The sequence below is a fragment of the Candidatus Desulfosporosinus nitrosoreducens genome, from assembly GCF_030954495.1.
In the GTDB taxonomy this organism is placed as follows: Bacteria; Bacillota; Desulfitobacteriia; order Desulfitobacteriales; family Desulfitobacteriaceae; genus Desulfosporosinus; species Desulfosporosinus nitrosoreducens.
In genome coordinates this window covers 1-99,029 of record NZ_JAVHUW010000045.1, presented here as the reverse complement: position 1 = coordinate 99,029, position 99,029 = coordinate 1, and the positions used below count along the sequence as shown (strand labels likewise).

96 protein-coding genes, 1 pseudogene and 5 riboswitches are annotated in these 99,029 nt (G+C 44.6%); of the genes and pseudogenes, 22 read left to right on the top strand and 75 right to left on the bottom strand.

The window, feature by feature from the left end; translation table 11 throughout:
- The 12 genes from REC12_RS09335 to REC12_RS09280 form a co-directional block, all read right to left on the bottom strand.
- The coding region (locus tag REC12_RS09335) for a manganese catalase family protein (RefSeq protein ID WP_308893840.1) at positions 1-258 on the bottom strand (258 nt) is incomplete at its 3' end.
- A 143-nt stretch (positions 259-401) separates the two neighbouring features.
- Positions 402-1,709, bottom strand: coding sequence for a phosphoribosylamine--glycine ligase (gene purD, locus REC12_RS09330; protein WP_308893847.1), 1,308 nt, complete (start codon positions 1,707-1,709; stop codon positions 402-404).
- Between the two features lie 8 nt (positions 1,710-1,717).
- On the bottom strand, positions 1,718-3,262 hold the full coding sequence (gene purH, locus REC12_RS09325) for a bifunctional phosphoribosylaminoimidazolecarboxamide formyltransferase/IMP cyclohydrolase (RefSeq protein WP_308893838.1): 1,545 nt from the start codon (positions 3,260-3,262) through the stop codon (positions 1,718-1,720).
- Positions 3,259-3,876 (bottom strand): phosphoribosylglycinamide formyltransferase, encoded by a 618-nt coding sequence (gene purN / locus REC12_RS09320; RefSeq protein ID WP_308893845.1) that lies wholly within the window; start codon positions 3,874-3,876, stop codon positions 3,259-3,261. The genes purH and purN overlap by 4 nt, the downstream gene beginning before the upstream one ends.
- On the bottom strand, positions 3,873-4,886 hold the full coding sequence (purM, locus tag REC12_RS09315; RefSeq protein ID WP_308893836.1) for a phosphoribosylformylglycinamidine cyclo-ligase: 1,014 nt from the start codon (positions 4,884-4,886) through the stop codon (positions 3,873-3,875). Before purM ends, purN begins: the two co-directional genes overlap by 4 nt.
- Before the next feature lie 31 nt (positions 4,887-4,917).
- Positions 4,918-6,318 (bottom strand): amidophosphoribosyltransferase, encoded by a 1,401-nt coding sequence (gene purF / locus REC12_RS09310; protein WP_308893831.1) that lies wholly within the window; start codon positions 6,316-6,318, stop codon positions 4,918-4,920.
- A 169-nt stretch (positions 6,319-6,487) separates the two neighbouring features.
- On the bottom strand, positions 6,488-7,207 hold the full coding sequence (gene purC, locus REC12_RS09305) for a phosphoribosylaminoimidazolesuccinocarboxamide synthase (RefSeq protein ID WP_308893843.1): 720 nt from the start codon (positions 7,205-7,207) through the stop codon (positions 6,488-6,490).
- 52 nt (positions 7,208-7,259) lie between these two features.
- Positions 7,260-8,555, bottom strand: a complete 1,296-nt coding sequence (gene purB, locus REC12_RS09300; protein WP_308893829.1) for an adenylosuccinate lyase — start codon at positions 8,553-8,555, stop codon at positions 7,260-7,262.
- Positions 8,556-8,583: 28 nt separating this feature from the next.
- Positions 8,584-9,078: a 5-(carboxyamino)imidazole ribonucleotide mutase gene (purE, locus tag REC12_RS09295; protein ID WP_308893828.1), complete on the bottom strand. Its 495-nt coding sequence runs from the start codon at positions 9,076-9,078 to the stop codon at positions 8,584-8,586.
- A gap of 157 nt (positions 9,079-9,235) precedes the next feature.
- Positions 9,236-9,337: riboswitch (purine riboswitch) on the bottom strand.
- Positions 9,338-9,524: 187 nt separating this feature from the next.
- Positions 9,525-10,346: a 3'-5' exonuclease gene (locus tag REC12_RS09290; protein ID WP_308893826.1), complete on the bottom strand. Its 822-nt coding sequence runs from the start codon at positions 10,344-10,346 to the stop codon at positions 9,525-9,527.
- Between the two features lie 179 nt (positions 10,347-10,525).
- Positions 10,526-10,696, bottom strand: coding sequence for an aspartyl-phosphate phosphatase Spo0E family protein (locus REC12_RS09285; RefSeq protein WP_308893825.1), 171 nt, complete (start codon positions 10,694-10,696; stop codon positions 10,526-10,528).
- A 440-nt stretch (positions 10,697-11,136) separates the two neighbouring features.
- Entirely contained in the window at positions 11,137-11,733 is a 597-nt protein-coding gene (locus tag REC12_RS09280; protein ID WP_308893823.1) for a hypothetical protein, read from the bottom strand.
- A gap of 270 nt (positions 11,734-12,003) precedes the next feature.
- Between REC12_RS09280 and REC12_RS09275 the strand changes: the two genes are divergently transcribed.
- Positions 12,004-12,162, top strand: a complete 159-nt coding sequence (locus tag REC12_RS09275; RefSeq protein ID WP_308893821.1) for a hypothetical protein — start codon at positions 12,004-12,006, stop codon at positions 12,160-12,162.
- 111 nt (positions 12,163-12,273) lie between these two features.
- On the opposite strand, the gene REC12_RS09270 is transcribed toward REC12_RS09275, so the two are convergent.
- The 30 genes and pseudogenes from REC12_RS09270 to REC12_RS09125 form a co-directional block, all read right to left on the bottom strand.
- Entirely contained in the window at positions 12,274-13,098 is an 825-nt protein-coding gene (locus tag REC12_RS09270) for a magnesium transporter CorA family protein (protein WP_308893820.1), read from the bottom strand.
- 161 nt (positions 13,099-13,259) lie between these two features.
- Complete coding sequence (locus REC12_RS09265; protein ID WP_308893819.1) at positions 13,260-17,603, bottom strand: non-ribosomal peptide synthetase family protein; 4,344 nt, start codon at positions 17,601-17,603, stop codon at positions 13,260-13,262.
- A gap of 88 nt (positions 17,604-17,691) precedes the next feature.
- Entirely contained in the window at positions 17,692-19,071 is a 1,380-nt protein-coding gene (locus REC12_RS09260) for an ATP-binding protein (RefSeq protein ID WP_308893817.1), read from the bottom strand.
- Positions 19,072-19,396: 325 nt separating this feature from the next.
- Positions 19,397-20,929, bottom strand: a complete 1,533-nt coding sequence (gene guaA, locus REC12_RS09255; protein WP_308893815.1) for a glutamine-hydrolyzing GMP synthase — start codon at positions 20,927-20,929, stop codon at positions 19,397-19,399.
- Positions 20,930-20,952: 23 nt separating this feature from the next.
- Positions 20,953-21,495 carry a hypoxanthine phosphoribosyltransferase gene (gene hpt, locus REC12_RS09250; RefSeq protein WP_308893813.1) on the bottom strand — a complete coding sequence of 181 codons (543 nt, stop codon included), beginning with the start codon at positions 21,493-21,495 and terminating at the stop codon, positions 20,953-20,955.
- A 171-nt stretch (positions 21,496-21,666) separates the two neighbouring features.
- Complete coding sequence (locus REC12_RS09245) at positions 21,667-22,329, bottom strand: LolA-like protein (protein ID WP_308893811.1); 663 nt, start codon at positions 22,327-22,329, stop codon at positions 21,667-21,669.
- A 114-nt stretch (positions 22,330-22,443) separates the two neighbouring features.
- Positions 22,444-22,704 (bottom strand): hypothetical protein, encoded by a 261-nt coding sequence (locus REC12_RS09240; RefSeq protein WP_308893809.1) that lies wholly within the window; start codon positions 22,702-22,704, stop codon positions 22,444-22,446.
- A 218-nt stretch (positions 22,705-22,922) separates the two neighbouring features.
- On the bottom strand, positions 22,923-24,329 hold the full coding sequence (locus REC12_RS09235; RefSeq protein ID WP_308893806.1) for a sigma-54 interaction domain-containing protein: 1,407 nt from the start codon (positions 24,327-24,329) through the stop codon (positions 22,923-22,925).
- A gap of 234 nt (positions 24,330-24,563) precedes the next feature.
- Positions 24,564-24,743: a hypothetical protein gene (locus REC12_RS09230; RefSeq protein ID WP_308893805.1), complete on the bottom strand. Its 180-nt coding sequence runs from the start codon at positions 24,741-24,743 to the stop codon at positions 24,564-24,566.
- Positions 24,733-25,965, bottom strand: a pseudogene (locus tag REC12_RS09225) (acetate/propionate family kinase). Before REC12_RS09225 ends, REC12_RS09230 begins: the two are co-directional and overlap by 11 nt.
- Before the next feature lie 344 nt (positions 25,966-26,309).
- Entirely contained in the window at positions 26,310-27,269 is a 960-nt protein-coding gene (locus tag REC12_RS09220; RefSeq protein ID WP_308893803.1) for an ABC transporter ATP-binding protein, read from the bottom strand.
- Complete coding sequence (locus REC12_RS09215; RefSeq protein ID WP_308893802.1) at positions 27,262-28,053, bottom strand: ABC transporter ATP-binding protein; 792 nt, start codon at positions 28,051-28,053, stop codon at positions 27,262-27,264. Before REC12_RS09215 ends, REC12_RS09220 begins: the two co-directional genes overlap by 8 nt.
- Positions 28,054-28,057: 4 nt before the next feature.
- Positions 28,058-29,479, bottom strand: coding sequence for an ABC transporter substrate-binding protein (locus tag REC12_RS09210; protein ID WP_308893801.1), 1,422 nt, complete (start codon positions 29,477-29,479; stop codon positions 28,058-28,060).
- A complete protein-coding gene (locus REC12_RS09205; protein WP_308893800.1) occupies positions 29,455-29,601 on the bottom strand; it encodes a hypothetical protein in 147 nt (48 codons plus the stop codon). Before REC12_RS09205 ends, REC12_RS09210 begins: the two co-directional genes overlap by 25 nt.
- Positions 29,602-29,622: 21 nt before the next feature.
- Complete coding sequence (gene nikC, locus REC12_RS09200) at positions 29,623-30,450, bottom strand: nickel transporter permease (protein ID WP_308893799.1); 828 nt, start codon at positions 30,448-30,450, stop codon at positions 29,623-29,625.
- A 1-nt stretch (position 30,451) separates the two neighbouring features.
- Positions 30,452-31,390, bottom strand: a complete 939-nt coding sequence (gene nikB / locus REC12_RS09195) for a nickel ABC transporter permease (RefSeq protein WP_308893798.1) — start codon at positions 31,388-31,390, stop codon at positions 30,452-30,454.
- A 32-nt stretch (positions 31,391-31,422) separates the two neighbouring features.
- The gene (locus REC12_RS09190) at positions 31,423-32,166 is read right to left on the bottom strand and encodes a class I SAM-dependent methyltransferase (protein WP_308893796.1); all 744 of its coding nucleotides are present in this window, start codon (positions 32,164-32,166) and stop codon (positions 31,423-31,425) included.
- Positions 32,167-32,307: 141 nt separating this feature from the next.
- Positions 32,308-33,051 carry a class I SAM-dependent methyltransferase gene (locus REC12_RS09185; RefSeq protein ID WP_308893795.1) on the bottom strand — a complete coding sequence of 248 codons (744 nt, stop codon included), beginning with the start codon at positions 33,049-33,051 and terminating at the stop codon, positions 32,308-32,310.
- Positions 33,052-33,131: 80 nt separating this feature from the next.
- A complete protein-coding gene (locus REC12_RS09180) occupies positions 33,132-34,754 on the bottom strand; it encodes a nickel ABC transporter substrate-binding protein (protein ID WP_308893793.1) in 1,623 nt (540 codons plus the stop codon).
- 31 nt (positions 34,755-34,785) lie between these two features.
- On the bottom strand, positions 34,786-35,724 hold the full coding sequence (locus REC12_RS09175) for an oligopeptide/dipeptide ABC transporter ATP-binding protein (RefSeq protein WP_308893792.1): 939 nt from the start codon (positions 35,722-35,724) through the stop codon (positions 34,786-34,788).
- A 19-nt stretch (positions 35,725-35,743) separates the two neighbouring features.
- Complete coding sequence (locus REC12_RS09170) at positions 35,744-36,529, bottom strand: ABC transporter ATP-binding protein (protein ID WP_308893790.1); 786 nt, start codon at positions 36,527-36,529, stop codon at positions 35,744-35,746.
- The gene (locus REC12_RS09165) at positions 36,522-37,403 is read right to left on the bottom strand and encodes an ABC transporter permease (RefSeq protein WP_308893788.1); all 882 of its coding nucleotides are present in this window, start codon (positions 37,401-37,403) and stop codon (positions 36,522-36,524) included. The genes REC12_RS09170 and REC12_RS09165 overlap by 8 nt, the downstream gene beginning before the upstream one ends.
- Before the next feature lie 67 nt (positions 37,404-37,470).
- A complete protein-coding gene (locus REC12_RS09160) occupies positions 37,471-38,406 on the bottom strand; it encodes an ABC transporter permease (RefSeq protein WP_308893786.1) in 936 nt (311 codons plus the stop codon).
- A 39-nt stretch (positions 38,407-38,445) separates the two neighbouring features.
- The gene (locus REC12_RS09155) at positions 38,446-39,198 is read right to left on the bottom strand and encodes an ABC transporter ATP-binding protein (protein ID WP_308893783.1); all 753 of its coding nucleotides are present in this window, start codon (positions 39,196-39,198) and stop codon (positions 38,446-38,448) included.
- The gene (locus REC12_RS09150; protein WP_374214193.1) at positions 39,195-40,256 is read right to left on the bottom strand and encodes a FecCD family ABC transporter permease; all 1,062 of its coding nucleotides are present in this window, start codon (positions 40,254-40,256) and stop codon (positions 39,195-39,197) included. The genes REC12_RS09155 and REC12_RS09150 overlap by 4 nt, the downstream gene beginning before the upstream one ends.
- Before the next feature lie 23 nt (positions 40,257-40,279).
- Entirely contained in the window at positions 40,280-41,413 is a 1,134-nt protein-coding gene (locus tag REC12_RS09145; protein ID WP_308893780.1) for an iron ABC transporter substrate-binding protein, read from the bottom strand.
- A 120-nt stretch (positions 41,414-41,533) separates the two neighbouring features.
- Positions 41,534-42,169, bottom strand: a complete 636-nt coding sequence (locus REC12_RS09140; protein ID WP_308893779.1) for an FmdE family protein — start codon at positions 42,167-42,169, stop codon at positions 41,534-41,536.
- 43 nt (positions 42,170-42,212) lie between these two features.
- The gene (locus tag REC12_RS09135) at positions 42,213-42,809 is read right to left on the bottom strand and encodes a class I SAM-dependent methyltransferase (protein ID WP_308893777.1); all 597 of its coding nucleotides are present in this window, start codon (positions 42,807-42,809) and stop codon (positions 42,213-42,215) included.
- A 418-nt stretch (positions 42,810-43,227) separates the two neighbouring features.
- Positions 43,228-43,902: an anaerobic ribonucleoside-triphosphate reductase activating protein gene (locus REC12_RS09130; RefSeq protein ID WP_308893776.1), complete on the bottom strand. Its 675-nt coding sequence runs from the start codon at positions 43,900-43,902 to the stop codon at positions 43,228-43,230.
- Positions 43,899-45,989, bottom strand: a complete 2,091-nt coding sequence (locus REC12_RS09125) for a ribonucleoside triphosphate reductase (RefSeq protein WP_308893775.1) — start codon at positions 45,987-45,989, stop codon at positions 43,899-43,901. The genes REC12_RS09130 and REC12_RS09125 overlap by 4 nt, the downstream gene beginning before the upstream one ends.
- 153 nt (positions 45,990-46,142) lie before the next feature.
- A riboswitch (cobalamin riboswitch) is annotated at positions 46,143-46,330 on the bottom strand.
- A 247-nt stretch (positions 46,331-46,577) separates the two neighbouring features.
- Here REC12_RS09125 and REC12_RS09120 point away from each other — a divergent pair.
- On the top strand, positions 46,578-47,576 hold the full coding sequence (locus REC12_RS09120) for a permease (protein ID WP_308893773.1): 999 nt from the start codon (positions 46,578-46,580) through the stop codon (positions 47,574-47,576).
- 46 nt (positions 47,577-47,622) lie between these two features.
- The gene (locus tag REC12_RS09115) at positions 47,623-48,537 is read left to right on the top strand and encodes a TIGR03943 family putative permease subunit (RefSeq protein ID WP_308893772.1); all 915 of its coding nucleotides are present in this window, start codon (positions 47,623-47,625) and stop codon (positions 48,535-48,537) included.
- 5 nt (positions 48,538-48,542) lie between these two features.
- Here the strand turns inward: REC12_RS09115 and REC12_RS09110 are convergent, their stop codons facing one another.
- The 6 genes from REC12_RS09110 to REC12_RS09085 form a co-directional block, all read right to left on the bottom strand.
- Positions 48,543-49,415: a WD40/YVTN/BNR-like repeat-containing protein gene (locus tag REC12_RS09110; protein ID WP_308893771.1), complete on the bottom strand. Its 873-nt coding sequence runs from the start codon at positions 49,413-49,415 to the stop codon at positions 48,543-48,545.
- 47 nt (positions 49,416-49,462) lie between these two features.
- Positions 49,463-51,928: a cell wall-binding repeat-containing protein gene (locus REC12_RS09105; RefSeq protein WP_308893769.1), complete on the bottom strand. Its 2,466-nt coding sequence runs from the start codon at positions 51,926-51,928 to the stop codon at positions 49,463-49,465.
- A 192-nt stretch (positions 51,929-52,120) separates the two neighbouring features.
- Positions 52,121-53,068, bottom strand: a complete 948-nt coding sequence (locus tag REC12_RS09100; RefSeq protein ID WP_308893768.1) for a metal ABC transporter solute-binding protein, Zn/Mn family — start codon at positions 53,066-53,068, stop codon at positions 52,121-52,123.
- A gap of 47 nt (positions 53,069-53,115) precedes the next feature.
- The gene (locus REC12_RS09095; RefSeq protein WP_308893767.1) at positions 53,116-53,952 is read right to left on the bottom strand and encodes a metal ABC transporter permease; all 837 of its coding nucleotides are present in this window, start codon (positions 53,950-53,952) and stop codon (positions 53,116-53,118) included.
- A complete protein-coding gene (locus REC12_RS09090) occupies positions 53,939-54,769 on the bottom strand; it encodes a metal ABC transporter ATP-binding protein (protein ID WP_308893766.1) in 831 nt (276 codons plus the stop codon). Before REC12_RS09090 ends, REC12_RS09095 begins: the two co-directional genes overlap by 14 nt.
- Positions 54,770-54,783: 14 nt before the next feature.
- Complete coding sequence (locus REC12_RS09085) at positions 54,784-55,215, bottom strand: Fur family transcriptional regulator (RefSeq protein WP_308893765.1); 432 nt, start codon at positions 55,213-55,215, stop codon at positions 54,784-54,786.
- A 345-nt stretch (positions 55,216-55,560) separates the two neighbouring features.
- On the opposite strand from REC12_RS09085, the gene REC12_RS09080 reads away from it, so the two are divergent.
- Positions 55,561-56,697 (top strand): 5-methyltetrahydropteroyltriglutamate--homocysteine S-methyltransferase, encoded by a 1,137-nt coding sequence (locus REC12_RS09080; RefSeq protein WP_308893764.1) that lies wholly within the window; start codon positions 55,561-55,563, stop codon positions 56,695-56,697.
- Positions 56,698-56,786: 89 nt separating this feature from the next.
- On the opposite strand, the gene REC12_RS09075 is transcribed toward REC12_RS09080, so the two are convergent.
- The 6 genes from REC12_RS09075 to REC12_RS09050 form a co-directional block, all read right to left on the bottom strand.
- Positions 56,787-57,086: a hypothetical protein gene (locus tag REC12_RS09075; RefSeq protein WP_308893763.1), complete on the bottom strand. Its 300-nt coding sequence runs from the start codon at positions 57,084-57,086 to the stop codon at positions 56,787-56,789.
- A gap of 132 nt (positions 57,087-57,218) precedes the next feature.
- Positions 57,219-57,404, bottom strand: a riboswitch (cobalamin riboswitch).
- 51 nt (positions 57,405-57,455) lie between these two features.
- Positions 57,456-57,791, bottom strand: a complete 336-nt coding sequence (locus tag REC12_RS09070) for a hypothetical protein (RefSeq protein ID WP_308893762.1) — start codon at positions 57,789-57,791, stop codon at positions 57,456-57,458.
- On the bottom strand, positions 57,775-58,473 hold the full coding sequence (locus tag REC12_RS09065; RefSeq protein ID WP_308893761.1) for an energy-coupling factor ABC transporter permease: 699 nt from the start codon (positions 58,471-58,473) through the stop codon (positions 57,775-57,777). Before REC12_RS09065 ends, REC12_RS09070 begins: the two co-directional genes overlap by 17 nt.
- A 141-nt stretch (positions 58,474-58,614) precedes the next feature.
- A riboswitch (cobalamin riboswitch) is annotated at positions 58,615-58,798 on the bottom strand.
- Positions 58,799-58,950: 152 nt separating this feature from the next.
- A complete protein-coding gene (locus tag REC12_RS09060) occupies positions 58,951-59,718 on the bottom strand; it encodes an FRG domain-containing protein (RefSeq protein WP_308893760.1) in 768 nt (255 codons plus the stop codon).
- Between the two features lie 52 nt (positions 59,719-59,770).
- Positions 59,771-60,577 carry an elongation factor P 5-aminopentanone reductase gene (gene ymfI / locus REC12_RS09055; protein WP_510167166.1) on the bottom strand — a complete coding sequence of 269 codons (807 nt, stop codon included), beginning with the start codon at positions 60,575-60,577 and terminating at the stop codon, positions 59,771-59,773.
- 101 nt (positions 60,578-60,678) lie between these two features.
- Positions 60,679-60,855: a hypothetical protein gene (locus REC12_RS09050; RefSeq protein ID WP_308893759.1), complete on the bottom strand. Its 177-nt coding sequence runs from the start codon at positions 60,853-60,855 to the stop codon at positions 60,679-60,681.
- Positions 60,856-61,370: 515 nt separating this feature from the next.
- On the opposite strand from REC12_RS09050, the gene REC12_RS09045 reads away from it, so the two are divergent.
- A complete protein-coding gene (locus REC12_RS09045) occupies positions 61,371-61,901 on the top strand; it encodes an FmdE family protein (protein ID WP_308893758.1) in 531 nt (176 codons plus the stop codon).
- A 218-nt stretch (positions 61,902-62,119) separates the two neighbouring features.
- On the opposite strand, the gene REC12_RS09040 is transcribed toward REC12_RS09045, so the two are convergent.
- The 8 genes from REC12_RS09040 to REC12_RS09005 all read right to left on the bottom strand — a co-directional run bounded on the left by REC12_RS09040 (position 62,120) and on the right by REC12_RS09005 (position 66,699).
- Positions 62,120-62,296, bottom strand: coding sequence for a hypothetical protein (locus REC12_RS09040; protein WP_308893757.1), 177 nt, complete (start codon positions 62,294-62,296; stop codon positions 62,120-62,122).
- 179 nt (positions 62,297-62,475) lie between these two features.
- Positions 62,476-62,865 (bottom strand): CGGC domain-containing protein, encoded by a 390-nt coding sequence (locus REC12_RS09035; RefSeq protein WP_308893756.1) that lies wholly within the window; start codon positions 62,863-62,865, stop codon positions 62,476-62,478.
- 454 nt (positions 62,866-63,319) lie between these two features.
- On the bottom strand, positions 63,320-64,411 hold the full coding sequence (gene cbiM / locus REC12_RS09030; RefSeq protein WP_308893755.1) for a cobalt transporter CbiM: 1,092 nt from the start codon (positions 64,409-64,411) through the stop codon (positions 63,320-63,322).
- 71 nt (positions 64,412-64,482) lie between these two features.
- Entirely contained in the window at positions 64,483-64,677 is a 195-nt protein-coding gene (locus REC12_RS09025; protein WP_308893753.1) for a CooT family nickel-binding protein, read from the bottom strand.
- Positions 64,670-65,101, bottom strand: coding sequence for a DUF3842 family protein (locus REC12_RS09020; RefSeq protein ID WP_308893750.1), 432 nt, complete (start codon positions 65,099-65,101; stop codon positions 64,670-64,672). The genes REC12_RS09025 and REC12_RS09020 overlap by 8 nt, the downstream gene beginning before the upstream one ends.
- 338 nt (positions 65,102-65,439) lie before the next feature.
- On the bottom strand, positions 65,440-65,631 hold the full coding sequence (locus REC12_RS09015; protein WP_308893748.1) for a hypothetical protein: 192 nt from the start codon (positions 65,629-65,631) through the stop codon (positions 65,440-65,442).
- A gap of 56 nt (positions 65,632-65,687) precedes the next feature.
- Positions 65,688-66,323 (bottom strand): HD-GYP domain-containing protein, encoded by a 636-nt coding sequence (locus REC12_RS09010; RefSeq protein WP_308893747.1) that lies wholly within the window; start codon positions 66,321-66,323, stop codon positions 65,688-65,690.
- An 85-nt stretch (positions 66,324-66,408) separates the two neighbouring features.
- Complete coding sequence (locus REC12_RS09005) at positions 66,409-66,699, bottom strand: DUF2325 domain-containing protein (protein ID WP_308893746.1); 291 nt, start codon at positions 66,697-66,699, stop codon at positions 66,409-66,411.
- 518 nt (positions 66,700-67,217) lie between these two features.
- On the opposite strand from REC12_RS09005, the gene REC12_RS09000 reads away from it, so the two are divergent.
- From REC12_RS09000 to REC12_RS08980, 5 genes are all read left to right on the top strand, one after another.
- Entirely contained in the window at positions 67,218-67,511 is a 294-nt protein-coding gene (locus REC12_RS09000) for a FeoA family protein (protein ID WP_308893744.1), read from the top strand.
- A gap of 28 nt (positions 67,512-67,539) precedes the next feature.
- On the top strand, positions 67,540-67,761 hold the full coding sequence (locus tag REC12_RS08995) for a FeoA family protein (RefSeq protein WP_308893743.1): 222 nt from the start codon (positions 67,540-67,542) through the stop codon (positions 67,759-67,761).
- A gap of 58 nt (positions 67,762-67,819) precedes the next feature.
- On the top strand, positions 67,820-69,955 hold the full coding sequence (gene feoB / locus REC12_RS08990) for a ferrous iron transport protein B (RefSeq protein ID WP_308893741.1): 2,136 nt from the start codon (positions 67,820-67,822) through the stop codon (positions 69,953-69,955).
- 79 nt (positions 69,956-70,034) lie between these two features.
- Positions 70,035-70,250 carry a hypothetical protein gene (locus REC12_RS08985; RefSeq protein ID WP_308893739.1) on the top strand — a complete coding sequence of 72 codons (216 nt, stop codon included), beginning with the start codon at positions 70,035-70,037 and terminating at the stop codon, positions 70,248-70,250.
- A 145-nt stretch (positions 70,251-70,395) separates the two neighbouring features.
- On the top strand, positions 70,396-70,758 hold the full coding sequence (locus REC12_RS08980) for a cation transporter (RefSeq protein ID WP_308893738.1): 363 nt from the start codon (positions 70,396-70,398) through the stop codon (positions 70,756-70,758).
- Between the two features lie 135 nt (positions 70,759-70,893).
- Here the strand turns inward: REC12_RS08980 and REC12_RS08975 are convergent, their stop codons facing one another.
- The 11 genes from REC12_RS08975 to REC12_RS08925 all read right to left on the bottom strand — a co-directional run bounded on the left by REC12_RS08975 (position 70,894) and on the right by REC12_RS08925 (position 81,645).
- A complete protein-coding gene (locus REC12_RS08975) occupies positions 70,894-71,823 on the bottom strand; it encodes an NADH-quinone oxidoreductase subunit G (protein ID WP_308893737.1) in 930 nt (309 codons plus the stop codon).
- A 195-nt stretch (positions 71,824-72,018) separates the two neighbouring features.
- Positions 72,019-72,861 (bottom strand): ModD protein, encoded by an 843-nt coding sequence (gene modD, locus REC12_RS08970; protein WP_308893736.1) that lies wholly within the window; start codon positions 72,859-72,861, stop codon positions 72,019-72,021.
- Between the two features lie 19 nt (positions 72,862-72,880).
- Positions 72,881-73,729, bottom strand: coding sequence for a molybdate ABC transporter substrate-binding protein (gene modA / locus REC12_RS08965; RefSeq protein WP_308893735.1), 849 nt, complete (start codon positions 73,727-73,729; stop codon positions 72,881-72,883).
- A 40-nt stretch (positions 73,730-73,769) separates the two neighbouring features.
- Positions 73,770-74,831, bottom strand: coding sequence for a sulfate/molybdate ABC transporter ATP-binding protein (locus REC12_RS08960; RefSeq protein ID WP_308893734.1), 1,062 nt, complete (start codon positions 74,829-74,831; stop codon positions 73,770-73,772).
- 8 nt (positions 74,832-74,839) lie between these two features.
- Positions 74,840-75,499 (bottom strand): molybdate ABC transporter permease subunit, encoded by a 660-nt coding sequence (gene modB, locus REC12_RS08955; RefSeq protein ID WP_308893732.1) that lies wholly within the window; start codon positions 75,497-75,499, stop codon positions 74,840-74,842.
- A 177-nt stretch (positions 75,500-75,676) separates the two neighbouring features.
- Positions 75,677-75,812, bottom strand: a riboswitch (molybdenum cofactor riboswitch).
- A 33-nt stretch (positions 75,813-75,845) separates the two neighbouring features.
- Positions 75,846-76,517: an ATP-binding cassette domain-containing protein gene (locus REC12_RS08950; protein WP_308893731.1), complete on the bottom strand. Its 672-nt coding sequence runs from the start codon at positions 76,515-76,517 to the stop codon at positions 75,846-75,848.
- Positions 76,517-77,203: a molybdate ABC transporter permease subunit gene (gene modB, locus REC12_RS08945; protein WP_308893729.1), complete on the bottom strand. Its 687-nt coding sequence runs from the start codon at positions 77,201-77,203 to the stop codon at positions 76,517-76,519. Before modB (REC12_RS08945) ends, REC12_RS08950 begins: the two co-directional genes overlap by 1 nt.
- A 21-nt stretch (positions 77,204-77,224) precedes the next feature.
- Positions 77,225-78,031: a molybdate ABC transporter substrate-binding protein gene (gene modA / locus REC12_RS08940; protein ID WP_308893728.1), complete on the bottom strand. Its 807-nt coding sequence runs from the start codon at positions 78,029-78,031 to the stop codon at positions 77,225-77,227.
- 269 nt (positions 78,032-78,300) lie between these two features.
- Entirely contained in the window at positions 78,301-78,507 is a 207-nt protein-coding gene (locus REC12_RS08935; protein WP_308893726.1) for a TOBE domain-containing protein, read from the bottom strand.
- Positions 78,508-78,590: 83 nt separating this feature from the next.
- Positions 78,591-79,856 (bottom strand): molybdopterin molybdotransferase MoeA, encoded by a 1,266-nt coding sequence (locus REC12_RS08930; RefSeq protein ID WP_308893724.1) that lies wholly within the window; start codon positions 79,854-79,856, stop codon positions 78,591-78,593.
- Positions 79,857-80,169: 313 nt separating this feature from the next.
- A complete protein-coding gene (locus REC12_RS08925) occupies positions 80,170-81,645 on the bottom strand; it encodes an aldehyde dehydrogenase family protein (protein ID WP_308893722.1) in 1,476 nt (491 codons plus the stop codon).
- Between the two features lie 609 nt (positions 81,646-82,254).
- Here REC12_RS08925 and REC12_RS08920 point away from each other — a divergent pair.
- The 3 genes from REC12_RS08920 (at position 82,255) to REC12_RS08910 (ending at position 85,882) form a co-directional block, all read left to right on the top strand.
- Positions 82,255-84,264 carry a sigma-54-dependent Fis family transcriptional regulator gene (locus REC12_RS08920; protein WP_308893721.1) on the top strand — a complete coding sequence of 670 codons (2,010 nt, stop codon included), beginning with the start codon at positions 82,255-82,257 and terminating at the stop codon, positions 84,262-84,264.
- A gap of 78 nt (positions 84,265-84,342) precedes the next feature.
- On the top strand, positions 84,343-84,600 hold the full coding sequence (locus REC12_RS08915) for a putative Se/S carrier protein (RefSeq protein WP_308893719.1): 258 nt from the start codon (positions 84,343-84,345) through the stop codon (positions 84,598-84,600).
- A gap of 73 nt (positions 84,601-84,673) precedes the next feature.
- The gene (locus tag REC12_RS08910; protein WP_308893717.1) at positions 84,674-85,882 is read left to right on the top strand and encodes an aminotransferase class V-fold PLP-dependent enzyme; all 1,209 of its coding nucleotides are present in this window, start codon (positions 84,674-84,676) and stop codon (positions 85,880-85,882) included.
- Positions 85,883-86,036: 154 nt separating this feature from the next.
- On the opposite strand, the gene REC12_RS08905 is transcribed toward REC12_RS08910, so the two are convergent.
- Positions 86,037-87,368, bottom strand: coding sequence for a radical SAM protein (locus REC12_RS08905; RefSeq protein ID WP_308893715.1), 1,332 nt, complete (start codon positions 87,366-87,368; stop codon positions 86,037-86,039).
- Positions 87,369-87,606: 238 nt separating this feature from the next.
- On the opposite strand from REC12_RS08905, the gene REC12_RS08900 reads away from it, so the two are divergent.
- From REC12_RS08900 to REC12_RS08865, 8 genes are all read left to right on the top strand, one after another.
- Positions 87,607-88,824 carry a PucR family transcriptional regulator gene (locus REC12_RS08900; RefSeq protein ID WP_308893713.1) on the top strand — a complete coding sequence of 406 codons (1,218 nt, stop codon included), beginning with the start codon at positions 87,607-87,609 and terminating at the stop codon, positions 88,822-88,824.
- Between the two features lie 18 nt (positions 88,825-88,842).
- Positions 88,843-90,891, top strand: coding sequence for a molybdopterin-dependent oxidoreductase (locus tag REC12_RS08895; RefSeq protein ID WP_308893711.1), 2,049 nt, complete (start codon positions 88,843-88,845; stop codon positions 90,889-90,891).
- Between the two features lie 10 nt (positions 90,892-90,901).
- Positions 90,902-91,444, top strand: coding sequence for a 4Fe-4S dicluster domain-containing protein (locus REC12_RS08890; RefSeq protein ID WP_308893710.1), 543 nt, complete (start codon positions 90,902-90,904; stop codon positions 91,442-91,444).
- Positions 91,445-91,665: 221 nt separating this feature from the next.
- Entirely contained in the window at positions 91,666-94,242 is a 2,577-nt protein-coding gene (locus tag REC12_RS08885; protein WP_308893709.1) for a molybdopterin-dependent oxidoreductase, read from the top strand.
- 14 nt (positions 94,243-94,256) lie between these two features.
- A complete protein-coding gene (locus REC12_RS08880) occupies positions 94,257-94,805 on the top strand; it encodes a DMSO/selenate family reductase complex B subunit (protein ID WP_308893707.1) in 549 nt (182 codons plus the stop codon).
- A 12-nt stretch (positions 94,806-94,817) separates the two neighbouring features.
- The gene (locus REC12_RS08875; RefSeq protein WP_308893705.1) at positions 94,818-95,699 is read left to right on the top strand and encodes a dimethyl sulfoxide reductase anchor subunit family protein; all 882 of its coding nucleotides are present in this window, start codon (positions 94,818-94,820) and stop codon (positions 95,697-95,699) included.
- A 181-nt stretch (positions 95,700-95,880) separates the two neighbouring features.
- Positions 95,881-96,390, top strand: coding sequence for a hypothetical protein (locus tag REC12_RS08870; RefSeq protein ID WP_308893703.1), 510 nt, complete (start codon positions 95,881-95,883; stop codon positions 96,388-96,390).
- 88 nt (positions 96,391-96,478) lie between these two features.
- The gene (locus REC12_RS08865) at positions 96,479-97,174 is read left to right on the top strand and encodes a TorD/DmsD family molecular chaperone (RefSeq protein WP_308893702.1); all 696 of its coding nucleotides are present in this window, start codon (positions 96,479-96,481) and stop codon (positions 97,172-97,174) included.
- A 72-nt stretch (positions 97,175-97,246) separates the two neighbouring features.
- Here the strand turns inward: REC12_RS08865 and REC12_RS08860 are convergent, their stop codons facing one another.
- The gene (locus REC12_RS08860) at positions 97,247-97,744 is read right to left on the bottom strand and encodes a GNAT family N-acetyltransferase (protein ID WP_308893700.1); all 498 of its coding nucleotides are present in this window, start codon (positions 97,742-97,744) and stop codon (positions 97,247-97,249) included.
- A 134-nt stretch (positions 97,745-97,878) separates the two neighbouring features.
- Between REC12_RS08860 and REC12_RS08855 the strand changes: the two genes are divergently transcribed.
- Positions 97,879-98,778, top strand: a complete 900-nt coding sequence (locus REC12_RS08855; RefSeq protein WP_308893699.1) for an AraC family transcriptional regulator — start codon at positions 97,879-97,881, stop codon at positions 98,776-98,778.
- Positions 98,779-99,029 lie beyond the last annotated feature (251 nt).

Here is a 99,029-nt window from a genome sequence, read left to right as displayed (position 1 = left end):
ACAATTAAGCGGTGGCCCGCCTAATTTAATAATGGCCACAGCGATCAATTCCATGTGCCCTAATTCTTCCGCTGCGATTAGGCCGAGTAAATCCCGAACATATCGATTGGTCATATTGGAACGCTGATTTAAGTACTGAATTGAAGACGACATCTCGCTGTTCCGCCCCGCATAGTGTTCGAGCAAAAGCTTGGCAAACACAGGATCTTGACGTTCAACATGTATCGGATAAAACAAATGCTTTCGATAATGAAACACCTTCATCCCCCCTCTTGATAGGGCACCTTGCCAATATTATATGGGGGAAAAATCTCAATGGTCACAAAGCAATGAGATACATTAGAAAAAGCCGTCCAGACGGACGGCTTAGGGGTAAAGTTATTGATAGACCTTAATTTTAACTAATTATTCACGGACTTAGGTTCAAGCCCTTTAAGGCCGATATCCCGCCTAAAGTGAGCTTCCGGAAAGCCGACAGCTTCCACTAAAGCGTAAGCCTTTTCACGAGCTTGCCGGAGTGTTTCGCCCGCGGCGGTGACACCTAATACGCGGCCGCCTGAGCTTTCAAGACTTCCGTTCTTTATTTGCGTACCGGCATGAAAGATGACGGCATCCTCGCCAACAGTCTCAGGCAGGCGAATCGGCAGCCCTTTAGGATAGGCCGACGGATAACCCGGAGCAGCCATTACGACACAAACCGCTACTTCGTCTTTCCAGGCCAACTTTATCTCGGATAAACGGCCTTCAGTGCAAGCCCACAAAACAGACAAAAGATCACTGTCCAGACGTTTCATAACGACTTGTGTCTCCGGATCGCCAAAGCGAACATTGTATTCCAGCAACTTCGGACCTTCTTTCGTAAGCATGAGCCCCATAAAAAGCACCCCTTGAAAGGGAGTACCATGTTCAGACATAACCTTTAACGTCGGATTGACAAGATCGCCCATAACGCGTTCTTCCAATTCAGCGTTCCAAATCGGAGGGGGGCTGTACGTCCCCATTCCTCCGGTATTAAGCCCCTTGTCACCGTCCAAAGCACGTTTGTGGTCCTGCACCGGAACCATAGGCCGGGCTGTAACACCGTCGGTGAAACAGAGCAAGCTGACTTCCTGTCCTTCCAGGAACTCTTCAACAAGCAGCTTCTTTCCTGCTGCGCCGAAATTTCCGTCCATAATTTCATCGACCCCTTGGAGAGCCGTTTCCAAATCCAGGGCTACGATGACACCCTTGCCGGCCGCCAAACCGTCAGCTTTTAAAACACAAGGTGCCCCAAGAGTGCGAATATAAGTTTTGGCTTGCTGGGGATCTTCAAAAACCTCACACGCTGCAGTTGGTATATTGGCGTTTTCCATGATGGTCTTAGCAAAGGCTTTACTTCCCTCCAACTGAGCCGCCGCTTTAGTTGGACCAAAGATCCGCAGGCCCGCTTCCTGAAAAGCATCCACAATTCCGAGGCTCAAGGGGTCTTCCGGCCCAACCAGGGTCAGGTCAATAGCTTCCTGCAAAGCAAATTGTACTAAAGCCGCTATATCTTGAGCCGGAATGGGAACATTCCAAGGCTCAGTCCCCGCATTTCCCGGCGCAACAAAGAGACGTTCCAGCTCCGGACTTTGTGACAGTTTCCAGGCAAGAGCATGCTCTCTGCCGCCGCTTCCTACAACTAATACCCGACGTTTCTTCACCGGCTCACCTCTTTCCAGGGTTATCATGCTCAACATTAATGTTGAAAATGTCTGCGATGCGTAAAGACCATAATCATATTCAGGCGATTAGCCGCCTCAATTACCTCGGGATCGTGTATTGATCCCCCCGGCTGAACAATGGCTCGAATTCCCGCCTGGGCTGCAACTTCAACGGAATCCGGAAAGGGGAAAAACGCATCCGAGGCCAAATAGGCCCCTTTCGCCTTTTCTCCGGCCTGTTCCAGAGCAATTTTCGCAGAACCAACCCGGTTCATTTGCCCGGCCCCCACACCCAAAGTTTGGCAATAATCTGTAACGACGATGGCATTTGACTTGACATGTTTGACAACGCGCCAGGCAAAATCCAGCGCCCTTAAATCTTCTTCTGTCGGTTTTTGCTCTGTTACAACTTCCCACTCTTTAATTGAGGTTGTCCCTTGGTCCACCTCTTGAACTAAATAACCGCCATTGATACTTTTAAGCATCCAGCGGGAATTCGCGTTTGCATTTTCTCTTCTGCCAACGGCAAAGAGACGCAGGTTTGTTTTAATGCTGAGAACTTCCTGAGCCTCCGGGCTGAAATCCGGCGCCACGATCACTTCGTAAAAGCATTCCTTTATGGCCTCCGCACAGCTCCCATCGACCACACGGTTAAAGGCAATAATCCCACCGAAAGCAGAAACCGGATCTGAGGCTAGAGCACTCTGGTAGGCTTCCAAAGGGGTCCGGCCCAGAGCCACTCCGCAAGGATTAGAGTGTTTGACAATCGCCGCGGCACAGGCATCAAATTCACGCGCAATTTTCCAGGCCGCATCCATATCTGCCCAGTTATTATAGGAAAGTTCTTTCCCTTGCAATTGCTTTCCTCCGGCTAAAGTACCCGTCCCTGCCTCTGAATTTATATAGAAGGCGGCTTTTTGCTGGGGATTTTCGCCGTATCTCAATTCCTGAACTTTTTGAGCGGTCAACCGCAAAGTTTGGGGAAAACCCCCGCTGGGTTCAAGCTGCCGTTCTAAATAACCTGCAATCAGACGGTCATACTCCGCCGTATGGGCAAAAGCCTCAGCCGCTAATCTTTTGCGCATTCCCGCTGAGACAGCGCCTGTTTCCCGCAGCACATTTAAAACTTCTCCGTACGACTTGGGATTAACAAGCACTGTAACCCGACCGTGGTTTTTGGCCGCAGCCCGCACCATCGTCGGCCCTCCGACGTCGATGTTTTCTATCGCCTCGTCAAAACTCACCCCCGGCTTAGAGATGGTTTCCCGGAAGGGATACAAATTCACTACAACCAGATCTATAAAACATATGCCGTTTCGCTCCATCTGCTCACGGTGTTCAACACAGTCCCGCGCCAAAATTCCCCCATGAATCAAGGGATGGAGAGTCTTCACCCGGCCATCCAAGACTTCAGGAAACCCGGTTACTTCACTGACGTATTTCACAGGGATATTGGCTTCATCCAAAGCCTTGTACGTCCCCCCTGTCGAAATCAATTCAAAACCTAACCCCACAAGTCCCTGAGCAAAGTCGATAACCCCCGTCTTGTCTGAAACACTGATAATAGCTCTTCGCTTCATTCTGAACCCTCCTGTTGCAATAGCTGAATCCGCCGTCCCACCCGCTTAACCTTTCCCGCAACTAAAAGGCGAACGGCTTCCGGGTAAAGGCGATGTTCCGCTTCTAAAATTCTCCGGGCCAGACTTTCCTCCGTATCCCCGGGCAAAACAGGCACAACCTCCTGCAAAAGGATCGGCCCGCTGTCCAGACCCTCATCCACAAAATGGACAGTGCACCCGCTCACTTTGACTCCATACTCCAAAGCCTGACGCTGGGCGTGAAGACCGGGAAAGGCAGGGAGCAGCGACGGGTGAATATTAAGAATCGGAAAATTGGCCTGCCGAATAAACTGGGGACCCAAGACTTTCATATACCCCGCCAAAAGTAACAGTTCAACCCGATGTTCCCTCATCCAGATCAAAAGATCCTCTTCCTGAGCCTGGCGGTGAGGATAATCCTTGCTTGGAAAAACCCGAGTCGGGATTCCGGCTCCCCGGGATAACTCAAGGGCTTTTGCCCCTGCTTGATCCGAACCAACGGCAACAATCTTAATAGGAAGGCTCCCTCTTTCGGCAGCCTCAAGTAAAGCTTTAAGATTGCTTCCTCTTCCGGATGCCAATACTGCCGCTCTCAATAGCATACACCTTCTCCGGCTGAGACCTTTCCAAGAACATAGCTCGACTCTCCCCTAACCGCAAGCTGCCGCCGGACAAGTTCTTCGTCATCCGGGCCCACAATAAGGACAAATCCTATCCCCATATTGAACGTTCGATACATTTCAGCCCACTCCACATCCCCCAGACGTTGGAGCAAATCAAAAATCGCCGGACGTTTCCAAGCCGCCCTGTCAATTTGAACTCCTAACCCCGAAGGCAGGACGCGGGGAATATTCTCCGTCAATCCTCCTCCCGTAATATGTACCATACCTTTAATAGTTTTTCCTTCAAGAAGCGGCAAAATTGTTTTAACATAAATTTGAGTGGGCCGTAATAAGACATTCCCTAAAGGTTCGCCCAACTCCGGCAAAACATCGTCTAAGGAATACCCCTCAAATAGTTTCCTTACTAAAGAATAGCCATTGCTGTGCAGTCCCGTCGACGGCAGGCCAATCAGGACATCTCCTGCTTGAATGTTTGAGCCATCAATTAAACGGTCACGGTTTACGACACCTACGGCAAAACCGGCAATATCGTATTCATCTTCAGCATAGAAACCCGGCATTTCTGCTGTCTCTCCTCCGATGAGGGCGCACCCTGAAATCTCGCAAGCCCGGGCAATTCCCCCCACGACCTCCGCGACTTTCCCGGGATTTACCTTCCCTACGGCAAGATAGTCCAAAAAGAACAACGGCTCCGCACCTTGAACCAGAATATCATTTACACACATAGCGACCGCATCCTGCCCAATCGTATCATGCCGGTTCATTTGAAAAGCAAGACGCAGCTTTGTCCCCACACCATCCGTTCCCGAAACGAGAACCGGATCAGAATATTTTTTTAAGTCCAAGGTGAAAAGCCCGCCGAATCCACCAAGTCCGCCTAAAACTCCCGGGCGAAGCGTCCGGGCTACAGCCGGTTTAATGCGCTCCACAACGTCATTGCCGGCTTGAATATCGACACCGGCATCTCGGTAAGAGTATCCCACAAAGATTCCTCCTTACATTTTCGCCAACCATCTACCCGCAAGAGTTTTTACTGCGATTTAAGTTTGAAACGGAGATAGGATAAGAGCCATTAAAACAGGCCAGACAAACATCATCAGTACCAAGAGCCCGTAATAAGCCTTCCTCTGAAATATAATGCAAAGAATCCGCTCCCACAAACTTCCGAATTCCTTCTACATCCAACTGATTGGCGATCAGTTTTTCCCGTTCGGCTGTGTCTATACCATAATAACACGGATAAGCCACAGGAGGTGAACTAATCAGAAAATGAACCTCTTTAGCCCCCGCTTTTCTAACCATCTCCACTAACTTAGAGCTGGTGGTCCCCCGCACAATAGAGTCATCAATCATAACAACTCGTTTATCTTTAAGAACACTCGTATTCGCATTGAGCTTCAAACGAACGCCCACTTCTCTCATTTCCTGAGTCGGTTGAATAAAGGTTCTCCCGACATAACGATTCTTGATCAGCCCTTCCCCGAAAGGCAAGCCCAACGCCGAGGCATATCCCAAGGCTGAGGCGGTCCCCGAATCCGGAACTGCAATCACGAGGTCGGCCTCCAGAGGACATTCACGCGCTAACTCAATTCCCATTTTCCAACGGCTTTCCGAGACATTCAGCCTATCCAGCGTACTGTCCGGACGTGCAAAGTAAATATATTCAAAAGCGCAAAAAGCACTTCTGTTTTTAGACAATCCCGGGCGCGAACGCAACCCCTCCTCGTCAATGATGACGATTTCTCCCGGCTCTAAATCCCGGATAAACTCCGCTCCAATAGTATCAAGGGCACAGCTCTCCGAAGCAAGACAATACTTCCCGCCTTTTCTGCCGATGCAAAGAGGTCTCACTCCATGAGGATCTCTCATACCAAAAAGCTTATCCTCCGCCAGAATAACCACAGCGTACGCGCCGCGCAAATCCATCATAGTTTTGACAAGCGCATCTTCCAAAGAGTCCCGGCGATAGCGGGTAATGAGGTTAATAATCACTTCACTATCTGTCGTGGTTTGAAATACGGCACCGTTCATACCTAATTCTTCCCGCAGTTCTGTGGCATTCGTGAGATTCCCGTTATGGGCTAAAGCCATCATCCCTTTCTGATAATGGACAACCAGGGGCTGAGCATTTGCCAATAAACTTGAACCTGTTGTGGAGTAGCGAACATGGCCAATGGCCATTTTCCCTTGCAAGCCTCTCACAATCTGGTCGGAAAACACTTCGGAGACAAGCCCCATGCCTTTATGTAACTCAATTGTCCGCCCGTCGGCAACAGCGATGCCTGCGCTTTCCTGCCCCCGATGCTGCAATGCGTAGAGACCATAATAGGTTAAACGGGCTACCTCTTGTTTAGGCGCATAGATTCCAAAGATCCCACATTCCTCATTGGGCTTATCCAGACTAATATCGAACAATTTTGTCCCCCCTTTTTCCTTTCCGGAGTGAGGCAAGGAGAAAACCCAACCCAGAGCTTTTAAAAGCTCAGAGAGTTTTCACCTTACCTTCTCCGCCGGCAGAGTGCCCATATCTTAAGGCAAATACTCCAATGGACCTAATCGGGAGTGAGCCTTTGCTATGCAGACATCAAACCGGGGAGAGAACTTCTTTAACTCTGCGAAAGACCTCTTGATAGGCTTCTTCCACTTGCCCGAGATCCCGGCGAAAACGATCCTTGTCGAGCTTTTCCCGAGTCTCTATATCCCAATAGCGGCACGTATCCGGCGAGATTTCGTCCCCAAGATAAACCTTGCCGTCCCTGATTCCGAATTCCAATTTAAAGTCAATCAGATCAATCCCAGCCTTAAGGAGAATATCGCGCAAGAGCTCATTAACCTTTAAGCCCAGGGCTTGTATTTCCCGGGCAACCTCCGGACTGGCCCAGCCCATAGCGGTGACATGGGATTCATTGACCATCGGGTCTCCCAAGGCATCATCTTTATAATACAACTCCACGACAGGTTGGGAGAGAACAAAGCCCTCCTCCACGCCGAGACGCTTGGACAAGCTGCCTGCCACGATATTGCGCACCACCACTTCGAGGGGAATCATCTCTAACCGGCGTACCAGCATATCCCGTTGACCCAACAGGCGGACAAAGTGGGTGGGGATACCTGACTTTTCAAGTTCGGCAAAAAAAAGTGCCGACAGCTGATTATTGACCTCTCCCTTGTCCGCAATCTGCCCTTTTTTCTCCCCATTAAAAGCTGTAGCATCGTCTTTATAGGCAACCCAAAAATAATCGTTTTCATCCGTATCATAAACTTTCTTGGCCTTTCCCTCATACCTCAAGGCTAACTTCTCCATCATTATTACCCCTTTCGCAATTTTATCAGTTTCCGACTTTAAAGACCCACTGTTAAACCAGACCTAAACGCTCAAAAATATCCTTCACATGCTTGGTGTGGTAGGCGTAATCAAACAAACTGCTGATTTCCTCCGCGCTTAAATATTCCCTAATCCCGGAATCCTTGCGAATTAAACTTTGAAATTGTTCTTTTGTATTCCAAGCTTCCAAAGCATTGCGCTGAACTAAGGCATAAGCGTTTTCCCGGCTAACCCCTTTTGCCACTAAGGCCAGCATCACTCGCTGTGAAAAAATCAGCCCCAACCCTTTATCTATATTTATTTGCATCTGCTCAGGAAACACCTGCAGCCGGTCGATCAATTGGGTCATCTTATGAAGCATATAATCCAAAGCCAGAGTACTGTCCGGCAAAATCATGCGTTCTGCCGAGGAATGGGAGATATCCCGCTCATGCCAGAGGGCCACATTTTCCAGAGCAACTTGAGCATTGGCGCGCACAACCCGGGCCATACCGCAAATTCGCTCCGGTGTGATGGGGTTTTTCTTGTGCGGCATGGCTGAAGACCCTTTTTGCCCTTTGCTGAAAGCTTCTTCAACCTCATGGACATCTGTCCTCTGAAGGTTGCGAATTTCTGTGGCCATTTTATCGAGAGAGCTGGCGATCCCTGCTAAAGTTGTCACATAATAAGCGTGACGGTCACGCTGCAGAATCTGGGTCGAAATCAGAGCAGGTTTCAAGTTTAACACCTGGCAGACATGAGCCTCCACTTGAGGGTCCACATTAGCAAAGGTTCCAACCGCACCTGAAATTTTCCCTACCCGTATCTCCTCTTTAGCCCAAACCAGACGCCTTTTTTGACGCCCAATTTCGTCGTACCATAAGGCAAATTTCAATCCTAACGTTATAGGTTCAGCGTGAATACCGTGAGTTCTTCCCATCATCAGGGTGTCCCGCTGCTCCAGCGCCCTGCGGCGGAGAACTTCTTCCAAGCTTTCCATCTTAGCTAACAGCAGATCGGTTGCTTCCACCATTTGCAAGGACAAAGCTGTATCAAGAACGTCCGAGGACGTAAGGCCCAAATGAATGTACTTTGCCTCATCTCCTACATTTTCAGCAACATTTGTCAGAAAAGCCAGGACATCGTGCTGAGTTACTTCCTCAAGGGCTTGTACCCGTTCCCAGGTAAAGGAGGCTTTTTCCCGGATCACTTCAACAGCTTCTCCGGGTATCTTCCCCAGTTTCGCCCATCCTTCGCAGGCAGCGATTTCTATTTTCAACCACAGGGAAAGGCGATGCTCGTCCGTCCAGATTTTTCCCATCTCGGGAAGTGTGTAGCGGTCAATCAAGGTGGTTTCTCCTTTCGTTCGGCCCTCATCATTCACTCAGTTTCTTTTGTAGAGCCTCATCCTTAGCAGCAATATCCCCGGCCATTTGAGCCCGGTAATCTTTAACCTTAAGACTTAATTTCTGATCCTGAAGGGCTAAAATTTGCACAGCCAATAAGGCGGCATTGCGCGCAGAGCCAACTCCTACGGTCGCTACCGGAATTCCGGGCGGCATTTGAACAATTGCATACAAAGCGTCGATTCCATTCAAAGGGCCACTGCTCAAGGGAACGCCAATCACCGGCAATATCGTAGCACCGGCAATAACTCCCGGCAAATGGGCCGCCAAACCCGCACCCGCGATAATTAGTTTCCCTCCTTGGTTTTCAAAAGCTTTAACCCAATCCAGAGTCCTTGCCAAAGTTCTATGAGCTGAAGAAATTTTAACTTCAAAATCCAGCTCAAATTGACGAAGAATTTTGAGGGCATCTTCCATCACTTTATAGTCTGAATCGCTTCCCATAATAACTCCAACCTGATTCATCAATAAACACTCCTCATTTCCGGCAAATTAGCAAAAGCCCAGGCAGGTAAATTTCTCCCTTAAAAATAAAAGAGTGAAACTTACCCGCCTGGGCTTTTATCCCTTCGGTGTAATCTGATTTTTCAATCAAACCTGTACCACTTGGACAAGTGGTTGCCCTAGGTACACTTTCGCTCATAGTCAGGCCATTTACGGCAGCCTGGTAGAAACTTGCAGACCATATCTCCGCGATTATATGAACTCCTATGAATTTGATATGTTCATTCTACAAGAAGGCGTCAGGAAGGTCAAGCAAAAAATCGAACAATACAATCTGTCTAACCGAAAACGTTCGGCCTATTAAAATTCTTAATTCCCTTGTTTATTTCAGGCTATGTTCGCAATTCTCAAAAATGGACTGTAGTGAACTGTTTTAGTTCATTACAATCCATTTTTGAGAATTGCGCTTAATCACTTTGATCCTTTTTATAAATGACATTATTGCAAATAATTTCAAATTCTCCGCTTTTATTGGCGATTCTGGCGGTGTGCCGTATTGGCAAATTACAGTGTGAGCAAAACCCAAAGGCAAAATATTTTTTGGGCTTAGAAAACTCCCCGTTTTTTATCACCTGGCTGCCACATTCCGGACAGCATATATTCGTTTTAGCCAATAAATGTTTCAGCTCTTCAATCCTTTGCTCGTTTTCCCGTTGAACTTTTCCCCAATTAATAATGGCATCTTGTGAGAAATCATAAATTTTCCTAAAAACATCTCCCGTATAGGCAGCGTCACTGAAGGCATCGTGAAAAGGCAAGCTTTTCTCAATCTCCAAGCCATCCACCGCACTTTCCAAGCTAGGTTGTTTGCTTAAGCCCCCGAACTCCATGTAAATTTTTTGGATGTTGATAAACCGATCAAAGATCAAAGCATTAAAGCCAAAATATGAGCAATTTTCTCTTAAACCTAGGATGTCGTCCTGACCCCAAGAACATAGGACCGCTTCATTGCCCATCCAGGCTTTAAAACTCTCCATAGCTTGTAAAAAGGGTCTTCTTGGGATAATCCTGCTCATATCGATATTCGTCTTCTTCTTGACATAAGGATTCAGACGTTTATAAACAACAGGTTTAATTAGTAAATTAAACTCACCGATCTGTTCAAGTTGTTGATTTAATTTCACGGCACCGATCTGAATTATCTCATTTTTTAAACCTGGATTAGCTTGATCTCCTTCTTTAAATCTAAAAAACATATTAAATTCTAAATCAAAAACAATATAATTCATAATATCCTCCTACACTGTACCTCTATTATAATCCCTCCTCCTCACAAACGCACTAAGGCAATTCATTTTGACCTTTGAGAATAACCCCAACTGGTTTGAGGCCAAGGCGAAGTAACACTATACAAAATATAAGAGCCATCCTGTGGACGGCTCCTATCGTTCAGCAATTATGCGTCATTTTACCAGAAGCTAAGTTGTTCATGAGAAGTGATTCTCTGGTATTGGTTCAGCAAGCTATCCAATTGTTGACTAATCTCGACAACTTCGCGATCAATTAAGTCATGAGTCAAACCAAATTTATTGAGTTTTCTACGAAGAACCTCAATTCTTTTTAAAAGTTTCTTTTCCACTTGGTTTCCTCCCAGAAAGTCTTCTTGGTAAAAATTTTATTGTTTTTTTGCTGAAAAGACAAGAACAAATTATCCATAAATATACATATATTTGTCGAATATGGAATCTATACTTTCTTAAGGGAATTGCAATATAAATCAGTTCCAAACAAGTACTATACTAAGCTTAGAATCAAATTGAAAAGAACGATGCTAAACACCCATAAGCGAGTATTGCCAGCTTAGCTGTCACCGGAGGCAAGGTGAATTCGAGCAATACGTTTTATCTCAAGAATAAATAGGGCATTAAAAAACCCACAAGCTCCAGGTATCATAACCTCAATCTTGCGGGTTTCTATCAAAACTAGATACAATTCATTTAGTTGCGGTTAACCAAAAGCCAAAACTCTCTGCCATGTTAAGGAAAGAGTACAAAAGCTCCGGATTTTGTGCGCTCTATACTAATTTAAGGAATCTAAAACCTGTTTGTAAAAATCTGAAGGGTTGAATGAACCCCTAGGCTGACCATTGGTTCCGCCCTGTTTATTGTTTCCATTTGGATTGGTTTGAGCGTTTTGGCTACTTTGATTGTTTTGGCCGTTTTGATTCTCTTGGTTGCCAGAACTCTTATTATTCCCCTTAGTAGGTCTTTGTGGAGGGGTGGCTAAGAAGCTCTTTTGCTGATCAGTGAAAACAGCGTTAATTGCATCCGCTTGCTGCTGCAAAAAATCTTGGCTGGGATTTGTCGTGCTTATTAAACTTTGCAAAATAGTTTTAAGCTTAGTTTTTTGATCACTGGTTAAGGGATTTTGCTGATTAGTTTGTAAACGGCGAATTTCCATTACTGCCTGTTGAGCCGGATTGCGCATCTTCTGGCCTTGTCCGGACTGTCCTTGTTTTGCCTGGCTTTGATCAGTTTGAGATTGACTTGTGGATTGCGTGGCATTTGCGTTACTTGAACCACAACCGCTAACTCCTAGCACTGCTATGAGAAGCAAAGATCCAAGTAATAGCGATGGTTTTCTCAAGGTTTTGGGGATACTAAATATTTTTTTCATCTGTAGTAAAACCTCCCTTTTCTTTAGCAAGTTTCTCTGTAATTACTTCATAATCTATAGGGGTTATGTCCTCGTAAATCCATGATCAGGATACATCGAAAATTCAATAAGAATGTGATTAAGGCTTTAAGATTTTGTTAAGATTACAGATCAAGACGCCAGATCAAACAATTATTGGAATTAAAGTATTTAACCTTTTTATATGTTTATTATTGGATTATCTGGTTAGAGTAATTTGCAAGATTGATTTTACGCAGGGAGGTCTTTACCATGACTCGTACAATTGCTGCTTACTGCGGAAGGTGCAGAAAGACAACAAATTTTACTTTCGATGGCGGCGGTTGGGAATGTCACAATTGTGGTTCTTACAAAGTGCAAGGGGGATATGATGATTCGGAATTTCCTTTCAATATCTTCAGAGATTATTAAATACAGTCCCCAAGCTTATATTGTCTAAAAGCAAAAAGGCACCTTTAGATGCTTTTTTGCTTTTGGGGACTATTTTTTATTTATCTAGGGAGCTTAAGCAAGGCTGTTTCATTAGAACCATTTCTTACGTTTAAACGCCATAACCGTTATAACTATTAATACGATTATTAATGCATAAAGCACATACATCCCATACTGACTATGAATTAAAGGCATCTTATCAAAGTTCATGCCAAAAAAACTTGTCAAAATATTGATCGGCAAAAAAATTGTAGCCAAGATAGTTAGAAATTTCATGATATCATTTGACTTATTGTCCACAGAAGCCTGATAGGCTTCTCTAAGGTTTTCCATCAGCTCAACGAGTTGCCTGGCGTTATCCAACTCAGACTGAATACTCATTAGGAGATCATTCCATAACGGAGTATCTTGTTTTGTGCGAATGAACACTGACAAATCCTCATTGATCTGCTTTTTTAATCTGATAGCTTTTCTATGGAGCTTAATTATTTTCATCTGCTGAGACTTATCGGGTTTTTCTAAAACCTCTTCTTCCAAAGAATCTATGGCTGACTCTAACGATTCAATTTTATTTTGGATTCTTTCCAGCGATTCAAAGCCAAGGAGACATAACAAATCATACGGAGTGTGAATTAGTCGGCCTAAATTCCAATCTTCTATTTTGTGATCCAACTTGCTGTTCTTGTTGAGCAAAAGCCAATTATCAACGAGTAAGAGTCTGACATGGAAATGGTCATCTTTAAGGCTCACATAACAAGTCAAATCGTTTAACTGTTTGCAAAAGCTTTTTCTGGCACTAAGGCTATTTAAAGCACTTATCTGATTAAAACCAATCAGATCTGCTTTTGCTGAAGCCAGCTCTAGATATTTATTAATTTCATTACACGAATTAAAATCTATTACTTTTATATCCATTATAAGTTCCCCATTTATTTCGTAAAATTATCTCAAAACGTGTTATTTTGACTATCTAAAAAACTGAAGTCAGGTTATACAATTCTTACTTAAAATAACAGCACTGAACCATCCTTCTATAAAAAGGATAATTCACCAGTTGGCAACATTATTTGCTATTTTTAACGCAAAAAATCAACCCGCTTCATATAATCTAAAATTTTATTCAAATAATCTTTAGTAATATCCGGCCACTCAAACCCTGTTTGAGCTAGCAAATTTTGCGTAATATTACTTAAAACTTCAATTTTAAACTTTGAATGACTTTGATGCTCCTCAGTAAGGTCTAAAACAAGTCCGTTAAGTGAATCATTATGTTTCTCTTTTTGCCACTGCTCTACTAATTGGTAAAACGACACTTTATCCAGCAGTTCAATCTCTATACCCTGTGAATAGAGGATATCTATCACTTTTTTAATCTCAATTTTTTTGTGGTTAAACATGTGGAATACTCGTCCGGTTTTTGTATTTGTCCTAATAATATTGACAATCCCTTTTGCGCAGACATCGACAGGGGTAAATTCCAGCTCCTGATGCAGTTGATCACGCGGTACGGCCTTTAAGTCTAAAAGTGATTTTAACTTTTGATAGAAAGCATTTTTATGGATATTTTCCTGAAAATGGCCATCTGTATATCTTCCGGATAACATTCCCACCCTGAAAATTGCGGCTTGTAGCAGCTCTGAATTAATAGCTTTAAGAACATAAACTTCCGCATCAAATTTGCTCTGAACGTATGGATTGTCCTGATAATTTTGGCCTACATACAGTTCGGCTTCACTAAAACGCACGTTGCCCGTTGCTTGGACTAATTGATTTCCGGCAATACTTATCGTCGAAACATGGTTCATCGGTCTCCTAAAGGCTAGACAAAAGGCAATGACTTCTTGGGTTCCGCGTACATTTATTTTTTCAAACTCTGCGTACGTTCCATAGTGTTTAACTATCCCGGCTGCATGAATAACAGTAGATACCCTGTCCCCCAGCGCTTCATAGTCTCTAACTGATAATCCAAATTTTTCGAGTGAAATGTCTCCATTTACCACTCGTATTCGAGAATAATCAATTGCAGATAGCGATTCTGAAAAATAAAATTTTAATAAACGCATGAGCCGTGTTTCCGCCTCGCCGCCTCGCACTATGCAATATATTGTGCAAGATGTACTCTTAAGGAGCTCCCAAAGCAAATGTATCCCCAAAAAGCCAGTTGCTCCAGTTAACAGTACATTCCCTTTCTGAACAGCTATCGGGTCCGGAGGAGTGTCATCGTACTCTAAATGAATGCTTGGAAACTCTTCCACGGGCTGCTTAGATTCTTTCTGTTTGCCTATCTTCCCCCTCACCTTTTCGGAAAGCTGGCGGATTGTAGGATAGTCGTAGAAGTCCTGGGCTGATAAATCCCATTCACGAGACCAAATTCCTGTAAGTATCTCAATGATCGCCAAGGAATCTCCTCCGAGTACAAAAAAATTATCATCCAGACTAACTTGTTCCACATCTAATGCTATTGACCATAATCGAGCCAATTCTTCTTCCAGCGAATCCCGAGGAGCTATTAACGCTACATCTGATACATTATTTACAGGTAATACATTATTTACAAGAGCTGGATCAGGAAGAGCTTTTTTATCCACCTTAGCATTTGGCGTAAGGGGTATGGCGTCCAGCCAAACAAATTTCGCAGGGATCATATAATCAGGTAGCCGCTGTGCTAAATACGCTCTGATATCCAAAATAGAGCACGGCTGTTTTCCCACAAGATAGGCACATAGATAGTTTTTATTTTTTCCGTCCTCACGGCTTACTACAGCAACATCCTGCAATAATTCATGCTCTAAAAGGCATTTTTCGATCTCCCGTAACTCAATCCGAAACCCCCTAATCTTAACCTGGTCATCATTTCGGCCTAAATGTTCAATCTCACCATCTGCTGCCCACCGTCCAAGATCACCGGTTTTGTATAATGTCTGGCCTTCGTGAAAGGGATCGGGCACGAACCTTTCTTTAGTAAGGTCCTCCCGGTAAAGATACCCTCTTGCCAATCCCTCTCCCCCGATATAAATCTCCCCGGTTATTCCCATGGGAACAAGCTCCTGCAAAGCATCCAGGATATATATCCCGGTATTAGCAAGAGCTTTCCCTATAGTGACATGGGCAACTTGAGTTACATCTTTATACATAGACCACACTGTTGTCTCAGTGGGGCCATACATATTATAAATCCGTGCCGCAGGGGCGGCTTTTTGCAGGTCCTTTAATAACGCTTCAGAAAGCTTTTCCCCTCCAATAAAGAGTTCAGATAAACGTGCTAAACCTACCGGACAGTAGGGGTCTTTTAATATTGATTGGATTTTGGAAGGTGTAGCCTGAAGCATTTTAACATTGTGTTTATCAATAAGGTCAAACAACAATTGGGGAATTTGCTGTTCTTTTTCATTCGCCATAATAACACATAACCCCTGAGATAGTGGCAGAAGTGTCTCCATTACAAAGATGTCGAACGACACTGTAGTCAACGAAACAATAACTTTTCGCTCCAAAAAAGGAATCTCATGAGTAATAGCGTGGATAAAATTGTTAACCGAGCGGTGTTCTATCATAACTCCCTTCGGCTTACCCGTTGATCCCGAGGTGTAAATCACATAGGCTAAATCTGTCGGCTTATTAACAGCTACTAAGTTAGAAGCTGTACCGGCATATAACGCAGCATCATCAAGATTAATCGTTTCCAGCCCCAATGTTTTCCCCAGTTGCCACACTTCTTCCTTTTCTGTGCATAAAGCCTGGGACGTGAGTACCAACTGCGTTCGGCTATCGCGCAGCACCTCTTCAATCCGCGCGATAGGATGATAGGGATCTAGCGGGAGATAAGCGCCTCCCGCTTTAATTATCCCCAAGATTCCAATCATCAGTTCAAGGGAACGGTGAACCAGGATTCCCACAATATTATCCGGTTTAACACCTTTTAGTCTGAGTACATTTGCCAATTGATTAGCCTGCTCATTTAAAGTCTTATAGGTTAATCGTTGGTCATCGATAATCAACGCTATTGCTTGAGGCGTCTTCGCCGCCTGCTCTTCAAATAGCTGTTGAATTGTCTTATCCTTCGGGTATTCCAGCTTAGTGAGATTAAATTTCTGAAGGTAAATATCTTTTTCTCGGATTGTCAACAGCGAAAGTTGAGATAATAATTTGAAAGGTTCAAGCATTGCATTTTTTAATAGATTTATATAATGATAGTGAATTTGTTCAACTTCTGTTTCTGTTAAGACTCCGATTAGATAGTCGTAATCGAGCTTTAAAGATCCTTCATCCTTCCAATCACTCACATGAAGAGATAGCGCATTAATCTCTTGTCCGTTGAAATGCCAAAAGCTCTCAAAGTTGAGATCGTCGATTTTAAACTTGGCATTTTGGTAAGAAAAAAAGACATCCGTTAAACTCCCTGAATGACCATGTACCTCGCGAAAGTCTTTTAATATTTCCTGATAAGGGTATCGTTGATTTCTTAATAATATTTTCCATACCTTAAAAACTTCACGAAGATAAGTTGCGAAGTCCCACTTTGGATTGATGGTTATGCGAAATGGTATATTGCTAACAAACATCCCGGCAATGTTTTTATCCTGATGATTGGCTCTGTTTAGAACAGGTGTCCCAATAACAAGGTCATACTTAAAAGTCGTCTTTGCTATATATAACGCGAATACCGCAAGTAAAATGATAAAATCCGAGACCCCAAATTCTGTTGAAAAACATTTAATCTCTTCCGTAAGATCAGGGGATAACCTCTGCGTCCTTCTCTTTGCCCGGTTATCTCTCCGGGGTGCTCTTTCTTTTAAAAGAATAAATTCAGGAACAGTTTTATACATTTGTTGCCAGAAGATTTTATGTTCTTCATATTTTGGTGAATTTCGATATTTCATGTCCTTCAAAATGTAATCAAAATAAGAAGATTTTTGCTCAAGCAAAAGTGGTCCATGATTCACTAAATCCTTATACGTATTTAGTATGTCTCTAATGATTATGATGATAGTCCAGGCGTCAGCAATAAGGTGATGAAATTTCGAATACAAGGCAACTTCATTATTACTTAATCTAACAAAAGCAATATAAAATAGGTCTGCGTCTAAAAGCTGAAAAGGCTTCCTCGTATGCTGATCCTGCCAGTCCGCAAAATCCTCTGACCCTTTTGCATAGCTAAAATCAAAACAATCAAATTTGTGTTTCCGAATCTCAGATATATATTGGCGGGGTTCTCCCTCGCAAATTTTAATTCTTAAACGTAAACCTTCATGCTGTTGAATAATATGATTTGTTGCATCCTCAAGAAAATCCATCTTAACATGTTCTCTAATTATCGTTGTCATTGCCAAATTAGCATAACTTGTGTTTTTATAAAATCTTTCAATATCCCATATGGATTGTTGTGGAAAGGTTAATGGGTAACTTAATAGGTTTGGCATTTTAATAATCCCTCCCAATAAAAAGTGAGTTTCCAGCCAAAATAACCTATTTTCATTCCTTGCCTAGTGCCGTCAGCAACATAAAGGTCTATTTACTCAATTCAAAGTATACATAAAATGTAGTACCTTTAGGACTTGTTTCAACACTTATCCTCCCATTATGCCGAGAAGCTATGCCATAACATACGGCTAATCCCAAACCTGTTCCTTGTTCTTTCGTTGTGAAAAATGGTGTACCTAACTTTTCCAGAATAGATTGTTCAATTCCGTCACCTTCGTCCGATATGCCTAAGGTTACTTCAGTGTCAGAGGAAAAAGTCCTGATTTTTAGCTGTCCGCCTTTAGGCATCGCTTCAAATCCATTACGGACAAGATTTAGTAACAGTTGACGTATTTCCTGTATGTCGAGTTGTAAATCAGGTACTTTGCTAAGTTCAACCGTCAAAAATTTGTCGTTATTCAATGCCTCCGCATGGATAAGCGGCAAGGTAGAGATGACTATGTCATTAATATTACACCACTCGTACATAGTCGCTTTGTTTTTGCTGATGGAAAGAAACTCTGAGAGAATAGAATTGGCACGGTCTAATTCTTCGATCATGAGGTCAAAGTATTCCTTACCCTTTGGATCTTGTTTGTCTTTAAGTAATTGCAAAAAACCTTTTACTGTCGTCATAGGATTCCTGACTTCATGGCTAATACTAGCAGCCATTTCACCGACTAAGTTTAAGCGATCAAGTCGTATTATCTCTTCTTCAGCTCGTTTGCGTTCAAAGATTTCCTGCGTAAGCAGATCATTAGCAGTTTGTAATTCCTTTGTCCGCTCTGCGACCATATTCTCTAGGTGATACTCATGTATCAAATCCCGTATCTTAAGTTTATAAAGCATAACGGATAAGAAATATGATAGTACAACTAACAAAAATGCGTTCAGATAGTTACCTTGACGTATGTTCGGGTCCTTTTGACTAATACCCAAAAAAATCATAAAAGCAATCCAGCACGATCCATACAAAAATGCTGTGATTTTTGGTTTATAGTTATAAACTACAGCTATTGTAATGCATATCATAACGTAAACCGTAATTTGGCCATGAATTTTTTGGTCGATCCAGCCGGATATTATAGTGGCAAGGCTTAAAATAAAGGATGCAAAAAAAATGACATAGATTTTATGAACTAAAGCCATGTCATTTGCTGAGTGAGCTTTTATTCTATAGTAGCCTATAATAATATAAAAGATTGTAACCAAGCCTAAAGCGACATGAGAATAAAATAAACACCTATAACTGTGATTAGCCCAGAGGCCATCAGCTTTGTTAATATAATCGACAAAAAGGAAGGTGATATTTGCCAAAAACAAAATAATAGATAATTTTCTGGTTCGGTCAAAATTTATATAAGTTAGAATCTCCTCAATGTCTTTTTCGTATTTCGCTGTTATATGTTGAAACTGAAAGAATCCCATGGAGCGCACTCCTTTCCAAAATGGAATATAGGCAATATTCGTTAAGCGGATTTATAATACGGTCAATCTAAATATTACTCCCAAAAAACAAAATAACCACTATAAACTTAAGATACCCTAATAATCTCACAACTTTCTCGCGAAGTAAGGGGAAATCTGTCAAATAGTATACGAATAGTTTTCTTGGAGCAAGGTAACAGTTCGTTGGTTTAGCAGCTGATAAAAACAAAACAAGGCGGTTATGATTGCCCTAAAAAGAAGCGAAAATCATAACCACCCGCTAACTACATAAAACCCACAAATCCTTGAAAACACCGGATTCTCCCTACTCCCACTCAATAGTCCCGGGGGGCTTGGAAGTAATATCATAAACGACACGGTTGACCCCTCGGACCTCATTGACAACCCGTGAAGAAATGTTTTGCAGCAGGTCATAGGGCAGTCTGGCCCAATCCGCCGTCATAGCATCTTCACTGGTGACTGCTCTGAGGATAATCGGATACTCATAGGTTCGGCCATCCCCCATTACGCCAACACTTTTGATGGAGGGAAGGACAGCAAAGCTTTGCCACAGCTCCCGATACAGTCCCGAGCGCCGGATTTCCTCAAGGATAATAGCATCGGCCTCCCGCAGAATATCCAGTTTCTCAGGGGTTATTTCACCGAGAATACGAATAGCCAGGCCGGGGCCGGGGAAGGGTTGGCGCCAGACAATTTCTTCGCTCATTCCGAGTTCCGTGCCCAGCTCCCTTACTTCATCTTTAAAAAGCATGCGCAGGGGTTCAACCAATTGAAACTTCATGTCTTCCGGCAGGCCTCCGACATTATGGTGGCTCTTTATCGTTTCCGCAGTTTCCGTACCGCTTTCGACAATATCCGGATAGAGAGTTCCCTGTACCAGATAGTCAACTTGACCGAGTTTGGCAGCCTCTGCTTCAAAGACCCGAATAAACTCATTGCCTATGGTTTTTCGTTTAACCTCGGGCTCGAATACCCCTTCGAGCTTCTGCATAAATCGCTCCCGGGCATCGACAAACACCAAATTCAGGTGAAACTGCTCCGTAAATACTTTTCTGACCTGTTCCGCTTCATTTTTGCGCATAAATCCATGGTCAACAAAAACGCAGGTTAACTGGTCCCCCACAGCCTTGTGAACTAAAGCCGCGGCTACCGACGAATCCACTCCGCCGCTTAAGGCACAAAGAACGCGTCCATTTCCCACTTTGGCGCGGATTTCGGCCACCTGCAGCTCGATGAAGGACTCCATGGTCCAGTCCCCCGCACAATGGCAGACAGCAAACAAAAACTTTTCCAGCATAGCTTGTCCGTCAGGAGTGTGCTTAACCTCAGGGTGAAATTGAACTCCATAAAAATGGCGCTCGCGGTCCATCATAGCGGCGATAGAGGTGTATCCGGTGTGGGCAGCAACCACAAACCCCTCCGGCAGTATCTTAATCGAATCACCATGACTCATCCAGCAGGGACGTTCTCCGCCCAAACCTTCCCATAAATCTGTTGCAGTATTGACTGTCAGCATTGCCTTCCCATACTCACTGGCTTCAGGATGTTCCACGACGCCTCCGAGCTGCTGAGCCATTAATTGCATACCATAGCAAATTCCTAATATCGGAATCCCCAAACGGTAAATTTCAGGGTCAACTTTAGGAGCATTGGGCTGATTAACGCTGGCCGGCCCTCCCGAGAAGATGATCCCCTTGGGCTGTCGTGCTTTGATCTCCTCAACCGGAGTTTTATAAGAGACCATTTCCGAATATACATGGGCTTCGCGTACCCGGCGGGCAATCAGCTGATTGTATTGTCCGCCAAAATCTAAAACTAAAACGACTTCCTTTGTCACGCTAGTTCATCACCATTTCTTTATTAATTGACTTCATAAGCTTCCTGTTTTAAAACTCCGACATAGGGTAAATTGCGGTATTCTTCATTAAAGTCTAAACCGTAACCAACTACAAATTCATCCGGAATGGAAAAACCATTGTAATCCGGGGAAACATCCGTTTGGCGACGTGCCGCTTTATCAAGAAGCGTAACCACTTTAACACTTAAAGGATTACGGGCTTTTAAATTCTCTTTTAAGTACTTTAAGGTTAACCCCGTGTCGACGATATCTTCAGCCACTAAAATGTGAACGTCATCGACACTGCGTTCCAAGTCCTTAAGAATCCGCACAACTCCCGAAGATTTGGTAGACATGCCATAACTGGATAACGCCATGAAATCATAGGCCAAAGGCAATTTGATTTCCCGGATGAGATCCGCCATAAAGGGAACAGCTCCCTTCAGAATCCCCAAAACTAAAAGCTTCTTGCCTTCATAATCACGAGTGATCTCAGCACCCAACTCAGCAACTCGTTTTGCCAGTTCTTCTTTAGAAATTAACACTTTTCCGATATATTCCTCCATTATGGGCCCCTCCATATAAGTATTCAACAAAGACTTTTTCCAAACTAAAAACTATACCAGAAACTATACCAGAGCCTTGCCCATTGTGCAAATATAAAATAATAAGTCAGGAATGACCATCAAGGTATTCCTGACTCTAGTCCGGATCTGTAACCTTTTAACCTTTCTTTCCTATATTGTGGGTGTTTGTATCGTTATCTTCTTTCCAATATCCCGAAACTCAAGTGTCATTGTCATAGGATCGGACTTCGCTTTATTTTTCGCTTCAATGGTCGCTTTCACCAGAGTCTTATCCGACTTTCGGATATAGAGCGTATACTGGAAATCGGTCCAAAATGCTTCCATCATTTGGTTTTGTACCACAGGTTTTAACTGGCATATCCAAACTCTTTCATTATTTACTTTACCCTGCCCGCTAAGCACCACCTCTCCAAGCTCCTTCATTTGTAGTGAAGATAAGGGGCTGAGCTCCGCCAGAAAGACTTCCTGAGCCGCTTTGCCATTGGCAAATTTGACCCACTTTTTACTGAAAGGATCTTTGCTGAAGGTAGAATCACCGATTTTGACCAACTCAACCTCACTTCCGGTCAGCTCTCCCACAATCCGGGCGTTTCCTCCATCCTTTTCTCCCTGCACCTGGGCAAGTATCCGATTCTTCCCTTCAACCCATTGATATTGAGTCAAACTATAGTGAAAAGAGGTCGCCGCATTCAATCGTTCTAAGCTGTTCGTAACAAGCTTAGTGGGGTCTGGAGGCTTAAAAAGCCAGCCAACGATTCCCCCCAACAATACGATGCTTATTCCGATGATAACCCATAATCCCCTTTTCTTCATAACATGCCCCCCTGGCGGAGTTCTTACCTACTATTATGTCACTTCGGCTTGCTCTATTCCTAGACATAAAGAAAACGTCCTTATTTCAAGACGTTTGATGCCTAGCTATGAAGTTTACCCTAATAAATACTTTTCTATTTCACTAAAAGAATTGCCAAAAGTAACTGCTGAGATTCTTTCACCTTCTGCAAACAGGTTTTCATTGTAGGTCTTTTCATAACAGGCAAGCATACTATCAAAATTTTCCACTTGATTTATAATTATTTCCGGCTTGTCAAAACCTTCCTTTTCCACCAGGACTCCCACGAATCGGTAATCAAGCTCTTTCGCACGCTCAAAGGTATTACTTAAATACTCAATTGTTAAGGATTCCATCACAATTCTCCTTTTTTCCTTCTCTTTAGGGCTCTCTTGCGAAGAATATCTAATATTCGTCCTTTTCGTAATGTCCGAACGTCCTAATTTTATATAAGCCAAAAGCCACGTTTTATTTAAGAAAAGAACAGATCGTTAAAGAAAAATTTAATGGCCAAGCCTGCCAATCACTAAAGAACATGCGCCTCCTCCGGCAATAGTGATCTTTCAGATTAGATTTAGTCGTACTCGTATTCCGGAAGATTGTATTGGGCTAATTTCCGGTACAAAACGGACCGGTGAATCCCCAAAGCCCGGGCAGCCTGCATTTTGTTGCCTTTAGCAGCATGCAGGGCGTCAAAAATAAGATTTTTTTCCGCTTTAATTAATCCTTGGCGAAGAGTATGCGGTCCGTCGACAGCGTTCTGCAGCCCTGCCTCCCGGACCAACTGCGCCGGAAGATGTTCCAAATCAATATAGTCATCCGTGCAAAAATTAATGATCCGCTCCAGAATATTTCCCAACTCCCTGACATTTCCCGGCCAATTGTAAGATTTCAGAACCTCCAGGGCCTGAGGGGAAATGCCTTTAATCTGCGTCTTCAAATCTCTGTTGAGTTTGGAAATTAACTGATTCGCTAAAGGCTCAATATCATCGGACCGTTCTCGAAGCGGAGGCAGTTCAAGAGATATGACATTAATTCTGTAAAAAAGATCCAATCTGAATTTATTTTCCTTGACCAATTGCTGTAAATCCCGATTGGAAGCGGCAATAATGCGAACGTCAACCCTAATAGGTTGAGTTCCCCCTATCCGTTCCACCTCCCGGTCCTGAATAACTCTTAAGAGCTTAGCCTGCATGCTGAGGCTCATATCGCCGGCTTCGTCAAGAAAGATCGTACCTCTATTGGCTAACTCAAATTTACCCGGCTTACCCCCTTTGCGTGCTCCGGTAAAAGCGCCTTCATTGTAGCCGAAAAGCTCACTTTCCAGCAATTGCTCCGGAACTGCAGCACAGTTGATCTTGATAAACGGCCCTTGGCAGCGTGGTCCTGAATTATGAATAGCATTAGCGAAGATTTCCTTACCCGTGCCACTTTCACCGCTGATCAAAACTGTCGACGACGATTGGGCGGCCCGGGCCGCTATCTTTTTAGCTTTGGCTATAGCCGCGCTCACACCAATAATATCCTCAAAGGTATAGTTGGAAACGTGGATTTTCCTTAACTCTTCTTTATAATATTCTAAGTCATTCTCTAACTGAATCATCTTCTTTGTGAAAACCCTGGCAACCTCCATATCTTTAAACAGGGTTTTACCGATAGCGCCAATGATCCTGCCGTTATTCCTGATAGGCACCCGCATCATGATGAATTCCCGCTCGCGGACTTTCCAAAGCTCTGCAAACTGCGGATTGCCTGTCCGCACAGTCTCAGGCAACTGGGAACCAGGCGTTATCTCCAAGACATGTTTGCCAATAACCTCCTCCAGACTTCGCCCGACGACATCCAAGTAAAACTGATTCATCATGACAACATGGCAGTGTTCATCGACAACAACCAGCCCTTCGTGGGGATTCTCTATGACTGCTTCTAAGGTCGCCTTTAGTTTTTGAGTGGAATGCAGCTCTTCGCAGACATTTTCCAATTCTGTAATATCCTGAAACACCGATACCGCGCCGATAATCGCTTCTTTCCAAATGATAGGGGTCCGGTTGCTGATTAAAATTTTGTCGCCAAGCTTTTCTTTATCGGCCAGAAGAGCAACACCGCTTTGGGCTACGGCGAATAAGGCGGAGTTCGGTACCAGGGCATAAATGTGCCGGCCCAGGAATTTTTCCGCCCGGCAATTAAAAATCCGCGACCTTAACAGGCGAATGACTTATCCTACCTTTTCCAAATTCCAGGGATCATAGGCGAACTCCCATTCAAGCAGGTCAAGTTTGACGATAACGTAATCGCCAAAATCATCCCGGCCCAGACGCATTACCCTGCCCTGGCGGTTGTTGTGGGTAATGACGAGATCGCCTACCAGAATCATGCTTTTTTCCTTATGAGGCACAAAAATCCCCCCCTTTGCTTAAAGTAAAACTACAGGAAACAATAGCCATCGTTTCCTGAGCAATCATCAACTCTTCATTGGTGGGAATAACCAGAACACGACAGGCTGCCCCGTCCTTCGAGACATCTGCCTGTTGGCCGTGCACCTTGTTTTTTTCCGGATCTATTTCCGCACCCAAATAATTTAAGTCACGGATGATCACTTCGCGCATCGAGGCCGAGTTTTCACCAAGACCTGCCGTAAATACAATAGCGTCCGCACCGTTCAGGACCGTTGCATAAGCACCAATATAATGTTTAACAACATAGGCAAACATGTCGAGGGCCAGTTGGGCCCGTGAATTGCCTTGTGAGGCTGCGGCTTCAATATCGCGAAAATCGCTGCTCACGCCGGAAATGCCTAAAACACCACTTTTTTGATTGAGATAATCATTGATTTGATCAACGCTCAGTTTTTCTTTTTCCATAATGAAGGTCACTACGGCAGGATCTAAGTTCCCCGATCTGGTCCCCATCAATAGGCCCTCCAGGGGCGTAAAACCCATAGACGTTTCCACCGATTTGCCGCCCTTTATGGCAGCAATTGAGGAGCCGTTACCTAAATGACAAGTAATAATTTTGCTTTCGGACAAGGGTTTTCCCAGCATTTATGCCGCCAGGATACTGACATATTTGTGAGAGGTGCCATGAAAACCGTATTTGCGGATTTTATATTTCTCATACAATTCATAAGGTAAACCGTAGAGAAAGGCTTTCGGCGGCATAGTTTGATGAAAGGCAGTGTCAAAAACCGCTACTTGAGGTACCCCGGTCATAATCTTTTTGCAGGCTTTAATCCCGGCAATATTTTTGGGGGTGTGCAGGGGAGCCAGCTCCGAGCATTTATCAATGGCCTGAATCACAGCATCATCGATTAAAACAGAAGCAGCATATTTTTCCCCGCCGTGGACCACCCGGTGTCCGATGGCGCTAATTTCCTGAAGATTGTTGACTGCCCCATATTTAGGATTCGTTAAGGTTTCTAAAACCAGGGCAACAGCCTGGGTATGGCTGGACAGCTCCCCTAAAATAACCTTTTGCAAATCACCCCGTTTATGAGTTAATTTAGAACCCGATAAACCGATTCTTTCGATCAAACCTTGAGCTAAAACACTTTTGTTCGTCATGTCAAGCAATTGGTACTTGAGAGATGAACTACCACAGTTGATAACCAGCACCTTCATGACTAATCCTCCTCACAAACATCCCTTTTCCGCTTCTAAGATTTAGCGGGGTTACTTTGTAAACACAAAATAGCAAGAATGTTGCCAATTATCATTCAATAGCTTAGACAAAGTAATATATCAAAAAAAGTGCCTATTAAAGGCACTCCTATCCTCTCGGTCATGAGTTTGGGTTAGAAAAGAGATCCAAAGCCGGAGAAGCGGTGTCCTAATTGAGAAACGCTCGACAAACCTCTCTCCGACTCTTTCCCCCTTTAGATCAAGGATATCCATCCTACTGTCGTTGCAGAACGACACTGTCGTTTTACAACGACTTTTTCCTGGTTAATCTGCTGACAAGTTTTTCAAGCACACAAATGACAAGCTACGAAATGATTGGCCTCTACCTTGATTAGTTCAGGATTTTCTCTTGAACATTTCTCTGTACCTAGGGGGCACCTAGAGTTAAAAGCACATCCACCAGATAGCGCGACAGGACTCGGCGGCTCTCCCTCTATTATTTTAATTTCAGTATTAATTTCTCCCCTGACCGGAAATACTGAGGCCAGTAATGCCTTAGTGTAAGGATGAGCCACCTTTTCACAAAGTACCGCACTGTCAATGACTTCGACAATCCTACCGAGATACATGACGGCGATTCTATGGCTAATGTTTCTAATCAACGCCAAATCATGTCCAATAAAAATATAAGACAAACCCTTTTCCTTTTGGAAATCCACCAAGAGCCGGATCACCTGGGCCTGTATTGAAACATCGAGTTCTGAGGTAACTTCATCACAAACCAGAATCCTAGGCTTTAAGGATAGAGCCCTGGCTATTGCCGCTCTTTGCTTTTGTCCCCCGCTTAGCTGATGCGGGTACCTGCCGATAAAGTCCTCCGCAAGACCAACCATCTCAAGCAACTTTTTTGCTTCCTCCATAGCCTGGCGTTTATTCATAAGCCTGAAGTTTAAGAGTGGCTCGCATACCGTGTCCCCAATCTTCATACGAGGATTGAACGATGCAGATGGATTCTGAAATATCATCTGCATCATTTTTCTATTTTGTCGGAGTTCTTCACCCTTCAACTGGGTAATGTCTCTATTTTCATAAAAGATATGACCCGTGGTCACGCTATCCAAACGCACGATAATCTTTGCTAAAGTACTCTTACCACAACCGCTTTCTCCAACTATGCCTAAGCTTTGCCCAGAATATAACTCTAAACTCACCCTATCAACCGCGGTTAGTTTTTTGCCGCCTGCCAAAGCAAACTGCTTGGTAATATTTCTTATTTCCAGTATTGGTAGTGGAGCTTTAAACAAGACGGCATCCTCCCAACTCAGGTATGGCAGATATCAAATTTGCAGTATATTCATGCTGAGGATGATTAATCACCTGAGATTTCGTACCCCATTCCACTAATTCACCTCGCCGCATTACTCCAATGTTATCGGCCATATAGGCTGCTACACCTATATTATGGGTAACTATAATAATACTTGTCTTAAACCGATTTCTCAATTCCATCATTTCTCTTACGACCTGAGCCTGAATAGTAACATCGAGAGCACTCGTAGGCTCATCAGCTAAAATAAGCTCCGGCTCCATAGTCATCGCCATGGCAATGGCTACTCTTTGTTTCATACCACCGCTCAATTGAAATGTATAGGAATTCATGACCCTTGCTGCATCGGGCAAGCGCATTTTCCCCAGCATATCGATAGCTTTTTCATAGGCCTCAGCTTTTGAACTGTCCAGATGACACTGGATACTTTCGATAAACTGACTTCCTATTTTTCTGACAGGATTAAGCGATCCGCCAGGATCCTGAAAAATCATGGCTATTTTATTACCACGTAGTGCTCTCCATTCTTTCCTGGAATATTCCAAGAGATTTCTGCCTTTAAAAATTATCTTCCCGCCAGTAACCATTCCTCCAAGAGGAAGCAAGCCCAAAACGGCACGAATAAGCGTCGACTTTCCACTGCCGCTTTCTCCCACTATTCCTATTATTTCCTTAGGCTTGACTGCTAAATTCACTTTTCGCACGACGGGTCCCTGTCCACCATAGGCTATTGACACGTTGTTTAATAATAGAATTTCCATGGCATCATTCCAGGTTCACCCTATTATTGAGTAAATAGTACTCAACAGGGTACATTTTTAGGCCACTCACTGTTTTCTTGCTAATTAGATTGAGCGACGGAGTAACAAGGAAGAGATCCGCATTGTCATTCAAGATAATTTGCTGCGCTTGGGTCGCCAGGTCATACCTTACCTGAGTGTTGTGTTCCGAGCCGAGCTTTTTAAGCAAAGCATCAACTTCCTGGTTACTATATCCGCCATAATTTGCGCTTCCGCCTGTTTTAAAATACAGCGTTAAGAAAGACTGGGGATCCCCTGTCGTCGCTGTATTAACATTATAAAGGCAGAGATCGAAATTTTTGTTTTTCAGAACTGTGGCCACAGATTCATAGGTTTCCAGCTTAATGCTGATCCCAATATCTTTAAGTTGAGACTGAATCGCTTCTCCAAGAACCGGAAGCTCTGCCCGAGTTGTATAAACTGCCAATCTCAATTCTAGTTTTTGGCCATTTTTCTCTAATATTCCGTCCTTGTCTGTGTCTGCATAGCCCGCATCGGCCAGCAGCTTAACTGCGGCTGCTTTATCATAGGAATATCCTGTCAACTTTTTTGCTCCGAAGGGCAAAGATGCCGGGAAGGGGCCGACTGCGGCGACAGCGGTGCCTTTCAAGAGAGTTTGGGCATAGGTTTCTCTGTCAACGCCTAAGGCGATAGCCTTGCGTACCGCCGGATCTTTTAAAAACTCATTACTCAAATTTTCATAGGCCATTATAATCCGAAGGCTAGGAATTTTGTCCACATTATAATTCGAATTGCCTTCATAAAGAGATATATTGCTGCTTGAAATATTGTTGGCAACATCAATTTCTCCATTCTGCAAGGCCATTGAACGAGTATTATTATCTTTAATGTATTTAAAGGTCGCTACATCGATAAGAGCTTTTCCGCCCCAATAGTCCTCGTTTTTCTCTACGACTACTTGTTTATTTTCCGAATAAGATTGAACTTTAAACGGACCTGTTCCTATCGGAGCTTGGGCAAAAGTGTCAGTCTTCGCTGTGGTGTCCACAATGATAGCAAGAGGATCGGCAAGGTTGCCAAGTAATTCTTCATAAGGAGTTTTTGTAGTTAGCGTCAAATCCTGCCCATTGGCTGTCATTGAAGCGATTGGCAATATTTCCGCTGTTCTGGGATTCAGTTTTAACGACCGTTCGATCGATGATTTAACAGCTTCGGCCGTGAGGTCTACGCCATCTTGAAATTTAACCCCTTGCCGGATGTGAAATTTCCATGTTAAATCATCGAGTCTATTCCATGAATCCGCCAACAGCGGTTCTATTTGCATGGTATCTGTGAATTTTACTAAGGTTTCGCCAACACCAAACTCAAAAACATACCAGCCATTAAATTCCAGTGCCGGGTCTAAATTCGTCGGAAACTGTCCCAAGCCAAAGACGATGCTTTAGGTTCTCCACCGGCAGTTTTAGCACCTGAGTTACTATTGCCGCATCCTGCGAGGCTTGTACACAATAATATCAGGACAAGTAAAAATGCAATCTTCTTTTTCATTTCATACCCTCCACGTAGTTTTTAATATACTTTGTTTGGGTCTAATATATCTCTCAGGCCATCGCTCAGTAAATTAAAGATCACAACCGTAATAAATATTGCCGCACCGGGGTAGATCATCAACCCGGGATCTGTCTGCATATTGTTCCTGCCTTCGCTGAGCATATAACCCCACTCGGGAGTTGGAGGCTGAGCGCCAAGGCCTAAAAATGAAAGAGCTGAAATTTCGAGCATCATTACCCCTATGTCCATCGCCGCCATGACAATAAGCGCTGGGATGATATTGGGCAGAATATATTTTAAAATGATTTGATACTGTTTAGCTCCTCCCAATTTAGCAGCTAGAACATATTCTTTTTCTTTGTCTACCATTACTAAGCCTCGACTTACCCGCGTATATTTAGGCCAGCTTACTGCGGCTAAAGCAATAACAACATTCATCAAGCTGGCTCCAAGCACTCCGGCAATGGCAATCGCAAAAACCAGACCTGGAAAGGCGAGAAATACGTCTGATATTCTCATGATGAGGGTATCAACCCTGTTTCCTATATACCCAGCCATCGTACCGATTACCGTTCCAACTGTGAAAATAATAGCAACCAGGCAAAAGGTCAATTTTATCGATGTCCTTGCGCCATATAATAATCTGGAAAGCAGACATCTGCCCAGTTGGTCTGTTCCAAGGGGAAACTGAGCGCTGCGCCCTTGCAGTGTGTGGGTCAGATTGCTTTTCAAAGGATCATTAGGAGCTAAATAGGGTGCTAACAAACTGACAGCAACTAACGTCAGAGCTAAAACCATTAAAAAAACAAATGATTTATTTTTAATACAGAATAATTTAATCTCCACCTCATCCCTCTTTTCCCAAATGGATGCGGGGATCTAAAAAATAATAGGAAATATCCACCACCAAATTGACCACTACATAAATGATCGCCATCCAAACAACGTAACCCTGAATCAGAGGATAGTCTCTGCTGAATATGGCATCGACAGCCAATTTACCCACGCCTGGCCAAACAAAAATAGTCTCAACAATAGCGGCCCCTCCCAATAATGAACCTACAGATAACCCTAATAAAGTGACAATTGGCAGCAATGATTTCTGAAGGATGTGCTTTAATAATATCACTTGATCTTTAAGACCTCTGGCTCTAGCCCCAACGACATAGTCCTCACCCATCTCTTCGAGTATAGCGACTCTAAGTTGTCTTATATATTTTGAGGCCATTGCCATCGCCAAAGTAACCGTTGGCAAAATCAGACTCGTCCCGTCTGATTTCCCCATAATTGGCAATAGCTTAAGTTTAACGGAAAAAATATACATCAATCCCAAACCCAAGCCAAAGCCCGGCACAGATATTCCTCCAAAGGACAGCATTCTAATGATATAATCTAAAACCCTATTCCTATAAAGCGCCGAAATAATACCCAAAGGCAGTGCGATGGCCATCATCAACAGCATTGACGTCCCGGCAAGCTCAAGCGTCGCCGGCATTCTTGCCAGTATTACATCGGAAACAGGCCTATTATATTGATAAGAGACGCCGAAGTCACCTCGGGCCGCCTCCGTTAACCATTCCCCATAGCGCGTTAAGAACGGTTTGTTCAGTCCCATTCCTTCTCTCACTTTTTCGACAAGCTGGGGAGTCGGCGTCACTCCTGTTGCATTAAGCATGAGCTCAGCCGGGTCACCCGGAGAAAGATAGGTTAAGGTAAATGTTAAAAATGAAATTCCCAATAGAACCGGAATCAACTGCAGCAGCCTTTTCAAGATATACCTTCGCAACTTGTTTCCTGCTCCCTCCGTTGCTGTCTTTACTATTTCGTAGCACAAATTGCAAACATAGGTGTCGGGTAATATAAGATTTGTTCTATTTCATCATGAACTAAAGGACTTATGTTTTCTTCAACTTCTATCTGTTGAAAGCCGCAACTGCGAAAGGCGTATTGATCCCAAGACGGACGCATCTCGTACGTCAATGGCAGCTTCCGGGCGATGGCATCGCTTTCTTCCTTTTGCTCTGGTGTAATCGTATCCTGATAACCCTTTTCTAGAGCAAGCCGCCGGTATTTATCACTCAGAATTTTAAATTCCGGATTGCTCAAGTGCAAATACCAATTAGCGTCAAACACCAACACCTTTCCTGACGGTTTTAAAAGCCTATACCATTCCCGATATACTTCTAAAGGGTTGGGCATCAGCCAAGTGACATTTCTTGATACAATCGCATCAAAGCTCTCATTCGGCAGATCAATAGCATGAGCATCCGCTTTAAGAAAGCGAATATTTTCTCCAGCCTCAGCGTTTTTACCAGCTTGAGCCAACATATCCTGGCATTTATCTACTGCAGTCACCGAATAATTCAGGCCTGCTAAAACAATAGCAAAGAAACCTGGTCCGGTTCCCACATCTAAAACCTGCAGATTCTCTCCTTGCCCGATATATTTAAGCAACAACGACTCCCAGGCTTGTTTTTTCTGACAGGCCATTTCCTCTTGAACAGCTTCGTTATAACCGTCAGCCCGTTTATTCCAATACTTTTCAATCTGTTTTTCCAGCATAATTTATCCCCCTTCATTGTATTAAAATCGCACCACTTGCCTTTGACCACGCTCAATTCGCCAATATTTTCAGCAGCCAAATTTTCTATTCCTAAATCTAAATTTATCACTGAAACGCTCCTGCTAATCAAACATATTTGGCTACTTTTCGATAACCAGCATAAACATCGGAGTGGAGCGGTGGATAACCCTCTGCTTTTCGTCATAAACCTTGTCTCCGATATCCGTTTCATAGTAAATTTTTCTGTAGCCGAGTTCTACTAGGGCATTAAAATCCCACTGCGGCCTAATCCTCTGGCACATAGGCATACTTTTCCGGTATTCAATCATTTCAGCGGTATAGCCCGGCGGCTCCTCACCAAACAATCTCGTATATTCTCTGACATCCTCCTCATATTTTTTCTGGTATTCTTCATTAAATAATCTTCTGTTCCAATTAGCATCGAAAATAATAATTTTACCATTAGGTCTTAGAACTCTTTGCCATTCAGCGTAAGCTTTATAGGCATCAATTAGAGTCCAGGTAACGTTTCTGCTGATAATAAGGTCAAAGCTCTCATCGGCAAATTCCAGATTTTGCCCATCCGATACTCTAAAGTCGGCGGTTATACCGGCGGCTTGGGCATTGGCTTTGGCCTCGTTAATCATAGCCTCGGTACAATCAATGGCCGTCACCCTATTCCCCGCCTGAGCCATGATGATGGCAAAAAAACCCGGACCGGTGCCGACATCCAAAACATCCTTTTTTGTAGTTTCTCCTGCGTTTTCCAGGATGATCTTTGTCCAAGCCTGCTTTTTAAAGCAGTTTAACTCTTCTTTGACGATATTGCTGTAGTTGTGGGAACCCTCTGTCCAATTCTTAATCAGCTTTTGTTCACGATCCATTGCCTTCACCTCTGCTTAAAATTTTGGCAACAGCTCAGCCGGCCGCCAAAAGAGACCGCTCAGCTGTTGCCAGTAGGTATTTATTTTACGTCAAGCTTCTGCCATTCGATTGGCGCATAGTTATTGACTCCGATCTCAAATCCTTTGATTTTATCGGTATTGACAGCGAAAGAAGTGATGGGATAGTAAATCGGAATAGTCAGGGCTTCGTCACTGATAAATTTAAATACCTGATCGTAATTCTTTTGCCTTTCTTTTTCATCGACAGTATTTAAAGTTTTTACGATGTTGTTATACAAGCCTTCGTCATACCAGGCCACTGCAGCTTTGCTGGTGGGACGGATGGAGAAAAGCTCCAGCAGTGAACCATGCGGCACCCAAGAGTCGGAAGATGTTCTCATCAGAGCCAGGTCGAAGGCTTTGGTATTCGTTGTGGCATCCTCGTAGCCGTTTTTATCCAAAATATTCAGATTTACTTTAATGCCCACTGCCGAAAATTCCGATTGAACGAATTCCGCCAGGGACTTCCATTCAGGAAATTCCTCCGTTGACAAGACAAAGTTAAACTCCAGGTTTTTGCCATTTTTATCGCGGATACCATCACCGTTCGTATCTTTATATCCAGCGGCATCGAGCAATTGTTTGGCTTTTTCCCGATCATTGGCAAAGCCGTAATTGTTTTCATCCGTCGTATAAGGAACACCTTTTTGATACAAACCCTTGGCTTCCAAGCCAAGGTTATCGAAAAGCTTCGTGGCAATGCTTTTTTTGTCGATGGCATAGTTCATAGCCAAACGAACATTTTTATCTTGAAATGCTTCCACCTTTTGATTAAAAGCAATAAAATGCGAGCACATAGTTCCTTTGGTGTAGATGCCAAATTTACCGGAATCCTTAAGCTCCTGGAGACTTTCCATAGGTATTTTTCCTATCAGGTCGCCGCCCAAAATGTCTACCTCACCGCTTTGCAGAGCTAAGACTCTGGCTTGTCCGTCTGTTATAACCTTAAAGGTTATTCTGTCCACCTTTGGTTTTTCACCCCAGTAATAGGGATTGGGGATAAGGGTAAATTCCTGGTCTTTTTTATAGGATTCCAGCATCCAGGGACCTGTGCCGACAGGCTTTGTGAATTTGCCCTTAGGATCTCCGGGAACCGCTTTGATAGAGGAAGGGCTTAAAAAACGCACAGGACGGGGATAGGTCAGTTCCGTCAAAATAGGATACGCCCCGCTTTGAAAGACAATTTTTACGGTATAGTCGTCAACTGCTTCCATACTCTGCACTTTATAGGCTGTCAAGATTGAATGGCGGTCGTCATTAACCCATCTTTTCAGGTTGAAAATAACGGCCTCCGCGTTAAAATCTGTTCCGTCGGAGAATTTTACTCCGTGCCGAAGTTTGAAAGTATAGGTCTTTCCATCCGGCGAAATGTCCCAGCTTGTGGCCAGTTGGGGAAGGATCTTGCCGCCTCCGCCGTCTTCGACAAAACCCTCATAAATCATCTTGTACAAGAAGTGCGGCCCGTTATAGGTCGCCGCGTCCAATTCCCCCATGGCTCCGTCACGATAGATCGCCACAACGACATTCTTGGCTTTCGTTTCTTCCGCCTTACTTGACGCTGTCGTATTTTGATCGCAGCCGGTAAAAAGCAAGCAGGCAGATAACAAAAACATTATCAAAGTTATTAAGGATTTTTTTCTCATGTTCTTCCCTCCGCTTAATTATGAATTTCTTTTAATGGCAAAAGTGGCAGGCAGTATAATGCTCGTTATTCTGAGATACTAAGGCCGGCTGCTCGGTTTCACAAACTTTTTGCACATCAAGACAGCGATTTTGGAAAACACATCCTTTCTCAGGTATTTTTAATGCTTCACCCTCTCGAAGCAGAACCCGGTTCTTCCCTCTTTTTTGCGGATCGGGAGCCATGGTTGCTGCGAGTAGCGCTTTCGTATAGGGGTGACATACATTATCATTGATGCTGGGGATGATTTCCACCACATTTCCCAGATACATGACAACCACCCGGTCGCATAGTTTATTAACCGCGGAGATATCATGGGAAATAAATAAATAGGTCAGCCCAAACTGCCGCTTCAATTCGCTCAGCAGGGTTAAAATTTGATTTTTTAAAGCATAATCAATGCTGGAAACCGCTTCGTCACAAACGATAAATTCCGGATTTAGGATCAAAGCCCTGGCGATGCCTACCCTTTGTCTTTGGCCCCCGGACATTTCATGGCTGTAGCGGGTCAGGTAAGTATGATTAAGCCCCACTCTCTCTAACATCGCTACAATTTTTTTCTTTTTCTCCTCTTCCGATTCCTGACTGTAATTGTTAAGAGGCTCACTGATGATTTGCCTAACCGTAAAATAAGGATTAAAGGCATTGGCAGTTCCTTGAAAAACCATCTGCATGCTGTTTCTGATCTGGCGCATTTGTTTGAAGGAGTAATCCGTTATATCCTGCTGCTTAAAAATAATCCTGCCTTGACTTGGTTGTTCCAACTTGAGTAGCATTTTTCCTAAAGTACTTTTGCCGCAGCCCGACTCGCCGACTAAGCCTAAGACCTCACCCTTTTTGACGGTTAAGCTTACATTATGTACGGCATAGATCCTGGGCTTTTCTTTGAAGTTATAACATTTGTAAAGTCCGTTTATTTCAATCAGATTCACGCTTTCACCCTTTTCTCATTTAAAAGATTGAAGCAAGCAGAGCTTTCGTATAATCATGTTTGGGCGATTCGAACACCTTATAGACAGTACCGCTGTCTACGATCTTTCCGTCTTTTAAGACATAAACATCATCCGCCATTTGAGCAACAACCCCCAAATCGTGGGTTATAAGAACAATAGCCAGACCTTCGTTTTTTAAGCGCACTAACTCATCAAGTATCGCGGCCTGGGTTGTTAAATCTAAGGACGAAGTCGGTTCATCAGCGATCAGTACCTGAGAATTGGCCAGCAGTCCCATTGCTACCATAACTCTTTGACACATCCCTCCGCTCAGTTCAAAAGGGTAGCTTTCCAGAATTTGCCCCGTATTTTTTAAACCAACGCGAGAAAGCACATCTTGGAACATGCATAGGGCCTCTTTAGAGCTGACCGCTATATTGTGACTGCGGATAACTTCAGAAAAGTGCTTCTTCACTTTCAGAACCGGATTCAAGGAACTCGCCGGTTCCTGAAAGATCATAGATATTTGCCGGCCTCTTATTTTTCTGAACTGACCCTCCCGCAGATTTCTGAGGTTAACACCGTTAAGCCAAATTTCCCCGCTGACAATCTTGCCCGGCTTCTCCACTAAATCGAAGATGGATAAAGACATGACCGATTTGCCGCTTCCGGAGCCTCCGACAATGGCTGTTATTCTGCCCTTGTAGACATCCAGGCTGATCCCATCGACAGCTTTTATTACCCGCTCTTTTAGGTAAAAGTAGGTTTTAAGGTTCTTGACCGACAAAACCGGTTGTTCAACCATCTTGTCCCTCAGCCTCCTTTACGATTGCCAAATCGGCCGAAGAGGGAAGGAGAACATCGTTGAGGCCTTCACCCAATATATTAAAGGCGAACACGGCAAGCATAATAGTCAAGCCGGGCCAGAGCAGCATTAAAGGGTTGGAGGTTAAGTACTGTCTGCTGTCGCTCAGCATAACACCCCAATCGGCAGTCGGCGGCTGAGAACCAAGTCCGATAAACGAAAAGCTGGCGGCGTGCATAATCACGGCGGCAATTCTGAGCGTAGCCAAGACAATGATAGGGGAAATTGCGTTCAAGGTAATATGCTTTAAAATTATCGATGTCCGGCTGCTTCCTGCAGCAATGGCCGCCAGGACAAACTCTTTTTCTTTGAGCTTGATAACCATGCTGCGGACAATTCTGGCAAAAGGAGCCCACCACAGCACGATAAAAACAATCATGATATTAACAATGCTGGGACCCAGGATTCCCACAATCGCTAAAGCCAAAAGGCTGGACGGAAAGGTCGAAGCGATATCCGCCAGGCGCATAATCATATTGTCCAGCTGTCCCCCCGCATAGCCCGCTATAATCCCAAGGGGAACTCCGATTGCCAGCATAAGGACTGTGGCTAACACTGCGGTCGTGAGGCTTATCCTAATCCCATAGATCAATCTGGACAAGATGCACCTGCCCAGTTGGTCTGTTCCCAAGGGAAATTTGAGGCAAGGCTTTAGCAATTTCAGGCTGAGGTCAACCGCATTAGGATCGTGAGGAGCTACCAAGGGAGCAAAAGCACCTGCCATTATAAAAATACCAATGATTATTAAGCCTAAGATTACTGATTTCTGTCTTTTCAATTTTGCTAGTATATTTGTGTTTAAAATTTCGGTCATCCCCCTCCAGATCCAAAGTATGTTATAGGAGGCTTATTGGCGGATACTTGCCGAACGACTCCTTTTATCAGTTGAGTTGGATCTTAGGATCTATATAAAGGTATAAAATATCCAATAAAAGATTTACGGCAATGAAGGTTATGGCAACAATCATTATATAACCCTGAATAACAGGCAAATCCTTGAGTTTAATGCTGTCGACCGCAAATTTTCCTATGCCATTCCAGGAAAAGATCGTCTCACAGGCAAACTGACCGGCTAAAAGCCTTCCGAAGTCCACTCCGATAAGGGTTATACAGGGAAGTATGGCGTTTTTTAAACCATGCCTCAGCAAGGCTGCGCTCTGACTGAGACCTCTGGCCCTTGCCGCCCTCATATAATCGTAATTCTTTATTTCTATAAGATTGTTACGCAGTACTCTCATATAGATAGCTCCATAGTTCACACTGAGAGTAAAGGCCGGCAGGAAGATATTTTGCAATTTACTGCCGGAAATAACCGGAAAAATTTTCAGCTGCACGGCAAAGACATATAAAAGCATTAGGCCAAGCCAGAAATCAGGCATTGTCGCACCGACAGTGGATATAATCCTGAAAAAGTGGTCCAGCAGCGAATCTTTATATCTTGCTGAGATAAGGGCTGCCGGTATCGCAAATAGAATTGAAATAAGCGTTGCCGCAAGCGATAACTTAAGAGTCGCCGGGAATCTTGACAATATTTCATCCGAAACGGGTTTTTTCGTTTGAAATGATAGGCCGTAATCAGATTTAGCCGCTTTGGTCAGCCAACTAAGATATTGAAGATACAGCGGCTTGTTTAGCCCCAACTCTTCCCGTACGGCCGCAATGTTTTTTTCCGTCACTTCTAATCCTTGACTGCGAATAGTTATCTCCGCCACATCGCCCGATGACATGTTGCTTAAGGAGAAAGCCAAAATACTGACGATAATCAGCATAGGAATTACTTGCAGCAATCGTTTTAAAATTAGTTTAAATTTTTTCATAGCCTTTCTCGCTTCCGTGCTTTTTCCAGGGTCGTTTTATCACCTGGGGACCACAACCATCCGGTTTTGAATTCTTTCCACGCTTACCGGAACTCCATAGGCCTGAGTGATATTTTCGGCGGTCATCACCTCTAAGCCGCCGGCCATAAAAACCTTCGCCTCCTGCAGCAGCAAGAATTTGTCCGAGAAGCGCAAAGCCAGATTAAGATCGTGCATAACGGCAACCACCGCAATATTTTTTTCTTTGGCCGCGGCCTGAATCGTTTTCAAAACCTCCATTTGATTTTTCAAATCCAAATTACTCGTTGGTTCGTCTAAAAGCAGAACCTCAGGTTCCTGCGCCAGAGCCCTGGCAATAACGACCTTTTGCAGTTCTCCCCCACTCAATTCATCCAAGTAGCGCAAGGCAAATTCACTCAGGCCTGTTTGGGCCAATATCCCCTGCACCAAGGCCAGATCGGCCGTTGTGGCCTCCCACTTGATATAGGGTTTCCGTCCCAAGAGCACGGCGTCAAAGACGGTCTGGCGGCCGCTCTCAAACTTTTGCGCGACATAGGCCATTTTAAGGGCCACGGCCAAGCGGCTAAGCTGGGATACTTCTTGTCCGTCCAGCAAAATGCTTCCTTTTTTCGGGGACAAAATTTTGTTTAAAGTCTTGAGCAAGGTTGATTTTCCAGCGCCGTTGTTCCCTAATATGGAGAGGAACTCCCCGCGCCGCACGCTAAAGCCCACGTTCTCTAAAATTTTCCGGCTGCCATATTGGAATTCAATCCCATTAACCGCTAAGATCATCGCAGCTTGGACCCCCTCAGCAAAAGATAGAGAAAAAGCGGCGCTCCCAGAAAAGAGGTCACCGCTCCAACCGGCAAAATTACAGGCGCAATAATCCGCCTTGCCAAAGTATCTGCGGCCAGCAGCAACAAAGCTCCCATCACCCCGGAAGCCGGAATCAGGAAACGATTGTCTCCTCCGATTAAACGCTTCACAAGGTGTGGGGCCACCAGACCGATGAAAGCTATAATTCCCAGAAAGGAAACAACAGTAGCCGTAATCAAAGAGGCCAAAAACATTCCCCATTGTCTCGTTTTTTCTACATTAACACCCAGCCCTTTGGCAGTTTCCGCTCCACTGTCCAGGGCATTGTAATTCCAACGGTTAAAGAGGAAAAAAAGCAGGGCGCCTGCGACTACGCAGGACATAATCCCCAGTTCACCCCACGATGCCCGCCCGACATCGCCGAAGGTCCAAAAGACAACGGCGGCTACGTTGACGTCGTTGGTGAAATACTGCAAAAGCATGGTAGAGGCTGAGAAGAGAGAGCCTAAGGCGACTCCGGCCAAAACCATAGACTCCGGCGATACACCCTTATACTGAGCCAGAAAAATAATGATCATGGTCGTAAGCATTGCCGCTACGAAGGCGGAAATTGTGACAAGATAGGGACTATTAATCAGTATCGTTCCCCCGCCGCTGCTTGAAGAACTGCCGGCTCCCCAGCCGATAATGGCCAGCGCAGCCCCAAAGGCTGCGCCTTGAGCAATTCCCAGAGTGCTGGGAGAGGCTAAGGGGTTTCGAAGAATAGTCTGCATGACTGCCCCTGCCACCGCTAAGCCTACTCCTGCTACCATAGCAGCCAAAACCCGGGGCAGGCGAATTGACCAAATAATGATCTGAGCATGCCCTTCAGTTTGACCGAATAACGTAAGCATCACTTGCCAGGGTGTAAGATCGGCCGAACCGGCACTAATGGCATAAAGGGCCAGCAGCGCCGTTATCAGCACCAAAATCAGCAGCATTAATTTTTTCTTCCAAGTATATTTCAAATAAGAATCTATCCCGCCATTAAGCATGCTTTCACTGCCGGCCAACCGACTCACCTGCCCAGTTCGAGCTTTTTAAAACCGCCAAGCTCGCGCTCCATCTCGGCATAAAGCGGTTTACCTAAAAGGAACTGATATATTTCATCACTTTTCTTAATGGGGTCAATGTCTTGAAACTGTTGCGGAAAAACAATCTTTCCCGCATAATAAGCGTCTGCAAAGGCCGTATCAATATTAGTGGTATAGTTGTTGTAGGGAATCTGGCTGTAAACCTGGCCTTTCTTCACCGCACTTAACGATTGATAGAAGGCCGGGTTTTTCTTATAATCGTCCGCAACGACCGAATAACCGCCCTCATCAAGGAACAAAATATCCGGGTCCCAACTGATAAGTTTTTCTTTATCGATCGTTACGCTGCCGTTTTGCCCCGTTTCATCGACGACATTTTTGGCCCCAATAAAGGCCAGCGGCGGATATTTGGCCTGAGAGTATTCGATCCCATGGGCTCCTTTAAAGCTCACGGCACCAACATAAACTTTCGCTTTATCCCCTGCCGGAACACCCTGCGTCCGTGCGGCCAGATCCTTTTCATTTTGTTTAAGATAAGCCACGACGTCTTCAGCTCTTTTTTCTTTCCCAATGATCGTGCCGATCAAATTTAGGGAACGGTAAAGATTATCGTCAAACACCGACGCCCCATTGGTCACACTGCCATAGCTCAAAACAACCACCGGAATTCCCGTTTTAGCTTGAAGTTGATCCGCCTTCTCTTTATCGACCAGAGTGCAGACGAAAATCACCTCCGGCTTGGCATTGATCAGGCTCTCCTCATTGGGGGCGGTATCCGGTCCACCCTGCCCTATCGTGGGCAGCTTCTTTAAATCCGGATAAGCCATCATGTAAGATCTTCCCGGCGAGGATTTTCTCTCAATGTCTTCAATGCCTGACACCATGGATGTCCCATCATCGTAGATCACCAATCGCAAGGCGCCCGGGCCAATCGCCGCGACCTTTTGGACAGGTACCGCTATCTCAACCTCTCTCCCGAGCAGATCCGTTATTTTTTGTTTTTGAGCCTGAGCCGCCGCCGGAACTGTTCCCGCTTCTTTGGAGCCTGCAGTTCCGCCGCATCCCGCCAGAAACAGCAGGGACATAAGCAGAGACAACAGTAATGTTACTTTTTTCATTGCAGATCCATCCCCCTCATACCTACAGTACATTTTAGCGAACCTTTAGCAAAAGCAATTTAGCCCAAATGCCATAATGTACTTTCTTATATTTACAAGTCACTTTTACGGAAAGTAGATTTATTTATTTAACACAAGAACACGCGACTCATACTTCTCTACACATTCAGGACAGGCGATGCGTCCGTCACGAACACTGGCCCGCTGTTCCATAACGCCCTCCCCGCAAAAAGCACATTGCACCGTGGGGTTGAGCCTGGGACCCTTGGGCAGCTCAAAGTGGATTTTCCGCCAAGCAAAATGCTCTTCCGGCGGAGCTTCCACCAGATGCCGGGAAATCTCTTCATGCAGCTGATAAAATTCCTCGGATTCTTGGGGAGTTGCCGTATTGTCCATCATTTTGACCCGCAGTGCCTGATGCCGTTCATTGTCCATAGCCCCATATTTCAGAGCGACGCGGACGCCCTGCCCATCCTGACGGCGAATGAAACTGAAAACGTGCTTTCCGTGGTCCATAAACATTAAATTTCCTTTGCCAAAGGTACTGGAAAGCAAAGTCTGCACGGCATCCACACCACAGGCATCGTTCTGTACAATACTGACAATGCCGCTTTTAGGATTGTAAGGCTCCTCTCCCAGTTCAGGGAGCAGCTTCAAAGCAATCTGAGCCGCCTGAAAGCCAATAGCCAACCCCGGACAGACGTGTCCATGAAACGATACACAGCGTTCCCAATCCACCTTAACTTGTTCATCCATTTTCCAAGTCACTCCTTTTACTTTTCTTTTAACTCTTTTTTCTTCACGCTTTTCTTCCGGTTAAAAGATAGCTCTGAAGCGTGTTTTCAATGGAGATCTTCTCAAAACCCGCCTCTGAAAAAATATCGCGCATCACGTCTTCTTCCGGTATCATGCAGTTTTTAACCGCACCACCGAGAAAAGCATGCAATTCATTGACATACTCCCTGCTATGCGGATGGAACACTGCAACTCTGCCTCCGCTTTTCAACACTCTGGACATTTCTTTAGCCGCTTGCCAAAGGTTATCAAAGTGGGGAAAAGCGGAGTTGCATACCACTTCATCAATTACCTGGTCCGGCAGCGGAATATTCTCCGCCTCTCCTTCTAAGAATTCCAAATTAGACCAATGATATTTTTTCCGAGCTTCTGCCAACATCCGGGGAGCAAAATCCATCGCCACGACGAGTCCGGAAACCCCCACTGCCCCGACCAGCATTGGTATGAGCACTCCGGTGCCGGTACCCAGATCAAGAACTTTGCTGCCCTGAGACAAGGCAAGTTCCTCAATCATATTTTTCAGGCGAAGCACAACTTCATCCTTGATCTGAGAATCCCACTTTGCCGCCTTCTCATCAAAATAATCTTTTTTAGGAACCAATTTTCATGCCCCCTTTCTCCTAGCTGACTAGTTTGCCCCTTTACTCTCGACCGTGAATGGTTATCTCTGCCACATCACCTAATGACATATACTTAAGGGAAAGGATAAAATATTGACGATTAAAAAAAACAAAAAAGGCCATAAAAGTTGACTCTAAATCAAGTCGACCTTCATGGCCTTTGCAAACACCTTCACGGCTCTGCTTATCTTCTGATATTTTTTCCTTAATTCTACATATCTGTATAAATTCCTTCTCTCAAAGTGTATTCCTTAAAATTTTTTTCTTTATATTGAGAAAATAACCGCACTTTTTTAGTATTGTTTACTTTTATTTACAAAAAACTTGGCTCACAATCCCAATAACCTATTTAAGTGCCCCGACGTCATTCCTTCATGTCACCTATCGCTTTCTCATCGCTTAAAACCCCCGGAAAGCCAAAAACAAATTTTCTTCCGAGCATTCGGCCAACCTCTTTAAATCTCGTTTGTCCTTGGATAACTTTTTCAACTCTGGTCCTCTGCAACTTTGAACCACATAATTTGAGGATAGATCAAAATCAAGAATAATCATGGGGATATTCTCAGCCTCCAGCTCAGGGCAAAAGGTTGTCCTAAACTCGTAAGCAAGTCCGCTGGCCTTAATGATTTCTGCGCTTTGCCGAATTGCAGCTACATCTAAGGGGTTTGTCTTGGTAATCTTTTCGTAGCGATTGAGAGGAGCCTTCAGATCCATGGCGATGAAATCCAAGAGCTTAGTATCAATCAGCCTTCTTAGGCTTTGCGGATTTGTCCCGTTAGTATCCAGCTTTACAAGCAAACTCATGGCTTTCAATTCGGCAATGAACCCTTCCAGATTTTTCTGTAATGTCGGTTCCCCTCCGCTCAAAACCACCGCCTCAATCATTCCTTTGCGCTTAAAAAGGAATTCAAATACCTCTTCCGCCGGAATACAAGTTGTCGTGTTACGAATATCCAGAAGACCGGGATTATGGCAATAACCACATCTTAAATTGCACCCTTGAGTAAAAACTACGGACGCTATCTTGCCAGGGTAATCCACAAAGGATGTCTTGACAAATCCGGCGATATTCACGCTACCACCTCAGGCAGCACGAATTTTTTTCTCTGAGCATATTCTTCTTTTTTGCCAAGATTATAGTTTTTGACCGGCCTCAGATAACCCGTTACTCTGGACCATACTTCAGTTTCAGCGCCGCATTCGGGGCACTGGAAATGCTCACCGCTGATATATCCGTGCCTGTCACAGACACTAAAGGTCGGAGTAACAGAAATATAGGGGATTTTATGCTTGTTAAATATTTTTTGAATGAGCTGCTTGCAAACCTGAATATCCTCAATGGCTTCTCCCAGATACAGGTGCTGGACCGTCCCTCCTGTGTAAAGGGACTGCAATTCGTCCTGCAGCTCTAAAACCTCAAAGATATCATCTGTGTAACCGACGGGAAGCTGAGTCGAATTGGAATAATAGGGGACCTCCCGGCCGGCAGTTATAATGGATTTGAACCTCATCGTATCCAGCATCGCCAGGCGATAAGATGTGCCCTCTGCCGGCGTCGCTTCTAAATTGTAGACATTACCTGTCTCCTCCTGAAATTGAACCAGCAGTTCCCGCAAATGATTCATAACCTCCAGCGCAAAATCACGGCCTTCCTCCGTGTCAATTCCCTTGCCCATAAAATTAAGCAAGGCCTCGTTCATACCAACAATACCAATGGTGCTGAAATGGTTATGCCAATAATGTCCGCTCCGCTCCTGGGAATGCCTCAGATAATGGCAAGAGAAAGGATACAACCCTCTTTCTGACTGCTGCTCAATAATCTTGCGCTTGATTTCCAAGGCCGTGCGCCCGATTTCCGCCATTTGCTTCAGCCGTTCCATAAACTCCAATTTTGTCTGAGATAAGTAGGCTAATCTGGGCAGGTTGATGGTAACAACGCCGATCGACCCGGTGAGAGGATTGCTTCCGAACAGTCCCCCGCCTCGTTTTCTGAGCTCACTGGTATCCAGGCGCAGCCGGCAGCACATGGATACGGCGTCTTCAGGAGACAGATCGGAATTGACGTAATTGGCGAAATAAGGAATGCCGTACTTGCAAGTAATCTTCATAAAGGCATCCGCTACCGGACTATCCCATTCAAAATCCCGAGTGATATTAAGGGTTGGTATGGGAAAGGTAAACACTCTGCCCTTAGAATCTCCCTCCAGCATTACCTCACAGAAGGCCAAGTTGAAGATATCCAATTCTTCCTGGAAATCACCATACTTATCCTCAGTATAATGGCCGCCGATAATCACCGGCTCATCTTTCAAGGTCGAAGGAACCTTTAGGTCAAAGGTAAGATTAGAAAAAGGGCATTGAAATCCCACCCGAGTGGGGACATTGAGATTAAAGACAAATTCCTGCAAACACTGTTTGACTTGGATAAATGTCAAGTGATCCTTGCGGATAAAGGGTGCGCAAAAGGTATCAAAGCTGGACCAGGCTTGAGCTCCGGCAGTTTCCCCTTGGGTCGTAAAGGTGGAATTGACGATTTGACCCAGAAACGACCGCAAATGTTTGGCCGGACCGCTTTCTACTTTGCCGGGGACTCCCCCAAATCCGTCCAGAAGAAGCTGTCTCAAATCCCAGCCTGCACAATAAGGTCCAAAAAAGCCTAAATCATGAATATGGCAGTCTCCGCTTTCATGAGCCTCGCGTACTTCCTGGGGATAGACCTCATAGAGCCAGTACTTTTTCGTAAAGGTCTCCCGGATATAGTTGTTTAAGCCATTAATACTTTTTTGCGTATTGGCATTCTCATTAATCCGCCAGTCTTTATCCCCCAAGTAATCGGAAAACATCCCGATCGTCGCCCCTATCAGCGCATCCATTTCACGGGTGTTTTTTCTTTTTTGCCGATAGAGAATATAAGCTTTGGCTGTTTTAGCGTGTCCGTTTTCTATGAGAACTTTTTCAACAATATCCTGGATTGATTCCACATCAGGCTGTTTAGCCCTGAATTTCTTTTCCAAGACCTCAACCACTTGTCTGCCTATTTCCTCGGCGCGTTCATAATCTGATCCTCCGCAAGCAGTGGCCGCTTTAAAAATGGCATGAACGATTTTGTCCTGATTAAAAACCTCTATGTTTCCATTTCTTTTTACAATCTCTTTGATCATTGCTTAAGAACCTCCTTCATCAATAAGTCATGATTGGGCATCAATAAAAATCAAAAACCCTTCGCTAACGGAAGGGTAAAAAGCTTTAACCGGTATCAGGCAAAAATAGCCTCACAGACACAGGTATCCACCCCCCTAACATTCCCGTAGGTAGTTTTAACCTCGGAATAAGCAGGTCTCCTGGCTCAAGGTCATCATCAACTCAAGTCTTCCCGGATATATCCCAGTGACATTGGATGGGTTGACTACCTTTTACAGTGGCGGGCACCGCGTCAGCTTCGACTGACTTCCCTTTTCAATTCTTCCCCTCGGGAAGAATCACTTATTCCAGTATTTAGTTAAATCAGTTTTATAACTGCCTAAAAAGCGAACCGGCAGCACTATATGTAGCTAACAATTTTGCAAATGCCACTATATACAGTGGTTGCTTCTGAAATTATTGTAACATAGCCTTACGGTCTTGTACATAACTATTATTCACTAACCCTTATCTAAAGGCTTGAGCAAGATCCAGTTAATGGAATATACCGTCCCTTTTCTTAATAGTTATATTTATTAGGATATGGAGTATTAAGGAGCTAAGAATTTATGGACTATGCGAAACCAATTTCCTCCGCCAAATTTTACGCCGGAGTCATAGGCACTACCTTATTCATGACGCTGGGCTTTAAAGCACTGCAAAACAAAATCACTCTGGAACAGGTGAGCAGCATTATCACTTTGGCCTTAAGTATTATTTTGCAGGCGCTGCCTTTTATCTTAATCGGTGTCCTAGCCTCTTCCCTGATCAGGCTTTTTGTCCGCGAGGAATGGATCGCCAAATTCGCCCCCGGTAACGGCCTGGCCGGAGTAGTCGTTGGGGGATTGCTGGGTTTGTTTTTTCCGGTCTGTGACTGCGGAGTCATGCCTGTCGCCCGCAGCTTGCTGCGCAAGGGGGTGTCGATGCAGACCACCTTTGCCTATTTGCTGACTGCTCCGGTCATCAATCCCTTAGTTATCCTGGCGACAGCCCTGGCTTTTCAATGGAATTGGCATTTTGTCGCGCTGCGCGTTTTGGGAACCTTTGTCGTTGGAGCGATTATAGCTTTCTTGGTGGGTAATTTGTTTAGTCCCCGGGATTTCGGAGTAACTGCAGGCAAAAACCATCATCAAGAGCATCACTCCCAAACACAAACTATCCACGAATTATTTCTCCATGCCGTTGACGAATTTTTCGACATTGGCGGATATCTCATCATCAGCGCCTTTTTAGCCGCCGCAATTCAAGTCTGGCTTCCTAAAGGAATGCTCTTTCAATTTGTTGATAATCCTTATTTGGCCATCGGTGCGATGATGATTTTGGCAATTTCCATGTCTTTGTGTTCGGAAGCCGATGCCTTTGTGGCCAGGGTACTGGCCAATCAATTTCCTCTGGGATCAGTATTTGCCTTTCTCCTTATCGGGCAAATCCTGGACTTGAGAAATATCGTTCTCTTTAGCAGAAACTTTCGTATGTCCTTGTTTGTTTTTATTGCCGCTGCGTCGATTATTTTAACGTTCCTTTGGGGGCTGGGCCTTAACTTTATACTGGGTCAGCGGATTCTATGAATCAGGACGCTAAAACCTATTTAGCATTTCACAGGGAGGATTATAAATGATACCTTTCAAGAAAGATGAGTCTGTAAAAGCCGTAATCTTAATAGCCTTCGTCATCTGGATAATATACCTTTTACATTCCGGCAACATCGGTCTATACTTGAGCCCAAATTTAACCTGGCTCTCCAAGGTATCGGCCATACTTTTGCTCCTCCTGACCGCAGCAATATTACTGCCGGCAAAGCACAACTCAGCGCATTGCTGCTGCGGACACACCCATTCCCATACTTCCGGGCATAACCATGCTCACGCTGCTCTCGGGTTGAGTAAAGCCCTGATTTTTTGTGTCCCCCTCTTGCTCGGCTTCACTGCCAAACCTCAGGTTCTCGATTCAACGACCTTAGTCAACAGCATCAATACCGCCGGGTCACTTCCCTTTTTTGTGGCGCGGCCCTCTCTGGCCGGCAGCTTTAACGCTCCGGCAACTCGCCCGGTTCAGCCGGCAAATACTCCTGCGGCACCCGCCGCCCCGAAATCCGCCACAAGCATCCCGCCAAATGAACAGCCTGCGCCTATAGATTCTCAAATAACTGAAACAGATCTCGTCCAATTAGCTTTGAGCGATAATCCTGATCAAATATACAATCATGCTTATCGCTTAACGGGTTTCGTCTACAAAGATCCCCGCTTGGCCAAAAACCAATTCGTCATCACCCGCTTTGTGATCACCTGCTGCGTTGTCGATGCTCAGCCCCTGGGAATCATCGCCGAATTGCCTTCCGCCTCCAGCCTGGAAGCTAATACCTGGCTGGAGGCGGAAGGAGTCCTGAAAAAGCGCGCTATTAAAGATTCCGACCAAATAAACCCGGTTTCCAATTTTCAGACTGCGGAAAATACCGCCCCTTATTTTATTGTAACTAAGTTAAAAAAGATACCCACGCCTAAAGACCCTTATTTGAGCCCGCCGCAGTAAGCCAATTATTTTGTCCAGCTGTAGCCGCTGTCCGTTGTCTGCCATGTCGTTCCGTTTACAGTCACTGAAATACTGGGACTTGACTGCTGAGAATTAGAGTTTGAAACGGTTAAACTTAGATTTGCAGCCGGCTTTTCTTCCCAATGCTGCCCTCCGTCGCTCGTATAGAAAAAAACGTAGGTTGGATGAGCTTTTCCCTGCGGCGCCTCGGCAATCTCCTCAATCAAAACCCCATCCTCGGAAGTAAAAAACGCCGGCGGTGTTACGTCAAACGTCATACTGGTATATCCCGGCACATCCTTGGGCACCGGCAGTTCCTGATGCACCCAGGAATTGCCGCCGTCATTTGTGACAAAAATCCACTGATAGCCAACCCTTGGCACGTAGCCGGTAATCCAACCGGTCGAATCATTGACAAAACTGAGACCATTTTTAACTCCTCCGTAAGGCAGCGTACCGGCGGGCAAATTAGTGGATTCCGCCGCTGAAACATTATTCTGATCCGCTGTCGCAACCTTGGCCCAGCTCTTCCCCCCATCCGCCGTCCGGTAGATATCGGCAGGCTCATTTGTCGTGGCACCTTGCCCGGGAACCATCTTCCAGCCATGCTGGGAATCAAGGAAGACAACATCCACTTTATCTTTAAGAATTGTTTGTAAACGATGATTAGGCAGCCAAAGAGGATCACTCACCGGCGGAGTTGGCAGCTCTGTTGCAGGAGCAGTTCCTTGGGGTTCCGTTTGACTTTGAGTTGACGCCGGTTGTTGTGCCGGTTCTTGCTGTTGCTGGGTCTGCTTGCTGGAGTAATGGTATACAGCCAGGCCCATTCCCAGAACCGCCACGCAAGCAATAACTACAATCGACTTAACTGGCTTCATGATAATTCCCTCCTAGACTCTCCGCATTAGTGTGATTCTTTCCATCATCAGCCGGGCAGAACTCTCGCCAGGTCATAATCCGGCGTTCCTTCAAATTGCCAGATCTGTGCCTGCTCACTCGTTTGAGGAAAATAAACCCAGTACTGATTGGAAGTATTAAGGACACTTTGGTCCGGCGTTCCTCCGGGATAATCCGCTACCCAATAGTAGCCCGCCGTGAGTGGGGCGAAGTTGGCTCCCATGGTTAGTTTGTTCCACTCGTATGGACTCGAATAGGTGCCGGGTTTGACTGAGCTATTCTGCTGCAGCCAGGTAATAAAGGCCGTATAAATTGCCTGGTTGTTGGCATAGTCCTGAGGATCCAGGCCACCGCCTGTGGCTTCAACATCGGCAAATAGGACGAGCTTGACTTTCGAGCCGTAGTAAGTGCTCATATCCTGGAAGGCTTTACTGGCCGCTTGAGCTTGCTGCTGACCCCATTGCGCTGCCGATGTCCCTGTCGGAGCCATGCTTAGCCCGGATATCAGCCAATAACCGTAAACCCAGGTGGCATCCGACGCCCCGGTTTTATTGAAATAAGCCCCATTAGCATCGTCACCGCCTGCATTATAATGTTGGTGGAGACCATATCCTAATTGCCCTATATAGAAATCATTCTTATATGGATTAGAGCTTGTCCCGGAATCTTCCCCATAATACCCGGCAGATTGACCTGCCTGATCGCTGTTCTTTAAGTCGGGCGCTGTGGACAAGGCTCCCACAGCAATAAGAGCCTGCGAGTCAGTAGCTGATGTTCGAACCGCCAGGCTTACCGTCGTATTGTTAACTAAAGATACTACACTTGCGTTACTGCCAAGGATTAAATTTGACGGCCTGTTCACCAGAACATTGGCAAACGCCCCTTGCAGCGTAACCGTTTGACTTAAATCATCTTCAGCTATCGTGACAAGCAGAACGCTGGAGCCTGGAGCTGAAATAAGCGTTGCCATATCATTTACGGAGACCGGCTGTGTAAAGGTACCGGTCAACTGAACTGTTGCAGCCGGGTCCGACTTCAAAGCACTGGTGACGGTTATTGGGCCAAACGACCCTCCGCCGGAGTTATCAATCCCGGCCGACGAGGTCAAGGTTGTCTGCGCTATGTTTGTTGTCCCGCTTGATTTAAGCTGAACATCGCCGCCGGCGATAATCAGCATATTAGCCGTCACATTTTGCAATTCAATCCCAGCGGAACCTCCGGAAAGAACCACAAGATTGGCGGCTGTAACATTTTGCAGGCACGCAGTTCCTGTATCTCCCGGATCAAGGAAAATTGTCCCGTTGACTTTTACATTATTTAACGTAGTATTGTTGCCTAGAATATCAAGACTATTATTGGTTAAGGAATTGCTCAACGTTGTATTATTGCCGGTTATCTTAAGGACCGAATCGATAAGAGCCGGAGGATTCGAGTCTCCAGGTCCTTGGGATATTCCATCCTGACTAATGACCTGGACCGAAGACAGTTGGGAAAGAACATTGGCAGGCACCACTGCTTCACCGCCTAAAGCAATCAGGTGAGGCGATAAATTGGCCCGGGCATAGGTCCCGCTTGCGTCGGGCAAGGATAGGGATGTTAATAAAATCGGAGACCCGCTTAAGGCGGCCAAGGGTGAAACAGCTAAAGCATCAACAAGCGTGTCTCCATTGGCTAAGTAAGTAGTTTTATATTTAAAAACATTGGAGAACTCTTTTAGGACCTCTATGTTGGTCTCGTAGCGGTCGATTCCGGCTACACGCTCCACTGGACCCGGCAGCTGAGAGGCCGCAGCGTCACTGACTACCGCAGTTCCGCCAATGATATATGTTTTGCTCAGATTGCCCTTAACACTATTTAAGTAGTCGTTTACGGAATTGGGCAAGCTCTCTACACCGGAGTACAGAATCGGAATGCCTTGAGCGCCTGCTATTGATGAAATTGAGAGAGCATCAACACCGCTGCCGCCAACAATAATTGCCTTGCTGATTTTGGCGCCCTGCTTGGTCAGTTCTTTAGCAATATTAGTCGATGTTTCCGCCGTATCACTGCCGCCGAGACTCTCCACCTCTGTTACTGTCGGAATAGCTTTTACTTGTTTCGTTAAATTCTGGATATTTACACCAGGACCATTAGTCATAATAATGATAACCTTTTTTACGGCCAGCTTCGTAAGCTCCTGCTGGGCAAAATGGTTCAAAGAATCTCCCTCAGTGAGTAAAATGGGAGCATCAAGTTGAGCGGCAAGAGGGCCTGCTGTCAAGGCATCCACCAGGTTTGAGTCCATGCCGGGGGCCAGGATTGCACAATCAGTTGTTCCTTCCCACCCTGCCTCGGCGATTTTAGCCGCTGTTTCATAACGGTCATAACCATAAATGCGGGTAGTACTGGTATCTGTTGCCGTACTAGTTGCCGCCTGGGCTGTAATAGGCCAAAAAATAATTGTCAAAGCTAAAAAGACAGCAAGGCCAATTATCTTTTGTTTAATGAGTTTCATAATTGTTTTTCCCCTCTTTAGTCATTCGTTAAATTTTTCATTTATGCTTTGCTTTCTCTCTAAGGTTAATTCTCTAAAAAATCCAAGTGGAAGTCAAGCCCCCGCCTCTGGGAACTCCTACTTCCACTTGGGAAAAATGTCTGTAAGTTAAATCTTAAACCTCAGCTACAACGAATTCAGGAATATTGTCATTTACTGAATACCAAAGGCGTTTCCAACTTGATCAAGTTGTTCCGCCATCCATTGAATATAGTTTTTGCCTGTCGGTTCGGTTTCCGTGACTTTGATGATAGGAATGCTATTCCCTTGAGCCAGCTTAACGATGTTCTCCACTGTCGGACTATCTGTCTGAGTGTTAAAAACAAATAATTTGATCTTATGATTCTTGATATCATCTTGTACCTGGGCATAATCCGAAGCGGTCGGATCATTCCCCTCTTCGACAGCCAGGGCAAATTTGGGATTGTTGACCTGCAAATTGAGAGACTCTGCCATATAATCAAAAACCGGCTCCGACACATCAATACTCACAGGGCTGCCCTGTTTGATTTTGGCCGCTTTATCTGTCAAGGGCGCCATGGTGGCAATATAGTCCTTGGCCCGCTTTTGATAATCTTCCGAATTGGCCGGGTCCAGCTTCCCCAAATCATCGGCTAGTTTACTGGCTAATTTAGGCATCGTGGCAAGATCATACCAGACATGGGGGTTGTCCCCGGCCGACTTGCCCAGCAAATCGCTTCCTACAGCAACAACATCTTTGGTTTTGGCTGAAGAATCGGCTTTAAGCAGCCTCTCCATCCAGTCATCGTAGCCAATGCCCGTATAAACAACAACTTGAGCGCCTGCCACTGCTTTCGATGTTTCTGCGGTTGGCTCATAATCGTGGGGGTCTTGTCCCGGATTCGTAAGTATCGACGTTACATTGACATGATCCCCGCCGACGGCTTGAGCGACTTCACCATAAAAGTTTTCGGCGGCCACCACGTTAATCTTGGCACCGGAAGCCCCGGCACTGTTCGCCTGAGTGGCGGCGGCACCAGTCGCCGCAGTCGGCTTTTCCGTACCGCAACCGGTTAACACCCCTATGGCCAACGCCGTTAAAGCAAGACCCAGCTTCCATTTGGAAATCGTAATTTTCATGTTTATTCCCTCCCACAAATTATTTTCAAACTGATGTATGCTCAGTTTTAAACTCCGGAATCGAGAGAAACTGCGCGTTTTTCCGAGACTCTGCGCTCTCGAAACATACTCCAACCTAAAGAAGCAAAATAAAATATCCCTTCCACCGCCGATATAAAGAAGCTAACCGGGGCATTGGTATAAAACCCCAAAACAAGCCCAATCCAAACCCCAAGCACTGAAATCAGCGCCGACAGCCAAATCATGCGCGAGATAGAGTGAGTAAGGCGCTGAGCAGTTGCCGCCGGAGTTGTCATCAACGTGAAAACCAATAAAGCCCCTATAACCTGCACAGCCTCGGCAGTGGCAACAGAGAGCAGCAATAAGAAAGCAACAGAGATGAAACGGATCGGTAAGCCGGCTGCCTGAGCCCCAATGGGATCAAAGGAATCAAAGGTCAACATTTTATACCCAAGAACCAGCACGAATAAGACAAAAGTCGATAGGACTGCCAGCTTCATAACATCCTCGGGGCTTATTCCTAATACAGTGCCGAATAATAGTGACGATATAGCGTTAGATTGCTTACTGGACAAAGTTAAGAACAATAATCCCAAACCCAGAAAAATACTCAGAATTACACTGATCACGGCATCTTTGCGAAACATTTTAATTCCCAAACGTCCAATCACCAACGCTGAAGCACAGGTAAAGAGCAGCATGCCGTTAAGCGGATCGACTCCCATGTAAAGGGCAAAAGCCGCGCCGGAAAATCCAATATGGGAAAAAGTGTGAGCAATAAAGGGCAGCCCGCGGGCAATGACAAAAACTCCGATACAGCCGCACATTAAGGCTACCAGCGTACCGGCAAGAAAGGCGTGCTGCATAAAATCATAGTGAAACATCTGCCAATACCCCCTGTCCGTTATTGTCATCATGAAAACAGGTGGAGGATTCCAGTCCTTTGGAGGCAGACGTAGACACGATGAGCTTGGAGCCGACTTGCAACACTTCAACCGGAGCTCCATACAACCGGGTCAAGACATTCGCTTGCAGCACTTGTTTAACAGTACCCAGCGCATATTGCCCTTTCGTTATGTACAGGATACGGTGAGCGTATTTGGCAATCAGGTTCACATCGTGACTTACAAAAAGCACGCTTATTCCTTTCCTCCCGTTGATGCTATGGACGACGGAGGCCAAATTTTCTTGAGCACCGGGATCTAAATTAGAAGTCGGCTCATCCAGCAGTAAAATTTGCGGGTTCCGAACTAAGGCTTGGGCAATAAAAAGCCGCTGCCGCTCTCCTCCCGACAGCTTGCCGATAGCTTTGTCAGCCAATCTTTCGGAATCGGTTACCTGCATAGCTTCTCGGACAATGTCACGGTCTTGCCTGGTTAACCAGGGCCGCCAGCGATGAGGCAGGCCAAAGCTTACAAAATCCCAGGCCCGCAAGGGGGTCTCCAGATCGAGCTGCCGCGCTTGCGGGGCATATCCCAGCATTGATGAGCCTGACGCTTGCCCATCTCCCCGAAAGGTAATTGTTCCGCTTTTAACCGGTACCATACCTAAAAGAGCTTGCAGCAGGGTCGTTTTACCTGCTCCATTCGGTCCAATAATCCCCAGGAACTCTCCCGGCTTCAGGGTGAAGGAAAGATCCCGCAAGATTGAAATCCCTCCCAGCTGAACATTTAAGTGTTCAACAACAATACCAGCTCCCATTTTCTCCCCCCTTATCAATACCGGCCGGAAAGACGGCAGTCTGAACAATACCCGGTAATCTCAAAACGATGATCTACCACCGTGAAATCAGCCTGATCAATATGGATAAGTTCCATGGGACAATCATGAACCACCCTGATAGAGCCGCATCCCAGGCACACTAAGTGATGATGATGTCCATGACCGCAACTGAGGCGATAGCGGACCGCTTCATCGCCGTATTCCATTTCTTCAATCACCTTCATCTGGCGCAGAAGCGCTAGAGTGCGGTAAATTGTATCATAGCTGATGGACGGGTAAGACTTTCTGATATGTTCATAGACCTCTTTGGCGGTCAAATATCTTTCCTGATATTCAACAAAAAGATCCACGATCTCTTTGCGTTTACCTGTAAAACGATATCCGGATTCTTTAAGCTGTTTCAGGATCTTTTGATTTTCAGACATTACTAGGCCTCCCTCAATTCTGGGTTTCAAGGCTAAAGTAATTCGTAATGATTACGATTTGTATTTTATAGCATTTACCTAACAATGTAAATAGGAATCTTTACGATTTGCACAGGAATATTGTCGGAAGGTCTCTTATCTTCAGTAGAAGCCTGATCCGATCTGATATAATGCAAGTATTTAGATTGACGAATTGAGGTCTGTCATTCGTCAATGCGGGTTGCCCCTTCAGGACTAAGATATAGTTTTTACCTATATCAGTCCATAAAATAGAAGTGTTACCCTATAGTATTTTTTCTTGCTATACTGATTTTGATCTATAATTAAGCAAAGGAGAGAAATCATATGGGTGACTTAGCTAACAATGCGGCCAAAAGAGCAACCGCTCCGTTTCGCTATGATATCGTGGGAAGCTTTTTACGCCCCGAACGTTTAAAAAACGCCCGCGACAAATTTACAAAAGGCTTAATTAAGGCTCAGGAGTTAAAAGAAATTGAAGATGAGGAAATTATTCGTTTAGTAGAAAAGCAGAAAGCGTCCGGACTCCGGGCTGTCACAGACGGCGAATTCCGCCGGAGCTGGTGGCATCTGGATTTTCTCTGGAATTTAGACGGTGTGCAAAAAGCAACGGCAGAGCACGGCCCCATAGCTTTCCAGGGCAAGAATCCCAGACCCGTAACTATTGAAATCAAAGGGAAGATCGATTTTAATAATCATCCTTTTCTCCAGGATTTTAAGTTTACCCGGAATATAGCAGGTGACAATCTGGTGAAACTTACAATCCCCTCTCCTTCTATGCTTCACCTGATTGCAACGGTGAGAAAAGAGGATTATCAACCGATTCCCTTGTATCAAAACAATGACCTGCTCCTTAAGGATATATCCGCAGCCTACAAAAAAGCCATCAAAGCATTTTATGAAATAGGCTGCAGATACCTGCAATTGGACGATACCAGTTGGGGGGAATTCTGCTCCGAGGAAAAAAGGGCGGCTTATGCCCGGCGCGGCTTTGATGTTGATCAGTTAGCAAGAGACTATGTGACAATGGTTAATGAGGCTATTGAGGACAGACCTTCCGATATGGTTGTCACGATGCACATCTGCCGCGGTAATTTCCGTTCGACTTGGTTTTCCTCCGGCGGCTACGAGCCTATTGCTGAAATCCTATTTGCCAATTGTCAGGTAGATGGGTTCTTTCTGGAATACGACAGTGATCGGTCGGGGGATTTTAAACCACTTCGTTTTATCGACAAGCAGAAAGTCGTGCTCGGATTGATTACTTCCAAAAACGGCACACTGGAAAACAAAACGGATCTGATCGCTCGAATCGAGGAGGCAACCCAATATGTAAATATTGACCAACTGTGTTTAAGCCCGCAATGCGGCTTTGCCTCCACGGAAGAGGGAAATATCCTGACCGAAGAGCAGCAATGGGAAAAGATTGCCCTCGTTAAGGAAGTTGCTGAAGCCGTTTGGAAATAATGTTAACAAGCGAAGACATCCTGCAACAACTGTTCATAAACCGAAAAAACCCACTGAACGGATTAAAATCCATCCTGTGGGTTTTTTCGTCAAACTCTCGTGCCCATGTTTTCATTTGATATCTGCCAATCATATTGGATCAAGCATTTTTTGGTCGTTCCATTCTTTACTGAAATTGAAATTCGATTGTCGTTATCCAAAAACTCAACTTTATGTAAAGCGATATTTAAAGCAATAATTTCATTTTTGCCGTTACTAAGTTCTATATAATAGCTCTCCGCTGAGTTTTGCTCAATCACCAGCTTTAACACCTCTAACACATCTCTGACTTTTTGTCTGTCTTCTTCGCCAAGATGCTCAAAAAAATCTCTAAAGGTATTGCTGCGCACGATCATTCTCCTTTCCCGGTCTCACGTTTTGATACCTCAATAATTTAGCCTCTCAACCTATGGTCGAGAGGCTAAATCTGATAGTAAAGTATACCGCCAGTTCAACACCTCCTCTATACCTCGTAGAGCAATCGGCGTTTGCTAATTCAGGCAGGTCTTCTGACTCTGGTTCATTAATGTTTCATGCCTTCCCGAAATTTATTCAGTGGCTTGGAGAAACATCTCCCCATTACAGCGGCGGGACCATGCAGGAATCTCACCTGCTTCCCTTTTCAACCAAAATACGTGAATTTTGGTACCTGAATTGCTTGGTATTCAATTTATATTTTGGGACAGACCTTTTCTTAAGAATAAACCCCCTAACCTTTTTTACTGCTCTTTCGTTTCGGAACTTCCAAAAAGTTTGTCCCAATGATGACCGACAATTAGCCCGGCAAAAAAGTTAGCAACGGAAAAAGCGCCGACTTGAGCATCCCCCGGCAATTCCGTAAAAGGATGGTGTTCACCTTTCGTCACGACGGTAGCCAGATCGTTAACCGCATCGTCAGTGCCGCCGGCCTCCATATTGTGACTTGCCATATATTTGCCTGCGCCAAAAATTAAAAGTAAGATTACAATCATGACGGTAAGCAGAACTTTCGTATAAGTATCAAACCATTTAACCTGAGAACCGGACACGGTTGTTTGATTAGGAAGCGACGGCATTTTTTTTCACTCCCTTGCGAATTTCTTTGTCAGATTTGATTCCAGGCAACAGGTCCGGCCGGCGATTAACCATAACCTGCAAGACTGCCGCAGTGAAAACGGCTTCCGCAACGGCTAACGGCAACTGAGTTGGTCCATAACCCATAAAAAAGATCATCCACTGTTTAAAAAAGGGCACATTGCCATGCAAGCTGAGGGCAAGCTCAAAGGCACTGACCAGATAAGTAACAAGGTCTCCCACAAAACCGGCTACTCCAGCTGCCAACCAGAGAGGGCACTTCAAATAACGCAAAAGTTTCCAGCTTAACCATCCGGAGATGCCTCCACAAATCCCCATAGAAAAGGTATTGGCCCCAATCGTAGTAATACCGCCATGCCCCAGAAAAACGGCTTGAAAGAAAAGAACAATTGCAGAAATCACAGCAGTAGCCAGAGGGCCAACGACGATCGCGGCCAAAGGCGTCCCACAGGGATGGGAGCAAGAGCCTGTGACAGGCACCGGCAAGTGCATGCAGGAAATGATAAATACAGCTACGCCCGTCATGGCTAAAAATGGTTTATAAGATAAATTTTCCTGGACTTTCTTTTTGATCTGCCGCACACCAGGAATCATGAAAGCAACGGTAACCGCGTACCATGAACCCCAAGCTGCCGGGGATAGAATGCCGTCTTCTATATGCATTGTCTAAACCCTCCTAAATCATTTATTCACAAATTTGCGCAATAAAAAAAGCCTTTCCGGAAGGCTAAAACAGTTCCTAACTAGTATCAGGCAAAAACACCAAATACATAGGCAACACCTCCCCATCATCCCGTAGGTCGCGCAAGCGTTTAGTGTGAGCAGGTCTCCTGGCTCAAGTTCCTCATCAACTCACGTCTTCCCGGATTACCCAGTGACATCATGTGAGTTAACTCCCTTTTACAGTGGCGGGTACCGCGTCAGCTTCAACTGACTTTCCTTTTCAATTCTTTCCTCGGAAAGAATCACTCTACACTAGATATTGAATTTTCACAATTATTATATCACGGAGCCAAAAGCTTGTATAGTAAATCAATTATATTAACATAGAATTATGAAGAAGCTATGAATTTTGAGTCGAACGCATAAAAAAATAAATCCCTTCGCCATGATTCCCTCTGCAGCTTAACAAAGATTTAACTACTTCTTAAGCCCTCCCTGATATTCGGGAAAAATGGTCAAAGGATTAATGTTCATTTTATTTAAAGCATTTAAAATGTGAATTCTTTTATCATTCGGAAGAGTCAGCTTTAATAAAATCGCTTTATAGTTGCCCGCTAAACTAAAGTTTTTCCTAACCCATTGCTCGATATCTATTCCTATTGGAGATTTTGTAAATAAACCGCTCCGATCAGCCAATCTTGAATTGACATCAAATAAAGGGTTAAGGCACTTGACCAACAAATCGTCTTCACTTACACCAAAATTTTCCAATCTCAGTTTATTATTTATGTGGTTGACAATTCGAGGTGCAAAAGAATAAATAACCCTTTTGTCCCGGTTATCATCATCCTTATAAAAAGCATAGAAGGCTGCAATAAAAGGGGAGGAAGTCCACTCCAGAAGTGGGCTGAACAGGCTATGATTCTGCCCTGCTGCCCACCAATCATCGTCCGAATCCAACCTTTCGTACTCTAAGTCCTGCTCACCCCTGACACCATACTTAAATCGTTCAAGATATTTTAAACTACCATTTATCTCAAATTTTTTTAACGTTCTCTCTAACTTTGATTCTAATAACCAGTCGATTGATCTTTGACCTCGCCAAATGTAATTGCCGATGTGCAATCGTTTTTCTCTTATCAGACATAAAAATTCTTCCCACGAAGAAAGATCAACCGTAATAATCCCTTCGTTTAAATTACTGTTTATATAGTCCTGTGTTAAGATCAGATTTTCCTCCTTCAACAAAATTACTCCTATTAATGATCTAAGGATACTTATCCATAATATAATTGGGCTAAATAACAAAACCGCCATTCGGGCTGATGATTTGACCAGTGATAAAATCAGCATGATGAGATGCCAAGAAAAAAATACTCATAGCGATATCCATAGGATTTCCCAATCTCCTCAATGGAGTATCTTCTTGTAGAATATTTAACTGTTCCTGCGTATAGGAAGAAAGCATATCCGTTTGAACAATACCTGGAGCAATACAATTAACTTGTATATTTGAAGGCCCCAGTTCTTTCGCTAAAGCCTTGGTTAGGCCAATCATACCTGCTTTTGCCGCTGAATAATGAGCTTCACAGGAAGCTCCTACCATTCCCCAGATAGACGAAACGTTGATGATTTTCCCTTTCTTTTGAGGGATCATATACTTCAGTGATTCTTGAGTGCAATAAAATGAGCTTTTCAAGTTAATGTTTAGCATTTCCTCCCAGTCTTCATCCGTAATGTCTGTAAATAGCTTTTCCTGACATATTCCTGCGTTATTAACAAGAACATTGATGGTTCCAAACTCATTAACACAAAATCTCATCATGGCATCAACTTCGGTTCTTTTGGATACATCGGCTTTAAAATGCCTAACGGAAAATCCCTCTTTTTTTAAGCTATCAAATAAAGTGATGCCTTCCTTCTCGGACCTGTTTGAATTGATAAGGACATTATATTCGTGTCGCGCAAACACTTCCGCAGTTATGCGTCCTATTCCTTTTGAAGCACCAGTGACAATAACCGTTTTTACTTCATCAGAGATTTCGTTGCGACACTTCTGCTCTAAATTTGCCATGTTCATCTCATTCAAGGCCTCATTTCTCAAGCCATTTACACCTCTCAGCCAGTACTTGATTCCACTCTTCTTATTTGGCTGAAGCTTCATAAGTCTATATAATATTTTTCTTCATCTTCAAACTTGTTAGCCTATAAGTCTTTGCGATGGGATAATTCTTCGAGTTCGTCTTCAATATCCATAAACTTTAATAACCATTGAATCCTCTGCTCCTTTCCTGAGGCAATCTTTTCTAAAATTTCGTTCCGTTCTCCCAGCAAAGCCTGTCTATATTCTTCCATCCCCCAGTTTTCTTCCCGACGTACCAATACTCGTACCTCCTTTTTAAAGAAAGGAAAATTCACTACTCACTCTTTGGCTTATTTGAATTTGCCGACCCAAATATAATTATTTATCCTTGGATAAGCATCAGGATAAAAGCATCAGAGTTCCTACATTAATAACATAACCAGCCGTTTTTAAAAAAAGAAAAAAGGCCTTAAGGAAATGACCAAACTACTGTTGGTCAAGACCTTCGTGGCCTCTCATTCATCTACTTATTATTGCATTATTATACTTAGTATGTTCATTCCTGTAAAGCCTTAGCTTGCTTATGTTTAAAAATTTATTATGAACATATCTACTTTTCAAACCTTGCAAAAGATAATTGCCCTTATTTTTCGAATCTCTAAAACTTTGCAGGAATTTGCAAAATGTTATAGAATATTAAAAACAATCTTAGTTCGCAAAACCGTGAAGGTGTTTGCCAAAGACCATGAAGGTCTGACTTTTACAGTCTACTTTTGTGGTCTTTTTATTTTTTCACTTAGAAAGGAGTTTAATTATGTGTAGAGAAAAAACAGCATGGGAAAAAGTTGTGGAATTTCATGGACATGAGTGCCCAGGACTTGCTATTGGCTATAAGGCCTGTGAGGCAGCACTTAAAAAAATGGGCATCCGGTTTTCTCCTGATGAAGAAATTGTATGTGTCACCGAAAATGATGCCTGTGGCGTCGATGCTGTACAAGTTATCACGGGATGTACTTTAGGCAAAGGGAACCTTTTGTATAAAGGTACAGGTAAAATGGCTTTCAGCTTCTATAATAGGGCCAGCGGCGAAAGCCTAAGAATGATAATAAAACCTTTTGATGGAGAAATGGACCGCCAGCAGCGCCAGGAATATATACTGAACACATCTGTAGATCAACTCTTTAGCTTCTCGAAGCCGACGTTTGTATTGCCTGAAAAGGCCAGAATCTTTACCACAGTAGTTTGCGACATTTGTGGGGAAGGAGCCGCCGAACATAAAATTCGTCTCCATGATGGTAAAAAGTTATGCTTGGACTGTTTCCAAGACTATTCTAGAGGATGGTAAGGGATGGATGTCCAATTAGTTCACCTGCCAGCCGCTGCATTGTAAAATGCGTGCCCAATCGGGCACGCATTTTGTTTCTTAACCGCCATTCCTCGTATACTTTAGCTCTATACTTTTCACATAGGAAACAAAGGAGACAGTTGAGTAACTTCCCAGATTCAGTGCGAAAGCACTTAAAAACATCGGGATCAAGATAGTTTGCTTTCCATCAACGCAAGCTAATGAGTATGCATATGTTCATGATGAGTGTGGTCGTGCTCGTGTTCATCAACAAACTGATGATCATGTTCATGAACGTGGGTATAGGCTTCATGGGTATGTTCATGATCGTGCATTTCACCGTTATGCATATGGGGATGCTTATGGCAGACCTCAGAATGCGAATGTTCATGCACATGACTTATTATATCTTTTCCCATAAATATTAATTACCTCCAAAAGCTTATTTTTAAACTATTTTGGACGTTTTATGGGCAATTATACCGACGAAGCTCCGTAAGGTTATCCCTCCAGACGAAGATAAAACCTCTCAAATCTACACAATCAAGTTTTTCTCAAATTACAAAATGATAATTTACATCTTTTGCTGTACTAATGGCTCGGATACACACGAGAGTGCAGCTGCTTCATATTTTCCCTGTACAATTTCAATTCTTGGAAACTTTCCTTCAATTAACACTTGATAGTTGTATCTAAAAGCACAATACAGGCTCATACAATTGGTAAAATGGATTTTGTCGACGTTAAATTTGTCTAAATAGCGAATTTGACTGACAATTCTCTCCGGAGCAGTTTCCGCCGGACATCCCGGACAATTGATCATTCCAATTAGTTCGAGTTTCTGAAAGCTATTATATATCTCGTAAGCCCCTGTCCTGTTCTTTAGCTCGTTAAAGCAATCTGAACAGGAGCATCCCAGTTTATTGGTCACCTTTGGGCAACTGAAAATTACGATATTAGTCACTAACGGCACTTCCTTAACGTTACTTTACTTAGAATTATGACTATGGCAAAGTCAGTTCTTCAATATTCCCTCTCTTTATTTACTTTGTTTAATTAAAATTGCCGTTCAAATGTTTCTATCCTTAATTTAATAAAACGAAAAATGCTAATAATTTTAATTTAACAGCATCACGAAAGCGTTGCTCTACATTTTTTCTTCTTTTTAAGAGAAAAGAGCTGCCCATAAAGAACTGTAATATTGCCGCTTACCGTTCCAACAGGCAGCTTAAAAAAGGAGGTATATTACTAGATTCTGCCTAGTGAATCTAATAAACGAAATCATTTCGGGGACATACCAAACTTCCCTGAGTGTCCCCCTGGGTCTGAGCAAAAATGAATGAAACGACCATGAAAACCCACAGCATCATTGTGCCAATAGACCTTCATGGTCAGGATATCCTCTTTAGTATTTTTGTTTAGAAGGTTCTGCTATTTTTCTGACTCTCAGGCTTGCGTACAAAGCGCTGTATAATTAAAGCAACCAATCCGATAACCACTATACCGACAAAGGCCGACAGGAGATAACCAAGGGATTGCTGCCAGAACGTTTGATCATACCCGGCAATACCATAGTCAGGCAGAAGCGTATGATGCCAAAAGTCGCTGAATTTCTGAAAACCACTGGGGAGAAAACCAAGTTGAGACTGCAATTCATCAGACCCCAATTCTCCCCATGCTGATCCTGAGGCCAGAAGTCCCAAGGGGGTAAATATGGCCAAAACCAATAACCCTATAACAAATTTCCTTATCCGGTGAGGAGCATTCTTACTCTCGGAATTGGTTCTCAGTTCCAACAAAGCCGGATTGGAGCGTTGCAAATAGCCAACCACCAAAGCATTAACGACAGCTTCTACCGGACCGGCTACGGTCATATGGGCGAAAAGCATCGCCGGCAAGGCCACGTTCAATCCGTAGGGACTATAGAGTGGAGTTCCATTGGCTGTGTGGAAAAGAAGCGGTTGTATGCCGAACTCTGTTCCGGCTGACAAGGAGGCCACGCACAATCCAATATAACCGGCGATAGCTGCCCCAATCCAGCGTCGTTTTGAGGAAATCACACTTTTACCTGCTATTAAACTATAGATGCCATAACTTATAAAAGGAAGAACAATACCCATGTTGAAAATATTGGCGCCTAAAGCTAAAATACCGCCATCCCCAAAAAAGATGGCTTGAATGACTAAAGCAATTGCTACCCCAATCGCCGCCGTCCAAGGACCAAAGAGGATCGCCAGCAGCGAACCTCCCACCGCGTGAGCTGTTGTACCGTCGGGAATCGGAACATTGAACATCATGATTGTGAAAGAAAAGGCCGCACCAATAGCCAACAAGGGAATGTTTTTCGCACTGAGTGTCTTCGAGGTCTTTTTGGCCGCGACTGCCAGGACTGAGGCACTGACTATGCCAAGCACCGCGTCTGTTTGGGGACTCAAATACCCGTCCGGAATATGCATAATAATTCCTCCTTTGTAATAAAAGGCCACGAGGATGGACATGACTTCTGTCACAGCAAAACCTTCATGGTCTAATTCCCTGTGATTAACTTTGTAATAAAGATGTTACTTTAAGACCAGGCAGTTTACGGTTGCAATTCTTCAATAACAATTTTATGTTCCACCAAAGCCATCCCCACGATTTTTCCCCTTACGATTTTTCTTTGACCAAAGATATCTTCTAGTACAAGAGTGTCCGCTTCAGGAGTGATTTTATCGACAGATTCCAGTAGAAGTTCCTCCCGGTCGCCATTTTTCAAAAAGGCATTGGCTTCACACATTGCTCTCCGACCTTTCCAAAATAAATTTATGTAGTTGTTTAACTAACATTTCCGCTTGATGAGGCAATGGTTCTGACAAGGAACCGATCACGTTAACCTTGGAACGGTTCAAGGGCAGCAGTAACTTAACTGCTTCACTTGAAGCAATTGCGGAAGCCATGTCCGGAGTCAACTCTCCCATCATTGAATTGGCAATGAGGATGGATATTGTACCGACAATAAAATCAACATTATTAAGGTTATACTTTATGGCATTTTCTCCGGTAGCACCCTGGTTGGCGCCTGCTTTAACCATTATCGTTGTAGCAACGGAGTTTGTGCCCAAAGCCAGTATCTCAATAGTTTCCTGAAATACATGTCTTATTTTCCCGACCAGAACCTTTCCTATTCCTCCGCCTTGTCCGTCGATTACCGCAACTCTCATCTATTCTACCGAGATGCAACACTTGTTATTAGTAGAAAAAACGCTTAACATCATTGTTTTCATGAATATCCCTCCCAAAAATAAAACCATGAAGATTTGCCTGTTCCTCTAGGCAGACCTCCATGGTCATGTTCCAATGATTAAACTGTACAAAACTAAAATTTTCCAAAGCATATGATAAGCTTATCCATACATTTTCTGCGAGTATCTTCTTGATACCCAATCCTTTAAGATAATATTCGCTATTCGGCCCGAAATTCCTTCTTAGGTTTAGGTATTTTTAAAAATTTTCCGTCAACGCAACCTCAAGACATTTTAATAAGCTTTGCCGCACAAGGTTAAATGACGCGCTCATCCTTCTCATATCCGGAACCCACAACCCCACTGGAACCTTTCTTCCGCTTGAGCTTAGCATCTCTTAGTTTAATCAACAAGTCCATATTCACCATATAAAGCCTTTTCAACACCAGATTAGTCTCCTGTTCGGCCATTTTAGCGTAATACTCTATACAGTCTTTAATGCCCCACACTTCCTCCTCCCGACAAAGAGAACATGCTCGACACCATTATTGTTTCAAAAATACCTTTAACTTGCCTCTTCGCTGTTCTCCTGAGATCTCTGCCATATTCCTTTCCATTTCCTCCACAGCTTTTCCGCTGCTTCCACCGCCATGGGATCAAATTGTATGCCTTTATTTAAAAGTACCTCTTCCCAGCACTTCTCCCAAGACATTGCTTTTCTATAAGGCCTGGCAGAAGTGATAGCGTCGACGGAATCCGCGACTCCAATGATTCTTGAACCCAAGGGAATTTTGTCTCCCTTTAAACCGTACGGGTAGCCGCTTCCGTCCCACCGTTCATGATGGTGCAGTACAATTTCCGCGATTTTTAAAAGCCGTTTGGACTTAGATAAGATGTTGTAGCCAATTTCAGGATGCTTCTTTATCTGTTCCCACTCATGAGGAAGAAGTTTCCCGCTCTTGTTCAGGATGCTTTCCGCAATACCCATCTTCCCTATATCGTGTAAGTGTGCGGCAATATGCAAATCCTCAAGTTCCGAACCTTTTAACCCCATAAAACGGCCCAAATCAAAGGACATATCTCCAACTCTTGAAGAATGGCCGCTGGTGTATAAATCCTTTGCTTCCAAGGCAGCGGCCAGGCATTCAATAATATCATGGAATTGATCTTTGCGGAAAAATTCTCTGGCAAATTGAAACATCAACGCGTCCTCCTATGTAATGTGGCATGTCATCCTTTCCCTGCGAATATCAATTGCTAAAAATGATTATCATTTGCCTTAAAACTTATCTCTGACCCTTTTCCAACTGTTCGATCATTCCTTCCAGCGACGTCCTGCTGCTGTTATGACATCTTAACACCGGAATGTTTTTTCGCTTTGCTTCTTTCACAGCCGTATGAATCATCTTGTGAGATACCGTCCATGTAAACAGCACAATTCCATCAGGATTGCCAATTAATTTGTCAAATCTGGCAGGCATCTGAGTAAAGACTTTCACACGATGCCCGCGTTTAGAGCATATCTCTTTATATTCCTCATGCATTCTGTCATGACCTCCAACAAGAACGATACTCATAAAATTACCCTTCTTTCTTTTAATTTAGTATTATTTTTATGTCAGGTTAAATTGAACTGAAATTTCCGTCTGTGCCTTAATGCAGCTTTCCAATTGATTATGATTTTCATTTAGTTCGGATTACTTATATATTACAGGCAGTAAGTTAATCCGTCAAGCAGAAGATTAGCAAATAACAGTCCTCAGTACAAGATCCCCACGATTAGCCAACCGACTATCACCGAGCTTTTTTTATTTAAAATAAAACGGATATACCGAAAAGATAACCTTTCGGCGAGATAAGCTATAGGCAAAAGTCTCTCGACTTAAACGATAATAATTATCGTTTATGAATATTTTTCTTTCTGATCTAATATTCATAATTTGATTGAAGAAATATAACAATAAATTTTCCTTTCGCAAATTTAGTTATTGAAAATGATTATCATTAGTAGTAGAATTGTAATAGGATAGAAATGAGAGACAACGACGTAAATAAAACATAATAACTACAGTCTTTTAAAGGAGAGTGGTTTCAAATGGAAAAGGAAAACACAGCAGCTATATACAACTCAAGTTTAAGCATCTGCCGTCCTCGCTCATCATCTTCAGGGCAGGTTATTCCTCTGAGCATGGTGCGCACCGGGGAACGGGTCAGAGTTAAGTCTATTTCCGGCAAGGATGACACAAGACGTTTTCTCAGCAACATTGGTTTTGTCGAAGACGCTGAAGTAACGGTTGTTACAGAAATGAACGGGAATGTTATTGTCAACGTTAAGGGCACAAGGGTAGCTATCAGCAAATCAATGGCCAGCCGAGTACTGACTGCTTAACTGCTATTAATTTTGGGAGGAGAAAATCATGAAAACACTCAAAGAAGTCAACCCAGGAGAAACTGTATCTGTCACTGCTTTCAAAGGAGTCGGTGCACTCCGCCGCCGCCTCATGGACATGGGCATAACCAAAGGGACAAAGATTTATGTGCGCAAAGTGGCTCCCCTTGGCGATCCTATCGAAATCACTGTTCGCGGCTACGAGCTTTCCTTGCGCAAAGCCGAGGCGGAAAATATTGAGGTGATTTAAAAACCCCACGGTTTAGCTAACCTTCAAGAACGTTAACTATGGCAAAGGAGAAGAGATAATGGCAATTAAAATCGCACTTGCCGGCAATCCAAACTGCGGCAAGACAACCATGTTCAACAATTTAACCGGCAGCAGCCAGTACGTGGGCAACTGGCCGGGCGTTACCGTAGAAAAAAAGGAAGGTAAATTAAGGGGTCACAAAGACGTAATTATCACAGATCTTCCGGGGATCTATTCCCTTTCTCCTTATACCCTTGAAGAAGTCGTCAGCCGCAACTACTTGATAAATGACCATCCTGAGGCCATCATCAATCTGGTAGACGGAACTAACCTGGAGCGAAATCTATATCTGACGACCCAGATCGTGGAACTGGGCATACCGGTTGTCCTTTCCCTGAACATGATGGATATCGTCAAAAAATCCGGCGACAAAATCGATGCCCAGAAGCTTGGTGCCGCATTAGGCTGCGAGGTTGTGGAAACTGCCGCCATCAAGGGAGAAGGCTCCATGGAGGCGGCGGAAAAAGCCATTGAGCTCGCCAAAGCGAAACGTCCCTCCGTTCCGCAGCACAAGTTCAACAAGCAGGTTGAAGAAGTCCTTTCCTCTATTGCCGAGACTTTTAAAGATATTCTGGAACCGCAGCGTGCCCGCTGGTATGCCGTCAAACTGTTCGAACGTGATCAAAAAGTTCTGGAGTCACTTCAATTCTCCTCAGAACAAAAGAATAAACTGGAAAGCCTCATCGTCCCCCTCGAAGAAGAGCTCGGCGACGACAGCGAAACCATCATCACCAACGAGCGCTATGACTACATCGCCCAACTGGTTGACAAGTGCCTCCGCAAAAATCCCAAAGCCATGTCGGCATCTGACCGAATCGACCGCATTGCTACCAACCGTTTCCTTGCTCTCCCCATTTTCGCGGCTCTTATGTTTTTGATGTATTATATATCTGTTACTACCTTGGGCAGTATCGCCACGGACTGGGTGAACAATACTTTGTTCGGAGACTGGATCACCAACGGCGCCACAGCGGCTTTAACTGCCGTGGGGGCCGCCGACTGGCTCAACGGACTGATTGTCAACGGCATCATCGGCGGCGTGGGCACCGTGCTTGGCTTTGTCCCCCAGATGCTCATTCTGTTTTTCTTCCTTTCCCTCTTGGAGGATTCCGGCTATATGGCCAGGGTCGCCTTCATCATGGACCGAATCTTCCGTAAATTCGGCCTTTCCGGAAAATCCTTCATTCCGATTTTGATCGGCACAGGTTGCGGTGTACCGGCCATCATGGCTACCCGGACCATTGAAAACGAAAAAGACCGCCGCATGACCATCATGCTCTCAACCTTCATGCCTTGCAGCGCCAAGACAGTGATCATCGCCATGATCACCACCACCTTTTTCCCCAAATCGTTCTTTATCGCACCAGCCATGTATTTTCTCGGGATTGCCATCATTGTTTTATCCGGCATCGCTTTTAAAAAGACAGCCTACTTTGGGGGAGACCCGGCTCCCTTCGTCATGGAACTGCCTCCTTATCACATTCCTTCGCTCAAAGGCGTTCTGATTCACATGTGGGAACGCTCACGGGCTTTCGTCATCAAAGCCGGCACTATTATCTTTACAGCCTGCGTCCTTATCTGGTTTCTCTCCTCCTTCGCCTGGAACATGCAGATGGTTGATATCGAAAGCAGTATGCTGGCCGGCATCGGGCATGCGATCGCTTGGTTCTTTGCCCCGCTGGGATTCGGAGACTGGAAAGGAGCGGTCGCAACGATCAGCGCTCTCATGGCCAAAGAAAGCGCGATCGGCACCCTGGCTGTCCTGAACGGCGTTGCCGATCCGGACAACACGCAGGCGGTAATGACTGGGATTGCTTCGATGTTTACGGCACTGGGAGCCTTCTCATTCATGCTGCTCAATCTTTTCGATCCTCCTTGCATTGTAGCCATGGCCACCACCGCCCGGGAAATGAACGACTCCAAATGGACGGCGATCGCCATCGGATATCAGGTTCTCCTAGGTTATGGCTTAGCGTTTATCACTAACCAACTAGGCAGTGTCCTGTTCTATGGAGCAAGTTTTGGAATAGGTCAAATCCTGGCACTCCTCCTTTTGCTCCTGGCGATCTTCCTGCTGGTTCGCCCCTCCGCGCGCCGCAAGACAACGCTCAGTCGCGCGGGTGCGGCTATCTAGAAATCTCTCAAGAAAGCCCTTATCTTTTTAGTCCGGAGACGGTTTAATCAACCGTCTCCGCCGGTGAGGAGGTTAACCTATGAATTTACCAACTATTTTGCTCGGTCTTGGCGTGGCTGTTCTCTTAACACTGGCAATCCGCTATCTTGTAAAAAACGGCACCTGCGCAGCGTGTGAAGCGAAAGGAGCCTGCCATTCCGCGAAAGTGGGTTCCTCCGATATGTCCCTGGGTTGCGGCGGCGGTTGTGCCGGATGCCACTCTTGTCCATCAAAAGCTGCACCACTGAAACACTGATCCTACCCGCCCTGCCAAATAACAGAGTAACGCGGATACCCATTTTTCAAACAAACCATTTAAAAAGTTCAGCTGAAAAACCGGATGCGGCTACAACAGACAGCATTCGGTTTTGTTTAATCTTAAGCAGAAAGAGGAGATGAACATGGCAACCATCATAATTTGCCTCGTGCTCGCTGCCATTATATTTTTAGGAATCCGCAGTTATCGAAAAAAGATGGCCTCCGGTTGCTGTGGTTCGGAGAGTGACGCAGCCCCCAAAAAGGTCCGGGTTCAAGATCAGAATTTAAGCCATTACCCTTACGAAAAGGTTCTGAAAATTGATGGTATGACCTGCCGCAATTGTGTTATTCATGTTCAAAACGCGCTTAATTCCCTGGACGGTGTTTTTGCTAAAGTGGATTTAGATAAGCGGATTGCCAAGGTATATATGAAAGAAGAAGTTCCTGATCAGCTTCTGCGAAAAGCGGTCTCTGAAGCGGGCTATATGGTCATTTCTGTCAACTGAAATCTACAGCCGGAAAATCCCGCCTGCAATCCCGCAAAACTGTAACAACATTAAAGCCGCCTCATTAGCAGGCGGCTTTAATATCGTCAACTTTAACTATAGAGCTGATTCCCTCGTTTATTAATGATGGTTTGCTTAAGCTAAAGAATTGATCTTTTCTACAATATTGCCTAAACCTAAAAATTCCGACCACGTTACTTGTATAAATTCGCCATCTTTGTTAAGGAAAGGGTTGTCCTTCCGCTCGGCATTATACCTGAAATCAGAACCTATGCGCCCTTTCAGGCAAAGAGGACGGCCATTGGCTGCCGATTTTGCGGTGACTCCAATAACTTTGCCGTTCTTGGAATTGATATTAAATTTACAACCCGAGTCACAAAAAGTACAGGTGACTTCTTCCGTTGTCAGTTCCCAATCTCTGCCTTTGCCGATCATCGTTTTGTCCACTAATGCTCCAACGGGGCAAATAGCTACACACCTATTGCAATAGACGCAGGCCGAATCTTTCAGGTCAGTGTCCATGAAGGTCGAAACCTTGGTTTGGAATCCACGGTTAGCAAATCCGATTACATTTCGTTCTGACACCGCCTCACAGGTGGCAACGCACTTCCCGCATAAAATACACTTGTTTAAATCTCTTAAAATATAAGGATTCGTGTCATCAATGGGAAGGCAGCGTTTCTCTCCTATAAACAGTTTTCCCTTTACCCCGTACTCATAAGCATATTGCGCTAAAGAGCAATTGCCCATTTTTTGGCAAGTCATACAATCCAAAGGATGGCTGGCCACTAACAATTCCAGAATCATTTTGCGCGCATTGCGAACTTTGGGGTTCTGCGTCTCAACCTTCATACCCTGCGCTGCTTGGGTGACGCAAGAAGGGGGAAGATTGCGCATGCCCTCAATTTGGACGACACACAAGCGACAAGCGCCGGAAGAAGTAAGTTCAGGAGCATGGCACAAAGTAGGAATGGGAATATTATTCATTCGGCATGCTTCAAGCACAGTCGTTCCTTTGGGAACACTGACTTCACGACCATCAATCGTTAATGTAAGCAATTCCATGATAGTTTTCGCTCCTCTCAATTTGTTTAGCCGACGAGTTAGTCTCAGGCTTCTCTTACTGCTGGATCAGGCCCGGTCAGTGAAATCCCATATCTCTCTAAGATTAAAATCTATTCACTGAACATTAAGAACATTAACAGTATAATTATAGAACTTTTCCTTCTCCGAATCCATTAAAATCGATAATCTATCGGTTTAGAACTTTTCCATCTTAACCCCGATATCTGAAGGCTTTCCAAAATACATTGCTGTAGTCGCAATCGCATCAATGCCTGTAGCCGCATATTCCGCAATATTGCTTTCATTTATACCTCCTGCCCCAATTAAAGTAATCTTTGGATTAATTCCCCGGATTTGCTCCACCATAATCTTTAAATCATTTGCCGGAATTTTGTCGAATTGCAACCCATCTATTCCGGATTCGGCTAACAGGCGTGCCTCTTCAAGCGATTCGACTTCAACAATTATCTTCTTTTCACAACTCTTCGCTTTTAATTGCTTTAATTCCTGCATCAGAGCGTGAATATCTCCAAGGAATTCTCGATGCTGCTGGAAAATCAAAATTGTCTCCGATAGCCCTAGCCGATGAGGAAAAGCCCCGCCTGCAATTATAGATTTAACGGCAAGCTCTTTAGTCCCCGGAAAAGATTTTCTTGTTGCCACTACGGCAATGTCAGGATTAGCCGCTATAGCCTGATCGACCATCCTTTTAGTCCTTGTCGCAATGCCCGAAGAATATTCCAGGATGTTCAAAGAAACTTTCCAAGCCATGTGCAGGTTAGCCGCCAACCCCTCGGCTTCAATAAAAACATCCCCTTTGTCTACTATGGAACCGGAAGGCATTGAGTGTGTCGGGTTGATTTCAAGTTTATTGAAGATTTTCAATACCTCTTCCACCCCAGATAATACTGTAAACTCCCTGGCAGTAAATCGAATGATTCCTTTAACGCTGCCTATGCCGAGAGCCAAAGTTGTCAAATCAATATAGGGAACGTCTTCCTTAATCCATCTCTCAATTGTATCAGCGGTTATATACATGGCTCCACCTCAGTTCCGATTATTTTGTTTCTCCTTTTACAAAACCGTTCTTTGCAAAAACCTTCATAGCCTCATCACTCTGCAGATAGGTCATAAACTTGGCGGCCTCTTCAGCGTTTTTAGAGGCTGCTACAACTGCAGCCGGCAAAACGACGGGTTTATGAGAATTTGCCGGCGCCTTGGCCACAATTTTAACTTTATCCGAGGTTATGGCAACGGTGTCCCAGACAAACCCCGCTTCGGCATTGCCTGTCTCAACATAAGCCATGACCTGCATTAAATCCTTGCCTATGACCAGCTTGGCTTGTAAAGCGTCCCATAATTTAAGGGTTTCTAAGGTTTCTTGAGTTGTTTTAGCCGCCGGGACCGAAGCGGCCTCGCCAATTCCGATCTTCTTAACCTCCGGTTTGGTCAGATCAGCGAAGCTGCTAATTGACGAGTTATTTTTATTGACGATTAAAACAAGCTCATCTCCCAGCAGATTTATCCTTGAGTCCTTCTTAATCAATCCTTTTTCCTCTAAAGCATCCATTTGCTGCTTGCCCTGAGAAATAAATATGTCGGCGGCAGCACCTTGTTCAATTTGAGTTTGCAGTGATCCTGAAGGCCCATAGTTAAAGACCAATTTCACTTGGTGATTTTGAGCCTCATACAAGCTTTTAATTTCTTCAAGTGAACCTTTCAGGCTAGGAGCAGTAGAAACCAGAAGCTGGACCGGTTTCGTTTGCTCGGTCTTATCCAGCGAAGTGGAGGCATCTTTTGCACTGCCCGAACACCCTGAAACCACTGGAACAACCAGTAACATCAGACAAGTAATCAGCAACGACAGGGATTTTATTTTTTTATATTTCCAAATTTCAGAAAACATGGCCTTTATTCCTCCTTCTATCTCTATCTAAGATTTCAAGTTAAATAATAATTAAATTCTCTGTCTTAAAATGCAGACGCCACGGCTGTGGCCGATCTTTCAGTTCTACCCACAACTGTTTTGTGATTTCCCACTGAACTTGCCGGCTATCCTGCTCTCGCTTTTCTTCGTCCAGAGACAGACAGACCGTCACCCGGGACGGAGTCTCGTCTGTGGAAACGAGCCAACAACTAAACACATTCTCTTCTTCTTTACCTGAGGCAATTTCAAGCATATGGGCACGAATACCCACATATTTAATCTGACGTGTAAGCTTAACTCCAGTTTTTAAGATTATGCCCCACTGAAGGGCTTCCAGCTCAAAAACTGATATGTACCTGGCAGGAGAAACATTGTGACACCCAGTCAATTGGGCTGCCGTAAGGGAAGGCGGAGACATGAATACTTCCTTAGTTTGCCCTGTCGCCTCGATTTTTCCTGATGACAGTATAATTAATTGATCAGAAATGCTATAAATTTCTTCCATATTGTGACTTACGAACAAAGCAACTCCCTGATAGTCGGAAAGGATTTCTTTTAACTGTTTAACAAGATAACTTCTCAGATAGTCATCAAGTGCGGAGAACGGTTCATCCAGAAGCAAAGCCTGCGGCTCAACGGCTAAAGCTCTGGCCAGAGCAACTCGCTGTTGCTGCCCTCCGGAAAGCTGGCCGGGAAACCTTTTTTCCAAACCCTCAACTTTGGTCATGGACACCATGTTTTCAATTATGTCCCTCCGCTCCGCGCGTGTCTTGTCTCCAAGTCCGAAAGCAATGTTTTCCGCGACTGTCATATGGGGAAATAAGGCGTAATTTTGAAAGACATAGCCAAGTCTTCTCTGACGGCAAGGCAAATTTATTCCTTTTTGGGAATCATACAAAGTTCGGCCATTAAGCACAATCCGACCACAATCCGGAGTTTCAATACCGGCAACACAGCGCAGCGTCATGCTTTTCCCCGAACCTGAAGCACCTAAAAAGCCTAACACTTTCAGATCGGCCTCAAACTCGACCTTAAGTTCGAATCCGGAAAATTTCTTTTGAATATCTACGAATAATTCCATAGTGTTTCCTATCGTTGGCTACTGCCAATCTTGTGCTGAGAATCAGCCCAGTAATTCATCAGGATCATAACAATTAAGGAAATAAGGAAAATAAGTATAACCCATAATAAAGCTTTACCCATGTCTCCTCCTTCGGCAGCAAAAAAGATGGCAGCGGGAATTGTCAAGGTTTCGCCGGGTATATTGCCGCCAATCATCAGGGTCGCTCCAAAATCGCCTAAAGCCCTGGCGAAGGCCAATACCGTCCCGGCGGCCACACCGGGCCAAGCGAGGGGAATCATTATTTTCCAAAAGATTTTCCACTCAGAAACACCTAGAGTGCGTGCCGCGTAGATAAGGGTTTGATCAATTTGTTCAAAGGCGCTTCTTACCGTACGATACATTAAGGGAAAGGCAACAACGGAAGCCGCTATAACTGTTGCCGGCCAAGAAAATATAACACTCTTGCCAATCGTCATTAAAAGTTTGCCCAAAGGGCCATTTTTTCCAAACAACAAAAGAAGCAAGAAACCAACGACGGTTGGCGGCAAAACCAAGGGCAGCGTAAAGATGCCATCAATCAATCCTTTAAGATTCCCTCTATACCTTGAAACAAAATAGGCGGCGGTAATTCCCAAAAAGAAAGTAACAACTGTCGCTAAAATAGCAGCTCGCACGGAGATCAACAAGGGAGAAAAGTCCAGTTCTTTTAAATTTTCTAAACCTCAATGCCCCCCTTTGCTTTTTGATAACTTAGCCGCTCCTTAACCCACCGTTTGCCGAAGCGGGAGTGGGAGTCTTAAAGCGGATTAGTCAGCGGATAAAGAACAAGGCTCCCTAAAGGGAGCCTGAAATAGACCGGCGTCCCAGTCTATCTGTGCTACTCCTTTTCAGAATGTGAAGGCATACCTGTTTCCGGGAATACCCTGAGGACCTGGAAAGCCCTGTCCAGTGACCGTGGATTGATCTTTAGGTCATCCTGGCTCGGAGAATTAGATTATTCACTTGTCATCCATTAGGCCCTATGGGCTTTTATCAAGATAATTGTGCCTTATCAAGCTTTCTGACCAGTTCTTGCCTGCCCTGGTCCAATTTAATAATTTGGTCTCCCAGCATTTCCGCTTCCTGGAGGTCATGGGTAACTAAAACAAAGGGAATCTGCCACTGCGCTTGAACTTTGAGCAGCTCTTGCTGAAGGGTGCCCCGCGTCTCCTGATCTAACGCGGAGAGGGGTTCATCCAGCAGCAAGAGCTCAGGTTCGGTCATTAAAGCACGGGCGAGAGCAACCCTCTGTTTTTCTCCGCCTGAAATCTGATGGGGATATCGGTTGCGAAGATGGTCAATTTTAAGCATCTCCAAGACTGACAAAACTGTAAGGACCTTATCCGAGGCGCTGCCCTTCTTAGGTTTCCCATACAATACATTCTTCTCAACCGTCATATGGGGAAAAAGAGCATAGTCCTGAAAAACATATCCTATGCGGCGGTTTCGAATGGGAACATTCGTACCGAGCTCGGAGGAAAAAACAACCTTACCGCCGATATTGATTTCTCCCCAAGACGGTGTCTGAAGCCCCGCCACGCATTGCAAAATTGTCGTTTTTCCGGCACCCGAATGTCCAACGAGGGCCAGAATACCCTGATCCAAGGTAATATCCACATTCAGCTCAAAGGTAGGCAATTTTTTTTTAAAATTGGCCTTGAACATTACTTGCCCTCTCCCTTCAAGTGATGCTTGGAGCGTTTTCCCCAACGATTCAAGCCATAAATTACCAAGAAGCTAAAGACAGTCATAATTATAACCAGTATGCTCGCTTGCCATGTGTCTCCCGCATCATTGTCAAAGTATATGGCAATAGGCATCGTCTGGGTCTTACCGGGAATATTTCCCGCGATCATCAGCGTCGCACCAAATTCACCCAGAGAGCGGGCAAAAGCCAAAACAAGACCGGCTAGAATACCATTCCAAGCCAAGGGAAGAGTTATGGTAAAGAACACCCTGAATTCGCTCGCACCTAAAGTACGGGCAGCCTTTTCAAGATTGCGATCCACATTTTCAATGGCAACTTTTACAGACTGATACATTAAAGGAAAAGAAACAACAGCAGCGGCTATCACTGCTCCTGTTAAAGAAAAGACAATTCTAATATTAAACCATTGCTCCAGCAGCTTACCTGCGGGACCGTTCTTGCCAAAGAACAAGAGCAGCATAAAGCCAACTACCGAAGGGGGGAGAACCAAGGGCAAGGTGATGATTGACTCAACCACATCCTTACCCAGGAACTCCCGCTTAGCCATGATAGCAGCTACCGGTATCGACGAGCAAGCGACAATAACAACGGACGCAAAAGCAACCTTTAAAGATAGAATAATCGGTATAAAACTAAATTCCATAGGGGCTCCCCCGGAAGCAAATTATTTTGCTAAAGATTTAAAGCCATATTTTTCAAATACCTTTTGGGCATCTGCACCTTGTAAGTACTTAAGAAAATCTTCAGCAGCTTGTTTGTTTTTAGTTGCTGCAATAATAGCGGCCGGATAAACAACGGGTTTATAGCTGTTCGCCGGAACCGCTTCCACAACTTTAACTTTTGTGGAACTTTGAGCGTCTGATTTATAGACAAATCCTGCATCAGCATTCCCTGTTTCAACATAATTCAGAACTGAAGTTACATCTTTGGCCATTACCAATTTTGGTTGTAAAGCATCCCAAAGTTTGAGATTTGTTAAAGCTTCTTGAGCATATTGCCCGGCAGGTACAGACTTGGGGGTACCAATGCTGATATGCCCAACCGTTGATTTAGTCAGATCATCAAGGGTGGTCACTTTAGTGTTGTCTTTCCCGGTAATAAGTACTAAATCATTTCCCAATAAGTCAATTCTGCTGCTTTTATCGGTCAGATTTTTTTGTTCCAAAGCGTCCACTTGGGCCTTTCCTGCAGAGATGAAGAGGTCAACCGGAGCACCTTGTTCTATTTGTTGTTGAAGCGTACCCGAAGCACCATAGTTAATTGTCAGTTTGATATTGGAATTTTTCTGCTCGTAAGCTTTTTTAACTTCATCCAATGAGTTTTGCAAGCTCGCCGCGGCCGACACCGTGATTTCCGTAGGTTTAGTTTGGGCGGTGTTCGCGGGGGGTTGAGCGGCATTTCCTGCGCCACAACCGACAAGAGACAGAACCATTAGAATACAGAGCACGAATGACCACGAAGTTTTTTTCATTTAAACTCCTCCTTTTATATTTTTCTATGCATTGATATGTCAGTTATGTTAGTTATATTAGATTTATTAAACCTGCACCAAAAGCGTCAGACCTAATAAGACCTATCTTAAACTAACATAACTCAACCACAACGTTATTATACGATATGTCCTAACACATTACCAATATTATTTTTAGACATGCTAAAAAATCTAAAGAAAAATGCTGAATTTTAAAGGCCTGCCACCAAACTTTTCAGGTTAAGTGCAGGCCATCAGTCTCTATTGCATTATTTCATTATCATGACAGAGCTTGCTTTAATTAGCGCCGTAACTGTATCATCAACTTTAAGTCCCATCCTATCCGCTGACCCGGTTGTTATCGAGGCAACTACCATTGCTTGACCACCGATATCCATGGTTACTTCAGTAGAGACCGGACCTTTCTTCACCTCTGTAATCTTACCTTTAAGCTGATTTCGCGTTGACAATTGCATTATGCTGTTCCCCCTATCGCTTACTGAAACTGGTTTCAATTATTATGATTTTCATTTTATATAAATTTATGCATATATTTCCTTTAGAATGATTGGCTTAACCGGTCAGGTTTTATCCGCTGACTAATCCGCTCTAAGACTCCCGCTTTTGCAAGCGGTGAATTAAGAGCGGCTAGGTCGGCGCAGCGCAATTCTACTTCAGCTATTTCTCCCGCTTTATATCCTTTACTTTCCTTTGACATGATCAAAGTGGCATTGGACTGCAATTGTCTGGACAGGGGAGCCAGGCGTCCTATTTGTTTAGCCGCATAAAATCCGTTAATTTGCCGGACCTCCAGCCAAGCAAATTCCATTGCCGCCGGAATATCATCCAGCAATTTTACCTTCAGCCGTTCCGGTTCGATCATTGGCTGAAAAAGATACTTACAAATTAAAGGTCTTACAAACCATTCCATAGCATAGACAGCTCCTATTGTCGGTCCTACCGTACCCACAATGGGTTTAGAGCCGGCGATGGTCAAGGTAGTATGTTTACCAGGACCGGAATTCATTTCATAGACCAAGATTTCACCGACCGTCTCCAAGACTTCAAGAGCCCTGTCATCCGTACCTTTGGAAGAACCTCCGTTAAGAATAACCATATCGGCCCAGGCTAAGGCGTCACGCAGGGCTTTAACCAACTCATTCGGATCGTCACGGATAATAGGATAAAGATGCGGTTCTCCGCCCATGATTTTTATTTGTGCTTCCATCATGATACCGTTAGATTCCACAGTTTTACCGCGCGGTGGTTTGGACCCAACCGGCACCAGTTCATTTCCGGTGGGAAGAACAGCAACTCTAGGTTTGCTTAAGACAGGAATTTCATCTGCGCCGCCTGTAGATAAAAGCCCCAGATGAAGCGGGCTGAGACAAGAATACTCGGGAACTAAAACGTCGCCGGCCCGCATTATTTCGCCGGCAGGACGGATATACTGACCCGCTTGAGGAATGCTTAAAATCCTTAATTCACCTGTCTCATCTATTTCTACATCTTCGATCAATATCACCGTGTCAAAATCACCTGGAATTCCCACTCCAGTATTGCAAAAAACATAATCCGCACCATACCTCCAATTACAGGAATTTGACAATTCTCCACTGAGATTCGCAAATTTAATGGCAATGCCATCCATCCTGCTGACAGGGCTGTTAGGCAAAGTGTTTACAGCAAGCACTTCTTGAGCGGTCACCCTTCCAAGCGCTTCTCGCACAGGCAATATTTCCACACGGGATTGGAAACGAGATCGATCGAGGATAAGCCTTAAGGCTTCTTGGCGTGATGTTTTTGGATGTTTGAAATTTTTCATTTCTATATTTATAATCCTTTCAATCATAAAACTATAATCCATCCAGCATAAACGAACATAAACCAACACCAGATAACCCAACGTTGTACATGATATGCCGTAGTTTTAGACTATAGACTAAGCGTGAAAGTCTTTATTGAGGATAAACATGATAAATGCCAAAAAAATTAAGCTCTTAACTGCGCAAGAGCTTAATTTTTGAAATATGGTAATCTCCACAACTAATCATATTTTTTTACTTTTCTCTGACTACAATTCAGCAAATCTTCCGGGTATAGTCAGATTGATTATTAACCCGGGGGCTTACCAGCCTTTAGTACAGGCCGGCTTTATCCTCGGTTAGACTCATGAAAATGTTTTTCATCTGGGTATAATGTTCCAGGATCACTTTATGAGTTTCCCGGCCAATGCCGGATTTTTTATAACCGCCAAATGGAGCATGAGCCGGCAGGTTGTTGTAATTGTTGATCCACATGCGGCCGGTCTGGATGGCGTTGGCTACGCGGAAAGCCCGGTTAATATCTTTCGTCCAAACCGCTCCGCCTAAACCGAACTCGCTGTCATTAGCCATGGCAATCACTTCTTCTTCGGTTTTAAATTTGATGACCACGGCAACCGGCCCAAAGATTTCCTCCTGAGCAACTCTCATCTTGTTATCAACATCGACGAGCAAGGTTGGAGCCATAAAACAACCCTTGTCTAAACCATTCTCTGTAATTCTATAACCGCCGCAGGCAACCTTGGCTCCTTCTTTCTGACCGTTCTCAACACACATTAAGACAGCTTGCAAATGGGCTTCATAGATCAGGGAACCTAATTGGGTATCTTTTTCCCAAGGAAAACCGACCTTTACTTTATTGAAAGCAGCGACGGCTTCCGCGACAAACTTATCGTAAATATCTTCATGTACAAAGACGCGAGAACCGGCACAGCAAACCTGACCTTGGTTGAATAATATACCGATCTGCAAGCCTTCAATCGCTTTCTCCCACGGACAATCCGGGAAATAAATATTCGCCGACTTTCCGCCCAGTTCTAAGGTTGCCGGAATCAGTTTTTTCGCAGCGGCGTCTGCGATGGTGTAGCCAACGTCCGTTGAACCGGTAAATGCTAATTTCCGGAAGCCGGGATTCTCCAGCATGTAATTGCCGGCACCTGAGCCGCGTCCGGTAATTACATTAACGACGCCGGGCGGAAGGACCTGGTCAATAATTTTAGCCAGCTCCAAAAGGCTAAGAGATGTGTAGCTGGATGGTTTGATTACTGTACAACAACCCGCCGCCAAAACCGGGGCTATTTTCCAGGCACCCATTAACAGCGGGAAATTCCAGGGAATGATTTGACCGACCACTCCAAGGGGCTCTCGGAGAATAATACTCAAAGTGTTCTTGTCGATCATTACCGCCTCGCCTTCTTCTGTCCGAATAGCGGCGGCAAAATAACGGAAATGATCGGAAGTCAAAGGAACGTCGATCCCCATAGTCTCCCGGAGCGGCTTACCGTTATCCAAGGTTTCAATCATAGCCAGTCTCTCGGCATTTTGATCGATCAGATCGGCAATTTTCAGCAACATCCCGGACCGCTCTTGAGGGCTGATATCTTTCCAAGTTTCCCAGGCTCTCCAGGCTGCTTTTACCGCATCGTCTACATCTTGTCGGCTGGCGTCAGCACAAGTTGCCAGCACTTCGCCATTAGCGGGGCAAATAGCTTTGAAATTTTTCCCGTCCTGAGCGTCAACCCATTTGCCGTCAATATAAAGTTTGTATTCATTATCGGCTATAGTTTGCATAATTTATTTCTCTCCTCTTTCAGTTCAAATCACCTGTTCACCCTGACACTTTTTTACCTGTTTAATTCCTTTTTGGCCAATTCCCAATCAACAACCGACAGATATCAAATTTCTGAACAATTAGGGTCTTACCGCAATAAATTTTAAATTCTGGAGTTAAAAGGATTGCCGCCCAAAGCTAAAGTCATAAAGTAAACGCCGGCCTTCACCTCCGCTGTTAATATTGATAAACTTTTCAAAATAATTGTTTGCATTTTTTGTGCCAATTGTCTTAATATTTAATGTTATCTTTAAAACCTGCTCAGCATAACGTTATATAACCTTTCAAATGTTTCAAATAATCCGGAGATGTGACGCAATGTCATCTTTTTGTCATCCCAATGTTCAAAGAGAAATACAAGTTGTGACATTTAACCTCAAACCGGAAAAGAGAAAAACAGCTGGCTCCCTTGCAGGAATTTACAGTAAAATCAAGAATGTATAATGTATCGCCCGCAAAAAGTTCGAGCCAAAACTTCTGCGCCGGCTTGTTCTGTTTTTTATTGTCTGAATTATATGACAACGTCTTTGGGGTATCCTCATACTTCTTTAAAGAAGGAAGGCTTAAACATGACCGGAGATATTACTCCAAATGTCACTAAGGCATGGGAGAAATTTGTCACGAATGCAGTCATCGATAACAATATCGTCCGTACTGAAATCGCCGCCTCTTGGCAGCGTTGTCATGCAGCCAGTGTCAACCCCTACAGCGGGGTCAGTCACCTGCTTTTAAGTCAGCAGCAGCTTGCCGAATTGCAGGCAAAGAAAAGAAGCCTGCTCCAAATCGCCAGGCTTTTTATGACTAATCTCTATCAATTTGTCGCCGGGTCCGGCTTTATTGTCATGCTCTCGGATGAGTATGGCTACATCATGGACGTAGTCGGAGATAGTGAAACGATGGCCTATGCCTCGAAGCTTAACTTAAGCAAGGGAGCCAGCTGGATTGAAGAAGAAGTTGGCACTAACGGTATCGGAACAGCCCTGGCAACCCAAAAACCTGTACAAATTTCCGGCGCAGAACATTATTGCCAGCAAGTCCATTTTTGGACTTGTTCTGCCGCCCCTATTTTAGATTACAATGGCCAGGTAATCGGCGTGCTGCAAATGTCCGGACCCTTCTGGAAAACTCATCAGCACACTCTGGGCATGGTCGTGGCTGCTGTGGAAGCCATTAAAAGCCAAATTCGAGTTCAGCTAAGGAACCGGAATCTGACGCTGCTTAATAACCGGCTAAAAAATATTATGCTGGCTGCCTCAGACGGGATTATCCTTACGGACAAAGAAGGCATAATCGAACAACTAAACCCCATGGCGGAAAGAATATTCTCGCAGACAGAACAAGAAATCAAAGGAAGTTCGATTAAAGACCACCTTGAACAGTCGCTCACAGTCCAGAAAATGCTTACAACAGGAAAACCCTATAAAGAATCTGAAATAGTTGCCACTACCTTAAATGGAAGTCTTCATTGCCTTTCTTCCGGGGAACCGGTTAAAGATGATAATGGCGATATCTCAGGCGCGGTGATTTTTATTAATCCTATAAATAAAGTTAAACCTTTGCTTAATAGATTTAGTGGAACACAGGCCACATTTCAGTTTGAAGATATTATTGGAGTTAACGAGCAGCTACTCGAAAGCATTGAATTGGCCAAGATTGCCGCCGGAAGCAAAAGCCACGTGCTGCTTCAAGGAGAAAGCGGCACAGGCAAGGAAGTTTTTGCCCAGGCAATTCACAACTCAAGTTGCCGCAGAAATGGGCCTTTTGTAGCTATAAACTGCGGTGCCATTCCCCGCGAATTGATCGGCAGCGAACTTTTTGGCTACGAAGGCGGTTCTTTTACTGGGGCTAAATCAGGTGGCAGACCGGGCAAATTTGAAATGGCCTCAGGCGGAACACTTTTTCTGGACGAAATAGGTGACATGCCACTGGAGCATCAGGTTGCCTTGCTCAGAGTGTTGCAAGACAAACGGATTACCCGAATTGGCGGTTATAATTCCATCATGATGGATGTGCGAATCATCTCAGCCAGCAACAAAAATCTGCAAGCGGAAGTCATGAAAGGAAATTTCCGTCAGGATCTCTTCTTTCGGCTCAATGTTATCAATATTCCCCTGCCCCCTTTGCGGGAACGCCGGGAAGATATTCCCTTATTATTTAACACCTTCTTTAGAGAAACATGCGACAAGATGGGCTTAAACTCCCCATCTGTTGATTCACGGGTCATTGCCCGTTTAAGTCAATACGACTGGCCCGGAAATGTCAGGGAATTGCAGAACGTGATTGAGCGAATGGCCAATCTGGCCGGCAGCCAGGGCATCGGGCTTGAACATCTTCCAAAAGAAATTATCGCTCCCAATACCCGTGCTTTAAAGTCCGGACGGGAGTGCTTCCTCTCACCCCCCCAAACCATTGCCGAGTCTATTAATATAAAAGAATTATTGGCTACCAATGAGAGAGTAGAAATCATCAATAAATTATTGGCTCATAACGGGAATATAAGCAATGTTGCCCGGGATATGGGAATTTCCCGCAATTCCCTTTATAAAAAGCTTAAAAAATTAAATATTTCCACTCACTGATTTATTACACGCTCAATCCTGATTTTGCGGCATAGTATAAAACAAAACCGGTTATTCCAGAAGAGGAGATTTCCCAACATGGATTCAAGCGGATTATACTTTGCCGTATTCTTTACAACTTCGGGAGCGATGCACTATCACAAATTTTTACGCAGCAATAACATACCCGCGGAGATAATGCCGGTTCCCAGAAGTCTAAGTATCAGTTGTGCCGTTGGAGTCAGGTTTTCTTATAATAGAGATTTAAACCTACTGCTTACCGAATATGTCAAGGAAATATACGCCATTCAGCATAGTCAGTATATTCTTAAGTATAACAAAGGGACAACCGTGTAGTTCAGCCGGTCAGCCGTTTGTCCGCTGCTGAACTACACAGGATGGCATCCCATTTAACTTGGGAAGTGAAAGTGTGAAAGAGATCTATTTAGATAATGCGGCCACATCATATCCGAAAGCCCCGGGTGTCAGTGAGGCAATTTCCTTTTACCTCTCTTCTATCGGCTGCAATGTCAACAGAGGGGCTTATAAGAAGGCTTATCAAGCAGAGGAAATTGTCTTTGAGACAAGAGAATTGCTTTGCCGCTTATTTCATTTTGACAAACCTGAACATGTGATCTTTACGAAAAATATTACAGAAAGCCTGAATGTGATTATTAAAGGACTTCTGAAGCCAGGTGATCATGTCATAGTTTCCTCAATGGAACATAACGCTGTAATGCGGCCTTTAAACAGCTTAAAAAATAGGAACCTTGAAGTCACGACGCTCGAATGCAACACAGAAGGCGAACTATCCGAAGAACAGCTCAAGCTGTTTCCCAGCCTGGTAAAGCCCCATACGAAAGCGGTCATTATGACCGCCGCTTCCAACGTCTGCGGAACAATGCTGCCTTTAAAGGAAGTCGGAAAAATTTGCCGGGAACATCACATTTTTTTCATCGTGGATAGCGCTCAAACAGCAGGTTTTTCCGAAATAGACATGAACTTGCACCATATCGACGCCCTTGCCTTTACTGGACATAAAGGCTTGCTGGGACCCCAAGGGATCGGAGGATTTTTAATTAACGAATCTCTTGCGGCCGTCATGGACTCACTGATTGAGGGGGGAACAGGCAGTTTTTCCGAGCTTGAAACTCAGCCGGCTTACCTGCCTGACAAATTTGAAGCGGGAACCTTAAATGTCCCCGGCATTTTCGGCCTTAACGCCGCTCTGAAGTACCTTTTCCAGATCGGCATTGGGACAATTCGTGAACAAGAGCTGCATTTGCTGGATCTATTTATGCTCAGGCTATTAGAAATTCCCCAAATACGGCTCGTCGGGAAAAGAGATCTCCGGAAAAGAACCTCTATAGTCTCGATTGACCTTCCCAATCATGATTGTTCAGAACTAAGCTACCGGCTCTATAAAGAATACGGAATCATGACGCGCTCAGGCCTTCATTGTGCTCCTTCTGCCCACAGAACTTTGGGAACTTTCCCGCAGGGGACCCTGCGCTTTAGTTTCAACCATTTCAACACGGATAAAGAAGCTCTTCAAACAATCGACTGTGTGCGACAGAGTTTAAAACTTCAAGTACTGAGCAAGTCTCGGCAACCTCCCAGGAGCAGACCGCCTCAATGATCGAAATTGCCAATGCCAACCAAGGGCTTTCCTCATTAGCTTATGATTTACAGCAAACCATCAACAAATTTAATCACTGAGAGAAACATTTTTAGAGAAGAAGCCTAGAAACCTTGCATACATACCAAGATTTCTAGGCTTCTCTGTTGTGAGATCACAAACCAAGATCCTGAGCCAAATCAAATATCTTGGGGTAGGTCAAATCAACCTTGAGCTCCCGCAAATACTCTCCGTCCGCTCTTTTTTCCAGAACACTGGAAGAGATTCCAATCTCAACGTCCAAGTCCACCAGCAAATCCACCTGTTTTACGTGAAATTCAAGATAGTTGTGTTCTCTATTGACCGTATAGTCATGATAGCCTGCCTTCTTAAAAACTTTTTCAACTTTAGGAATGTCTCCGCCGTATACTTTAGCAGATTTAAGAAAGAAATCCCGGGGTGAAAAATAAAGAGTTTTGTCAAGCTTTTGCCGGCTATTTTGCCGGAAAATCTGACCGGTATTTTTATTTTCCAGAGAACAATAGTGGACTCCCAGCTTTAACCCTTCGTCAGCGGCGAATTCTAGGAGAGCAAGAGATTCAATCTCGCTTTGGGCTACCGGCAAGGCGCCGGCATACCAATAATCGTAGAGAACCCGAAAAGGCCGGCTCTTAATTTTAAATTCTTTCTCGCGATAAATATTGGCATTTAAATAGGGATAGCAAAACTCCAGCAAATTGATTCCATAAACCCCCAGTTGATCCAAATCGCGCAGCAGTTCCTTCATAATGTCCAATGAGCCCGGCAAAACCGGCATCTCCACCATAACTGCCGGGATATAATTTTGAGCCAAGGCTATGCGCTCTAAAACTCTTTGCCGTTTCTCAACGGCATCTTCCAACTTAATACTAAAGCGAATCTCGTTAAGCCGGGTCTGAGCAAGCTCAATCAGACTTTTTTGATCGAGAAAGTCACCTGTCGTGTAAAGCCGGGTATGTGCTTGAGGGAACCTTTCCCTTCCCTCGGCAAAAAACTGAATCATTTCCTTCTTGTGAAGTGTGGGTTCTCCGCCGGTCAAAGCCAAATAATCCACTCTTTGCCCGCTTTGGCTGAGGTCATTTAGCTCTTTTACGACATTGCGCCGATTTCGGGCAAACTGCCGGTAATCCTCTTGGTTAGGGTTAAAGCAGAAATAACATTTTCTGTTGCACATTAAAGAAATAAACATGGTTACACTGCTCTCCGCTGTCTTACAAGCCTCGCAGGCAGGAGAGATCCTGTTGAGAAACAGGCTTTTTTGATTGTTTCGGACAACGACACCTTTTGACTTTAAGCGTTCTATCGTCGACTCTATTTCCTCTTGGATATCCCTGGAGTCAATGTCAATCCCGGTTGCGCTCACGTTTTGCAAAAAACCTTCATAAATTTTGGTATAAATAGCAGCATACTTAGAAAAATCCGGATTCTTTATTTGGTTTAGACTGCGCTCATTAATATCAATTATCATTTTACCCCTCATTTCCATGGAATCCAGATAAAGCCAAAACAATGTTTTCAAATTTCTTTATATCTAATAAGAATACTTGAATTATTAGCGAGAAACAAGTTCCCTAAATTTAATCCATTCTTTTGCATAAACTACCAACAAGATAAGATTGTCATTTATTATAGTATCATTTATGATTAATATACAAAGAACTTAATTTTCTCTAATATTCGACAATTGCCATAAAAAGGAGAAAGCTATGGAATCATCCGTATTGTTGGAACTTCAAACTGAGCTTTTAGCGGAGCTGGCTTCAGGAAACGGGCTAAAAGGGCTCACGCAGCGCATGTCGCTCTTTCTGCAGAAACCCGTCCTCGTCACTGATCCTGCTTACCGCATTCTCGCTTGTTATGGCAGCTCTTTGAATATCGTGGAAGGCATGTTAATTTCGCCCTGTTTTGAAGAAAATAACCCCCAGCGTTGTCGGTTTGCCATTGCCTCTGAACACATTCAAACAGCTTGTATTTATGATATTTATATCCAGAGAAAACGTCAAGGCTCTTTAATTATCCCTGTGGAAAACTTTTCAGAAGACGAAGAATTAAAGCAAATCGGGGGGCAGCTGGCTCTCCTCTGTGCTGTAGAGTTCAATAAAAACAATAGTCTTAAGACAATGCAGCGCCACTACCAGGATGCTTTTATTTATGATCTCCTCTACAGCAATATCGATTCCCTGGCGGATATTTTACTTAAAGCCGAAATCTGGGGCTGGGACTTAAACCGCCCCCACAGAGTAGCAGTTTTTCGTCTCGGAAGTCCGGACTGCAACCCCGAAGAGAAAGACTTACTTGTCACTTTAACGGCAATCATTGAAGACCAAGTAGCCCAAACCGAAGGTAAGCCAATTATCATGCAAAAGGGTGAGCAAATTATTCTGGTGCTTCCTACTGATAACCGCAAACAGCGTGAACAGAAAGCTCAAATAAAAACTTTAAAAGCAGTGGTCGATTACAAAGCCGAACCCCTTTTGGGCAAGAAAAAACTATCCGTGGGAGCCGGCAGGGTTTACGACAATCCCACTCATTTTTTCCGCAGTTACCAAGAAGCTAAAGTCGCTTTGGAATTAGAAGAGATGATGGATAATCCAAATAATGTAGCCTTTTTTTCAGATCTGGGTGTTGCCCGAATCCTGTTTAATCATGATCAAAGTGAGCTGGCAGAATTTTACCAAGAAACACTGGGAGAATTGGCAGAATATGATCTGAAGCACAGCAACGATTTATTGACCACCCTGGAGAAGTATATCGCCAATCGCTGCGAATTGCGAGCAACAGCCGACGCCCTTTTCCTCCACCCCAATACTCTTCGCTACCGTTTAAAGAAGGTGGAAGAAATTTTAGATACCGACCTGGAAAATACAGAAACAAAACTAGACATCATGGTTGCCCTAAAGATTAAACGTCTTAAAAAGGTCTGACTTTGCGAGGTGATCCAGATGACTGCAAATAACAGTTACCAAATATTTCATAACGTTTGTCCGCGGAACTGTTATAATACCTGCGGAATTCTTTCCTATGTCCGTGACGGCAAATTAGAGAAAGTGGAAGGCGACCCTGCCCACGGCTATACTCAAGGCCGGCTTTGCGCCAAAGGCTATGCCTACCCCAGCTATGTCTACAGCCCGGAACGCTTGCGTTATCCCCTTTGGCAATACCCCAGGGGATCAGGACGCTGGCAAAGGATCAGCTGGGAAAAAGCCTATGAGCTGATAGCCGAAAAGATTCTTGAGCTTAATCAACGCTACGGCTCAAACTTGGCCCTGGCTTATAATAAGTTTTCAGGAAATATCGGCTTATTAAATGACGCCGTTAACGGCATGTTTGACGCCTTGGGAACACATACCAAAGCAGTAGGGAGTCCCTGCGCCTCTGCCGGTATGGACGGGGTAACTTACAGTTTCGGCTATAACCTGAGCAGCGATCCTGAGATGATGTCTAAAGCTGACTATATTGTGATCTGGGGAGCAAACCCCGCTTGGACTGCTATCCATCAGTTCCACTTTATTAACGAAGCCAGAAGAAAAGGCGCAAAGCTCATAGTCATAGATCCTGTTTATACTGCGACCGCAGCCAAAGCCGACATCTACTTCCAAATTCAACCTGGAACCGACGGCTTGCTCGCACTGGCCATCATTAAAGGGCTAAGCGAAGAGAAAAAAAACCGGCTTAACGCTCACGACCTGCCAGGCTGGCAGCAATTTAAAAGTTATTTAGACCACAAATTTGATATGCTGACTGCCACTCAATTGACCGGTTTGCGGCAAGAGGCAATTGCTGAACTAACTGAAATTTACAGTTCCGATCAGGCTATCAGTACCTGGGTGGGCTTTGGCTTGCAACGTCATGTTAACGGCGGGCAAAACGTCCGAACAATAAGTTCATTGGCGGGATTGACAGCAAATCCCAACGTACCGGGGAATGGGTTTTATTATTTTCTTCCGGCCAGTTCTTTATTTCCGAGACGCTTAGCTAACTTACATTCCCCTTCGCAAACTCAAAATCATCGTCTTCTGAATATAAATACCTTCGCCAAAGATGCCCTCTCTCTCACTGAGCCGCCGCTTAAATTTTTGTGGATTGCCAGCCGCAACCCGCTTGCCCAAGATCCTCAGCCTCAATATTGGCGGAAACTGATCGATCAACTGGAGATGATGGTAACCGTTGACCTTTTTATGACCGAAACCGCCAAGCTATCCGACCTTGTCCTTCCCGTTACAAGTTTTTTTGAGGCCTATGACCTCAACCCCGGCTATTGGCATTACTGGGTTGGAATCAACGAGCAGGCTATTCAGCCCTATTTCGAAGCGAAAAGTGATCTGGATATTGCTAAAGAGCTCTCCCAAAAACTTAACCGGATGAAGCCGAATTTTTCTTCTTTTCCAGATCTGACTGCCGAAGAGTGGATTGAAAATGAATGTTCCAAGGATATTCTTTCTCTTTTAGGAATCAACAGTTGGCAAGCCCTGAAAAAAGGCCCCCGTAAGCTTAATTTGCAGCGTTTGCTCGCTGAAAAAACGCCGGAATCCACCCGTTTTTCTGAGTTCAGAATCTTTTCCCCCCATGCTAAAGGGGACAGCTTACCCGCTTTACCTAAAGCCAGTTTTCCCTTTACCTCCGACCACCGTTACCCTTTTCGCTTGCTCTCTCCTCAGAGTTTGCTGCACATTCATTCCCAACATCAATGGCTGCCTCAATACATGAAAAACAATATGAGTAAGTCTATTGAAATCAATGACAAGGATGCCCAAAACCGGAACCTTGCCGAAGGTAACTGGGTTACGGTTTACAATGCGACCGGAGCTTTCAGCGGCCAACTGCACTTCAACCCTTTGCTGCCCAGAAATATCCTTGTGGCTCCTTTGACCCTGGCCTCAGGCACTGTAAATAATGTGATCGCCCATGTACCGACCGATATGGGGAAACTTGGTTCTTCGGTCAGCAGCAGCGCTTTTTATGATATCTTTGTCAATCTTGAAAAACAGTGAGGTTTTTTAAATGGTCATGCAGTTAGGCTTTCTCTTTGATGAGGATCTCTGTGTAGGGTGCCGGGCTTGTGAGTCAGCTTGCGTCAGTGAGAATCAAAACCCTGCCGGCGTACAGTTTCGGAAAGTTACCGAAACCTCTCCGCATACATTTCTCTCAATGTCCTGCAATCATTGTGACAGTCCGGAATGCTTTCGTGTCTGCCCGCAAAGGGCTTTTACCAAAAAGCAGGACGGCATTGTTAAAATCAATCCTGATCGCTGTGACGGATGCGGAATCTGCATCACGGCCTGCCCCTTTCACGGCCCCCAATTTAATCCCCAAGACCACAAAGTCATGAAATGCCAGCTTTGTTCTTCCCGCCTCCAAGCAGGCTTAAGTCCGGCCTGTGTTACTGCCTGCCATACCGGGGCTTTGAAAATGATTAAATTAGGCGGAGATTTGGAAAACGGCACTTCGACGACCTTGCCGGGATTTCCCGATATTCGTTTGACTCGGCCTTCTATTCGCTTTCGGCCCAAACGATCCACACAAAAAACATGGTTCCTTTCTTAATCGGCTTGGTCCAAAACCTTCAGGCCAATAATTAAGCATCCTCACCCACTTCGCCAGTGGAAAGAGGATGCTTAATTATTGGCTTTGTTATTCAGAGCATGTTTTTTGTATTAGATGAACAATAAAAGCTATGTATCTTTGTTCACATCCACAATGTGCGCTATAGTACAATTTACTTAAATAGCACTATTAATTTTAACTATTTTGGAGGTGATCCAACTGTGGCAAATCTTATAAACAAAGCAAAAGATTATATGCTGAGCAGACGCTCCTTCCTGGGCTGGACAGCAACACTAACCGCAGGAACAGCAGCGATGGTAACTCTTCCGGGTTGCGGCCTGGTCAAAGTCGATGCGGATAAAGCAGCGTCATTAGCAACACAGGAAGGCAAATGGGTTACGGCGGCTTGCTGGCATAACTGTGGCGGACGATGTCTGAACAAAGCCTATGTTGTTGATGGGATGGTTGTCAGACAAAAATCCGACGATACTCACCCCGACAGCCCAGATTATCCTCAACAACGGGCTTGTTGGCGCGGTCACTCCCAACGGCAGCAAATTCTCGGCGCCGACCGTCTCAAATATCCAATGAAACGCAAAAACTGGGCACCCGGCGGCGGTCAAAAAGAATTGCGCGGCAAAGACGAATGGGTCCGTATTTCTTGGGATGAAGCCTTAGACTTGGTTGCCACCGAGTTGAAACGCATCAAAGACAAGTACGGCAACAGGTCAATTGTCGGTCAGGTGAATCAAGGCATGGACCGCACACTTTCCTTGTTTGGCGGCTTTACGACAACCTGGGGTTCCACTTCCTACGGTACTTGGGTCGATGCCGGTCCCGCCATTGCCGGACCTTATGCTTCAAGTTACAATAACACCGGAAATGACCGTTTCCGTCAGCGGATGGCTAAATTAATCATTCTTTGGGGCGCCAACCCGGCCTGGAGCCAAGGCGGCAGTCCAACCTACCACTATATGCAGGCCAAAAAGGCTGGGGCCAAATTCATTTATATCGACCCCTTCTTTACAGATTCTGCCCGTATTCTGGCCGATGAATGGATTCCGATTCGTCCCGCTACCGATGCGGCTATGATGTTAGGTATGGCTTATGTGATGATCACGGAAGATAGTTCAATCCGTCCTCTGATCGACTGGGACTTCCTTAACCGCTGCACCGTCGGCTTTGATGCCGGCCATATGCCTGAGGGCGCAGATCCTAAGGAAAATTACAAGGACTACGTTTTGGGAACCTACGATGGGCAGCCCAAAACTCCGGAGTGGGCCTCCGAAATTTGCGGCGTCCCTGCGACCAAAATCCGGGAACTTGCTTTGGAATACGCTTCAACCAAGCCCACTTGCTTAGTGGCTAATGCCATCACCAGAACTCATCGCGCTGAGCAAACCGTCCAAAACATCATTACGTTAGCCTGTATGACCGGAAATATCGGCATTCCCGGGGCAAGTGCCGGCTTAGGAACCCACGGTTCTTGTGCCAACGCCGGACCTGCCTTAGTCACACCCGGACCGACCGGTCTTGACACCTTGAAAAATGCGGTAACTGACAAGATTAACCAGAATGAAATCTGGAGTGCTGTCCTCGACGGAAAATATACCGCCAGCCTCAACAACATTAAAAACATTGATATACGTTGTTTCTATTACGATGCCGTTTCCTTCTTGAATCAAAAAATGGGCGCGACGAAAGGCGTCGAGGCTCATCGCAAGAAACTTGAATTCGTAGTCACCCAGGCCTATGTCTTAAACACTCAAGCTAAATTCTCCGATATCGTTCTTCCTTGTACAACCCAATGGGAAAAATTCGGCGGCTTCTTGACCGGGAATCGAGAAATGCTCATTATGTTCAGCAAAGTCATTGATCCACTCTTTGAAGCCAAGGATGATATCTGGATCGCCACTGAAATCGGCAAACGCCTCGGCCTGGACACTAAGAAAATCTCCTCTCCTTCCCTGCAGCAACAAGTCTTTAACCAACTTGCCGGAGCCAAAGTCATAAAAGAAGACGGTAAGACTTGGGAGAAGCTGGTCACCATTACGGATGCGGATATTAAAGCCATGGGAGTTACCGGGCAACCACAAACCGGCCGGATTTCTTATCCGGAGTTCAAGGAAAAAGGAATTTATCAAGTACAGAGAGGCCCGAATGACAACTTTGGTTTCACTGAGTTTGAAGACTATCGCAAGGACCCGGACAAATTCCCCCGCGATACTCCCAGCAAGAAAATCGAAATCCATTGTCAAACCCTGGCTGATAAAATTAAAAACTATGGTTGGACTGAAATGTCGCCTATCGGCAAATATTTCAAACCCGAAGAAGGTTATGAAGATACCTTTAAAGATTGGGCAGGCAAAGTCAAAGGCGATTATCCTCTCCAAATGTACACGATCCACTACCGCCGCCGTTCCCACTCTATTTTTGACAACCTGCCTTGGCTGCGTGAAGCTTTCCCGCAAGAGTTTATTATGAACACAACCGACGGCAAGCAGCTCGGCCTTACAGAAGGAGATATTGTTAAGATCACGAGCCGCCATGGCGCCGTCATCCGCCCCGTTCACCTCACCGAACGCATGACACCGGGGGTAACTACCTTGGGTGAAGGAGCCTGGATCGAACTGGATGAAGAAACAGGGCTGTGCACTTCCGGCACGGTAAACATTCTGGAAGGCGGTATCCCTACCGGTCAAGGCCACATGGGTTCCAATTCCTGCAATATCAAAGTTGAGAAATATGACAAACCCCTTCTTGCCGACTACAAGTGGCCGCAAAGAATTGTCTTTTAGGAGGTGAATAAACTGTGGGACAAAAAGGATTTTATCTCGATATGAACACCTGTATCAGTTGTCATACCTGCCAAATTGCCTGTAATGATATCAACAATCTGGAAGTAGGCACACTTTTTCGGGAGATTCATGAATTTGAAGGGGGAGGTTTCCCCAAACCCTGGGCTTACGCCTTCTCCATGAGCTGCAATCATTGCGCCGACCCCAAATGCGTCAAAAATTGCCCGACAGGTTCAATGTCCAAACGGGCCGACGGCATCGTTGTCCACGATGACGCCAAATGTATCGGCTGTAAACTCTGTACCTGGTCCTGCCCCTATGGAGCACCTAAGTATATTGAGAAAACCGGTAAAGTCGGCAAATGTCAATTTTGTTACCAACTGATCGACCAAAAGCAAAATCCGGCCTGCGTCGACGCCTGCCCAATGAGGGCCTTGGAATTCGGCGAGCTTGATGACTTGCGCAAAAAATACGGCGGCACAGCAGATATTAAAGGATTACCGGACTCCGGCATTACGCATCCGTCAATTCTTTTAAATCCTACTAGTGACGCTAAGAAGTAAAGGAGGTATTGTATGGCTAGCACAGAATGGCCTTTAATTATCTTCACGATACTCACGCAGATGGCCGTAGGTACCTATATTGTCTTGGCAATCTTACGTGCGCTTCTCGCCAAAAAAATAGAACCGCAAACTGCGGCTAAACTTACGAATATCGGGCTTCTCGCGGTAGGTCCCGTGATGGCCGTCGCCCTGCTCATTTCTCTGTTCCATTTAGGCTCTCCTCTGATTGCCTTCTATTCCATCGCTAATCTTGGTACCTCCTGGCTTAGCCGGGAAATCCTTTTCAGTGGTTTGTTCTTTTTTCTCTGGATTATCAGCTACTACTTTATCATGAAAAACAAATCCGGAAATGCTCTAAACTGGATTACGGCAATCGTCGGACTCCTGGCCGTTTTCAGCATGTCCAATATTTACAGTTCTTCCATCATGCCTGCTTGGATGGCAGCCGACACCTTTGTCTCCTTTTTTGGCACTACCATAGTCTTGGGACTGCTTGCCTCTGCAGCAACGGTTGGTTTTGCCGCCAAAGGAGAAAAACTCCAGGAAGTCACGGTTTCACTGCTCCAACGCGTCAGTTTGCTGACATTAGCGGTAATCGTTCTGCAATTGATTTTCTTGCCAGAATACTTGTCAGGCTTAGCCGGCGGAGGTCAGGCCGGTCAAACCTCAGCTCAACTTCTCTCCGCCTCGTACAGCTTCCCCATGCTTCTGCATTGGCTTCTCACGGTCATCGGCGCCGCCCTTCTGACCTATGTTCTCTATAAAAAGGGCTCAGAAAAGCTAATGACGCTTCCTGCCGGCACTATTTATCTTGCCTTTATCATTGTTCTGGCCGGCGAATTCGTAGGCCGCTTCCTGTTCTATGCCAGCGCCGTGCCTATCCGTATCGGCTAAAGACCTAAACCTTTCAGAGCTTCCAGACAGAAACCCATAAAGTGGTTTAACAGACTACTATGGGTTTCTGCTTTTGACATTTTTATGGTTTTGTTAAACAGTTTTCAAAAAATCTCCAGTATTCCCGGTCCGAACATAGGAATGATATTGGTCACCAATAGGAATGCTAGGAGTGATACCAATGCCTTACTTTAAATCGCCTTTCTGGAAGTTCATAGGATCTCTGCTCATCATAACAGCATTGACCTTCGCGCCCATTAACTTGAATACACAAATGACTGCGCGACATGCAGGAGGGGTATCTTGTTTCCTGATAGCAGCCTTACTGGTTTTATCCGCAGGCAAAGCGGTCTTTTATGAGGTTGTCAGCGCTAAAGGTAAACGCAGCAAAGCCCAGAAGTTCTTCTCCTTTTGCCATCAATATTTAGGCTGGACCTTATTTATATTTATAGGTTATCACAGCCTTTTCTTCTTAAATCTCTTCCTTCAGTCTGCCGCTAAAATAACGGCCTCTTTCATCATCACAGGCATACTGGCCACCATATGTTTTATTCTTGCCTTAATGTCGGGATTGGATATTAATAAAAGGCCAGAACACTCAAAGCGCAGACTATTTAAAGCGGATTACTCCCGGCATCTTATTGCTGTCCTTCTGCTAGCCTTGCTTATTGTTCTTCATATTAATGTTTAGCCTCTATTTTTGAGTTCTCGATTCATAAATGAACTCGTTCAATTAAATCGGACATTAAAAAACACTTCGCGGCGAAGGAGCTGTTCAAATGACAAACGTCGAAAAAACCATCCGGGAAACAGTACTTCCGCTTCTGGAATTGCGAGTCTCGGCCTACAACCTCTTGCGCTGGGCCTTTCTACAAGAACCCTCAAAAGAATTCCTGCAATCCCTTTCTGAAAGTGTCTTGCAAGAGTTCCCATTTCAAGACGAAAATACAGAAATTTCCCAAGGCGTACAGGATATCATCAACCAACTCCAACAGCCTGATTTTCTAAGTGAGGAAACCTATGACCGTCTGCATTGGGATTACACGCGTATGTTCATCGGCCCTTACGAACTTCCTGCCCCACCTTGGGAATCCGCCTATCTCAACGAAGAACGCCTTTTATTCCAGAAAGAAACCCTGGCCGTTCGCAGAGCATATCTGAAGTATTCCTTGATTGCCAAAGAGTATGGACATGAAGCGGATGACCATCTCGGTTTAGAACTGGATTTTATGTACCAGCTCAGCTTGCTTGCTATCCAAAAAATTCATGAGGAAGATTACGGCGGCATCGTGGAGATTTTGCTGGATCAACAAGATTTCCTTGATGAACATTTGTTAAAATGGGTTCCCGATTTCTGCCAAAAAACAGAACAAAGTGCCCAAACAAAGTTCTATCAAGGTATGGCTAAAATTTTACACGGTTATCTAATGATTGACAGACAAGCCGTAGCAGAGCTAATATCTTACGAATACTAGACAACAGCCTTAACCAGTGTGGTAACTTATATCCTGACAGGCCTTTTCCAGGAGAACAATCTGACGCGTCCACTAATTTGTGGGCGCGTTTTCTCTGCTAATAGTTTTATCAAGTAATATCTCCCTGGTCTTCTTATAGCCAATTTTCGCGTAGAGCGACTGCGCAATGCTATTTTTCTCAAAGGTATTAATGTGGAAATGATATATTCCCCGTTCTATAAACGTATTTTCCAGGAATGAGATCAGAGTTTCACCAACACCTCGCTTTCGGTACTCTTCTTTAACATATAGAGCTTCAATATCGGCACGTGCCTCACTATAGCACATTGATTTTACAACAAGACCGGTACAATAACCAACCGCAACATTGTCTACGTAGGCAAGACAAACAATCTCCCGCTCGTTAGATACGATCGATTCTTTGATAAGCTTTTTGCTCGTGGAGTTTTCAAACAATGTATTTAACTCAAATAAATCGTCTGCGTCATTCACGGTAGCAAGTCTTATTTCCATAAAAACGCATCCTTTAGAGGGCCACTTATCCCCAAAATTTAGCTTATGTATTTTCATTGTATATTCCTCCCAACTCTAAATCAATAAGATTATTGTTCAAGCGGCTAATTTCCAAACTCCGCAATTTTGGAACAGCAACCTCTTAAGGCTATGTTATACTGGTTTTACCGTACGGTTGGAGGGATTATTCAATGAACACCACGGTAATTGTGCAGGATATTCTGGAGTATGTCGATGAACATATCACTGATGAGCTCAGCGTTGATCTTTTGGCGGCACGTGCCGGTTTTTCACCCTGGCATTTTTGCCGGGTATTCCAATGGAGTGTAGGATATTCGGTGATGAGCTATGTCCGAAACCGCCGCTTGGCTTTCGCTGCCCATGAACTTAGTTCCGGCCGACGGATTCTTGATATTTCTTGCGAATACGGCTTTGAAACCCACTCTGGTTTCAGCAAGGCCTTTCGCCGCCATTTTGGTTGCTCACCGGAAACCTACCGCCTTCACGCTCATAGTGATAAGCCTTTACCGCCAAGCCTTCTCTGTACACAAAAATATCTGATTGGAGGAATCGTTTTGGAACCAAAATTTGTCGTGCTTCCCGCGCTAAAACTAGCGGGCTTTGTTTTAAAAACGACTTCTGCCGCTGGCGAAAACCGCAAATCTATCCCGGCCTTTTGGAGCGCTTACATAAGCGACGGAAGAATGGAAAACCTTCACGCCGAAAGCTTTGTCCAAAAGCACGACGAATATGGAGTCTGCTTTCCTGAAAACCAGGATAGCGGTGAATTCGAGTATGTAATCGCTGTCGAGATAAAAGAAAATGCCGTTGTTCCAGAAGAATATTACGTTTGCGAGCTGCCACCTGCAAACTATGCGGTATTTTCAACACCGCCCTGCGATGCCGCAAGCTTTCCCTCCACTATTCAAGGCGTATGGCAGTACATTTTTGACGAGTGGTTGCCAAAATCCGGATACGAGTATGCACCTGATTGTGTCGATTTTGAACTGTATGATGATCGCTGTATGTCAGACACAGGAAAGGTCTGCGATATTTACATTCCACTAGTGAAAAAGCAAACACATCCTTGAAGCCTTCCCGGTTTGATTTTAGCTATTGATAACCCTCGCACAATAACTTTAATAATATTCCTAAAAAAGTGGCTGTTGCAAAACGAACAGATTTCGTAAAGCATCAGCCCCTCGTAGATTTCTAAAAAATATAAATGCGGGACCAAAAGACCCCGCAGATGGCGTATAATTGAGTAATGCAAACAACCAAATAACACAGAAAAAAATATACCGAAAAAAATAGACACTATCAATTAGATAAACCATAAAAT

What these genes read in the sequence shown, in the direction of transcription:
- purD (WP_308893847.1), bottom strand. Translation starts at nt 1,709, where the DNA reads ATGATAACCCTGGAAAGAGGTGAGCCGGTGAAGAAACGTCGGGTATTA.
- purH (WP_308893838.1), bottom strand. Translation starts at nt 3,262, where the DNA reads ATGAAGCGAAGAGCTATTATCAGTGTTTCAGACAAGACGGGGGTTATC.
- purC (WP_308893843.1), bottom strand. Translation starts at nt 7,207, where the DNA reads ATGGAGAAGTTAGCCTTGAGGTATGAGGGAAAGGCCAAGAAAGTTTAT.
- purE (WP_308893828.1), bottom strand. Translation starts at nt 9,078, where the DNA reads ATGAATCAGGTTGGAGTTATTATGGGAAGCGATTCAGACTATAAAGTG.
- REC12_RS09290 (WP_308893826.1), bottom strand. Translation starts at nt 10,346, where the DNA reads ATGAATTATATTGTTTTTGATTTAGAATTTAATATGTTTTTTAGATTT.
- REC12_RS09280 (WP_308893823.1), bottom strand. Translation starts at nt 11,733, where the DNA reads ATGAAAAAAATATTTAGTATCCCCAAAACCTTGAGAAAACCATCGCTA.
- REC12_RS09275 (WP_308893821.1), top strand. Translation starts at nt 12,004, where the DNA reads ATGACTCGTACAATTGCTGCTTACTGCGGAAGGTGCAGAAAGACAACA.
- REC12_RS09270 (WP_308893820.1), bottom strand. Translation starts at nt 13,098, where the DNA reads ATGGATATAAAAGTAATAGATTTTAATTCGTGTAATGAAATTAATAAA.
- REC12_RS09265 (WP_308893819.1), bottom strand. Translation starts at nt 17,603, where the DNA reads ATGCCAAACCTATTAAGTTACCCATTAACCTTTCCACAACAATCCATA.
- REC12_RS09260 (WP_308893817.1), bottom strand. Translation starts at nt 19,071, where the DNA reads ATGGGATTCTTTCAGTTTCAACATATAACAGCGAAATACGAAAAAGAC.
- hpt (WP_308893813.1), bottom strand. Translation starts at nt 21,495, where the DNA reads ATGGAGGAATATATCGGAAAAGTGTTAATTTCTAAAGAAGAACTGGCA.
- REC12_RS09245 (WP_308893811.1), bottom strand. Translation starts at nt 22,329, where the DNA reads ATGAAGAAAAGGGGATTATGGGTTATCATCGGAATAAGCATCGTATTG.
- REC12_RS09240 (WP_308893809.1), bottom strand. Translation starts at nt 22,704, where the DNA reads ATGGAATCCTTAACAATTGAGTATTTAAGTAATACCTTTGAGCGTGCG.
- REC12_RS09215 (WP_308893802.1), bottom strand. Translation starts at nt 28,053, where the DNA reads ATGGAAATTCTATTATTAAACAACGTGTCAATAGCCTATGGTGGACAG.
- REC12_RS09205 (WP_308893800.1), bottom strand. Translation starts at nt 29,601, where the DNA reads ATGAAAAAGAAGATTGCATTTTTACTTGTCCTGATATTATTGTGTACA.
- REC12_RS09190 (WP_308893796.1), bottom strand. Translation starts at nt 32,166, where the DNA reads ATGCTGGAAAAACAGATTGAAAAGTATTGGAATAAACGGGCTGACGGT.
- REC12_RS09185 (WP_308893795.1), bottom strand. Translation starts at nt 33,051, where the DNA reads ATGGATCGTGAACAAAAGCTGATTAAGAATTGGACAGAGGGTTCCCAC.
- REC12_RS09180 (WP_308893793.1), bottom strand. Translation starts at nt 34,754, where the DNA reads ATGAGAAAAAAATCCTTAATAACTTTGATAATGTTTTTGTTATCTGCC.
- REC12_RS09170 (WP_308893790.1), bottom strand. Translation starts at nt 36,529, where the DNA reads ATGGTTGAACAACCGGTTTTGTCGGTCAAGAACCTTAAAACCTACTTT.
- REC12_RS09165 (WP_308893788.1), bottom strand. Translation starts at nt 37,403, where the DNA reads ATGACCGAAATTTTAAACACAAATATACTAGCAAAATTGAAAAGACAG.
- REC12_RS09160 (WP_308893786.1), bottom strand. Translation starts at nt 38,406, where the DNA reads ATGAAAAAATTTAAACTAATTTTAAAACGATTGCTGCAAGTAATTCCT.
- REC12_RS09155 (WP_308893783.1), bottom strand. Translation starts at nt 39,198, where the DNA reads ATGATCTTAGCGGTTAATGGGATTGAATTCCAATATGGCAGCCGGAAA.
- REC12_RS09150 (WP_374214193.1), bottom strand. Translation starts at nt 40,256, where the DNA reads ATGCTTAATGGCGGGATAGATTCTTATTTGAAATATACTTGGAAGAAA.
- REC12_RS09145 (WP_308893780.1), bottom strand. Translation starts at nt 41,413, where the DNA reads ATGAAAAAAGTAACATTACTGTTGTCTCTGCTTATGTCCCTGCTGTTT.
- REC12_RS09140 (WP_308893779.1), bottom strand. Translation starts at nt 42,169, where the DNA reads ATGGATGAACAAGTTAAGGTGGATTGGGAACGCTGTGTATCGTTTCAT.
- REC12_RS09125 (WP_308893775.1), bottom strand. Translation starts at nt 45,989, where the DNA reads ATGATCAAAGAGATTGTAAAAAGAAATGGAAACATAGAGGTTTTTAAT.
- REC12_RS09120 (WP_308893773.1), top strand. Translation starts at nt 46,578, where the DNA reads ATGGACTATGCGAAACCAATTTCCTCCGCCAAATTTTACGCCGGAGTC.
- REC12_RS09115 (WP_308893772.1), top strand. Translation starts at nt 47,623, where the DNA reads ATGATACCTTTCAAGAAAGATGAGTCTGTAAAAGCCGTAATCTTAATA.
- REC12_RS09110 (WP_308893771.1), bottom strand. Translation starts at nt 49,415, where the DNA reads ATGAAGCCAGTTAAGTCGATTGTAGTTATTGCTTGCGTGGCGGTTCTG.
- REC12_RS09105 (WP_308893769.1), bottom strand. Translation starts at nt 51,928, where the DNA reads ATGAAACTCATTAAACAAAAGATAATTGGCCTTGCTGTCTTTTTAGCT.
- REC12_RS09100 (WP_308893768.1), bottom strand. Translation starts at nt 53,068, where the DNA reads ATGAAAATTACGATTTCCAAATGGAAGCTGGGTCTTGCTTTAACGGCG.
- REC12_RS09095 (WP_308893767.1), bottom strand. Translation starts at nt 53,952, where the DNA reads ATGTTTCACTATGATTTTATGCAGCACGCCTTTCTTGCCGGTACGCTG.
- REC12_RS09090 (WP_308893766.1), bottom strand. Translation starts at nt 54,769, where the DNA reads ATGGGAGCTGGTATTGTTGTTGAACACTTAAATGTTCAGCTGGGAGGG.
- REC12_RS09085 (WP_308893765.1), bottom strand. Translation starts at nt 55,215, where the DNA reads ATGTCTGAAAATCAAAAGATCCTGAAACAGCTTAAAGAATCCGGATAT.
- REC12_RS09080 (WP_308893764.1), top strand. Translation starts at nt 55,561, where the DNA reads ATGGGTGACTTAGCTAACAATGCGGCCAAAAGAGCAACCGCTCCGTTT.
- REC12_RS09070 (WP_308893762.1), bottom strand. Translation starts at nt 57,791, where the DNA reads ATGCCGTCGCTTCCTAATCAAACAACCGTGTCCGGTTCTCAGGTTAAA.
- REC12_RS09065 (WP_308893761.1), bottom strand. Translation starts at nt 58,473, where the DNA reads ATGCATATAGAAGACGGCATTCTATCCCCGGCAGCTTGGGGTTCATGG.
- REC12_RS09045 (WP_308893758.1), top strand. Translation starts at nt 61,371, where the DNA reads ATGTGTAGAGAAAAAACAGCATGGGAAAAAGTTGTGGAATTTCATGGA.
- REC12_RS09025 (WP_308893753.1), bottom strand. Translation starts at nt 64,677, where the DNA reads ATGTGTGAAGCCAATGCCTTTTTGAAAAATGGCGACCGGGAGGAACTT.
- REC12_RS09020 (WP_308893750.1), bottom strand. Translation starts at nt 65,101, where the DNA reads ATGAGAGTTGCGGTAATCGACGGACAAGGCGGAGGAATAGGAAAGGTT.
- REC12_RS09010 (WP_308893747.1), bottom strand. Translation starts at nt 66,323, where the DNA reads ATGTTTCAATTTGCCAGAGAATTTTTCCGCAAAGATCAATTCCATGAT.
- REC12_RS09005 (WP_308893746.1), bottom strand. Translation starts at nt 66,699, where the DNA reads ATGAGTATCGTTCTTGTTGGAGGTCATGACAGAATGCATGAGGAATAT.
- REC12_RS09000 (WP_308893744.1), top strand. Translation starts at nt 67,218, where the DNA reads ATGGAAAAGGAAAACACAGCAGCTATATACAACTCAAGTTTAAGCATC.
- REC12_RS08995 (WP_308893743.1), top strand. Translation starts at nt 67,540, where the DNA reads ATGAAAACACTCAAAGAAGTCAACCCAGGAGAAACTGTATCTGTCACT.
- feoB (WP_308893741.1), top strand. Translation starts at nt 67,820, where the DNA reads ATGGCAATTAAAATCGCACTTGCCGGCAATCCAAACTGCGGCAAGACA.
- REC12_RS08985 (WP_308893739.1), top strand. Translation starts at nt 70,035, where the DNA reads ATGAATTTACCAACTATTTTGCTCGGTCTTGGCGTGGCTGTTCTCTTA.
- REC12_RS08980 (WP_308893738.1), top strand. Translation starts at nt 70,396, where the DNA reads ATGGCAACCATCATAATTTGCCTCGTGCTCGCTGCCATTATATTTTTA.
- REC12_RS08975 (WP_308893737.1), bottom strand. Translation starts at nt 71,823, where the DNA reads ATGGAATTGCTTACATTAACGATTGATGGTCGTGAAGTCAGTGTTCCC.
- modD (WP_308893736.1), bottom strand. Translation starts at nt 72,861, where the DNA reads ATGTATATAACCGCTGATACAATTGAGAGATGGATTAAGGAAGACGTT.
- modA (WP_308893735.1), bottom strand. Translation starts at nt 73,729, where the DNA reads ATGTTTTCTGAAATTTGGAAATATAAAAAAATAAAATCCCTGTCGTTG.
- REC12_RS08960 (WP_308893734.1), bottom strand. Translation starts at nt 74,831, where the DNA reads ATGGAATTATTCGTAGATATTCAAAAGAAATTTTCCGGATTCGAACTT.
- REC12_RS08950 (WP_308893731.1), bottom strand. Translation starts at nt 76,517, where the DNA reads ATGTTCAAGGCCAATTTTAAAAAAAAATTGCCTACCTTTGAGCTGAAT.
- modB (WP_308893729.1), bottom strand. Translation starts at nt 77,203, where the DNA reads ATGGAATTTAGTTTTATACCGATTATTCTATCTTTAAAGGTTGCTTTT.
- modA (WP_308893728.1), bottom strand. Translation starts at nt 78,031, where the DNA reads ATGAAAAAAACTTCGTGGTCATTCGTGCTCTGTATTCTAATGGTTCTG.
- REC12_RS08935 (WP_308893726.1), bottom strand. Translation starts at nt 78,507, where the DNA reads ATGCAATTGTCAACGCGAAATCAGCTTAAAGGTAAGATTACAGAGGTG.
- REC12_RS08930 (WP_308893724.1), bottom strand. Translation starts at nt 79,856, where the DNA reads ATGAAAAATTTCAAACATCCAAAAACATCACGCCAAGAAGCCTTAAGG.
- REC12_RS08925 (WP_308893722.1), bottom strand. Translation starts at nt 81,645, where the DNA reads ATGCAAACTATAGCCGATAATGAATACAAACTTTATATTGACGGCAAA.
- REC12_RS08920 (WP_308893721.1), top strand. Translation starts at nt 82,255, where the DNA reads ATGACCGGAGATATTACTCCAAATGTCACTAAGGCATGGGAGAAATTT.
- REC12_RS08915 (WP_308893719.1), top strand. Translation starts at nt 84,343, where the DNA reads ATGGATTCAAGCGGATTATACTTTGCCGTATTCTTTACAACTTCGGGA.
- REC12_RS08905 (WP_308893715.1), bottom strand. Translation starts at nt 87,368, where the DNA reads ATGATAATTGATATTAATGAGCGCAGTCTAAACCAAATAAAGAATCCG.
- REC12_RS08900 (WP_308893713.1), top strand. Translation starts at nt 87,607, where the DNA reads ATGGAATCATCCGTATTGTTGGAACTTCAAACTGAGCTTTTAGCGGAG.
- REC12_RS08895 (WP_308893711.1), top strand. Translation starts at nt 88,843, where the DNA reads ATGACTGCAAATAACAGTTACCAAATATTTCATAACGTTTGTCCGCGG.
- REC12_RS08890 (WP_308893710.1), top strand. Translation starts at nt 90,902, where the DNA reads ATGGTCATGCAGTTAGGCTTTCTCTTTGATGAGGATCTCTGTGTAGGG.
- REC12_RS08875 (WP_308893705.1), top strand. Translation starts at nt 94,818, where the DNA reads ATGGCTAGCACAGAATGGCCTTTAATTATCTTCACGATACTCACGCAG.
- REC12_RS08870 (WP_308893703.1), top strand. Translation starts at nt 95,881, where the DNA reads ATGCCTTACTTTAAATCGCCTTTCTGGAAGTTCATAGGATCTCTGCTC.
- REC12_RS08865 (WP_308893702.1), top strand. Translation starts at nt 96,479, where the DNA reads ATGACAAACGTCGAAAAAACCATCCGGGAAACAGTACTTCCGCTTCTG.
- REC12_RS08860 (WP_308893700.1), bottom strand. Translation starts at nt 97,744, where the DNA reads ATGAAAATACATAAGCTAAATTTTGGGGATAAGTGGCCCTCTAAAGGA.
- REC12_RS08855 (WP_308893699.1), top strand. Translation starts at nt 97,879, where the DNA reads ATGAACACCACGGTAATTGTGCAGGATATTCTGGAGTATGTCGATGAA.